Annotated in this window: 110 protein-coding genes, 1 tRNA gene and 1 riboswitch (1 of these 112 cut by a window edge); of the genes, 47 read left to right on the top strand and 64 right to left on the bottom strand. The window is 70.7% G+C overall.

From position 1 onward, the window contains the following. From argJ to infC, 18 genes are all read right to left on the bottom strand, one after another. A protein-coding gene (gene argJ, locus ACFV3I_RS18470) for a bifunctional glutamate N-acetyltransferase/amino-acid acetyltransferase ArgJ (protein ID WP_206253206.1) crosses the window boundary here: on the bottom strand, positions 1–985 show its 5' portion. The gene continues 173 nt to the left of window position 1, outside the view; the window shows 985 of its 1,158 coding nt (coding positions 1–985); its start codon is at positions 983–985; its stop codon lies off the left edge, out of view. Then, positions 982–2,046 (bottom strand): N-acetyl-gamma-glutamyl-phosphate reductase, encoded by a 1,065-nt coding sequence (gene argC / locus ACFV3I_RS18465; protein ID WP_206253205.1) that lies wholly within the window; start codon positions 2,044–2,046, stop codon positions 982–984. The genes argJ and argC overlap by 4 nt, the downstream gene beginning before the upstream one ends. A gap of 239 nt (positions 2,047–2,285) precedes the next feature. After that, complete coding sequence (locus ACFV3I_RS18460; RefSeq protein WP_378823934.1) at positions 2,286–4,436, bottom strand: bifunctional hydroxymethylpyrimidine kinase/phosphomethylpyrimidine kinase; 2,151 nt, start codon at positions 4,434–4,436, stop codon at positions 2,286–2,288. Further along, positions 4,433–5,281: a hydroxyethylthiazole kinase gene (gene thiM / locus ACFV3I_RS18455; RefSeq protein ID WP_136044253.1), complete on the bottom strand. Its 849-nt coding sequence runs from the start codon at positions 5,279–5,281 to the stop codon at positions 4,433–4,435. The genes ACFV3I_RS18460 and thiM overlap by 4 nt, the downstream gene beginning before the upstream one ends. Next, positions 5,272–5,365, bottom strand: a riboswitch (TPP riboswitch). Its footprint overlaps the gene before it by 10 nt. Before the next feature lie 7 nt (positions 5,366–5,372). Then, positions 5,373–6,362 carry an NAD-dependent epimerase/dehydratase family protein gene (locus tag ACFV3I_RS18450; RefSeq protein ID WP_378803945.1) on the bottom strand — a complete coding sequence of 330 codons (990 nt, stop codon included), beginning with the start codon at positions 6,360–6,362 and terminating at the stop codon, positions 5,373–5,375. Positions 6,363–6,443: 81 nt separating this feature from the next. After that, entirely contained in the window at positions 6,444–8,948 is a 2,505-nt protein-coding gene (gene pheT, locus ACFV3I_RS18445) for a phenylalanine--tRNA ligase subunit beta (RefSeq protein ID WP_378823931.1), read from the bottom strand. Continuing rightward, on the bottom strand, positions 8,948–9,988 hold the full coding sequence (gene pheS / locus ACFV3I_RS18440; RefSeq protein ID WP_136034273.1) for a phenylalanine--tRNA ligase subunit alpha: 1,041 nt from the start codon (positions 9,986–9,988) through the stop codon (positions 8,948–8,950). The genes pheT and pheS overlap by 1 nt, the downstream gene beginning before the upstream one ends. 49 nt (positions 9,989–10,037) lie before the next feature. After that, positions 10,038–10,964 carry an amino acid ABC transporter permease gene (locus ACFV3I_RS18435; RefSeq protein WP_136034275.1) on the bottom strand — a complete coding sequence of 309 codons (927 nt, stop codon included), beginning with the start codon at positions 10,962–10,964 and terminating at the stop codon, positions 10,038–10,040. Next, complete coding sequence (locus ACFV3I_RS18430; protein WP_136034277.1) at positions 10,961–11,608, bottom strand: amino acid ABC transporter permease; 648 nt, start codon at positions 11,606–11,608, stop codon at positions 10,961–10,963. The genes ACFV3I_RS18435 and ACFV3I_RS18430 overlap by 4 nt, the downstream gene beginning before the upstream one ends. 81 nt (positions 11,609–11,689) lie before the next feature. Next, entirely contained in the window at positions 11,690–12,604 is a 915-nt protein-coding gene (locus ACFV3I_RS18425) for a glutamate ABC transporter substrate-binding protein (RefSeq protein WP_136034279.1), read from the bottom strand. A 42-nt stretch (positions 12,605–12,646) separates the two neighbouring features. Next, a complete protein-coding gene (locus ACFV3I_RS18420; RefSeq protein ID WP_136034321.1) occupies positions 12,647–13,393 on the bottom strand; it encodes an amino acid ABC transporter ATP-binding protein in 747 nt (248 codons plus the stop codon). Positions 13,394–13,666: 273 nt separating this feature from the next. Beyond that, positions 13,667–14,626, bottom strand: a complete 960-nt coding sequence (locus tag ACFV3I_RS18415) for a TAXI family TRAP transporter solute-binding subunit (protein WP_240753075.1) — start codon at positions 14,624–14,626, stop codon at positions 13,667–13,669. Beyond that, positions 14,623–15,999, bottom strand: a complete 1,377-nt coding sequence (locus tag ACFV3I_RS18410; RefSeq protein WP_168443078.1) for a HAMP domain-containing sensor histidine kinase — start codon at positions 15,997–15,999, stop codon at positions 14,623–14,625. Before ACFV3I_RS18410 ends, ACFV3I_RS18415 begins: the two co-directional genes overlap by 4 nt. Before the next feature lie 3 nt (positions 16,000–16,002). Next, positions 16,003–16,674 (bottom strand): response regulator transcription factor, encoded by a 672-nt coding sequence (locus tag ACFV3I_RS18405; RefSeq protein WP_378823929.1) that lies wholly within the window; start codon positions 16,672–16,674, stop codon positions 16,003–16,005. 30 nt (positions 16,675–16,704) lie between these two features. Then, on the bottom strand, positions 16,705–17,517 hold the full coding sequence (locus tag ACFV3I_RS18400; RefSeq protein WP_136034283.1) for an RNA methyltransferase: 813 nt from the start codon (positions 17,515–17,517) through the stop codon (positions 16,705–16,707). 84 nt (positions 17,518–17,601) lie between these two features. Further along, positions 17,602–17,988: a 50S ribosomal protein L20 gene (gene rplT / locus ACFV3I_RS18395; protein WP_017202428.1), complete on the bottom strand. Its 387-nt coding sequence runs from the start codon at positions 17,986–17,988 to the stop codon at positions 17,602–17,604. A 31-nt stretch (positions 17,989–18,019) separates the two neighbouring features. After that, on the bottom strand, positions 18,020–18,214 hold the full coding sequence (gene rpmI / locus ACFV3I_RS18390) for a 50S ribosomal protein L35 (RefSeq protein WP_136034285.1): 195 nt from the start codon (positions 18,212–18,214) through the stop codon (positions 18,020–18,022). 74 nt (positions 18,215–18,288) lie between these two features. Then, positions 18,289–18,963 carry a translation initiation factor IF-3 gene (gene infC, locus ACFV3I_RS18385; RefSeq protein WP_136034288.1) on the bottom strand — a complete coding sequence of 225 codons (675 nt, stop codon included), beginning with the start codon at positions 18,961–18,963 and terminating at the stop codon, positions 18,289–18,291. A 207-nt stretch (positions 18,964–19,170) separates the two neighbouring features. On the opposite strand from infC, the gene ACFV3I_RS18380 reads away from it, so the two are divergent. Next, the gene (locus ACFV3I_RS18380) at positions 19,171–19,569 is read left to right on the top strand and encodes a DUF1844 domain-containing protein (protein WP_378823928.1); all 399 of its coding nucleotides are present in this window, start codon (positions 19,171–19,173) and stop codon (positions 19,567–19,569) included. Between the two features lie 18 nt (positions 19,570–19,587). Here ACFV3I_RS18380 and ACFV3I_RS18375 read toward each other — a convergent pair whose 3' ends face one another. Beyond that, positions 19,588–20,385 carry an SseB family protein gene (locus tag ACFV3I_RS18375; protein WP_136035895.1) on the bottom strand — a complete coding sequence of 266 codons (798 nt, stop codon included), beginning with the start codon at positions 20,383–20,385 and terminating at the stop codon, positions 19,588–19,590. Further along, positions 20,369–21,115 (bottom strand): bifunctional 1-(5-phosphoribosyl)-5-((5-phosphoribosylamino)methylideneamino)imidazole-4-carboxamide isomerase/phosphoribosylanthranilate isomerase PriA, encoded by a 747-nt coding sequence (priA, locus tag ACFV3I_RS18370; RefSeq protein ID WP_136034294.1) that lies wholly within the window; start codon positions 21,113–21,115, stop codon positions 20,369–20,371. Before priA ends, ACFV3I_RS18375 begins: the two co-directional genes overlap by 17 nt. Positions 21,116–21,733: 618 nt before the next feature. Between priA and ACFV3I_RS18365 the strand changes: the two genes are divergently transcribed. After that, positions 21,734–22,906 (top strand): AAA family ATPase, encoded by a 1,173-nt coding sequence (locus ACFV3I_RS18365; protein WP_378823926.1) that lies wholly within the window; start codon positions 21,734–21,736, stop codon positions 22,904–22,906. Between the two features lie 48 nt (positions 22,907–22,954). On the opposite strand, the gene hisH is transcribed toward ACFV3I_RS18365, so the two are convergent. From hisH to ACFV3I_RS18345, 4 genes are read right to left on the bottom strand one after another with little or no spacing between them, the layout of a single operon-like run. Then, positions 22,955–23,590, bottom strand: coding sequence for an imidazole glycerol phosphate synthase subunit HisH (hisH, locus tag ACFV3I_RS18360; RefSeq protein ID WP_136034296.1), 636 nt, complete (start codon positions 23,588–23,590; stop codon positions 22,955–22,957). Next, positions 23,587–24,204 carry an imidazoleglycerol-phosphate dehydratase HisB gene (gene hisB, locus ACFV3I_RS18355; protein WP_136034298.1) on the bottom strand — a complete coding sequence of 206 codons (618 nt, stop codon included), beginning with the start codon at positions 24,202–24,204 and terminating at the stop codon, positions 23,587–23,589. The genes hisH and hisB overlap by 4 nt, the downstream gene beginning before the upstream one ends. Further along, positions 24,201–25,295, bottom strand: a complete 1,095-nt coding sequence (locus ACFV3I_RS18350; protein ID WP_241115103.1) for a histidinol-phosphate transaminase — start codon at positions 25,293–25,295, stop codon at positions 24,201–24,203. The genes hisB and ACFV3I_RS18350 overlap by 4 nt, the downstream gene beginning before the upstream one ends. 34 nt (positions 25,296–25,329) lie before the next feature. Continuing rightward, the gene (locus ACFV3I_RS18345) at positions 25,330–25,698 is read right to left on the bottom strand and encodes a LysM peptidoglycan-binding domain-containing protein (RefSeq protein ID WP_136034301.1); all 369 of its coding nucleotides are present in this window, start codon (positions 25,696–25,698) and stop codon (positions 25,330–25,332) included. A gap of 288 nt (positions 25,699–25,986) precedes the next feature. On the opposite strand from ACFV3I_RS18345, the gene lexA reads away from it, so the two are divergent. Further along, positions 25,987–26,679 carry a transcriptional repressor LexA gene (lexA, locus tag ACFV3I_RS18340; RefSeq protein WP_136034303.1) on the top strand — a complete coding sequence of 231 codons (693 nt, stop codon included), beginning with the start codon at positions 25,987–25,989 and terminating at the stop codon, positions 26,677–26,679. Positions 26,680–26,734: 55 nt separating this feature from the next. On the opposite strand, the gene metE is transcribed toward lexA, so the two are convergent. Further along, on the bottom strand, positions 26,735–29,047 hold the full coding sequence (gene metE / locus ACFV3I_RS18335) for a 5-methyltetrahydropteroyltriglutamate--homocysteine S-methyltransferase (protein WP_378803939.1): 2,313 nt from the start codon (positions 29,045–29,047) through the stop codon (positions 26,735–26,737). 22 nt (positions 29,048–29,069) lie between these two features. Further along, positions 29,070–30,017, bottom strand: coding sequence for a methylenetetrahydrofolate reductase (locus ACFV3I_RS18330; protein ID WP_378803938.1), 948 nt, complete (start codon positions 30,015–30,017; stop codon positions 29,070–29,072). A 187-nt stretch (positions 30,018–30,204) separates the two neighbouring features. Here ACFV3I_RS18330 and ACFV3I_RS18325 point away from each other — a divergent pair, with 187 nt between their 5' ends. Beyond that, complete coding sequence (locus tag ACFV3I_RS18325) at positions 30,205–32,073, top strand: S9 family peptidase (protein WP_378803937.1); 1,869 nt, start codon at positions 30,205–30,207, stop codon at positions 32,071–32,073. A 9-nt stretch (positions 32,074–32,082) separates the two neighbouring features. Here the strand turns inward: ACFV3I_RS18325 and smpB are convergent, their stop codons facing one another. From smpB to ftsE, 3 genes are all read right to left on the bottom strand, one after another. After that, positions 32,083–32,559, bottom strand: a complete 477-nt coding sequence (gene smpB, locus ACFV3I_RS18320; RefSeq protein WP_136034311.1) for an SsrA-binding protein SmpB — start codon at positions 32,557–32,559, stop codon at positions 32,083–32,085. A 62-nt stretch (positions 32,560–32,621) separates the two neighbouring features. Further along, positions 32,622–33,536 (bottom strand): permease-like cell division protein FtsX, encoded by a 915-nt coding sequence (gene ftsX / locus ACFV3I_RS18315; protein WP_136034313.1) that lies wholly within the window; start codon positions 33,534–33,536, stop codon positions 32,622–32,624. Further along, positions 33,533–34,621 carry a cell division ATP-binding protein FtsE gene (ftsE, locus tag ACFV3I_RS18310; protein ID WP_206253175.1) on the bottom strand — a complete coding sequence of 363 codons (1,089 nt, stop codon included), beginning with the start codon at positions 34,619–34,621 and terminating at the stop codon, positions 33,533–33,535. The genes ftsX and ftsE overlap by 4 nt, the downstream gene beginning before the upstream one ends. A gap of 163 nt (positions 34,622–34,784) precedes the next feature. On the opposite strand from ftsE, the gene ACFV3I_RS18305 reads away from it, so the two are divergent. Together ACFV3I_RS18305 and ACFV3I_RS18300 are read left to right on the top strand one after the other, a co-directional pair. Further along, the gene (locus ACFV3I_RS18305) at positions 34,785–36,203 is read left to right on the top strand and encodes a DUF2510 domain-containing protein (RefSeq protein WP_378803936.1); all 1,419 of its coding nucleotides are present in this window, start codon (positions 34,785–34,787) and stop codon (positions 36,201–36,203) included. Positions 36,204–36,234: 31 nt separating this feature from the next. Then, a complete protein-coding gene (locus ACFV3I_RS18300; protein ID WP_378823924.1) occupies positions 36,235–37,365 on the top strand; it encodes a DUF2510 domain-containing protein in 1,131 nt (376 codons plus the stop codon). 47 nt (positions 37,366–37,412) lie between these two features. Here ACFV3I_RS18300 and prfB read toward each other — a convergent pair whose 3' ends face one another. Next, positions 37,413–38,525, bottom strand: a complete 1,113-nt coding sequence (gene prfB, locus ACFV3I_RS18295; RefSeq protein WP_136030651.1) for a peptide chain release factor 2 — start codon at positions 38,523–38,525, stop codon at positions 37,413–37,415. 122 nt (positions 38,526–38,647) lie between these two features. Here prfB and ACFV3I_RS18290 point away from each other — a divergent pair, with 122 nt between their 5' ends. Then, on the top strand, positions 38,648–39,877 hold the full coding sequence (locus tag ACFV3I_RS18290; RefSeq protein WP_378823941.1) for an MFS transporter: 1,230 nt from the start codon (positions 38,648–38,650) through the stop codon (positions 39,875–39,877). 12 nt (positions 39,878–39,889) lie between these two features. Here the strand turns inward: ACFV3I_RS18290 and ACFV3I_RS18285 are convergent, their stop codons facing one another. Genes ACFV3I_RS18285 through ACFV3I_RS18275 form a run of 3 tightly spaced genes read right to left on the bottom strand, consistent with a single transcriptional unit; the run spans position 39,890 to position 41,143 of the window. After that, positions 39,890–40,321, bottom strand: coding sequence for a hypothetical protein (locus ACFV3I_RS18285; RefSeq protein WP_378823923.1), 432 nt, complete (start codon positions 40,319–40,321; stop codon positions 39,890–39,892). Further along, complete coding sequence (locus tag ACFV3I_RS18280) at positions 40,318–40,752, bottom strand: TadE family protein (protein ID WP_247639024.1); 435 nt, start codon at positions 40,750–40,752, stop codon at positions 40,318–40,320. The genes ACFV3I_RS18285 and ACFV3I_RS18280 overlap by 4 nt, the downstream gene beginning before the upstream one ends. Further along, positions 40,742–41,143, bottom strand: coding sequence for a TadE/TadG family type IV pilus assembly protein (locus ACFV3I_RS18275; RefSeq protein WP_247639025.1), 402 nt, complete (start codon positions 41,141–41,143; stop codon positions 40,742–40,744). Before ACFV3I_RS18275 ends, ACFV3I_RS18280 begins: the two co-directional genes overlap by 11 nt. Before the next feature lie 622 nt (positions 41,144–41,765). Between ACFV3I_RS18275 and ACFV3I_RS18270 the strand changes: the two genes are divergently transcribed. Next, positions 41,766–42,263, top strand: a complete 498-nt coding sequence (locus ACFV3I_RS18270; RefSeq protein WP_378823922.1) for a hypothetical protein — start codon at positions 41,766–41,768, stop codon at positions 42,261–42,263. An 81-nt stretch (positions 42,264–42,344) separates the two neighbouring features. Here the strand turns inward: ACFV3I_RS18270 and ACFV3I_RS18265 are convergent, their stop codons facing one another. Further along, on the bottom strand, positions 42,345–42,806 hold the full coding sequence (locus ACFV3I_RS18265) for a hypothetical protein (RefSeq protein WP_378823920.1): 462 nt from the start codon (positions 42,804–42,806) through the stop codon (positions 42,345–42,347). Positions 42,807–42,947: 141 nt separating this feature from the next. On the opposite strand from ACFV3I_RS18265, the gene ACFV3I_RS18260 reads away from it, so the two are divergent. From ACFV3I_RS18260 to ACFV3I_RS18225, 8 genes are all read left to right on the top strand, one after another. Then, positions 42,948–43,520: a hypothetical protein gene (locus ACFV3I_RS18260; protein ID WP_378823919.1), complete on the top strand. Its 573-nt coding sequence runs from the start codon at positions 42,948–42,950 to the stop codon at positions 43,518–43,520. After that, entirely contained in the window at positions 43,517–44,197 is a 681-nt protein-coding gene (locus ACFV3I_RS18255; RefSeq protein WP_378823917.1) for a hypothetical protein, read from the top strand. The genes ACFV3I_RS18260 and ACFV3I_RS18255 overlap by 4 nt, the downstream gene beginning before the upstream one ends. Position 44,198: 1 nt before the next feature. Beyond that, positions 44,199–44,549 (top strand): hypothetical protein, encoded by a 351-nt coding sequence (locus ACFV3I_RS18250; protein ID WP_378823916.1) that lies wholly within the window; start codon positions 44,199–44,201, stop codon positions 44,547–44,549. Between the two features lie 439 nt (positions 44,550–44,988). Then, complete coding sequence (locus ACFV3I_RS18245; protein WP_378823915.1) at positions 44,989–45,300, top strand: hypothetical protein; 312 nt, start codon at positions 44,989–44,991, stop codon at positions 45,298–45,300. Next, entirely contained in the window at positions 45,297–45,563 is a 267-nt protein-coding gene (locus ACFV3I_RS18240; protein ID WP_378823914.1) for a WhiB family transcriptional regulator, read from the top strand. Before ACFV3I_RS18245 ends, ACFV3I_RS18240 begins: the two co-directional genes overlap by 4 nt. Before the next feature lie 254 nt (positions 45,564–45,817). Beyond that, positions 45,818–46,405, top strand: a complete 588-nt coding sequence (locus ACFV3I_RS18235; RefSeq protein ID WP_378823912.1) for a recombinase family protein — start codon at positions 45,818–45,820, stop codon at positions 46,403–46,405. Positions 46,406–46,473: 68 nt separating this feature from the next. Continuing rightward, positions 46,474–47,913, top strand: coding sequence for a hypothetical protein (locus ACFV3I_RS18230; protein WP_378823911.1), 1,440 nt, complete (start codon positions 46,474–46,476; stop codon positions 47,911–47,913). 74 nt (positions 47,914–47,987) lie between these two features. Next, positions 47,988–48,848, top strand: coding sequence for a DNA adenine methylase (locus ACFV3I_RS18225; protein ID WP_378823909.1), 861 nt, complete (start codon positions 47,988–47,990; stop codon positions 48,846–48,848). Here ACFV3I_RS18225 and ACFV3I_RS18220 read toward each other — a convergent pair whose 3' ends face one another. From ACFV3I_RS18220 to ACFV3I_RS18200, 5 genes are all read right to left on the bottom strand, one after another. Continuing rightward, complete coding sequence (locus ACFV3I_RS18220; protein ID WP_378823907.1) at positions 48,849–49,157, bottom strand: hypothetical protein; 309 nt, start codon at positions 49,155–49,157, stop codon at positions 48,849–48,851. 5 nt (positions 49,158–49,162) lie between these two features. Then, positions 49,163–50,647 carry a recombinase family protein gene (locus tag ACFV3I_RS18215; RefSeq protein WP_378823905.1) on the bottom strand — a complete coding sequence of 495 codons (1,485 nt, stop codon included), beginning with the start codon at positions 50,645–50,647 and terminating at the stop codon, positions 49,163–49,165. 164 nt (positions 50,648–50,811) lie between these two features. Continuing rightward, positions 50,812–51,750 (bottom strand): type II secretion system F family protein, encoded by a 939-nt coding sequence (locus tag ACFV3I_RS18210; protein ID WP_247639026.1) that lies wholly within the window; start codon positions 51,748–51,750, stop codon positions 50,812–50,814. Then, a complete protein-coding gene (locus ACFV3I_RS18205; RefSeq protein ID WP_378823903.1) occupies positions 51,747–52,604 on the bottom strand; it encodes a type II secretion system F family protein in 858 nt (285 codons plus the stop codon). The genes ACFV3I_RS18210 and ACFV3I_RS18205 overlap by 4 nt, the downstream gene beginning before the upstream one ends. Further along, positions 52,601–53,791 carry an ATPase, T2SS/T4P/T4SS family gene (locus tag ACFV3I_RS18200; protein ID WP_247639028.1) on the bottom strand — a complete coding sequence of 397 codons (1,191 nt, stop codon included), beginning with the start codon at positions 53,789–53,791 and terminating at the stop codon, positions 52,601–52,603. Before ACFV3I_RS18200 ends, ACFV3I_RS18205 begins: the two co-directional genes overlap by 4 nt. A 141-nt stretch (positions 53,792–53,932) precedes the next feature. Between ACFV3I_RS18200 and ACFV3I_RS18195 the strand changes: the two genes are divergently transcribed. From ACFV3I_RS18195 to ACFV3I_RS18175, 5 genes are all read left to right on the top strand, one after another. Further along, positions 53,933–54,733: a glycosyltransferase family 2 protein gene (locus ACFV3I_RS18195; protein WP_247639029.1), complete on the top strand. Its 801-nt coding sequence runs from the start codon at positions 53,933–53,935 to the stop codon at positions 54,731–54,733. Continuing rightward, on the top strand, positions 54,730–55,578 hold the full coding sequence (locus ACFV3I_RS18190; protein ID WP_378823901.1) for an endonuclease/exonuclease/phosphatase family protein: 849 nt from the start codon (positions 54,730–54,732) through the stop codon (positions 55,576–55,578). The genes ACFV3I_RS18195 and ACFV3I_RS18190 overlap by 4 nt, the downstream gene beginning before the upstream one ends. After that, complete coding sequence (locus ACFV3I_RS18185; protein ID WP_247639031.1) at positions 55,575–56,156, top strand: hypothetical protein; 582 nt, start codon at positions 55,575–55,577, stop codon at positions 56,154–56,156. The genes ACFV3I_RS18190 and ACFV3I_RS18185 overlap by 4 nt, the downstream gene beginning before the upstream one ends. 66 nt (positions 56,157–56,222) lie before the next feature. Next, positions 56,223–56,304 (top strand) — tRNA-Leu (locus ACFV3I_RS18180). Between the two features lie 78 nt (positions 56,305–56,382). Then, entirely contained in the window at positions 56,383–57,147 is a 765-nt protein-coding gene (locus ACFV3I_RS18175) for a DedA family protein (RefSeq protein WP_378823940.1), read from the top strand. Positions 57,148–57,171: 24 nt separating this feature from the next. On the opposite strand, the gene ACFV3I_RS18170 is transcribed toward ACFV3I_RS18175, so the two are convergent. Beyond that, positions 57,172–57,981, bottom strand: a complete 810-nt coding sequence (locus ACFV3I_RS18170) for a Ku protein (RefSeq protein WP_136030633.1) — start codon at positions 57,979–57,981, stop codon at positions 57,172–57,174. A gap of 58 nt (positions 57,982–58,039) precedes the next feature. Here ACFV3I_RS18170 and ligD point away from each other — a divergent pair, with 58 nt between their 5' ends. After that, complete coding sequence (gene ligD, locus ACFV3I_RS18165) at positions 58,040–60,028, top strand: non-homologous end-joining DNA ligase (protein WP_247639032.1); 1,989 nt, start codon at positions 58,040–58,042, stop codon at positions 60,026–60,028. Between the two features lie 15 nt (positions 60,029–60,043). Here ligD and ACFV3I_RS18160 read toward each other — a convergent pair whose 3' ends face one another. The 4 genes from ACFV3I_RS18160 to murI form a co-directional block, all read right to left on the bottom strand. After that, the gene (locus ACFV3I_RS18160) at positions 60,044–60,964 is read right to left on the bottom strand and encodes a cation diffusion facilitator family transporter (RefSeq protein ID WP_378803926.1); all 921 of its coding nucleotides are present in this window, start codon (positions 60,962–60,964) and stop codon (positions 60,044–60,046) included. Positions 60,965–61,067: 103 nt separating this feature from the next. Next, positions 61,068–61,667, bottom strand: a complete 600-nt coding sequence (rdgB, locus tag ACFV3I_RS18155) for an RdgB/HAM1 family non-canonical purine NTP pyrophosphatase (protein WP_136030627.1) — start codon at positions 61,665–61,667, stop codon at positions 61,068–61,070. Next, positions 61,664–62,401 carry a ribonuclease PH gene (gene rph / locus ACFV3I_RS18150; protein WP_136030625.1) on the bottom strand — a complete coding sequence of 246 codons (738 nt, stop codon included), beginning with the start codon at positions 62,399–62,401 and terminating at the stop codon, positions 61,664–61,666. The genes rdgB and rph overlap by 4 nt, the downstream gene beginning before the upstream one ends. Before the next feature lie 32 nt (positions 62,402–62,433). Next, on the bottom strand, positions 62,434–63,270 hold the full coding sequence (gene murI / locus ACFV3I_RS18145; protein WP_136030623.1) for a glutamate racemase: 837 nt from the start codon (positions 63,268–63,270) through the stop codon (positions 62,434–62,436). Between the two features lie 61 nt (positions 63,271–63,331). Between murI and ACFV3I_RS18140 the strand changes: the two genes are divergently transcribed. Continuing rightward, positions 63,332–64,657 (top strand): nicotinate phosphoribosyltransferase, encoded by a 1,326-nt coding sequence (locus ACFV3I_RS18140; protein ID WP_247639035.1) that lies wholly within the window; start codon positions 63,332–63,334, stop codon positions 64,655–64,657. Between the two features lie 2 nt (positions 64,658–64,659). On the opposite strand, the gene ACFV3I_RS18135 is transcribed toward ACFV3I_RS18140, so the two are convergent. Genes ACFV3I_RS18135 through ACFV3I_RS18125 form a run of 3 tightly spaced genes read right to left on the bottom strand, consistent with a single transcriptional unit; the run spans position 64,660 to position 67,662 of the window. Next, positions 64,660–64,926 (bottom strand): DUF3039 domain-containing protein, encoded by a 267-nt coding sequence (locus ACFV3I_RS18135; protein WP_028503536.1) that lies wholly within the window; start codon positions 64,924–64,926, stop codon positions 64,660–64,662. Positions 64,927–64,966: 40 nt separating this feature from the next. Further along, on the bottom strand, positions 64,967–66,532 hold the full coding sequence (locus ACFV3I_RS18130) for a hypothetical protein (protein WP_136030619.1): 1,566 nt from the start codon (positions 66,530–66,532) through the stop codon (positions 64,967–64,969). Beyond that, entirely contained in the window at positions 66,508–67,662 is a 1,155-nt protein-coding gene (locus ACFV3I_RS18125; protein WP_308194378.1) for an ATP-binding cassette domain-containing protein, read from the bottom strand. The genes ACFV3I_RS18130 and ACFV3I_RS18125 overlap by 25 nt, the downstream gene beginning before the upstream one ends. A 133-nt stretch (positions 67,663–67,795) precedes the next feature. Between ACFV3I_RS18125 and ACFV3I_RS18120 the strand changes: the two genes are divergently transcribed. The 5 genes from ACFV3I_RS18120 (at position 67,796) to ACFV3I_RS18100 (ending at position 72,668) form a co-directional block, all read left to right on the top strand. Beyond that, positions 67,796–68,884, top strand: a complete 1,089-nt coding sequence (locus ACFV3I_RS18120) for a hypothetical protein (RefSeq protein WP_378823900.1) — start codon at positions 67,796–67,798, stop codon at positions 68,882–68,884. A 71-nt stretch (positions 68,885–68,955) separates the two neighbouring features. Further along, entirely contained in the window at positions 68,956–69,648 is a 693-nt protein-coding gene (locus ACFV3I_RS18115) for an NTP transferase domain-containing protein (RefSeq protein WP_136030312.1), read from the top strand. An 81-nt stretch (positions 69,649–69,729) separates the two neighbouring features. Beyond that, positions 69,730–70,743, top strand: a complete 1,014-nt coding sequence (locus ACFV3I_RS18110; protein ID WP_378823898.1) for a hypothetical protein — start codon at positions 69,730–69,732, stop codon at positions 70,741–70,743. A gap of 90 nt (positions 70,744–70,833) precedes the next feature. Continuing rightward, the gene (locus ACFV3I_RS18105; RefSeq protein ID WP_206253148.1) at positions 70,834–72,423 is read left to right on the top strand and encodes an acyl-CoA carboxylase subunit beta; all 1,590 of its coding nucleotides are present in this window, start codon (positions 70,834–70,836) and stop codon (positions 72,421–72,423) included. Further along, complete coding sequence (locus tag ACFV3I_RS18100) at positions 72,420–72,668, top strand: acyl-CoA carboxylase subunit epsilon (RefSeq protein WP_206253146.1); 249 nt, start codon at positions 72,420–72,422, stop codon at positions 72,666–72,668. The genes ACFV3I_RS18105 and ACFV3I_RS18100 overlap by 4 nt, the downstream gene beginning before the upstream one ends. A 21-nt stretch (positions 72,669–72,689) precedes the next feature. On the opposite strand, the gene ACFV3I_RS18095 is transcribed toward ACFV3I_RS18100, so the two are convergent. From ACFV3I_RS18095 to ACFV3I_RS18075, 5 genes are all read right to left on the bottom strand, one after another. Beyond that, the gene (locus tag ACFV3I_RS18095) at positions 72,690–73,922 is read right to left on the bottom strand and encodes an ROK family protein (protein WP_378823896.1); all 1,233 of its coding nucleotides are present in this window, start codon (positions 73,920–73,922) and stop codon (positions 72,690–72,692) included. Positions 73,923–74,138: 216 nt separating this feature from the next. After that, positions 74,139–75,170 carry a hypothetical protein gene (locus ACFV3I_RS18090; protein WP_378823895.1) on the bottom strand — a complete coding sequence of 344 codons (1,032 nt, stop codon included), beginning with the start codon at positions 75,168–75,170 and terminating at the stop codon, positions 74,139–74,141. Then, complete coding sequence (locus tag ACFV3I_RS18085; RefSeq protein ID WP_136036327.1) at positions 75,155–76,390, bottom strand: ATP-binding protein; 1,236 nt, start codon at positions 76,388–76,390, stop codon at positions 75,155–75,157. Before ACFV3I_RS18085 ends, ACFV3I_RS18090 begins: the two co-directional genes overlap by 16 nt. After that, positions 76,380–77,039, bottom strand: coding sequence for a response regulator (locus tag ACFV3I_RS18080; RefSeq protein WP_136030323.1), 660 nt, complete (start codon positions 77,037–77,039; stop codon positions 76,380–76,382). Before ACFV3I_RS18080 ends, ACFV3I_RS18085 begins: the two co-directional genes overlap by 11 nt. A gap of 41 nt (positions 77,040–77,080) precedes the next feature. Then, positions 77,081–78,319, bottom strand: coding sequence for a class I SAM-dependent RNA methyltransferase (locus ACFV3I_RS18075; RefSeq protein ID WP_378823894.1), 1,239 nt, complete (start codon positions 78,317–78,319; stop codon positions 77,081–77,083). A 23-nt stretch (positions 78,320–78,342) separates the two neighbouring features. Between ACFV3I_RS18075 and ACFV3I_RS18070 the strand changes: the two genes are divergently transcribed. Both ACFV3I_RS18070 and ACFV3I_RS18065 read left to right on the top strand, forming a co-directional pair. After that, positions 78,343–78,978 (top strand): nucleoside triphosphate pyrophosphatase, encoded by a 636-nt coding sequence (locus ACFV3I_RS18070; protein ID WP_241115746.1) that lies wholly within the window; start codon positions 78,343–78,345, stop codon positions 78,976–78,978. Between the two features lie 78 nt (positions 78,979–79,056). After that, complete coding sequence (locus ACFV3I_RS18065; RefSeq protein ID WP_136030327.1) at positions 79,057–80,823, top strand: biotin carboxylase N-terminal domain-containing protein; 1,767 nt, start codon at positions 79,057–79,059, stop codon at positions 80,821–80,823. Positions 80,824–80,895: 72 nt separating this feature from the next. Here ACFV3I_RS18065 and ACFV3I_RS18060 read toward each other — a convergent pair whose 3' ends face one another. Then, a complete protein-coding gene (locus ACFV3I_RS18060; protein ID WP_136030329.1) occupies positions 80,896–82,344 on the bottom strand; it encodes an NAD(P)H-quinone dehydrogenase in 1,449 nt (482 codons plus the stop codon). 48 nt (positions 82,345–82,392) lie between these two features. Between ACFV3I_RS18060 and ACFV3I_RS18055 the strand changes: the two genes are divergently transcribed. The 3 genes from ACFV3I_RS18055 to ACFV3I_RS18045 are packed head-to-tail and all read left to right on the top strand — an operon-like array spanning position 82,393 to position 85,159. Further along, entirely contained in the window at positions 82,393–83,226 is an 834-nt protein-coding gene (locus ACFV3I_RS18055) for a purine-nucleoside phosphorylase (protein WP_136045840.1), read from the top strand. After that, entirely contained in the window at positions 83,223–84,893 is a 1,671-nt protein-coding gene (locus tag ACFV3I_RS18050) for a phospho-sugar mutase (RefSeq protein WP_378823892.1), read from the top strand. Before ACFV3I_RS18055 ends, ACFV3I_RS18050 begins: the two co-directional genes overlap by 4 nt. A gap of 2 nt (positions 84,894–84,895) precedes the next feature. Next, complete coding sequence (locus ACFV3I_RS18045; RefSeq protein WP_136030335.1) at positions 84,896–85,159, top strand: HPr family phosphocarrier protein; 264 nt, start codon at positions 84,896–84,898, stop codon at positions 85,157–85,159. 2 nt (positions 85,160–85,161) lie between these two features. On the opposite strand, the gene ACFV3I_RS18040 is transcribed toward ACFV3I_RS18045, so the two are convergent. Further along, entirely contained in the window at positions 85,162–87,084 is a 1,923-nt protein-coding gene (locus tag ACFV3I_RS18040) for a transcription antiterminator (protein ID WP_206253138.1), read from the bottom strand. A 165-nt stretch (positions 87,085–87,249) separates the two neighbouring features. Between ACFV3I_RS18040 and ACFV3I_RS18035 the strand changes: the two genes are divergently transcribed. The 10 genes from ACFV3I_RS18035 to ACFV3I_RS17990 all read left to right on the top strand — a co-directional run bounded on the left by ACFV3I_RS18035 (position 87,250) and on the right by ACFV3I_RS17990 (position 96,791). Then, positions 87,250–87,567 carry a PTS sugar transporter subunit IIB gene (locus tag ACFV3I_RS18035; protein ID WP_136035488.1) on the top strand — a complete coding sequence of 106 codons (318 nt, stop codon included), beginning with the start codon at positions 87,250–87,252 and terminating at the stop codon, positions 87,565–87,567. Beyond that, positions 87,564–87,845, top strand: a complete 282-nt coding sequence (locus tag ACFV3I_RS18030; protein ID WP_136030342.1) for an HPr family phosphocarrier protein — start codon at positions 87,564–87,566, stop codon at positions 87,843–87,845. Before ACFV3I_RS18035 ends, ACFV3I_RS18030 begins: the two co-directional genes overlap by 4 nt. Beyond that, the gene (gene ptsP / locus ACFV3I_RS18025; protein WP_366626589.1) at positions 87,842–89,527 is read left to right on the top strand and encodes a phosphoenolpyruvate--protein phosphotransferase; all 1,686 of its coding nucleotides are present in this window, start codon (positions 87,842–87,844) and stop codon (positions 89,525–89,527) included. The genes ACFV3I_RS18030 and ptsP overlap by 4 nt, the downstream gene beginning before the upstream one ends. Beyond that, positions 89,524–91,158, top strand: a complete 1,635-nt coding sequence (locus tag ACFV3I_RS18020) for a PTS mannitol transporter subunit IICB (protein ID WP_378823890.1) — start codon at positions 89,524–89,526, stop codon at positions 91,156–91,158. Before ptsP ends, ACFV3I_RS18020 begins: the two co-directional genes overlap by 4 nt. After that, positions 91,155–91,589 (top strand): PTS sugar transporter subunit IIA, encoded by a 435-nt coding sequence (locus tag ACFV3I_RS18015; RefSeq protein ID WP_136030348.1) that lies wholly within the window; start codon positions 91,155–91,157, stop codon positions 91,587–91,589. The genes ACFV3I_RS18020 and ACFV3I_RS18015 overlap by 4 nt, the downstream gene beginning before the upstream one ends. After that, a complete protein-coding gene (locus tag ACFV3I_RS18010; protein WP_378823888.1) occupies positions 91,586–92,743 on the top strand; it encodes a mannitol-1-phosphate 5-dehydrogenase in 1,158 nt (385 codons plus the stop codon). The genes ACFV3I_RS18015 and ACFV3I_RS18010 overlap by 4 nt, the downstream gene beginning before the upstream one ends. A gap of 95 nt (positions 92,744–92,838) precedes the next feature. Next, the gene (locus ACFV3I_RS18005) at positions 92,839–94,131 is read left to right on the top strand and encodes a flavin-containing monooxygenase (protein ID WP_378823886.1); all 1,293 of its coding nucleotides are present in this window, start codon (positions 92,839–92,841) and stop codon (positions 94,129–94,131) included. Next, positions 94,128–95,078, top strand: a complete 951-nt coding sequence (locus ACFV3I_RS18000) for a bile acid:sodium symporter family protein (protein WP_136030355.1) — start codon at positions 94,128–94,130, stop codon at positions 95,076–95,078. Before ACFV3I_RS18005 ends, ACFV3I_RS18000 begins: the two co-directional genes overlap by 4 nt. Next, positions 95,078–96,034, top strand: coding sequence for an SDR family oxidoreductase (locus tag ACFV3I_RS17995; protein ID WP_206253122.1), 957 nt, complete (start codon positions 95,078–95,080; stop codon positions 96,032–96,034). Before ACFV3I_RS18000 ends, ACFV3I_RS17995 begins: the two co-directional genes overlap by 1 nt. 10 nt (positions 96,035–96,044) lie before the next feature. After that, positions 96,045–96,791, top strand: a complete 747-nt coding sequence (locus ACFV3I_RS17990) for an alpha/beta hydrolase (protein ID WP_378823884.1) — start codon at positions 96,045–96,047, stop codon at positions 96,789–96,791. Positions 96,792–96,801: 10 nt separating this feature from the next. On the opposite strand, the gene ACFV3I_RS17985 is transcribed toward ACFV3I_RS17990, so the two are convergent. From ACFV3I_RS17985 to ACFV3I_RS17940, 10 genes are all read right to left on the bottom strand, one after another. Continuing rightward, positions 96,802–97,653, bottom strand: a complete 852-nt coding sequence (locus ACFV3I_RS17985; RefSeq protein WP_206253118.1) for a PfkB family carbohydrate kinase — start codon at positions 97,651–97,653, stop codon at positions 96,802–96,804. Positions 97,654–97,656: 3 nt separating this feature from the next. Continuing rightward, positions 97,657–98,778, bottom strand: coding sequence for a polysaccharide deacetylase family protein (locus ACFV3I_RS17980; protein ID WP_378823881.1), 1,122 nt, complete (start codon positions 98,776–98,778; stop codon positions 97,657–97,659). Positions 98,779–98,780: 2 nt separating this feature from the next. Beyond that, positions 98,781–99,896 (bottom strand): adenosine deaminase, encoded by a 1,116-nt coding sequence (locus tag ACFV3I_RS17975; RefSeq protein WP_136030362.1) that lies wholly within the window; start codon positions 99,894–99,896, stop codon positions 98,781–98,783. A gap of 50 nt (positions 99,897–99,946) precedes the next feature. Beyond that, positions 99,947–101,239, bottom strand: a complete 1,293-nt coding sequence (locus ACFV3I_RS17970; RefSeq protein ID WP_136044444.1) for a thymidine phosphorylase — start codon at positions 101,237–101,239, stop codon at positions 99,947–99,949. After that, positions 101,236–101,634, bottom strand: a complete 399-nt coding sequence (locus ACFV3I_RS17965; RefSeq protein ID WP_136030366.1) for a cytidine deaminase — start codon at positions 101,632–101,634, stop codon at positions 101,236–101,238. The genes ACFV3I_RS17970 and ACFV3I_RS17965 overlap by 4 nt, the downstream gene beginning before the upstream one ends. A gap of 25 nt (positions 101,635–101,659) precedes the next feature. After that, positions 101,660–102,946 (bottom strand): ABC transporter permease, encoded by a 1,287-nt coding sequence (locus ACFV3I_RS17960; protein ID WP_136036306.1) that lies wholly within the window; start codon positions 102,944–102,946, stop codon positions 101,660–101,662. Continuing rightward, positions 102,943–104,262, bottom strand: a complete 1,320-nt coding sequence (locus tag ACFV3I_RS17955; protein WP_136030370.1) for an ABC transporter permease — start codon at positions 104,260–104,262, stop codon at positions 102,943–102,945. The genes ACFV3I_RS17960 and ACFV3I_RS17955 overlap by 4 nt, the downstream gene beginning before the upstream one ends. Next, entirely contained in the window at positions 104,259–105,773 is a 1,515-nt protein-coding gene (locus ACFV3I_RS17950) for an ABC transporter ATP-binding protein (protein ID WP_136036308.1), read from the bottom strand. Before ACFV3I_RS17950 ends, ACFV3I_RS17955 begins: the two co-directional genes overlap by 4 nt. A gap of 106 nt (positions 105,774–105,879) precedes the next feature. Further along, entirely contained in the window at positions 105,880–106,992 is a 1,113-nt protein-coding gene (locus tag ACFV3I_RS17945; protein WP_136030376.1) for a BMP family protein, read from the bottom strand. Positions 106,993–107,141: 149 nt separating this feature from the next. Next, positions 107,142–108,257: a mannose-1-phosphate guanylyltransferase gene (locus ACFV3I_RS17940; protein ID WP_136030378.1), complete on the bottom strand. Its 1,116-nt coding sequence runs from the start codon at positions 108,255–108,257 to the stop codon at positions 107,142–107,144. 227 nt (positions 108,258–108,484) lie between these two features. On the opposite strand from ACFV3I_RS17940, the gene sdhC reads away from it, so the two are divergent. From sdhC to ACFV3I_RS17920, 4 genes are read left to right on the top strand one after another with little or no spacing between them, the layout of a single operon-like run. Then, positions 108,485–108,919, top strand: a complete 435-nt coding sequence (gene sdhC, locus ACFV3I_RS17935; protein ID WP_136030381.1) for a succinate dehydrogenase, cytochrome b556 subunit — start codon at positions 108,485–108,487, stop codon at positions 108,917–108,919. Then, entirely contained in the window at positions 108,919–109,359 is a 441-nt protein-coding gene (locus ACFV3I_RS17930) for a succinate dehydrogenase hydrophobic membrane anchor subunit (protein WP_136030382.1), read from the top strand. Before sdhC ends, ACFV3I_RS17930 begins: the two co-directional genes overlap by 1 nt. Positions 109,360–109,378: 19 nt before the next feature. Beyond that, positions 109,379–111,205, top strand: coding sequence for a succinate dehydrogenase flavoprotein subunit (gene sdhA, locus ACFV3I_RS17925; RefSeq protein ID WP_136030384.1), 1,827 nt, complete (start codon positions 109,379–109,381; stop codon positions 111,203–111,205). A gap of 2 nt (positions 111,206–111,207) precedes the next feature. Next, complete coding sequence (locus ACFV3I_RS17920) at positions 111,208–111,975, top strand: succinate dehydrogenase iron-sulfur subunit (protein ID WP_136030386.1); 768 nt, start codon at positions 111,208–111,210, stop codon at positions 111,973–111,975. Positions 111,976–112,049 lie beyond the last annotated feature (74 nt).

Below are 112,049 nucleotides of genomic sequence, written 5' to 3'. Positions count from 1 at the left end.
CGTTCATCCACACGTCCACGTCGTACGGGTCGAACTGCGCGTTGGTGGTGCCGATCGCCGCGAGCACCCGCCCCCAGTTGGGGTCGTTGCCGAAGATCGCGGCCTTGAAGAGGTTGTTGCGCGCGACCGAACGGCCCACCTCGACGGCCTCCTGCTCGGTGACGGCGTGACGCACCTCGATCGTGATGTCGTGGCTCGCCCCCTCCGCATCGCCCTGCAGCTTCACCGCGAGCTCCTGGCAGAGCGCGGTGAGCGCCTCGGCGAAGTCGTCGAGGTCGGGCACGACCTCGGAGGCCCCGTTGGCCAGCAGCGTGACCTGGTCGTTGGTCGACATGCACCCGTCCGAGTCGAGCCGGTCGAAGGTCTGTCCCGTCGCACGGCGCAGCGCCTCATCGGCCTGCAGCGGCTCCAGCACCGCGTCGGTCGTGAGCACCACGAGCATGGTCGCCAGGCCCGGGGCGAGCATGCCCGCGCCCTTCGCCATGCCGCCGATCGTCCAGCCGTCGCGCGACACGACAGCGGTCTTCGCGACCGTGTCGGTGGTCATGATGGCGTGTGCGGCGCTCTCTCCCCCGTCGGCGCTGAGCTCGGCGATGGCCTGCGCCGTGCCCTCGAGCACCTTGGCGCGGAAGGCCTCGTCACCCGTGCCGATCAGGCCCGTCGAGCAGACGAGCACGTCGCCCGCGCTGATGCCCAGCAACTCGGCGGCCGTCTCGGCGGTCTGGTGCGTGGTCTGGAAGCCGAAGCTGCCGGTGAAGCAGTTCGCCCCGCCCGAGTTGAGCACCACGGCCTCGACCACCCGGTCGGCCACGGCCTGCTGCGACCAGATGATGGGGTTCGCCTTGGCGCGGTTGCTGGTGAACACCGCGGCTCCGACCTTGCGCGGACCCCGGTTCACGACCACGGCGACGTCGGGCTTGCCAGTGGACTTGAGGCCGACGGCGACCCCGGCAGCTTCGAATCCTGCGGGTGCGGTAACGCTCACGGGGCGACTCCGTTGATCGAGAGGGCACGGGCCTCGGGGAGCCCCAGCGCGATGTTCATGGACTGGATGGCGGCACCGGCCGTGCCCTTGACGAGGTTGTCGACGGCGGTGACGACGGTGACCCGGTTGGCGGAGCGGTCGATCGCCAGGCCGATCAGGGCGGTGTTGGCGCCCAGGACGTCGGCGGTGCGGGGGAAGCTGCCCTCCGGCAGCAGCTGCACGAAGGTCTCTTCGCCGTACGCGCTCTCCCAGGCCGCGCGGATCTCCGCGTCGGTCGCGCCCTCGACGATCGGCGCGGTGGAGGTGGCGAGGATGCCCCGCGACATCGGGACGAGCACCGGCGTGAACGAGATGCGGATATCGGCGCCCGAGGCGTCGGCGTCGGCCGGACGGGCCGCAGCGAGCGCCTGCCGGATCTCCGGGATGTGCCGGTGGGTGCCGCCGACCGCGTAGGGGTTGGCCGAGCCGAGGATCTCGCTGGCGAGCAGGTTCGGCTTGAGGCTCTTGCCCGCCCCGGACGGGCCGACGGCGAGGACCGACACGATGTCGGACGGGTCGATCACTCCGGCGGCGACACCCGGTGCGAGGCTCAGGCTGACCGTGGAGGCGTTGCATCCGGGAGCCGCGATGCGCGTCGCCCCGCGCAGCGCGTCGCGCTGCCGTCCGCCCGCGACCGGCAGCTCGGGAACGCCGTACGCCCACGGCTCATGGAACGCGCCGCCGTAGAAGGCGTCCCAGGCGGCCGACGAGGTGAGCCGGTGGTCGGCACCCGCGTCGATCACCAGCGGGACGTCGCCGAGCGCGTCGGTGTACTGCCCCGACTGACCGTGCGGGAGGGCGAGGAACACGATGTCGTGACCCGCCAGGATCTCGGGAGTCGTGTCCTGGAGCGTGAGATGCGCGAGCGAGCGGAGGTGCGGCTGGTGGTCGACGAGCGGTTGACCGGCGTTCGAGTGCGCGGTGACGGTGCGGATCTCGATGTCGGGGTGGGCGGCCAGGAGGCGGAGGATCTCGCCGCCTGCATAGCCCGATGCGCCGGAGACGGCGACGGAGTACGTCATGCTTCTACCTTAACGGTCGGGTCCTCGACGATTTCGGGACCGGGGACGGGGCCGAAGGCGGCGACACCGGCACTCGACCGCCGCGCACGCGCAGGCAGGAGGGCGGGGTCGCCTAGAGTCGGCGGCCGCGGCGTCGGCGCACAGCGATGACGCTCGGAGCGAGCGTCGAAGGAGCGGTGGCGGCCGAAGGCATGTCGCGACAGTAGCGCGGCCGTCGTCGCCACCGCAAATCCGCACCGTCATCCGACGGCGGCGGCCTCCAGCGGCGCGGCGAAGAACGCCAGCTCGTGTGCGCTCGAGGTGCGGAACGCGCGCCGCATGCGCTCCCGTCCGGAGGCGTCAGACCGCGATGCCGCCGCGGTCGCGAATGCGATGGCCTGCGCCGTCGCCTCCTCGAACGCCGGATCGGCGTAGGTCGACAGCCACGAGGCATAGGGGTGATCGGGATCACGGGCCTCCGCGCCGAAGTCTCCCGCGTGCAGCCGCCTGCCCAGATCGGTGTACAGCCAGAAGCACGGCAGCACGGCGGCGACGAGCTCGGCATGATCGCCGCCGAACGCGACCGATCGCAGATGGTCGAGGTACGCGGTGGTCGCGGGCGCGGGTTCCGCCGCGAACGTCTCCGCGCTCACCCCGCGCTCGGGCGTGAGCCACGACGCGTGCAGCTCCAGCTCCCCCACGATCGATCCGTGCGCCGCGTGCGCCCAGAACGCCTGCTCCGCCGAGGTGGGGGCGGTCCGCGCCGCGGCCGCGAGCACCCTCGCGTACTCGCGCAGATACAGCGCATCCTGCGCGAGGTAGAACAGGAACGGCTCGCGCGCGAGTGTGCCGTCGGCGAGACCGCGGAGGAAGGGCAGCGCGTCGATCCCGTCGCGCACGTCGGCGATGTCCTGCCACCAGTCGCCGGCGATCTCCTCCGCCGTCTGCCGGGTTTCCAGGTCGCCGCGGTCCCACATTCCAGCGAAATGATGGACGGGCCCATGTCCCTGCCCCACGGCGAGCGCACCCGCCGCCCGCAGCGACTCTCGCAGCCAGGCGCGCGCGGCATGCACCGCGTCGGACGGCGTGAGACCGCGGGCGAGCAGGGTGGCGAGCGCCGACGACAGGGAACAGCCGGTGCCGTGCGTGTTGGTGGTGGGGATGCGCGCTCCGGGGAACTCGTCCCGCAGGCCGCGGTCCGCGTCCACAAGCGCATCCGGCGCCTCGTCACCCGTGAGATGCCCGCCCTTCACGAGCACCGCGGCGCCGATGTCGGCCGACAGCTCCTCAGCAGCGGCGAGCGCATCCGGCCAGTCGGTGACGGGGCGACCGACCAGCACGCCCAGCTCGGCGAGGTTCGGCGTGACCACCGTGGCGCGCGTCAGCAGCCCCCGCAGTTCACGCTCCGCGTCGGGGGTGAGCAGACGGTCGCCCGATGTCGCCACCATGACCGGGTCGAGCACCACCACCGGGGGACGCTGCACATCGAGCCAGTCGGCCACCGTGCGGATGACCTCGGCGTCGGCGAGCATCCCGATCTTCACGGCGTCGATGACGATGTCGTCGGACACGGCGTCCAGCTGCGCGCGGAGGAAATCCGCCGGAGGAACGTGGACCGCCCGCACTCCCCGCGTGTTCTGCGCCGTGAGGGCGGTGAGCGCCGCCATCCCGTATCCGCCGTTCGCGGCGATCGCCTTCAGGTCGGCCTGGATGCCGGCGCCGCCCGACGGGTCGCTGCCGGCGATGCTGAGCACACGCGGCACGACCCCCGCCCGCCAACGACGACGGAACGCGGAGGCCGTCTCCGCGGGGTCCGCGGCGGCGCAGAGCGCGGAGACCACGGCGAGCCCCGCCGCGCCTGCGGCCTGGAGCGCCTCGGTGTCATCGATGCCGACCCCGCCGATCGCGACGCACGGGAGCGGGCTCTCGGCCGCGAAGGCCGCGAACCCCTCGACGCCGAGCGGCTCCGGGTGGTCCGGTTTGGTGCTCGTGGGGCGGATCACCCCGACACCGAGGTAATCGATGGTGCCCTGCGGCAGTGCGCGCACGGCATCGAGGTGTTCACGGGTGTTCGCGGTGAGTCCGATGAGCGCGTCCGGACCGAGCAGCTCTCGCGCACGCCGCACCGACGCATCGGCCTGGCCGAGATGCACGCCGTCGACCCGCGCGCCGCGCGCCCGCGCCTCGACAGCGGCGTCCAGACGATCGTTGACCACCAGCAGCGCCCGCCCGTCGATCACGGCGGAGAGCGCGATGAGCTGCTCGACGGTCTCCTCGTGCGCGGCGTTCTTGTCGCGCAGCTGCACGATGCGTGCGCCGCCGTCGACCGCGCGGCGCACGGTCTCGACCACACCGCGCTTCCCGCACAGCCCGGGATCGGTGACGAGATACAGCGAGAAGTCGGCACTCATCGGGTCTCCTCCGACACGCGGGCGCCCGCGGCGACGTCATCCGCGGTCACGGCGTCGAGCGCGTCCAGCAGCGCGACAGCGAAAGTGCCGGGCCCTGCGGCGACCGGGGCGGCGTGCTCGGCCGCCACGGTGTAGACGAGGGTCGCCGCGGCGACCGCCGTGAGCGCATCGTCTCCCGTCTGCCGAGCGGTTCCGAGGAAGGCCGCCATCACGGCGCCCAGAGCACAGCCGCCACCCGTCACGCGCGTGAGCAGTTCGTGGCCGTTGGCGATGCGCACGACGCGATCGCCGTCGGTGATCAGGTCGACGGGCCCGGACACGGCCACCACGGCTCCCGTGGTGCGGGCGAGCTCCTGCGCCGCCCCGGCAGCGGCTTCGGTGCCGTCGGTCGCGTCGACGCCGCGACCGCCGGCCGTGTGGCCTGCCAGGGCGAGGATCTCGGACGCATTGCCGCGGATCGCGGTCGGACGCCGCGCCGCGAGCTCATGCGCGAGGGTCGTGCGCACCGGCAGCACGCCGATCGCGACCGGGTCGAGCACCCACGGGGTGCCGGACGCCGCGGCTCCCGTCACGGCCTCCACGCTCGCGGCGCGCTGCTCGGGCGTCGGCGTGCCCAGGTTGATCAGCAGACCGGAGGCCACACCGGCGAACATCTCGGCCTCGCCGACGATGTCGACCATCGCGGGCGCGGCGCCCAGGGCGAGCAGCACGTTGGCGGTGAAGCCCGTGACGACCGCGTTGGTGACGCAGTGCGTCAACGGAGGCGACTGCCGCAGCGCCTCCCGCAGTCTTCCCGCCGAGGCGGCGAGGTCGGGGGTGGAAACAGGACGCAGAAGATCGCTCATCGCGACATCCCTTCGCTAGTACGAACTAGATCAGGTTCGACGGGTGTGATCTCAGCCGCGGATGCGGCACCCCGTGTCACTGCCTCGCAGTCTAGCGAGCTCCGGCGGGTCCCTCCGTGACGGCCGCGAGGATCCGCAGCTCCTCGGCGCGGGTCAGCCCCGCCCTCCGCTCCCGGTCGACGCCGCGTGCGCGCTCGTCGTCGATCACGCGCGCGATCGTGTCGGCCAGCGGACGCAGCGCCCCGCCGCGCGCCCGATAGGCGGCGTTCGACCGCGTCATGAATCCGGTCATCTCCTCGGGCAACCAGAGCGGGAGCGAATGCGGGCCCATCCAGTACTCCACGCCCTGGGCCACCAGCCGATCCGCGTCGGCGATCACCGTCGCCCCCTCGTGACCCGCGGCACGACGCACGGCGTCCAGCACCTCCCCGAGCGGACGCGCGTCGCCGATCGCATTCACGGGAGAACCGGGAGACGCCGTCACGAGGAACGCCGCCAGATCGTCCACATCGATCACCTGCGCGGTCTTCCCGTCGAGGGGCGGCAGGAGCACCGGACCGTCGGCCGCGCGGAGAAAGGCGGCGGCCCAGTAGCCGAAGCGATCGCTGGGGTCTCCGTCGCCCACGATCAGCCCGGGACGCGCGACGAGCGCGCGTGCGCCGAGGGCCGCGACGGCGTCTTCCGCCGCGACCTTCTGGGCCGCGTAGTCGTCCTCCCCCTGGCCGTCGCGCGCGGGCGCGTGACGCGGCGCGGACTCGTCGGCGCCCGCGGTCATGTCATCGGCGTACACCGACATCGACGACACGTACGTCCACTGCGCCGCACGATCGCCGAGGGCCGCGACGGCCTCCGCGACGTGTGCCGCCCGTGAGGAGACGTCCACGACGTGATCCCACTCGCGGCGGGCGACCTCCGCATAGGCGTCCGGTGCGTCCCGGTCGGCGACGATCAGCGCCGCCCCGTCGGGAGCGGCACGCCCCCCGCGCGCGAGGCAGGTCACGTCCGCGCCCGCCTCCAGCCAGCCGTGGGCGATCCGCCCCGAGAGCCAGCCCGTCCCGCCCAGGATCAGCACATCCGTCATGTGCCCATGCCAGCAGCATCCGGGGAAACGCGGAAGGCCTTCCGCTCAGGGCAGAGCGGAAGGCCTTCGCGACGGGGTCGATCAGTCGCGCAGTGCGGCGCCGAATCGCTCCGCCGCGACCGCGACACCCGCCAGCTTGGCGTCGGTCGCCTCCGCAGCGGTGAGCGTCCGGTCGTCGGCGCGGAAACGCAGCGCGAACGTCAGGCTCTTGGCTCCCTCGGACACGCCCTCACCGCGGTAGTCGTCGACCAGTCGCACCGACTCCAGCAGCGCGCCCGCCCCCTCGGCGAGCGCCGCCCGCACCTCGCCCGCCGGCACATCGGCGGCCACGGTCAGCGACACGTCCTGCGTGGCCGCGGGGAACGTCGACAGCGAGGCCGCCACGATCCGCGTCCCCGCGAGGGTGAGGATGCGGTCGAGGTCGAGCTCGAGCACGGTGGCGCGACCGGGCAGGTCGGCGTCCTCCGCCACCGAGGGGTGCAGCTCCCCGACGTAGCCGACCTCCTCGCCGGCCGCGACGAGCGCCCCGGTGCGGCCGGGATGCAGCGCGGCGCGCTGCGCCTGTCGCACGTCGATGTCGATGCCCGCGGCGGCAGCGATCACGCGCACGGCGTCGAGCGCCTCGACCAGCCCCGACGCCTCGGCGGGACGACCCGGCTGACGCGGCGACACGTTGCCGGTGAGGAGCACCGCGATGTGGCGCTCCTGGGGCGGGATGGACGCGTCGAGCGCGGCGAGCGTCTCGTCGGAGGGGCGCACGCCGAGCGGCGGCACCTCGTCGGTTCCGTACTCGACGCCCGGCTCCGGCAGGAACACGAGGCCCGTCTCGAAGAGGGCCAGGTCGGTCATGCCGCGGGCGATGTTGCGGTGCGCGGTCTGCAGCAGCCCCGGGATCAGCGAGCGGCGCAGGTACGGGGCCTGCCCGTCGAGCGGGTTCGCCAGGCGGATGCTCGGCAGGTGCTCTCCCGACGCGGAACCGTGCAGGTCGTTCTGCGCCTCGGTCGTGAACGGGAAGGCCGGCGTCTCGACGAAGCCCGCCGCCGCGAGCGCGTTCGCCACGCGGCGACGACCCTGCTGGTGGGCGGTGAGGCCGCGACCGGACGGCGGCGTCGGCAAGACCGCGGGGATGCGGTCGAGCCCGTGGATGCGGGCGACCTCCTCCGCGAGCGTCCACTTGTCGGTGAGGTCGGGTCGCCAGGTGGGCGGGATCACGGTCCAGCCGGCTTCCGCCTCCGTCACCTCGGCGCCGATCGTCGTGAGGGCGCCCGTGATCTCGTCGTCGGTGTAGTCCACGCCGATGAGCCCCTGCACGAAGCCGGCCGGCAGCGCGATGTCCTCCACGAACACCTCGGCGAACAGCGCGCCGCCCTCGTCGGTGAGCGTTCCGCCGGCGAGATCGACCATGAGGTCGGCCGCCCGACGCGCCGCCACGAAGGGGATCAGCGGGTCGACGCCCCGCTCGAAGCGCTTGGACGCCTCACTGGGCAGCTTGTGGCGACGGGCCGTCCTGGCGATGGTCGTGGGGTCGAACGTCGCCGCCTCGATCAGCACGTTGCGCGTGGTGTCGCTCATCTCGGTCGTGCCGCCGCCCATGACACCGGCGAGGCCGATGGGTCCGGACTCGTCCGTGATGAGCAGGTCCTCCTCGTGCAGCGCACGCTCCACGCCGTCGAGCGTGGTCATCTTCTCGCCCGGCGTCGCGCGACGGACCGTGATGCCGCCCGCGAGCTTGTCCAGGTCGTAGCCGTGCAGCGGCTGCCCGAGCTCGAGCATCACATAGTTCGTGATGTCGATCAGCACGCCCAGCGACCGCATGCCGGCGAGGCTCAGCCGGGCGATCATCCACGGCGGCGTCGGGCGCGACGGGTCCACGTCCCGCACGACGCGCGTGACGAACTCGCTTGCACCGACGTTGCCGCGCACCGGGGCCCGGTCGTCGACGACGGTCGTGTGACCGGAGCCGGGCTGCAGCTCGGCGAAGTCGCGCTCCGCGGGGTCGCGGAAGGTCGCGCCCGTGGCGTGGGCGTACTCGCGGGCGACACCGCGGACCGAGAAGGCGTAGCCGCGATCGGGCGTCACGTTGATCTCCACCGCGACGTCGTCGAGGCCGAGCAGCGCGATGGCGTCGGTGCCCACCGGGGCATCGATGCCGAGGTCGGACAGCACGACGATGCCGTTGTGCTCGTCGCCGAGGCCGAGCTCGCGCGCGGAGGCGATCATCCCGTCTGACACGTGCCCGTAGGTCTTGCGCGCGGCGATCGGGAACGGGCCGGGCAGCACCGCACCGGGAAGGGTCACGACGACCTTGTCCCCGGCGACGAAGTTGTGCGCCCCGCAGACGATCCCGCGGACGCCGCCGCGCTCCTCCCCGACGTCCACCTGGCACCAGTTGATGGTCTTGCCATTGGACTGGGGCTCCGGTTCGAGCGACACGACCTGGCCGACCACCACGGGACCCGTGATGGCGAAGCGGTGCACGTCCTCCTCTTCGAAGCCGACCGTCACCAGCGCCGCGAGGACATCCTCGGGCGTGGTCTCGGGGGCCAGATCGACATACTCACGCAGCCACGAAAGCGGGACGCGCATCACACCACCATCCCGTACTGCTCGCTGAAACGGACATCGCCCTCGGCCATGTCGCGCATGTCCTGCACATCGCTGCGGAACATGAGTCCCCGCTCGATGCCCATGCCGAACGCGAAGCCGCTGTAGACCTCTGGATCGATCCCGGCCGCGCGCAGCACGTTCGGGTTGACCATGCCGCAGCCGCCCCACTCGATCCAGCGCGCGCCGCCCTTGAAGGTCGGGTGCCACAGGTCGAGCTCGGCGGACGGCTCGGTGAAGGGGAAGTAGTTGGTGCGGAAGCGCATCTTCGCCTCCGGCCCGAAGAGCTGACGCGCGAAGTGGTCGAGCGTGCCCTTCAGGTGCGCCATCGTGATGCCCTTGTCGATCACGAGCCCCTCGAACTGCGTGAACACCGGCAGGTGCGTGGCGTCGAACTCGTCGGTGCGGTACACCCGCCCGGGGCACAGCACGTAGATGGGCACCTCGCGGTCGAGCATCGAGCGCACCTGCACCGGGCTGGTGTGCGTGCGCATCACCAGGTGACGCGAGGTCGGGTCGACGTAGAACGTGTCCTGCTCCTGGCGGGCGGGGTGGTCGACGTCGAAGTTCAGCGCATCGAAGTTGAACCACTCGTGCTCGAGCTCCGGTCCCTCCGCGATCTCCCATCCCATGCCGACGAAGATGTCCTCGACCTGGTCCTGGAGCAGCGTGAGCGGGTGGCGGGCACCGACGCGCGTGCGCGAGGGGACGGCGGTGATGTCGACCCGCTCGGCCTCGAGCCGTGCGGCGACCTCGGCGGCGGCCAGCTCGGCCTCCTTCGCCGCGAGCGCCTGGGTCACGCGCCCCCGCCCCTGGCCGACGAGCTTGCCGAACGCGGCCTTGTTCTCGGGGGCGACCTGGCGCATCGAGGCGTTCAGGACCGCGAGCGGCGATCCCTCGGCGACGTGCGCGGCTCGGGCGGCTTTCAGCTCGGCGGTGTCGGCGGCCGCATCGATCGCCGCGAGGGCGTCGGCGACGGCGGCTTCGACCGCGTCGGGGGTGATTTCCGGAGACTCTGACACGGGAGTCGAGTCTACCGGCGCGGGACGCGCGTCCCGCGCCGGTCGCGACTCAGAGACCCGGACCTCCGGCGTTGTCGGCGTCGAACTTCCCCGCACCCTTCTGGAGCACGATGAGCGAGGTGTTGGTCTCGCCGCCGTGCTGCCGCGGATCGGGCTCGGCCGGTCCCGCCTTCGGCGAGCGCTTCGCCCGACGCTGCAGCCGGTAGGCGATGTAGGAGAGCAGGAGACAGACCGCGACGTACATCGAGCCGCCGACGATCGCCGCCGGGATCAGCGGCGAGCCGTAGGGCGCCTGGTTGCCGATCTGGTTGATGACGTACAGCAGCTCCTGATACGTGATGATGAAGCCGAGCGCGGTGTCCTTCAGCGCCACCACGAGCTGCGCGATGATCACGGGCATCATGGCCCGCACGGCCTGCGGGAGCAGGATGAGCGACATGACCCCCGTCTTGCGCAGACCGATCGCGTAACCGGCCTCCTGCTGTCCGCGCGGCAGCGACTCGATCCCGGCGCGCAGGACCTCGGCGAGAACGGAGCCGTTGTAGACGATCAGCGCGATGACCACGGCCCAGTAGGGCGGCATCTTGACGCCGAGCACGGGAAGACCGTAGTAGAGCAGCATCATCAGGATCAGGACGGGCACGGCCCGCAGGATCTCGATGATCCACCGCACGGGCTCACGCACCCAGGCGTGCTCGGAGAGCCGGCCGATGCCGAGGACGAAACCGAGCACGAGGGAGCCGACCCCCGCGACCGCGAAGGCGGCCAGGGTGCTCAGCAGTCCCTCGCCGAAGCGCACCCAGACCGCGGAGTAGGTGAAGATGTTCCACTTCTCGGGGGCGAACTGGCCGGTGGCGTACAACCGCCACACCACCCAGCCGAGGACGGCCAGCACCACCAGCACCGTGACGGCGCCGATGAGACGGTTGCGGGCGACCGCGCGGGGCCCGGGGACGTCGAACAGGACGGAACTCATCGCGCGATCCTCCACTTGTTCTCGAGCACGCGCTGCACCCAGCTGAGCAGCAGCACGAGCACGACGAAGATGACCATGACCCACAGCAGCACGACCAGCGCGTTCTCACCGCGCTCGCTCAGTGCCGCCCGGATGGTGCCGAGGTTGACCACCGAGAACCCGGCGGCCACCGTGGTGTTCTTCATGAGGGCGATCAGCACGCTCATGAGCGGCGGGACCACGGACCGCGTCGCCTGCGGGAGCACGACGTAGCGCATGACCTGGCCGAAGTTCAGTCCGATCGCCCGCGCGGCCTCCGCCTGCCCGACCGGGACCGTGTTGATGCCGGCGCGGATGGCCTCCGCGACATAGGTGGCGGTATAGAGGCCCAGCGCGATCACGGCGAGGAGCAGGGCGTTGACCCGCTCCCCCAGCAGGATCGGGAGGCAGAATGCGAAGAAGAACATCACCAGCGTGAGCGGGGTGTTGCGGATCCAGTTCACGTACACGCCGCCGACGGCGCGCGCGATCGGAACCGGCGACACCCTGGCCGCGCCCACGATGAGGCCGAGCACCACGGCGATGAGGCCACCGCCGAGGAACAGCGCGATGGTCCCCCACAGCGCTTCACCCCAGAGATCGAGGTGGTCTGAGATCACTCCCACTGCTGTGCCTTTCGGTTCGTTTCTACGTCAGATGAGGCGACGGAAGCGGGGCGGGCGACCGTGCCGCCCGCCCCGCGGTGATCAACCGACCGGGTCGACCTCGGGCTGCTCCGCCTTCACACCGGAGGCACCGAGGTTGTTGTCGAAGATCTGCTGCCAGATGTCGCCACCGTCGGTCAGCTGCGTGTTGAAGTACTCGACCAGCGCGTCGTCGCCCTTGGCCACGCCGATGCCGTAGCGCTCCTCGCTGAAGGGCTCGCCGACGACCTTCAGGTTGTCGGGGTCCTGCGCGGCGTAGCCGATGAGGATGGCCTCGTCGGTCGTGACCGCGTCGACCTGACCGTTCTTCAGGTCCTCGACGCACTTGGAGTACGTGTCGTACTCCTTGGTCGGGACATCGGGGTAGTTCGTCTTGATGTTCTGGATCGGGGTCGAGCCGGTCGCCGAGCACACCGTGGTGGACGAGCTCAGGTCGTCCACGCTCTCGATGTCGCTGTCGGCGCCGACGAGGAGGCCCTGACCGGTGACGAAGTACGGGCCGGCGAAGGAGATCTGCTCCTTGCGCTTGTCGGTGATCGAGTAGGTGCCGACGTAGTAGTCGATGTCGCCGTTGACGATGGCCTGCTCGCGGTTCGCGGAGGCGATCGCCTGGAACTCGATCTTCTCCGGGTCCACGCCGAGCGATGCGGCCATCCAGCGCGCGATGTCGACGTCGAAGCCGGTGCGGTCGCCGGTCACGGGGTCGAGGTAGCCGAGACCGGGCTGGTCCTCCTTGACGCCGACCTTGACGGTCCCCGACTCCGAGATCCGGTCGAAGGTCGGGCTGCCGTCGATGCTGACGTCCTCCAGCACCGTCCACGGCGTGGCGCTCGAGGTGTCCTCGTCGCCGTCCTCGGGTGCTCCGGTGCTGGACGGGGTGCCGCTGTTGCAGGCGGTCAGGGCGAGCAGCGCCGCCGCCGCGATCCCGATGCCTGCCAGTGTCCGTGTGCGTCGCATGTGCGTCTCCTTCGTGTGCTGTGGGTGCAGGGTCTGGTGGGGTCAGTGGGTGAGGAGCTTCGAGAGGAAGTCCTTGGCGCGGTCGCTCTTCGGGTTGGTGAAGAACTCCTCCGGCTTCGCCTCCTCGACGATCCGGCCGTCGGCCATGAACACGACACGGTCGGCGGCCTTGCGCGCGAAGCCCATCTCGTGCGTGACGACGATCATCGTCATGCCGTCCTGGGCGAGCTCGACCATGACGTCGAGGACCTCGTTGATCATCTCCGGGTCGAGCGCACTGGTGGGCTCGTCGAACAGCATGACCTTGGGCTGCATCGCCAGGGCCCGCGCGATCGCGACGCGCTGCTGCTGACCGCCGGAGAGCTGCGCGGGGAGCTTGTTCGCCTGCTGCGCGACGCCCACGCGCTTCAGCAGCGTCATCGCCTCGGCCTCGGCCTCCGACTTCTTGAGGCCGCGGACCTTGATCGGCCCGAGCGTCACGTTCTCCAGGATCGTGAGGTGGGCGAAGAGGTTGAACGACTGGAACACCATGCCGACGTCGGCGCGCAGGTGCGCGAGCGCCTTGCCCTCGGCGGGGAGCTCCTTGCCGTCGATGCGGATCGAGCCGCTCGTGATCGTCTCCAGGCGGTTGATCGTGCGACACAGCGTCGACTTGCCCGACCCGGACGGGCCGATCACGACGACGACCTCGCCGGTGTTCACGGTCAGGTCGATGTCGCTGAGCGCCTGGAACTCGCCGTAGTGCTTCTGGACGTTCTCCACGACGACGAGAGGGGTTTCAGAGGTCATCATTTCTCCAAACTAGCCACGCGTTGCGCGCGGTTCCAGGCACCACGGTGAGGTTTACACGTTCGTAATCACCTGATCGCGGCGACAATGCGGCAGTGCAGGGTCGCCCCACGGCCCGCCCCCTCGGGCCATGGGATCGCCCTGCTGCCACGCTCCCAGCGACAGCAGGCAGCAGGTGTCCGATCGTGTGCGATCGACCTCACCCTGGCAGAGCTGCTCGGGTGCCGTCCGACTTCTTGAGGATTTCTTGAGCAGCCGGACGGCCGCCACGGATCAGCCCCGCAGGTCGCGGTAGTACTCCTGCGCGCCGGGGTGCAACGGCACCGGACCCGTGAAGATGGCCGACCTCCGGTCGAGCAGCGCCGCCGCCGGCACCTGTTGCGCGAGAGCCGTCCTGGCATCGAACAGCGTCGCCAGCACATCGCGCACCACCCCCGCGGGCGTCGAGCCCGCCGTGACCAGGTAGTTCGGCACGGCGAGGGTGGTGACCGCGGCAGCGAGCCCGTACGTCCCCGCCGGCACGTCGGCGGGCCTGTACGCGTGCGAGTAGCGGTCGTTGACCTCGTTCACCCACTCCTGCTCGATCGGCAGCAGGCGCACGTCCGCGGTCCGTGCCAGCTGCGCGATCCCCGGGGTCGGCAGCCCGCCCACCCAGAAGAACCCGTCGATCTCGCCCTCCGCCATGGCCGCGATCGACGCACCGAGGTCGAGCTGGGGGTCGCGGATCGACGCCGCGTCCACCCCCGCCGCGTCCAGCACGCGCCCCGCGATCACGTTGACCCCCGAGTTCTCCGCCCCGAGCGACACCGTCATCCCGGCGAGATCGGCGAGGTCGTGCACCGGGGAGTCACCGCGCACGACCACCTGCAGGTACTCGTCGTACAGCCGTGCGACCGCCGTCACGTCCTGCGGCTCGGTGAAAGCCCCCGTCCCGGCCACCGCGTCGGCAGCGGCGTCGCCCTGCGCGAACCCCAGCAGCGCCTCCCCGGCGCTCACCCGCAGCAGGTTGTCGACCGATCCGGCCGTCTGCTCCGCCACCAGGTCGACCGTCCTGGCGCTCGACACCGCGTCGGCCACCGCGGTGCCGTAGGCGAAGTACACACCCGTCGAGCCTCCGCTCGCGATCGTGTACTCCTCGTCGCCCCACTCGCCCGACCGGGTCGCACACGCCCCGAGCGTCAGCGCCAGGCACGTCACGAGCAGTCCGGCGACCAGGCGCCCCACCCGGCTCATGCGGCGCCCTCCGCGGGGAGCACCAGCGCGACCAGCAGCCCGCCGCCGTCGGCCGAGCTCACCCGCAGCTCTCCGCCGACCGTCGTCAGCAGGTCCGTCGCGATCGCCAGCCCCAGGCCCGTGCCCGGCTGGTCGCCGCTGTCGGCGCTGCGCCAGAACCGATCCGTCGCCGCCTCCGCGTCCTCCCGGCTGAGCCCCGCCCCGTGGTCGCGCACCGTGAGATGGCACCCGTCGGCGTGGCGCCGCGCCCCGATCTCGATCGTGCCTCCGGCGGGCGAGTACTTGACGGCGTTGTCGATCGCCGCGTCCAGGGCGGCCTCCACGATCGTGCGGTCCGTGATCGTCATCACCGAGTCCTCGCCGGTGCGGTGCAGCGTCATACCCCGATGCTCGGCCACGTCGCGCCAGGCCTCCAGCCGCCGCGACGCCACGGCCGCCAGGTCGACGGCCGACAGCGTGGAGTCCGTGCGCCCGCCGCGGGCCAGCCCGAGCAGCGTCTCCAGGATGCGGCTCATCCGCCGGCCCTCCTCACGCGTCTCCTCCACGTCGGCGTCCCACTCCGCTCCGAGCCCCGTCGCGAGGTGCTCGACCCGCAGCAGCAGCGCGTTCAGCGGGTTGCGCAGCTCATGCGAGGCGTTCAACGCGAACTCCTGCTGCCGCGTCATCACCCGTTCGATCTCGTCGGCCATGCCGTTGAACACCCGCGTCATGCGCCGCAGCTCCGGGGGTCCGGTGTCCTCTGCGACCCTGGCATCCATCTCGCCGCGCTCGATCGCCACCATCGCCTCGTCCAGCCGTCGCACCGGCGAGAGCACCCACCGCGCGAGCCCGGCCACGAGAAGCACGCCGAGCCCGCTCAGCACCACCACGACGGCGCCCAGGAGCAGCGTCTGCTGCAGGATCGCGGCGCGAGGACGGTCGACGTCGCCGGCCACCAGCACCGCGCCGATCACGTCACCGTCGTCGAACACCGGCTCCACGAGCGCCGCATCCGGTACGGCCCACGGCGGCGCGGGCGCGGGCTGCTCGGCACGACGGCCGGAGAGCGCCAGCCGCACGCGCTCCGCATCCGCCTCCGACAGCACCGCGTCGCCGTGCGCGCCCGCGGCCCACGCGGCCCCCGCGAGGTCGAACACGGTCACCTCGATGCCGTACACCTCCTGGAAGCGCCGTACCTCCGCGTCGACCACCGCGGGGCTGCCCGAGCGCAGCGCCTGTCGTGCGCTGGTGACGAAGTAGCCGAGGTCGCCAAGCTGCTCGGTGTAGAACGCCTGCTGGACACTGCGCGACGCGCTCCACGCCGCCACTCCCCCGAGCGACACCAGGACCGCGACCAGCGGCACCAGGAACATGACGATCAGGCGACGGCGCACGACTCAGGACTCCGCGAGCCGGTAGCCGACACCGCGCACCGTCTCGATGAAGCCGCGGTCGCCGGTCTTGCGTCGGATCGCCGCCACGTGCACCTCGAGCGAGTGCCCGAAGCCGCGCCAGTCCGTGTTCCACACCTCCCGGATCAGCCGCTCCTTCGGTACCGCCACCCCGGGGTAGCGGGCGAGCACACCCACGATGTCGAACTCCTTGCGGGTCAGGCCCACCACGGCGCCGTCGACCCGCACCTCGCGCGCCACCAGGTCGATGTGCACGCTCCCGTCATGCAACAGCACCCGGGTGTCCGCCTCGGTGCGCAGGGGACGGGAGCGTCGCGTCACGGCCTCGATGCGCGCCAGCAGCTCGTGCACGTCGTACGGCTTCACGACGAAGTCGTCCGCGCCCGCCCGCAGCCCCTTGATGCGCTCGGCCACCTGGTTGCGGGCGGTCACGATCACGATCGGCACGTCGGAGCGCCCACGGATGCGACGGCACAGGTCGATGCCGTCCACGTCGGGCAGCCCGAGGTCCAGCAGCACGACCTCGGTGTCGACGTCCACGAGGGTAAGCGCCTGCGCACCGTCGGACGCCCGCACCGTCGCGTACCCGGAGCGCGCCAGGAACGCCTCCAGTGCCGCCGCGACCCGCTCGTCGTCCTCGACGATCAGTACCCTCATCGCCCCCGCTTCCCCGCTCTTCCCGCCCGCTCAGCCCGTCGGCGCCGCGCGCTGCGCGAACGCGCTCTCGTACAGGCACACGCTCGCTGCCGTGGCGAGGTTGAGCGACTCCGCACGACCGAAGATCGGCAGCCGCAGGACGCGGTCGGCGAGCTCCAGCGCCTCGTCCTCCAGGCCGCGCGCCTCGTTGCCGAACAGCCAGGCGGTGGGCTCGGCCAGCACGCCGTCCGCGCGGGCCCCCAGCAGGTCGTCGCCCTTCACATCTGCCGCGAGGATGCGCAGACCGGCGGCGTGCGCGCGGTCGACGACGTCCGGCAGCTCGGCGCCGACCGACACCGGCAGGTGGAACAGCGAGCCCGTCGTCGCCCGCACGACCTTCGGGTTGTAAGGATCGACGGTGCGTCCCGTCAGCACCACGGCGTCCGCTCCCGCAGCGTCCGCGGCGCGGATGATGGTGCCCAGGTTGCCCGGGTCGCGCACCTCCTCGCAGATCGCGACCAGCCGGGGCGACGCGTCGAAGATGTCGCGCACCGAGGTCGGGGTCTGCCGCACGACAGCGACGAGTCCCTGCGGGGTGACGGTATCGGCCATCGCGTGCAGCACGTCCTCGGTGACGTATTCGACCCGCACGTCGGCGTCGGCCGCCTTCGCCCGGATGTCCTGATGCCGCTCCCAGCCGCCGGGTGTCGCGAACAGCTCGACGATCGCCTCGGGGCGGTAGGTCAGCGCCTCGCGGACCGACTGCGGTCCTTCCAGCAGGAACAGCCCGGTCTCGGTGCGCGCGCTGCGCTTGGTCAGCTTGGCGACGGCACGGACTCGGGGGGAACGAGGGTTCTCCAGCACGATCTCAGTCTAGGGCGACGACGACGCCCGGAAACGCGGAACGGGCGCCTTCCCGCAGGAAGACGCCCGTTCGGAGCGAGATGCTTACGCAGCCGACTTCGGCGCGTTGACGTCGGAGGGCAGAGCCTTCTTCGCCGTCTCGACCAGCGTGGTGAACGTGGCCGCGTCGTTGACCGCGAGGTCGGCGAGCATGCGACGGTCGACCGTGACGCCCGCGAGGCCGAGGCCCTGGATGAAGCGGTTGTACGTCATGCCGTTCTGACGCGCGGCGGCGTTGATGCGCTGGATCCAGAGGCGACGGAAGTCACCCTTGCGCTTGCGACGGTCCCGGTACGAGTAGACCAGGGAGTGGATGACCTGCTCCTTGGCCTTCCGGTAGAGGCGCGAACGCTGACCGCGGTAGCCGGAGGCGCGCTCGAGGATGACCCGACGCTTCTTGTGGGCGTTGACTGCCCGCTTGACTCTTGCCATTTTCCTGTGTTCCTATCGTGCGTTCGGCGCGTCAGCGACCGAGAAGCTTGTTCGCGACCTTGGTGTCAGCCTTCGACAGCACCTGGTCCTGGTTCAGACGACGGGTGCGACGGCTCGACTTGTGCTCGAGGTTGTGGCGCATGTTCGCCTGCTGCTTCTTCAGCTTTCCGCTGCCGGTGATCTTGAAGCGCTTCTTAGCACCCGAGTGGGTCTTCTGCTTCGGCATCTTCTCTTCCTTCGTGATGGCGCCTTCTCAGGCGACGGTGTCTACCCGCGTTGCGGGAGTTCGTGGGGCGGATGTCACTCCGCGGCGGGTGCGGCCGGGGCGGCCGAGTCGCTCTTGGCGTCGCGGGCAGCCTGCTTGTTCGCCGCACGCTGCGCGTCGCGCACCGCGTTCTGCTCCTGCTTCGCCTCGGACTTGCTCTTGATCGGCGCGACCACCATGACCATGTTGCGGCCGTCGATCGTCGGGTTCGACTCGACGGTGCCGAACTCGGCGACGTCTTCCGCGAACTTGCGCAGCAGACGCACACCCTGCTCCGGGCGCGACTGCTCGCGACCGCGGAAGAGGATCATCGCCTTGACCTTGTCGCCGGCCTTGAGGAAGCCCTCGGCGCGCTTGAGCTTCGTCGTGTAGTCGTGCGCCTCGATCTTCAGTCGGAAGCGGACTTCCTTGAGGATCGTGTTCGCCTGATTGCGACGCGCTTCCTTCTCCTTCTGGGCGGCCTCGTACTTGAACTTGCCGTAGTCCATGATCTTGACCACGGGCGGCTTCGAGTTCGGGGCGACCTCAACGAGGTCGAGATCGGCTTCCTGTGCGAGACGCAGCGCTGCCTCGATGCGGACAACGCCGATCTGCTCACCCGAGGGGCCGACGAGGCGGACCTCGGGGACTCGGATGCGCTCATTGGTGCGGGGATCGCTGATGCGGAGCTCCTTAGACGATGTGATTCGGCCACCGTGATGCGGATGCATCCCGGGCGAAATCGAACTCGTCTCCCACCCGCCGGCACTCAGACGCCGGCTCCACACCCTGTCTACCGGTCCTCTCGTGACGAGTGAACCGGCGGAGTGCAAGACCCGGTAGCCTGGAACGGCAAGCGCGGGTGGGAAGTGAATCCTCTTTCGTTCCAGAGCATGACGCTCCGGAGCCCGCCAAAGTCTAACAGAAGGCAAGGCGAAGTGACGAACCAGGCACCCGACGAGGCGGCACGCGAGCGCGAAGAGCGCTGGGCACGACAGGAGGAGGCGGCCTCGTCCGCGGTTCGCGACATCGCGGACGTCCCCGCCGTCGAGGTCATCACGACCGCGGCCGTGCACCTCATGAGCGCCGCCGCCGTCAAGCTCGGCCTGGCCGACGAGCCCGACGCGGCCGAACAGCTCGACCTCGACGAGGCCCGCAAGCTCATCAACGCCCTCGCCGGGCTCATCACCGCCGGCGCCCCCGAGATCAGCGACATGCACGCGCGGTCGCTGCGCGACGGCCTCCGCTCGCTCCAGCTCGCGTTCCGTGAGGCATCGGCCATCCCCGACCCGATCGGCAAGGGCCCCGGCGAGAAGTGGACCGGCCCGGTCACCTGAGCCGGCGCCCGTCGCGGTTCAGGCGCTGCGGCGGAGCTTGACCGTGAGCGAGTCCGCGAGCACGGCGATGCGGTCGTCGGCCGCCCAGCGCTGAGCCAGACGACCGAGCACGGCGTCGAGCACCTCACGCTCGAGCCCGTCGACCAGCTCGAGGATCACGACCAGCTCGGGCCCGCGCAGGCGGGCGTCGGGGTCGCCCGCGGCCACGGCCACGTCGATCACCGCGAGCTCGTGCGCGACGCTCTCCTGCAGCGCCGTGAACACCTCGGGCGACAGGAAGCTCGGCTCCCACGCGTGCCCCTGCGCGACCGCCCAGACCGCCGGGCGCCGGATCACGAACTCCGTGTCGGACGTGGGGTCGAGCACGATCAGGTCGGTGTCCTCCGCGGATGCGGCCAGAGCCGCACGCACCGCCTCCACCGGGATCGGTCGCGCCGTCGCGTCCCACCGCTGCATCGCCTCGACCGAGGAGAACACGGGCTGGACGCGCCGGCCGTCGGGCGCCGCGACCGTGACGATCGACAGCTCCTGGGTCTTGTCGACCGCGAGCCCGCTCGGCGCGACCCCCTCTTCGCCCTTCTCCGCGATCAGCGGGATCAGCACGCGCGCGGCGCGGAAGGCGTCGACGACCTCCGCCTGCGATCCCTCGCCCGCCCGGAAGCGCTGAAGGGCGTCGAGCAGGGCGGGATCGGCGGAGCCGTCGTCGGCCGCGTGCGGGTTCGACTCGAAGCTGCGGCCCTCCCACGGAACACCCGCGGAATCGGCGTGGTTGTGCGCCTCCGGGCCGTGGCCGTGGGGGTCAGTCTCCGGCGACATCCAGCGCCTCGGCCAGGGTGAAGGCTCCGGCGTAGAGCGCCTTGCCGACGATGGCACCCTCGACGCCCAGCGGCACCAGCTCGCGCAGCGCCGCGATGTCGTCGAGGTTGGAGACCCCGCCGGAGGCCACGACCGGCTTCGGCGTGCGCGAGGTCACCTCGCGCAGCAGCTCCAGGTTCGGGCCGCGGAGCGTGCCGTCCTTCGTGACGTCGGTGACCACGTAGCGGCTGCAGCCGGCATCCTCCAGGCGCTCCAGCACCTCCCAGAGGTCGCCGCCCTCCTTGGTCCAGCCGCGGGCGGCGAGAGTGGTGCCGCGCACGTCGAGGCCGACCGCGATCGCCTCGCCGAAGCGGCTGATGACGTCGGCCGCCCACTCCGGGTTCTCCAACGCGGCGGTACCGAGATTGATGCGCGCCGCGCCGCTCTCGAGCGCCGCCTCCAGGCTCGCATCGTCGCGGATGCCTCCGGAGAGCTCCACGTTCACGCCGCGGAACTGCTTGATGACCTTGCGCAGGATCGGTGCGTTGCTGCCGCGGCCGAACGCCGCGTCGAGGTCGACCAGGTGGATCCAGGAGGCGCCCTGCGCGACCCACTCCCCTGCGGCGTCGAGCGGGTCGCCGTAGCTCGTCTCGGTGCCGGCCTCGCCCTGGGTGAGTCGGACGGCCTTGCCGCCGGCGACGTCCACCGCGGGGAGGAGCGTGAGCGAAGGTGACTGCGCGAAGTCGTTCATGGGGTCCTTGGTTCGGGTGTCTCTGCGGCCCGAGCGGGCGCGACACACGAGGCTACCGCGGCGGTCGGCACCCACTCAAATGCATGACGCCGACCGTCGGTCGCAGCGGCGCCACCGTCCATGCCTGACATTTCGTCGGGTAACATGCTACGGATGTCAGCGCGAGAACCAGGGCCCCCGTCCGAGTACCGACGCGTCCGAGCCGACCAGGAGATCGCCGTCCCCCGCCCCCGGTCCGCCATCCGCGGCTCGGCCGCTCCCCGCCCGGCCGCCGAGTCGTCCGCCTCCCCGGCGCCGTGGCCCGCACGCACTTCGGGGCGCGCGTCCCAGTCCGCGACCCCCGCGGTCACCCCCACCCGCGCACCCGCACAGATCGCGGCACCCACGCGCGCCGCGACGCCGACACCGACCTCGGCACCGGTACCGGCCTCGGCCTCGACACCGGCCTCGACCTCGGCACCGAACGCGATACCGACACCGACACCGACACCGACACCGACACAGGCACCGGCACCGACACCGACACCGACACCGACGGTGACACCGACACCGACACCGACCGCGACCGCGACACCGACACCGACCGCGACACCGGCACCGACACCGACACAGGCACAGATGCCGCCTGTGGCGCCCACCCCCACCAGCACTCCGGCAGAGATCATCACCCCTGCCCCCGCATCCGCATCCGCATCCGCCGAGTCCCCCGAACCCGTCGCGTCCCCTGCCCTCGCATCCGCATCCGCATCCGCCCGGTCCCCCGAACCCGCCGAGTCCCGCGCCGCCGGATCCGCCGACGCGTCCGCGCAGAACGCATCTGCGCACGCCGCATCGTCCGGGCGAAGCCGCCGTCGCTCGCCGCAGCGCGAGACCACGACCCGCCCGTCCTTCCTCACCGAGGAGCTTCCGGCCGAGCCCGCCCGGATGGGGTTCCGCGGCGCCCTCAACCGCATCGGCATGGACTTCGGTCCCGGCTCCGTCGAGGAGGCGTTCCGCCGCGACGAGGCCGCTGTGAGTCGCCAGTGGTCCGGGCCGCGCACGATCGCGATCGTGAACAGCAAGGGCGGCGCGGGGAAGACACCCACCACAGCGCTTCTCGCCGCGGTGTTCGCCCGGTTCGGGGGTGCGGGCGTGCTCGCCTGGGACAACCACCAGACGCGCGGGACCCTCGGTTGGCGCACGGAATCGGCATCACACCGCAACACCCTGCGGGAGATGCTCTCCGACAGCAGCCGCCTGATCAGCCCGGGCGCCCAAGCCGCTGACCTGGCGGACTACGTTCATCACCAGCCGCGCGACCGTTTCGACGTCCTCCGCTCGCAGCCGCCACGCCTGGCACACGACGATCGCCTGGGCCCGGCCGAGGTCGACGTGCTGCACACGGTGGCCTCCCGGTTCTACCGACTCATCTTCGTCGACTCGGGCAACGATGAGACTGACCCGCTGTGGCGCCGGATGATCGACCACACGGATCAGCTCGTGGTCGCGACCACCTCCCGCGGAGACCACGCCGAGGCCGGGGCCCTCCTGCTCGAAGCCCTCGCCGAACGCGACGAGCGCTCGGCTCACCTCGTCGAGCAGGCGGTCGTGATCGTCTCGCAGGCCGATCCCCACGCGACACCGACCGAGATCGGCGCGGTGTCCGACGGGTACCGCTCGCTCTGCCGAGAGGTGCATGCGATCCCGTTCGACCGGGAGATGGTCGACGGCCCGCTGCGCTACACCGCCCTCGCCGGACGGACGCAGCGAGCGTGGCTGTCGGCGGCGGCCGCCGTCGCCAGAGGGCTCTGACGCCGAACGGCCGGACCGGCCGCGTGCGACAGCCCCCGGCTCACGGGCTCAGAGGCTGGTGACCCAGTTGCGCAGCAGCTGGATGCCCGCCTCGCCCGACTTCTCCGGGTGGAACTGCGTCGCCGACAGCGGTCCGTTCTCCACGGCCGCCAGGAAGGGATCGCCGTAGGTGGCCCAGGTCAGCACCGGCTGGGGGAACGGCGGGATCACGTCGAGCTCCCACGACTGCGCCGCGTAGGAGTGCACGAAGTAGAACCGCTCCTCCTCGATGCCGCGGAACAGCACAGTGTCCTCGCCGGGGTCGACCGTGTTCCAGCCCATGTGCGGCAGCACGGGAGCGTTGAGCTCGGTGACCGCGCCCGGCCACTCCCCCAGGCCCGCGGTGTCGTGGCCGCGCTCGACCCCGTGCTCGAACAGCACCTGCATGCCGACGCAGATGCCCAGCACGGGGCGACCGCCCGCGAGACGCCGCCCGATGATCTCGTCGCCCCCGTGCGCGTGCAGCGCATCACGCACGGCCTGGAACGCCCCGACCCCCGGCACGACGAAGCCGTCGGCCTCGAGCGCCTCACTGCGGTCGCGCGTGAGCACCGCGTCGGCACCCGCGGCCACGAGCGCCTTGACCGCGGAGTGCACGTTGCCGGACTCGTAGTCGAAGACCGCGACGCGGGGTGCCGCGCTCACAGGGCCCCCTTGGTGGACGGGATGCCGTCGACGAGCGGGTCGAGCGCCTTCGCCTGACGGAACGCGCGCGCGAACGCCTTGTACTCCGCCTCGGCGATGTGGTGCGGGTCACGGCCGCCGAGCACGCGCACGTGTACCGTCAGCGCGGCGTTGAACGCGATGGCCTCGAAGGAGTGACGCACGAGCGAGCCCGTGAAGTGCCCGCCGATGAGGTGCTGCTCGAAACCGACGGGCTCGCCCTCGTGCACGAGGTACGGACGACCGGAGATGTCGACGACGGCCTGCGCCAGCGCCTCGTCGAGCGGCACGAGCGCATCGCCGTAGCGGGAGATGCCCGCCTTGTCACCCAGCGCCTCCAGGATGGCCTGACCCAGCACGATCGAGACGTCTTCCACCGTGTGGTGCGCGTCGATGTGCGTGTCACCGGAGGCGCGGACGGTGAGATCGGTCAGCGAGTGCTTCGCGAACGCCGTCAGCATGTGGTCGAAGAACGGCACGGAGGTGTCGATGCGGCTCACCCCGGTGCCGTCGAGGTTCAGCTCCAGCTCGACGGTCGACTCCGACGTGCTGCGCACACGACGCGCGGTGCGGGCGGGGTTCGCGGGGGTGGTCATGATGCCGATCCTATCGAGGCCAGGGCGTCCAGGAACGCGGTCGTCTCGGCCTCGGTGCCCGCGCTGACGCGGAGGTGGCCGGGGATGCCGACGTCGCGAACGAGCACACCGCGGTCGTACAACTGCCGCCACGTGGCCTGCGGGTCGGCCACGCCACCGAACAGCACGAAGTTCGACCAGGACTCGTGCGGCGTGTACCCCAGTGCCTCCAGCGTCGCTGTGATGCGATCGCGCTGCTCGACGATCTCCTCGACCATGCCGAGCATCACGTCGGCGTTGCGCAGCGCCGCCACCGCCGCGGCCTGCGTGAGCGCGCTCAGATGATACGGCAGCCGCACGAGGCGGAGCGCGTCGATGAACGCGGGGTCTGCGGCCAGGTAGCCGACGCGCGCTCCGGCGAACGCGAAGGCCTTGCTCATGGTGCGCGACACAGCGAGCCGCGGACGGCCGTCGAGGAGCGTGAGCGCGGACGGCGCGTCATGCGGTGCGAACTCCTGATACGCCTCGTCGACGATCACCACGCCGCGCGCGGCCTCGTAGACCGCCGCGACGACGTCGAGCCCGAGCGGCGTACCGGTGGGGTTGTTGGGCGAGCACAGGATCACCACGTCGGGGTCGGTGGCGCGCACCTGTGCCGCGGCTTCCTCCGGGGTGATCGAGTAGTCGGGGTGCCGGGTGCCGGCGACCCATGACGCACCCGTGCCCTGCGCGATCAGCGGATACATCGAGTAGGTCGGAGCGAAGCCGAACGCCGTCCGCCCCGGTCCGCCGAACGCCTGCAGGATGTGCTGCAGCACCTCGTTCGAGCCGTTGCCCGCCCAGATCTGCTCGGCCGTGAGCCCGTGACCGAGGTAGTCCGCGAACGCCTCCCGCAGCGTGGTGAACTCCCGGTCGGGATAGCGGTTGACGTCGCGGATCGCCACGGCGATGTCGTCGAGGATGTCGCTGGCGACCTCGTCGGGAACGGGATGCGTGTTCTCGTTGACGTTGAGGGCGATCGGGAGCGGTGCCTGCGGTGCGCCGTACGGAGTGAGTCCGCGCAGATCGTCGCGCAGCGGGAGATCGTTGAGGGAGAGGGTCACCCTATCCATGTTAAGAGGACGAGGCGGCACCGACGGCCATGCGTCACTCCGCGTACTGCGCCGGGATCGCGAGCTCCTGACCGATCTGGATCTCTCCGCCGCGGAGCAGGTTCATGCGGCTGATGTCGCCGATCACGTCGCGCGGGTCGGCCTCGGGAGCGATCGAGCCGGCGATCGACCAGAGGGTGTCACCGGGCATGACCGTGATGGTCTCGACGGCGGCCACGGGCTTGTCGGCACCGGAGGCGATGGCGCTGCCGCCGCTGATCGCCGCGAAGGCGATGCCGACGGCGAGCGGGACGGACGCGACCGCGAGCAGCACACCGCGACCGCGAGCCGTGAGCCGGAGCCGCGTGGCCGGACGGGCCGTGGCGGAGATCGCGGTCGCGGTGCTGAGGCTGATGGTGCTCATGTCTGCTCCTTCACTGTCCCGGCGCCGCGAGGGCCCGGGGAGGTTGGCGTAGCGTTCGCATCCGCGACTCGGCCGGGAGCCGTGAATGCGAAGCTACGTTCCGAAGATATCTTCGAGTTCGAACATCTGTCAAGCTGTCTTCGAAACCCTGTCCACGAATCGTCCGACACGCTCGAACAGATCTTCCAGATCGGCGCGATTCTCGGATACGGTTTCGACAAGGACACCCCACCACGGGCCACCGACATTCGAAGAGCGACGTCGGATCTCACGCACTGAAGGAGCATCATGAGCGAGACCACAGCCCCGGAGTCGGAGGCGCCGCGGACCCGCCGTCGCAAGAGCCTCAGCCCCAAGCAGATGGCGATCCTGGAGGTCATCCAGGCCGCCATCGCCCAGAACGGCTACCCGCCGAGCATGCGCGAGATCGGCGACGCCGTCGGGCTCAAGTCGCTCTCCAGCGTCACGCACCAGCTCGGCCAGCTGGAGCTGAGCGGCTACCTGCGTCGAGACCCGGGCAAGACGCGGGCCATGGAGGTGCTGATCGACCTGCCCGGCACCGGCTCCGGCGCCGAGAACCCGGCCGATGTCACGACTCCCGTCGGCGACGCCGCGCTCGTGCCCCTCGTCGGCCGCATCGCCGCCGGCGTGCCCATCACCGCGGACCAGCAGGTCGAGGAGATCTTCCCGCTCCCCCGGCAGCTCGTCGGCAAGGGCGACCTGTTCATGCTCAAGGTCTCCGGCGAGTCGATGATCGACGCCGCCATCTGCGACGGCGACTGGGTCGTCGTCCGCTCGCAGCACGACGCCGAGAACGGCGAGATCGTCGCGGCGATGCTCGATGGCGAGGCCACCGTCAAGGTGCTCCGTCGCCGCGATGGACACACGTGGCTGCTGCCGCGGAACACCGCCTTCGAGCCCATCCTCGGCGACGAGGCCGTGGTGCTCGGCAAGGTCGTCGCGGTGCTGCGAGCCGTCTGACCCGGACACGACGAAGGCCCTCCCCGATCGCTCGGAGAGGGCCTTCGTCACGTGATCAGACCGAGGCGCCCACCTCGGCGCGCACGCGGCGCGTGGCCTCGACGATGTTCCGCAGCGACGCGGTGGTCTCCTCGTAGCCGCGGGTCTTGAGGCCGCAGTCCGGGTTGACCCAGAGCTGCCGCGTGGGGATCTCCTCCACGGCGCGACGCAGCAGGGACTCCACCTCCTCCACCGCGGGAACCCGCGGGGAGTGGATGTCGTAGACGCCGGGGCCGATGCCGTGGTCGAACCCGGCCTCGGCGATGTCCGCGACGACCTCCATCCGGCTGCGGGCGGCCTCGATGGACGTGACGTCGGCGTCCAGCGCGCGGATCGCGTCGATCACGACACCGAACTCCGAGTAGCAGAGGTGCGTGTGCACCTGCGTGCCCGGTGCTGCCCCACCGGTCGCCAGACGGAACGACGCCACCGACCAGTCCAGGTAGGACGGCTGATCGGCCTTCTTCAGCGGCAGCAGCTCGCGCAGGGCCGGCTCGTCGACCTGGATCACGGCGATGCCCGCCGCCTCGAGGTCGGCGATCTCCTCGCGCAGCGCCAGGGCGACCTGGTTCGCGGTCTCCCCCAGCGGCTGGTCGTCGCGCACGAACGACCACGCGAGGATCGTCACCGGCCCCGTGAGCATGCCCTTGAGGTGCTTCGCGGTGAGCGACTGCGCGTATCCGGACCAGTCGACCGTGATCGGTGCCGGCCGGGAGACGTCGCCCCACAGGATCGACGGTCGTGTGGCGCGGGAGCCGTACGACTGCACCCACCCGTGCTCCGTGACCGCGAAGCCGTCGAGGTTCTCGGCGAAGTACTGCACCATGTCGTTGCGCTCCGGCTCCCCGTGCACCAGCACGTCGAGCCCGAGATCCTCCTGCAGCGACACGACCGCGGCGATCTCCCGGCGCAGGAAGTCGTCGTAGTCGTCGCGGGGGATCTCACCGCGCGTGAACCGCGCCCGTGCGCGACGGATGTCGGCGGTCTGCGGGAACGACCCGATCGTCGTCAGGGGCAGGACCGGGAGGCCGAGGGCCTCCTGCGCACTCTCCCGCTCCTCGTAGGACACCCGAGAGAAGTCGGCGTCGACCAGCGCCCGCTTGCGCACCGCGCCGTCGCGCACGCCGGGCGCATCCAGCCGGTCGCGCAGGGCCGCCGAGGCCTCGTCGAGCTCGGCGGCGATCGCCTCGGGGCCGTGCGACAGCCCGCGGGCCAGCACGCCGACCTGCTGCACCTTCTGATCGGCGAACGCCAGCCACGACACCAGGCGGGGGTCGAGCGAGGTCTCGTCGGCGACGTCGTGCGGCACGTGCAGCAGCGAGGTCGAGGTGGAGGCCGACACGGCCGCGGCCCCCAGGTCGCGCAGACGCTCGAGCGTGGCGAACGCCGCGGCCAGGTCGCCCCGCCAGATGTTGTGCCCGTCGATCACGCCGCCGACGAGCGTCTTGTCCGCGAGACCCTCCGCCGCGGACGGCACAGCGCCACGGACCAGGTCGACCGCGATCGCCTCGACGGGCGCGGCCGCGAGGACCGGGAACACGGCGTCGAGCGCCGCGTACGGGGCGGCGACGAGGATCGACGGACGGTCCTCCGCTCCCCCGAGCACGGCGAGTGCACGTTCGGCCGCGGTCGCCAGGGCGGCGGTGTCGGCGGGGAGCGACTCGCTCACGAGCGCCGGCTCGTCGAGCTGCACCCAGGTCGCTCCCGCGGCCCGGAGGCGGGCGAGCAACTCCCGGTACACGGGGAGCACGTCGTCCAGGCGCGACAGCGGCTCGAAGCCCTCGGGGGCGTCGTCCGAGGCCTTCGCGAGCGCCAGCAGGGTGACCGGGCCGACCACGACCGGGCGGGTCGTGAAGCCTGCGGCAGCGGCCTCTGCGACCTCGCGCACGAGCCGGTCGCTGGACAGCGAGAACACCGTCTCCGGACCGATCTCCGGCACGAGGTAGTGGTAGTTCGAGTCGAACCACTTCGTCATCTCCAGCGGCGCGCGCTCCCCCTCGCCCCGCGCGATCGTGAAGTACGCCGGGAGGCCGACCGTGCCGTCGGCGGCGCGCAGGTGCTCGAAGCGCGAGGGGATCGCGCCCACGGTCACCGCGGCGTCGAGCACCTGGTCGTAGAACGAGAAGGACTCCGGGATCGCGGAGTCGTCCCGGCCGAGGCCGAGCGCGGCGAGCCGCTCTCGGGTGGCGGCGCGCAGCTCGGCGGCCGTGCGCTCCAGCTCCTGCTCGTCGATGCGGCCCGCCCAGAACGCCTCGACGGCCTTCTTGAGCTCGCGGCGACGGCCGATGCGGGGGTAGCCGAGGATGGTTCCCTCGGGGAATGCGGTCATGGTGTTTCCTTTCGGCGGGGGTCTAACGGCGCAGAGCCGGGAGGATGCCGGCTTCGGCGAGGACGGTGAGGACGGTCTCGTGCTGGTTGAAGGCGTAGAGGTGCACGCCGGGGGCGCCGCCGGCCACGACCTGCGCGGCCAGGCGCGCGGCCCAGGCGATGCCGATCTCGCGGCGGCCCTCGGCGGTCGGCTCCACGTCGAGGGCGATGGAGAGCTCTCCGGGCAGCTCCTCTCCCGTGAGCTCCAGCACGCGGGAGAGCCGAGCGGGCGAGGTGATGGGCATGATGCCGGGCAGGATCGGGATGGTCACCCCGGCCGCGCGGGCACGCTCCACGAAGGCCAGGTAGTCGTCGGCGTGGAAGAACAGCTGTGTGATCGCGAACGTCGCACCGGCGGCCTGCTTCGCGAGCAGGGCCTCCACATCCTGCGTGCGGTGGGTCGCCCGCGGGTGGCCCTTCGGGAACGCGGCCACCGCGATGTTCACCCTCCGCCGCGGCGCGACCCGGGCGGCACCGGGGATCCCGGGAACCGGCGACTCCTCGTACGGCGCACGCTCGGCCTGCACGCGGTCGATCAGCTGGACGAGCTGGGCCGCGCTCTCCAGGTCGCCGAGGAAGTCCTCGGTCTGCCCGGCGGGCGGGTCGCCCCGCAGGGCGAGGAAGCTGAGGATCCCCGCGTCGAGGAACTCGCGGATGAGCGCGGTCGCCCCGACGTAGGTGTTGCCGACGCACGTGAGATGAGCGAGGGGCTCGACGTCGGTGTGGGTGCGGATGAAGCGCAGCACATCGAGCGAGCGCCCCCCGGTGGAGCCGCCGGCACCGTAGGTCACCGACAGGAACTCCGGACCGGCTGCGGCCAGGCGCAGGACGGTCTCGTGCAGCGCCTCCTCGCTCGACGCGTTGCGCGGAGGGTAGAGCTCGAAGGAGAACGGCACGCGGGCGGTGCCGGTGGTGTCGATCTCGGTGGACATCTTCACTCCTGGGGACAGGGGGCCGGGGCGCGCGGACGGCACGGGAGGCGTGTCGTTCGCGGGCGGGTGCCGGGCTCGGCTGTCGCTCCACGCCCTGGACGAACCGGGCGTTTCCAGCAACCTAGAACAGCCCCGCGCGGGGCCGCACGTGTGTGACGCCGTGTGTCGGTCCGCCTAGGCTCGAGGCATGTCGTCGCTGCCCTTCGGTTCCTGGCCCTCCCCCTTCACCGCCGCGTCTGTCGCGACCTCCGCACCGCGCATCGACGGCGCCCGGTTCGCCGGGTCGGAGATCTGGTGGGGCGAGTCCGTGCCGGCCGAAGCCGGACGCGTGACCGTACGCAGCTCCTCCGGCGCCGAGATCCTGCCGGCTCCGTGGAGTGCGCGGTCGCGCGTGCACGAGTACGGCGGCGGGGCGTGGACGGCCGGCGACGGTGCGCTGTTCTTCGTCTCGGGCGCGGATCAGCGCGTGCATCGCCTCGTCCCCGGGGGCGAGCCCGAGCCGCTCACGCCCGCCGGTGCGTCGTACGGCGGACTCCGACTGCAGAGCGGACGACTGCTGGCCGTGCGCGAAGACCTCCGTCCGGACCCGCACCGGCGCGGCATCGTCGAGATCCCGGTGGACGGATCCGCGGCCGAGGACGACGGCGCGCTCCGGGTGATCGCGGAGGGCACGGGCTTCTTCGCGCACCCGGCGCTGTCGCCCGACGGCACGCGGGTGGCCTGGGTCGAGTGGCACGAGCGGACGATGCCGTGGGACGAGGCGCAGCTCGCGATCGCGTCGCTCGCCGACGGCGAGATCGTGCGCATCGCGTCGTCCGCCGCCCTGCAGCCGGAGTGGCTCGACGACACCGCGCTCGTGTACGCCGACGACGCGTCCGGGCGCTGGCAGGTGCAGCGCCTTCACGTCGACGGCGTGACACCCGCAGCCGCACCGATCGCCCTGACCGGGACCGACGCCGACACCGGCTACGGCCTGTGGGTGCTGGGCAACCGGTGGTTCCAGCCGCTGGCGGACGGACGCGTGGTCGCCGCGCGCACGAACGGCCGCGACGAGGTGCACGTGCTCCCGGCGGACGGCACGACGAGCACCGCGCTGGACCTCCCCGCCGACGGGCACGTGAGCGTGGACGACGTGTCCGGCTCCCGCGTGCTGCTCAGCGGCAACAGCTCGGGCACCACGCCCGGGGTGTGGTGCGTTGACCTCGACTCGGGCCGCGTGGAGGCCGTGGCGGGCGGGGTCCCGTCCGATCCGGAGTGGATGCCCGGCGCGCAGCCGATCGTGGTGGACGGCGCGCACGGCTCGGTGCACGCGTTCGCCTACCCGCCCGCGAACCCCGCGCACACCGCGGCTCCCGGCGAGCTTCCGCCGTACATCGTGTTCGTCCATGGAGGACCGACCGCGCATGTGACGGGGGCCGCGTCGTCCGAGGTCGCGTTCTTCACGAGCCGCGGCATCGGCGTGCTCGACGTGAACTACGGCGGCTCCACCGGCTACGGCCGCGCCTACCGCGACCGCCTCGTCGGGCAGTGGGGTGTGGTCGACGTGGACGACGTGGTCGCCGCCGCGCGGGGCCTGGCCGATGCGGGGCTCGCCGACCCCGCGCGCATCGCGATCCGCGGCGGTTCGGCCGGCGGCTGGACCGTTCTGTCGGCGCTGGTGCGGGGCGGGACCTTCGCGGCGGGCATCAGCCGCTACGGTGTGGCGGACCTGCGCCTGCTGGCCGCCGAGACGCACGACTTCGAGGCGCCGTACCTCGACGGTCTGGTCGGGCGGCTGCCGGAGGACGAGCACGTGTACGTCGAGCGTTCACCCCTCACGCACGCCGACCGGATCGACGTGCCCGTGCTGCTGCTCCAGGGCGGCGAGGACCGCGTGGTGCCTCCGTCGCAGTCCGAGGCGATCCGCAACGCCCTCGCCGCGAACGGCATCGAGCACGAGTACGCGCTGTATCCGGCAGAGGGGCACGGCTTCCGCAGCGCGGAGAACATCGTGGACGCTCTGCAGCGCGAGCTCGCGTTCCTCGGCCGCGTGTTCGGCTTCACCCCGGCGCCCTGACGGCGCGGGCTACTCGCCGACGCGGTTGCGCAGGCGCATGGCCCGCTCGGCCTCGCGCGTGTCCTGCCGCTCGCGCAGCGTCTGCCTCTTGTCGTACTCGCGCTTTCCCTTCGCGAGAGCGATCTCGACCTTGGCCCTGCCGTCGGAGAAGTAGAGCTTCAGCGGGATCAGGGTGTATCCACCGGCCGAGACCGCGTGGGAGAGCTTGGCGATCTCCTCACGGTGCAGCAGCAGCTTGCGGATGCGCTTGGCGGAGTGGTTGGTCCAGTGCCCCTGCGAGTACTCCGGGATGTGCACGGCGTCGAGGAACACCTCGTTCCCCTTGACGAACGCGTATCCGTCGCTGAGGTTCGCGCGCCCCTGACGGAGTGACTTGACCTCGGTGCCGGTGAGCACCATTCCCGCCTCGTACGACTTCTCGATGGTGTAGTCGTGACGCGCGCGACGATTGGTCGCGACGACTTTCTCCCCGCGCTCCCTGGGCATGATGCTCTCCTGTTGCCGTGACGAGCTCGACCGAGGATCCGGCCGAGCAGCCTTTCAGGGTATCAGGTGCGCAGCCAGCGACGGATCGCGAAGCCGGCCGACAGCGCCGCCAGCACGACGCCGATCCCCACCAGCACGGGCACCACGAGGAACGCGTCGTTCATGGTGACCCAGGTCGTGATGAACGGGACCCGCCCGCGCAGGTAGCCGTTGACGCCGAAGTGCACCCCGGCGACGACTGCCGCGCACGCGAGCGCCGAGCCGAGGAAGGCCGCGAAGACGCCCTCCAGCACGAACGGCGTCTGGATGAACCGGTTGGACGCGCCCACCAGGCGCATGATCCCGATCTCCTTGCGTCTCGCGTAGGCCGATAGTCGGATGGTCGTCCCGATCAGGAGGGTCGCGGCGATCAGCATCAGCACGGCGATCCCGACCGCGATGTAGGTCGCGACGGTGAGCGCGGAGAACAGCGGCTCGAGGTACTGCAGCTGGTCCTGCACCTGCTCCACGCCCGCCTGTCCGCTGAACGCCTCGGCGAGCACCTGCGACTGCCCCGGATCCTTCATCGTCACGAAGAACACCTCGAACGCCTGGTCGGGCGTGAGCACGCTCGCCTGCTCCTCGCCCACCTGCTCGACGAGCTTGGCGTACGTCTCCTCTTTGGTGTCGAACGTCATGGAGCTGATCAGCGGCGCCAGCGCGTCGCCCTCGAGCTGGGCGCGCACCGCGGCGACCTGCTCCTCGCTGGCGGCGCCGTCGACGCAGGTGTCCGACTCCGACACCGCCGAGCACATGTACACCGCCACCTGGGCACGCTCGGCCCAATAGCCCCGCATCACGCCGATCTGGGACTGCATGAGGATCGCCGCGCCCACGAAGGTCAGCGACACGAACGTCACCAGCACGACGGAGATGACCATCGAGATGTTGCGACGGAGACCAACGAGGGCCTCGGTCAGGATCAGGCCGATTCTCATGAGGTCGGGCCCACTTCCTCGTCGTCCTGGTCGGAGAGGCCGAGACGGTCGGCCACGCCGAGCTCGGCGACGTCGACCTCCGGCAGCACGATCGGGTGTGTGCGAGGGGTGGCCGGACGCTCGACCGGAGCCTTCTCCGCGGCCGGGGTACGCTCCGCCTCATCCGGCGGTTCCACCACTCCGCGACGCGGCGGCTCGGGCGGCTCGACCACCTGCGGCTCACGTTCCGGCTGCGGGGCCGCGGCTGCGGCGGCGCGGCGCTGCGCGTCGAGCTCCTCCGCCAGGGCGGCACGCACCACCGACAGGTCGGCGGTCTGCCGCTGCACCTCCTGCACCGCGGTGAGGGCGGCCGCGGCGGCGGCTCCCCGCACCTCCTCCGGCGCGAGTCGCGGGATGTTCGAGGTGTCGCCGTAGCCGCCGTGGACCTCGTCGCGCACCATCTCGCCGTCGCGCAGCTCGATCACGCGGCGACGCATCTGATCGACGAACCCCGCCTCGTGCGTGGCCATGAGCACGGTCGTGCCACCGGCGTTGATGCGGGCGAGCAGCTGCATGATGTCGACGGAGGTCGCGGGGTCGAGGTTTCCGGTGGGCTCGTCGGCCAGCAGCACCTGCGGACGGTTCACGAGGGCACGGGCGATCGCGACGCGCTGCTGCTCACCGCCGGAGAGCTCGTGCGGCATGCGCTTCTCCTTGCCCTCGAGCCCGACCAGTGCCAGGGCCTCGGGCACGGCCTGCTGGATGAAACCGCGCGAGGAGCCGGTGACCTGCAGCGTGAACGCGACGTTTTGGTGCACGGTCTTGGACGGCAGCAGGCGGAAGTCCTGGAACACGGAGCCGATGTGGCGACGGAAGTACGGCACCTTCCGGTTCGCGAGGGAGCGGAGATCGCGACCGAGGACGGCGACGCGACCGCTGGTGGGCACGTCCTCCCGCAGGATGAGCCGCAGGCAGGACGACTTGCCCGATCCCGAAGCGCCGACGAGGAAGACGAACTCCCCGCGTTGCACTTCGAAGTCGACTCCGGACAGGGCGGGCTTCGACGTCCCGCGGTAGCGCTTCGTGACGTTCTCGAACCGAATCATGGCGATTCGAGCCTAAGCGCGGGCTCTGCGCTGACCCGCTGCGACACCCCGCGCGGCCTCAGGCCGTCGACCTGTGCAAACGGTGTCGGCGTCGCTGCCCACTGCTATACATGGAGAGTCGATTCGCGTCACCCACGCGAGCGCGCACACGGAGGGGACTTCCATGACGACACCTGCTGGCTGGTACGACGACGGCTCCGGTCGGCTGCGGTGGTGGGACGGCCAGCAGTGGACCGAGCACTTCGCGCCCGAGACGCCCGCTGTGCCCGCCCAGGAGTCCCCGTCATCCGAGTCCGAGACGATGCCGGGTGCGCCCGCCGCGGCGGTGCCCGACGCGCAGCCCGAGGCCACGGCCGCCGACGCCACCGCACCCGACGCCACCGCGCCCGAGACCACCACGCCCGACGCCACCGCGACCGCCGCCGACGCCACCGCACCTGACGCCGCCACTCCCGACGCCACTGCACCCGACGCCACCGCCGCCACCGCCGCCGCTGACGCGCCAGAGGCCGTGGTCGCACCCGAGCCCGCGAGCGACTGGGCCGCGCCAGCCTCGGGCGCCCACGAGCTTCCCGGTGCCGCGCCGGTGGCCGACTGGTCTGCGCCCGGAGCCACGGCGGCCGGGACGGTCACGCCGCCTCCGACCGGAGTGCAGCCTCCCGCCGGACTGGCCGCCTCTCCGCAGGGCGGCTACCCCGGGCAGTACTCCCCCGCCGCGCAGCCTGCGGGCCAGGGCGGCTACCCGGGGCAGGCGGCCTACCCCACCGCGCAGACGTATCCCGCTCAGGGCGGCGGCTACCCCGGCGCTCCGGCTTACGCCGCGGCAGCCCCGGCGCCGGCGAAGATCTCCGTGCTGGGCCTCGTCGGCCTCGGTCTCGCCGCCCTCGGCCTGCTCCTCGCCTTCACGCCGTTCACGGTCGTCTTCTCGTGGCTGTTCCTCGGCGCGGGCTTCATCGTGTCGCTCATCTCCCTGTTCCTGAAGGGCAAGAAGTGGCCGGGCATCACGGGCCTGGGCGTCTCGGTGCTCGGCGCGATCATCGCCGCGATCATGAGCTTCGTGTTCTTCCTCGGTGCCGTCGCCAGCCAGGTCGACCGCTCCGACTCGCTGCCCGACGACGGCTCCGACACGGGGACGAGCGACTCAGGCACGGATTCCGGAACGGACGACGGCACCGGCTCCGGCACGGTCGTCGAGGGCAGCCTCGGCGATCCGATCACCGTGACGCAGATGTCCGGCAGCGCGGAGCTGACGATCACGTCCGCCACCTGGGGCACCACCAACGGCTCGGACTTCGAGGCGACCAACGGCGGCTACCTGGTGATCGACCTCACGTGGGAGACGCTCGAGGGCACGACCTATGTGAACCCGCTGTACTTCTCGGTCGAGACCGCGGAGGGTGCCGAGGGCGACTACGACATCTTCGGCGATGCGACACTCGAATCGAGTGAACTCCCGGCGGGTGAGACCACGCAGGGCACCGTGTCGTTCGATGTCGCCCAGAGCGGATCGTACGTCGTGATCGTCAGCGACGAGCTGTTCCAGGAGGTCGCCCGCGTGACCGTGGAAGCCACCGCGCGCTGAGCGTCGCCCGAAGAAGACAGAGGCACCGCTCATGACGACACCCGAGGGCTGGTACGACGACGGCTCCGGCAGCCTGCGGTGGTGGGACGGCCAGCAGTGGACCGCGCACGTCCGCAGCATCGACCCGAACCCCTCTGCGCCCGAGATCCCTGCGTCGTCGGGCGTACCGCAGCCTCCCGCCTCCACCGCGGGGACCGAGCCCGCACCCGCGGTGCCGACGCCCGCGGTGCCGACGCCCGCGATGCCGACACCCCCGGTGCCGCTCGCAGCTACCCCGGTCCAGGCGGCCTTCGAGCCGTTCGTGCCGCCGTCCTCGCCGTTCACCCCGTCCTCCCCGTACGCGGCGCCCCCGTACGCGGCAGCCCCGGGGTCCGCAGCCACCGCGGCCCCGGGCAACGGAGCGGCCGTACCACTGGGACCCGGCTCCCCGGGCGCACCGGCCGCCGCATCGAGCACGACCGCGCGGCGTCCGTCGATCCCCGGCCTGGTCGGGCTCGCGGTCGCGCTGGTCGGGGTCGTGCTCGCGTGCGTGCCCCTCACGGCGCCGATCGGATGGGTCGTCGTGGCTGCCGGCTTCGTCGTGTCGCTCGTCTCGCTGTTCCTGCGGGGAACGAAGTGGCCGGGCATCGCCGGGCTCGCCGTGGCCGTGCTCGGCTCGACCCTCGCTGGCGCGGTCGCCCTGATCGCGGTCGGGCTCACGTCGGTCGAGGCGTCCGGAGACCCGGTGCCGTCGCCGAGCGCGCCGGCGACGGAGTCCGGTTCGCCCGTCGACCCGTCGACGATCGACGGCGCCGAGATGGTCGCGTTCGAAGACCTCGAGGTGGGCGATTGCCTCCCCTACGTGGACTACACCGGCGAGGACACGATCTTCGAGCTCCCGGTCGTGCCGTGCGATCAGCCGCACACCGACGAGGTGTACTTCATCTACGAGGTCGACGACCAGACCTTCCCCGGCGAGAGCGCACTGCTCGATGAGGCGTGGGACGGCTGCCTGGCGCAGTTCGAGGGATTTGTCGGCGTCCCGTACGAGCAGTCGGAGCTGGACTTCTACAGCTACCAGCCCACGAAGGCGTCGTGGACCCGTGCGGGCGACCGCGCGATCCAGTGCATCGCCTACAGCTACGACGATGTGACCGGCACGCTGCGCGGCGCCGCTCGCTGACCGCCGCACACGACGAAGGCCCCGGAGCGATCCGGGGCCTTCGTGCGTCAGTCGTCGTCGTCGCGGCGCTTGCGCCAGCGGATGCCGGCGGAGATGAAGTCGTCGAGGTCGCCGTCGAACACCGCGGCGGGGTTACCCGACTCCTGCCCCGTGCGGAGGTCCTTCACCAGCTGTTGGCCGTAGAGGAAGTAGGAGCGCATCTGGTCGCCCCAGCTCGCGGTGATGTTGCCCGCCAGCTCCTTCTTCTTCGCCGCTTCCTGCTCCTTCTGCAGCAGCAGCAGGCGGTTCTGCAGCACGCGCATGGCGGCTGCCCGGTTCTGGATCTGCGACTTCTCGTTCTGCATCGACACGACGATGCCGGTCGGGAGGTGCGTGATGCGCACGGCGGAGTCGGTCGTGTTGACCGACTGCCCACCCGGGCCCGAGGAGCGGAACACGTCGACGCGGATGTCGTTCTCCGGGATGTCGACCTCGGTGGCCTCCTCCATCAGCGGGATCACCTCGACGGCGGCGAACGACGTCTGCCGCTTGTCGGCCGAGCCGAAGGGGCTGATGCGCGCGAGGCGGTGCGTGCCGGCCTCGACGGAGATCGTGCCGAACGCGTAGGGGGCATCGATCTCGAAGGTCGCCGACTTGATGCCCGCACCCTCGGCGTACGAGGTGTCCATCACCTTGACGGGGTACTTGTGCCGCTCAGCCCACCGCAGGTACATGCGCATGAGCATCTCCGCGAAGTCGGTGGCGTCGTCGCCACCCGCCCCGGAGCGGATCGTGACGATCGCGCTGCGCTCGTCGTACTCGCCGTCGAGGAGCGTCTGCACCTCGAGCTGGTTGATGAGGTCGGTCAGGGTGCCGAGCTCGTTGCGCGCCTCGATGGCGGAGTCCTCGTCGCCCATCTCGTTGGCCAGGTCGACGAGCACCTCGAGGTCGTCGAGGCGCTGGGCGATGCCGGTGATGCGCGCGAGCTCGGACTGACGGTGGCTCAGCGCACTCGTCACCTTCTGCGCGTTCTCGGTGTCGTCCCAGAGGTCGGGCGCACCGGCCTCCTCGCTGAGTCGCGCGATGTCCTCGCGCAGACGGTTGACATCGACGACCTCGCTGATGTCGCCGAAGGTGTGCCTGAGCGCCTGGATTTCGGCGGAGAGATCTAGTTCGAGCATGACACCTCAGCCTAACGTGCCGCCCGCGCCCGCGGGGACGCCGTCGTCGGGCGCTGCTCCCGCGCGGGAGTAGCGTGAGGAGGGTGAGCAGCGCATCCACGGTCCTTCGTCAGTTCGGACCGATGGTGTACCTGCCCACCGTCCTCTTCGCTCTCGGCGAGGGGGCCGTCATCCCCCTGATCCCGGTGATCGCCGCGTCGATGGGCGCGGACGTGGCGACGGCGGCGCTGGTCGCGTCGGCGCTCGTGGTGGGACAGCTCTGCGGGAACCTCCCGGCCGGCTGGGCCGTGGGCCGCATCGGCGAGCGATACACGATGGTGATCGCCGGAACGGCGGCGCTGCTGTCCGGAGCGGGCATGCTGTTCGCGCCGTCGCTCGGCGTGCTCGCGGCCTCCGTGTTCGTGCTCGGGCTGTGCGCGGCCGCGTTCGGGCTGGCGCGGCACGCGTTCATGACCACGCGCGTACCCCTGCCGTTCCGTGCGCGCTCGCTGTCCCTGTTGGGCGGCAGCTTCCGTCTGGGCATCTTCATCGGCCCGTTCGTCGCCGCGGGGCTTCTGCAGCTGTTCGGCAGCGAGTCCGCGGCGATCTGGTTCTTCGGCGTCTGCCTCGTGGTGATGGTGCTGCTCGTGCTGTTCGGGCCGGACCCGGAGGCCACGATCCCGCCGGTGCGTTCGACCGAGCGTTTCGTGGAGGACAGCGGAGAGGCCGTGAGCGGCTCGATCCCGACGATCGAGCGCGCGGGCATCTTCCAGACCATGTGGCGGCAGCGACGACTGCTGTCGCGGCTCGGTCTCGCCGCCGCGTCTCTGTCCGCCGTCCGCTCCGCCCGGCAGGTGGTCCTGCCGCTGTGGGGCCTGTCGCTGGGGCTCGACGCGTCGACGATCGCGCTGGTCGTCGGGGTCTCGGGCGCGATCGACTTCGTCCTCTTCTACGCGAGCGGGCAGGTGATGGACCGGTTCGGGCGGCTGTGGGCGGCCATGCCGGCGATGCTGCTCATGGGTGTCGGGTTCCTCGCTCTGGCCTTCACCCACGACGGGGATGCCGCGGTGCTGTGGTTCGGGATGTTCGCCGCCGTCCTGGGCGTGGGCAACGGGCTCTCCAGCGGCATCCTGCTCACGCTCGGCGCCGACGTCGCCCCGGAGCGCGAGCCCGCCGCCTTCCTCGGCTCCTGGCGCACCCTGACCGATGCCGGCGGCGCCGTCGCCCCGCTGCTCGTCTCCGCCATCACCGCGGTGTCGACGCTCTCCGTCGCCGCGGGCGCCATCGGCGTGATCGGACTGCTCGGCGCTGCCGGGTTCCTGCGGTGGATCCCCCGCTTCGTCCCCCGCCCGGATCCGCCCGCGGAGGCCTGAGGCCCCGGCTGGTCACCGCAGGGCGGTGCGGCTCGTCGCGGTCGCCTGCAGCGTGAGACCCTCCGGCACGAACGGCGACACGAGCGGTGGATGCCACGCCGTGCGAACGGTCACGCGCGCCGAAGCCCCGTCCGGGGAGGTCGCCGACACCAGCACCTCGTCCCCGCCCGCACCGTCCACGAGCGGCCGGGCCTGCGCCGCCACCGCCTCGTCCGTGAGTTCCGCGCGCGGCGTCTGCCCCTGCACCGTGAGGACGAAGCCGTCGGTTCCGGCGAGCGCGGCCGCATCGGCGAGGGCGTCCAGGCGCTTCTGGGCGATGTACAGGTCGGTCGCGCAGGCGCACACGAAGATCACGGCGAGCGCGAGCAGCACGTAGCCGAGCACGAGCAGCAGCACGCTCCCCTCCTCCGCGTCCGTGCCCCGGGCGGCGTCCCCCGCCTTCACTCGGCACCCCACTGACGCGACACCTTCTGCGCCGACACGGCCTCGATCGGCACCGACACGGCTCTGTCCAGGCCCAGGACCGCGGGCACGAACGGCAGGCGGGCGCTGGTGGCGACCGAGACCATGACGGTCGCACCGGCGGAGGGGCACGGAACACCCTCCGGACGACACCTCACGGTCAACTGCACGTCGTCGTCGTCGATGCCGTACTGCGATGCGATGCTCGACAGCACCGCATCGCCCCGGGAGGCGGCCGTCCTCGCGTCGGGAGCGGTCGCGATCACGCGCGCCGCGTGCCGGGCGGCGGCCTCGACCCCCAGCGTCTGCTCCTGAACGGAGCCGAGCACGATCACCAGATACAGCAGCGGCACGAGCATCAGAACCCCGGCGGCGATGAACTCCAGGGAGCTCGAGCCGCGATCATCCCGCATCGAACGACTCCGCCGGTGCGTGAGCCTCGACCTGCAGCCCGTACGGCACGCCGATCAGGCCGAACACCGGCAGGCTGGTCCTCACCCGCACGTCGACCGACTCCCGGCCGGCGAGGCGCGATGTCCCGACGGCGACGTCCTCCGCGTAGGCGGGGCCGATCGCGCGGGTGATCACGTCCTGCGTGCGCTGCTTCCCCTCGCCGAGCGAGACGTCTGCGAGGGCGGCGTAGTAGGCGCCCTCCACCGCCGCGTCGTGCACCACATTGCGCACGTAGACCGCGAGCGCCAGCTGCAGCACCGCGAGGGTGAGGGCGGTGAGGAGCGTGCCGACCAGGACGAACTCCACCGGGTTCGACCCGCGGTCTTCGATCACGGCCGCACGGAGGGGCACGTCAGAGACCCGACACCCGCTGGATCGCCTGCTCGAACAGCGAGGTCAGCGCGGGCCCCGCGACCGCCCAGATCACCACGACCAACCCCGCCGTCATGAGCGTCACGAAGAAAACCCTAATAGGGGTATGTGAATATCTAGCGCGTACCCAGCACTAAAGCTGCAAACTTAACGAATATACGCGCTAAACAGGAGTTTTGTAGCTGGCGAAGACCTCGTTCAGGGCGTAACCTCAGCCTGACCCGTCCGAGGCGTGAACGCGGAAACGCCGCCTCCTCCTGGCAGAGAGAGACGGCGATGAAGGTGATTTCCGATGTCGAGCCTACCCGCCGACGTACCCCGTCGCACCCCTGGCCCCCGCAAGCTCACCCTTGCCGAGATGCAGCGCACTACGGTTAGCGCGAGCGCGTCAGAAAAGAGCACTTCGGTTAGCGCGTCACGCGCATCAAGTAAGGTGCTCGCACCCGTTAGCGCGAATCGTGCGTCAAGTAACCCCGTACTCCCCCCAAGGGAGAGACAGGCCGACGAGGGCACGTTGTGGACCTTCTCCTCCAAGGCGACGAGGCCACGAACGGCGGGACGGTCTCAGCGCAAGATCCTCCGGTTCCCGGCGCTCCGCCCGATGTACGCGAAGAACCGCTACGACGCGGAGGGCAACCTGACCCGCAACGGGACCAGCTACAAGGGAGACATCTGGCGCTACTTGGCCACATGGGGCTTCCGTACGCTGAACGATTTGGACGGTGCTGGATATGCCCCACCGTCGCACGAGGATCTGGCCGACCTCTTCGAGCGCCGGATGCGTGAGCGCGCGAAGACGTACGACACCTACTACTCGAACCGCGGCCACGGCATCAGCTACGCCGACATCGAGACGATGGCCGACGCCGCCGCGACGGCAGTGCTCAGGGATTGGTCTCCAGACTGGATTCGAGAAATGAGGGCACGAGGCGCGACCGGAGGGCGGCGCTCCAAGAGCCCGGGGCCTACCTGGACCGACGACGACCTCGATCAGCTCGCCTCCCTCCACGGCCAGACCAAGGCACAGCAGTCCATCGCGCTGGGCGTCTCGCAGAGCACCATCGACCGCATGCGGCGAGCGCTCCGCGAGCGTGGTTAGCGCGTACCGGCATCAATAGCCGAGCGGGCGTCCGACACTGAAGTCACCTCCGATGTCGGAGTCTGCAAGAGCAGCTGATAGTCAGAGGGTTCCGCGAACTACAGCGTCAGTGCAGACTGGCGTCTCCTCAGCGCCGGAGCACACGATCATTGTGTAAAAGTCGATCTCGCTTGGGGCCACGGAGGACACGGCGAACACGCCGGGGTTTGCGACGACGGCTGCACCCCACTCCTCGACGGAGTCGCAGGCGATGAGCGTTACGAACACTTCGTCGTTGTTGTCCTCGGCTCCCGGAACCGCCGCGGCGGCTGCAACGGCATCGATGCACGACAGATCCGTGCTCGTGGGCTTGTTCGGGTATATCTCGATGTGGGGCGCATCATCGGTGGGGGCTGGCTCCGGCTCGACCGAGCTTGGGGGCTTTGGGTCATCCGACGGTGTCGTAGGTGCATTGCCCACGGGTCGTTCGTCGCTTTCTGAGGAGCAGGCAGTCAGCATCGACACCGAAAGAAGTCCTGCGATTACTGCCATCAAGATGCGCATGCCGCGAGCATATCTATCCGCCCAGTTTGATTGACGATCTCCCACGGCAGGAGCAGCGGGCTGGCGCAGCTCATACGCCGCGCAGCGCCGTGTAGCAGTTGTGCCGATACTCGTCCTGACCGCATCGGAAGGGAGGGCATCGTGCCGCAGCCGCAGAGCAACGCGAACTTGTACGGGAGATCCTGCACGATCTGCTCTCACCCCGACCTGATCGAGCTGGATGCGGCTCTCGTCATCCATACGCCGATTGCGCAGCTCGTGCAGCAGTTCGGAGTTAGTCGCGATTCGCTCTATCGCCACGTCAAGTTCCACCTCCGCCCGGCCATCCAGCAGACGATCACGAGCACGCCGGACACACGCCCCCTCGCCTTGGTCGAGCGGCTGGCCGACATCGCCAACGATGCCCGCGCCGCACGAGTTAGCGCGTACGCGGCAGGCAACGCGGCCCTGGGTGCCCGACTGGGCGACGCCGAGACGCGAGCGCTCGACAGTCTGGCCGACCGGTTCCGCATCACGCACGACGATGTCGCAGCCGACCGCGCCAAGGTCGCCAAGCTCGCCCGAGCCCTCGACGCCGCAGTTGAGAAGTCGCCCGAGCTGGCCTCACTCATGGCCGACGCTCTGGATGCCGAGGGGCTGACAGAGCTGGCAGCGGGCATGCGTGCGGAACTTCGCTCGAATCCAGAATCGACCCCACAGGAGATTGCCCCATGAGTATCACCGAGAAGAAGCACCGCCTGTCCGAGCTGACCGCCGAGCTGGACATCCCCGAGTCCGCCGCCTCCTTGACCCCGGCGCAGCAGCGACTGAAGGCCGCACGTGAGCGGGCAGCAGCACTTGACGATGCCGTCGTTGACAACGGCGATCCTCGTGTCGCAGCAGCCGGTGAGTGGATGCACTCGGTCGATGAGTCCGGGGTGAAGATCATGCGCAGCACCTCCATCTTCGGAGCCGCCTCCGTCACCCTCATGCGCGGTGACGAGATCCTTGTTGACGAGGAGATGTTGGCCGCTGACCTCGACCGTCACGGACGCCCTGGTTGGTCCGGGGTGCTCCATGATGAGGCCGCGCAGCTTCAGCGCTGGGGAGCCGTGCGTCTGCGCCCTGGACGTGCTCCTCGTGACCTGGAGTCGTGGACCTACGGCAGCGCGCTGTGGGCGGAGGCACGCGAGCAGGCACGACGCGAGGCGCACCGACTCCCGACCGAGCAGCAGCGCGCTGATGCCCTCGCAGAGGTGCATCGCCGGTTCGGAGCGGCCCCGACGACGAGCGTCACCCTCAACACGGCCAAGACCGCCTCCGAGCGCGCCGCAGTCGAGCAGGAGGCCCGCATCCGCTCCGCAGCGGCCAAGGGCGCGCCCAACGTCGGCCCCAGTCGGGCGGGGGCGTGAGATGGCCGGTACGAATCGCAATCTCTCCGATGCTCTCCGCTATCGCGAGGCCGTCGCGCTATTTCTGAATCTCTCCGGCCACGACGACGCCACAGCTCGACCGATGCGACGGAAGGTGAGCGAGAGCATCGGCCTCTCCTCCTCTGACGTCACGGGCGTGGACGGCTGGCATATCGCGACCAGCAGCCGCGTGACGCACCGTCTGTCGTCAGATCTCACTGAGGCCATCGAGCTGGCCGACGAGGGCGAGCACGTCGCCGTTGTCCAGCATCTCCGCGCCCGCCCGTTGGCCGACTCGCTCGTCGTGATGGATCTCGCGACCTTCTCAGAGATCACTGCACCGAGCCCATGACTCCGCGACCGGCCAGGAGTTGCCACGCCAGCTCATCGAGAGCCTGGCCGGTCGCGGTTCATACAAATCCACACACTCCTCGCGCCGGGTTTCCTAGGCTTGCTCGGCCCTTCAGCCCAGCGCGAGGCGCGGAAGGCGGCTCGATCCCGCCCCGCAAACGCCCCGCCCGCCGTTTCAGAGTCCGGCGGGCGGGGCACCCCCTCAGCCCCGGTCCCCGCGCATCCCATCCACGAAATTGGTGCGGCTTGATGAAGGTCTCTCGCGCGGGGGCCGGTCCCTTCCCCCACCTGGAGTCATCATGAAGAGCAAGCACGCAAGAGTGATCCACCCATTCCGAACGAGCGGCCACAACCCTCGCCCCACGCCCCCTCAGGCGGTCGCACAGCCCCCAGCCACGCCGCAGCAGCCCGCACAGCTCCCGCCGCACCTCCGTCGCCTCGTGAGGCTTCCTGGAGAGTCCACGAGCCCGCCGGATGGCCGCACCCCGCTGCACTACGCCAACCCCGTGTGGCCCGATACGAGGGGCTCGTGGGTCAAGATCGGCGCGAACCACTGCCGCATCCCCCAGAACAGCATCGCGACGATCATCCGCGCCCGTGACGGTCGAGAGTTCGGCGTGATCGCAGGCACCAACGCACTCGACGGCAAGCTGTGGGTGCTCGCGGACACCCCGCACGGCATTCGAGAACTCCGGGGGCTCCCCGTTGGTCTCCGCTCAGACCTCCGCCGAGAGGCGTTCGCACCACGATGACCGCAACGACCGCCTGGAGCGCCCTCTCAGATGCGTTGGCCACCTCGACCCCACCGTGTGCTGGGGATGGCCGTTTCACCGCGGACACCAACGAGCACGATCCCGCCCTCCGCCAGCTCTGCGCGGGCTGTCCGGTACGGCAGCAGTGCCGCGAGTACGGCAAGACCGCCCCGCGGGGCCGCGCCTGGGGGTATTACGGAGGTGTCGTCCGGCGCGTCACGCCGCAGGCGCGCACTCGCGCACGAGAGGCGGCAACGACATGACGCTGATCCCCACCGGGCGCACGACCGCTTGCTCGTGATTCCGTTGTTGGCGTGGATCTCGTCGTCGTGGATCGCGGGAGGATCGACGGACACCCCGCGCTCGTGGCGTATCCCTGAGATGCGTCTCACTTAGCAAGCTAGGTGAGACAGTGCCGAGCACCCCTCGATTGTGTTTCATCGGGACGAGCAAATACAGCATCTGAGATGCATCTCATCTATTGCGTCACAAATGCAGTAGCTGATACATTCGTGTCATGGCGACCGGCAGCGAGACCGCATCCACCGGCTACACCTGGGGATACCGGCGGGTGTCCTCCGTGCAGCAGTCGTACGAACGGCAGACTAAGGCGCTGCACGACGACGGCATCCCCGAGGATCGAATCTACGAGGACAAGCTCAGCGGCAGGACAATGGACCGCCCCGGGCTGACCGCTCTCCTCCGTGTCGCGCGTCCCGGCGACACGGTCGTAGTCTCCTCCCTCGACCGCCTGGGCCGCACAGTGCTGGGCACACTCCAAACGTTCGAAGAGCTGGAGGAAGCGGGCATCCATGTGCGCAGCCTGAAGCCCGGCGAGCAGTTCGACGGCATCACCGGCAAGCTCCTCCGCAACATCATGCTGTCCATCGCAGAGTGGGAGCGCGAGAACATTAAGGAACGCGCCGCCGAGGGTCGCGCAGCACTTGCCGCGAAGGGCGAACGGAAGCCCCGCCCCAAGACCGCCCTCCGCCCCGAGAAAGTGGCCGCTGTGCGGGCTCTCCGAGCGCAGGGCTGGACGATTGACCGCATCGTGAAGAAGGAAGAGATCTCGCGCGCGAGCGTCTACCGCGCCCTCGCGAACTAGCAGCTCTAGTCGCATTCCCATGCTTGTGGATAGGATTCCGAAAATGGCTTGAATGCGATGGGGGAGACATGCCGGAGCGGGTAACAATCGACTGGGCGGACCTTGCGGATCTGGATCTGGACCCGGATAACCCGCGTCACGAACCGGGCATGTCTCGGCGTGACATCATCCGCTACTTGGTCGAGAAGGAAAGCGTCCTCGGGCTCGCTCGCGACATCGCCAAGGTCGGTCTGAGCCCACTGGACATGTTTGGAGCAGTCGCAGCCCCTGAGGGCGGCTACGTCATCCTGGAGGGCAACCGCCGCCTCTGCGCACTCATCCTCCTGCATGACCCGACTCTTGCTCCTCCCAAGGAACGCAAGATCTTCGAACGCCTGAGCCGCGATCTCGACCCCGACGACATCGTCATCGAACTCACTGTCTTCGATGACGAGGATGAGGCGGACGTCTGGATCGACCGGAAGCACGCCGGTCCCGGTAACGGCAACGGTCCGAAGCCATGGAACCCCGTCCAGCTGGCCAGGCGCTACGGTGACCGAACCGGCAACGCTCTCGCACTCGCTCTGCTGGAGTACGGGCAGAGCCACGGGATGCTCACCAAGGCGCAGTCAACGGACATCCTCACTACGATCACCCGTTTCATCTCCAACCCATTCGTTCGTAAGCACGGTCTCGGCATCACGACAAGCGCCTCGGAACCCGAGTTCAAGATCTTGGGCACCCAGTCGCTCTTCGACCTTCGCCTGCAACGCCTCCTCAGCGACATCGTCGCCCGGGCAAACGGAGCGACATCCCGAACGAACAGCGCTGATCGCGCGAAGTACGCGCAGGAGAACCTCGTGAACATCACGGAGCCGGTTGGCCCGACTCCCGAGGACACCGAGGAAAACGAGGACGATACAGAGCAGTCCACGGGCTCTGTTGAGACGACTGCCGACAACGGCGATGAGGCGGCATCGGACGACCCGTCCGCCGACGACGATACGGACGACTCCGAGGGCAGTTCAACTTCCGGTGGGGGGACTCACCCAGATAAGCGACTGAAGCTCGTGCCGGAAGCATTCGCGCCAAGCCTTCGAGATGAGCGCCTGAAGCGAATCCTTGCGGAGCTGAAGTCGGTTCGCCGGTTCAGCCCGTTGGCCGCGGCGCTAATCGTGCGCGTGTTCCTGGAGTCCGTCACCGTCAAGTATCTAGAAACTCGCGGCACACAGATTGGGCAGAACGACAAGCTGCACCTTCTGGTTCACAACGTCTTGACCCACATCGAGAAGGAAAAGAAGAGCGGTGCGATCCACCTCACTAAGGCCGAGGCTGGAGCGCTTGGTCTTCTGAAAGGGCAGGTCTCGAATCCCACGTACGTCTACAGCGCCTTCTACCTGGGCCTCATCGCTCACGGCTCAGCCTTCCCTGACTGGGCCACGCTCACCAAGAAGTGGGACGAGGTGGAGCCGATCCTTGGTTTCATCGCATCGAACGCTGAGCCGCCCATCGAACCCGCGCAAGCGTAACGGGGCCGCGCTGGCCAACGTCGCCAAGAAGCTGTAACGTTCGAGAGACCCCGCTAGCAACCCGAAGTGAAACCATGCCCGTCACACCCTCACCTCTGCGATATCCGGGCGGTAAGACCGCGTTGTTCAAGCTCGCGTCACCGCTCCTCGAATGGAACGGTCTGCGCAAGACGACCTACGCCGAGCCGTTCGCTGGGGGCGGCGGGCTCGCACTGTCCCTCCTCTTCGAAGGAGTTGTTCGCCGAATCGTTCTCAACGACATCGACCCCGGCATCTATTCGCTCTGGGATGCGATGCTCAACGAGACCGACGAGCTGGTTCGCCTCGTCTCCGACACGCCGGTGACGATGGATGAGTGGTACAAGCAGCGCGAGACCTATCGGGCAATGAAAGACGAACCGTCTCTTGAACTCGCATTCGCCACGCTCTTCCTCAACCGAACGAACCGCTCCGGAGTCATCAAGGGTGGCGTCATCGGCGGGATGGATCAGACGGGTAACTACAAGCTGGACTGCCGGTTCCCGAAGGATGTCACCGTGGACAAGATCGAGCGCATCGCCCGCTACAAGCGCTCGATCTCGATCACCCGTGAGGATGGCAAAGACTTCCTGCGCGGCATGTCCGAGCGGTCAGATCGAGTCGTGCATTTCATCGACCCGCCGTACTACGGCAAGGGCTCTGGCCTCTACACGAACTTCTACACCCCCACCGATCACGCCGAGCTGGCCACGGTCGTGCATGGGCTGGAGCAGCCCTGGGTGCTCACGTACGATCTCGTACCCCAGATCCAGGAACTCTACGAGGGATACCCGCAGTACGCGTTCGACCTGAACTACACCGCCGCAGTAAAGCGAGTGGGCACCGAACTCATGGTCACGAGCCCGGATATCTCGGTCGCCGGGATACCTCAGCTCAGAAGCGCTTCAGCCGCCTGATTAGGCTCCCTGGCTCTCATCCGCAGCAGCGGACCTCTCAGCCTTCCGTGCGTGCCATCGCCGCCGATCCGCCTCTCGTCGCCGCTCTGCGCGCTCGTCGGCAACAACGAAACCATGCGGCGAGCGCCGCAGCGGCGGCAACGGTTCACCGCGGGCCACAGCGCTCGCCATCTTTGCCAGCTCGATGACATACTCCGGGTCCGTTCGGATCGCCGCGTCCGCCTCCGCGCAGAGGGGCGCGAATCTCGCGGTCATCTCGTCGGCGGTCGGACGCTGGATGATGCGCAGGATCTCGTCGTCGTCGCTCATGGCCGTCACATCACCTCGTGTGTCTCGTCGTTCAGATCCGTCACCACAGTGTGCGTCACGCGGGCTCTCTTCGCGCCGTAGCCGGTCTCGACCACGATCTCCAGCAGCGTCTTGATGAGATCGCGCTTCTGGTCGAACCCGAGCGCGTCGTACTCCACTCCGAGGGCATCGCGCACCTCTGAGACCTTCTCGAAGCTGACCCGCTCCCCCGGCGTGAACACACCTCGCCGGATGTCCGCGAATCGTCCCGTGGCCGCGCGCGCCTGCGCCTCCGTGACCGCGGCGAGCGCTGCACTCTCCTCGCGGTGCAGACCGGCCATGCGAGCCGCTGCACGGCCCTTCTGGATCGTCCCGTCCTCGATGGCGTCAGCCACACGCTCGATGCGCTGACGGACGTCCTGGAGGCGCACAGAGGCCTCCGCGACTCCGCCGTCGTCGCTACCAGGGAACAACTCGCCGGGACCGTAGAGGAAAGCCTTCACGACCTCCTCGCGCACGCGCTTCTCCAGAATCGTTGCGCGAATCGTGGGGTGCTTCTTGCCGTCGCTCTCGTGCGTCCGATTGATGCGGCTCGTGCAGACATAGTAGGGCGACCGCTCGCCGCTCCCGTCACGAAGGCGCTTGGCACCGAGCGTGCGGCCACACACGGCGCAGTGGGCCAGGCCCGAGAGGAGATGCTTCTCCGGCTTACGTCCGGGCTGAGCACGACCGGCGATGATTGCCTGTGCTTGCTCGTGCTCGTCCTTGGTGACGATGGGCTCGACTACGCTCACCGGCTGGACGACGCCGTAGCGGATCAAGGCACCGTAGTTGCGCTCACGGTCGATCACCTGGCGCAGCTTGAAAGCCGTCCACGGGGTGCTCTGAGGGCTCGGGACCTCGCGGACGTTGAGATCCCGCACGAGCGCGCGCAGGCTATCTCCGGCGAGCACAGCGGCGTAGATCGAGCGCACCACCTGGGCCTCGCTCTCGCGCAAGGTGACGCCGTCCTTCTCCCAGCCGTAGGGACGGCGTCCCGGTGCAGGGCGACCGCTCGCGACAGTCTGCTCATTGGCACGCTTACGGCGCGCGCCCATGCGCTCCACCTCGCCCTTGGCCACCGCCACCTTGATCCGGGCGAACAGACGACCCGAGTCCTTTGCGAGGTCCGCCTCGCCGTTCAGGGTGACGATCCGCAGGCCCTTGGTCTCCGATGCCTCGATCCAGCTTTCGAGCTGAGAGGGCTGACGGGTGAGGCGGTCGAGATCGTAGGTGACGATGATCGAGAAGCGGCCCGCCTCGTAGTCCTGCACCATCCGGTCGTAGTCCGGTCTGCGCTTCTCCCGCCTGGATGCGCTGACGGAGTTGTCCCGGTAGACGTCGTACAGCACCCAGCCGTCATCCTCGTGGTTCTTGATGAGCTGGAGCGCGTCCTCACGCTGACGCTCGACCGCTCTCTCCTCGCCGGTCTGGTCGAGGGAGATCCGCAGGTAAACCGCTACGTTGGGCATACCCTTAATCGTACTTTGCTTACGAGCACCCAGCCGGGGACGTCTCCCCTCTCGTCGTCGGCCAGGGCACGGAGCGGAGAACGCAGGCGTGTGATCATGCCGTCAGTCTGCCCGGGAGCGCCCACCCGCGTCCGCGGTTATCCACAGGCCGTGCGCCCGGCGCGTCAACCGAGGCCGAGCCGCAGGATGAACAGCCCGGGATAGATCGCGAACACCACCGACAGCGGCAGGATCAGGAAGACCAGCGGCAGGAGCATCAGGATCTCCTTGCGCCCGGCCTGCTCGATGAGGGTGCGCTTGGCCTCCTCGCGCGCGTCCCCGGCCTGGGCGTGCAGCACGGCGGCCAGCGGTGCTCCGTGCTCCAGTGCGGCGACGATCTGGTCCACCGCGCGCGAGAGGCCGGGCAGCTCCAGCCGTGCGGCCATATCGCCCAGCCCCTCCGCGAGCGTCGACCCGGTCCCCACCTCCAGCACGACGCGGCGCAGTTCCCCGGTCAGCTCACCCGACCCCACCCCGGCCACGCGCCGCACCGCGTCGAGGAAGCTCTCGCCGGCCGAGAGGCACAGCGCCAGGAACTCGAGGGTCGTCGGCAGTTCGTCGGCGAGCCGCGTGCGCCGAGCCCTGACGCGGGCGGAGAGCTGCATGTCGTAGCCGATCGCGGCCGTCGTGCCGGCGAGCACCGGGATCACGCCGACCGGCACCGACCAGCGACCGGTGAGCACGAGCACGATCACCGCGATCGCACCGGTCGCGATGCCCGCCAGCGTCCAGGCGAGCTGTCTGCCCCGGAACGCGACAGGACTCAGCGCCGACCCCGCCTGCGCCAGGCGCTTGCGCAGCACGTCGCCGTCGCCCACCAGACGCTCGAGGGCATCGCGCACCCGCTCGCCCGGCGAGCTCCGGTGCGCGGGGAGGCGTCCGACGCCCGGAAGCGCCGTCGCCGGCAGCCGCTCATCGTCCACCACGTCGCGCACGTAGGGGGCGATCCGAGACATCAGCGGTGCCGCCCGCCACCGAGGCAGCCGCGCGAGCAGAAGGAGGACCCCGGCCGCGAAACCGCCGCCCAGCAGGACCGCGGCCGCGAGCGCCGTGATCCCGGTCATCCGAACCACCGCCGCGGCTCGGGGAGACGCCCGATGCGGACCATGATGCGGAAGGCCGCGACCGACACCACGGCGCCGACGCAGATCACCACCACCCCCTCGGGGGTGCCGTAGGCCTTGGCTCCCTCGGGTCGCAGCACCAGCAGCGTCAGGATGACCCAGGGCGCGACCGCCCCCAGCACCGCGGCCCCGCGGATCCACGACTGCCGCGCCTCGACCTCTCCGCGCAGCGCCGCATCCGCCCTGACCGACGCCGACAGGGCCCGCAGCACCCCGATCAGCTCGGTGCCCCCGACCTGCCGCGCCATCCGCAGCGTCTCGACGATGCGATCGCCGATCGGGTCGGCCAGCGCATCCTTCAGCCGGTCGAGGCTCGACTCGAACCGGCCACTGCCTTCCAGGTCCCGAGCGAACGTGCGGAAAGCGAGGCGGAGTGCAGGCGGTGCGGACTCGCCGAGCGACGCCACCGCGTCCGGGAGCGACAGCCCGACCCTGATCGACGCGATCAGCAGATCGCACACGTCGGGCCAGAGCTGCCGCCGCAGTCGCCGCAGCCGCCGCCTCCGGCCGCGCAGGAAGGCGACGGGGGCGACCCCTCCCGCGAGGATCGCCAGCGCGGCGAGCACCACGACCCCGGTCATGAGCCAGACGATCGACCCGGCGATGAGGGCCGCCGCAGCGATCGCGGCGATCAGCGCCGAGGCGGGAAGCGCGGGAAAACCGGCCTCCTCCCCGAGCCGTGTGAGGCGCCCCTGAGCAATCGCACGCGGCGCCCGGCGCTCCGCCGGCCAGAGCCAGGGCGAGAGCACCAGGAGCAGGCCCGCCGCCAGCATCGCCCCGAGCAGCACGCTCACGCCTGTGCTCCCCCGACGAGGTCCGCGAACGATGCCACCCGGTCCCGCGCTTCCGCGGTCGCGTCGTACACCGTCCGGCACTGCACGCGACCGTCGCGGACCTCGCCGGACGGGGCGAGGATCTCGCGGACGCGGCGTCGTCCTTCCCGATCCCGCTCGCAGTGCACCACGAGGTCGATCGCGGATGCCAGGGCGGGAGCGATGAAGCCACGGTCGATGTTCCGTCCGGCGAGCAGGGGCAGCAGGCAGAGCTTCTCGATCGCCTCGACCGCGCTGTTGGCGTGCACCGTGCACGCCCCCGGCACGCCGGTGTTGAGCGCCAGGACGAGGTCGAGAGCCTCGGCGTCGCGCACCTCGCCGACCACGAGCCGATCCGGGCGCATGCGCAGCGCCTCCTTCACCAGCCGTCGCAGGGTGATCTCCCCCGTGCCCTCCAGACTGGGCTGCCGGCCTTGCAACGCCACCACGTCGGGCCCGCCGACCGCGAGCTCGAAGGTCTCCTCCACCGTGACGATGCGCTGAGACGACGCGCACGCCGCGAGAAGCGCCCCGAGGATCGTCGTCTTGCCCGCGTGCGTCGCCCCGGACACGATCACGGTCGCCCCCTCGCGCATGGCGGTCGCCAGCTCCGCCGCCGTCGCAGGCGGCAGCGAGCCCTGCGCGACGAGCTCGTCCAGCGTGCGGTGCCCGGTGAGGAATTTGCGGATGTTCACGCTCCACGCGCCGCGCACCACGTCGGCGATCGCGACGTGCAGCCGAGAGCCGTCGGGCAGCGACGCGTCGACGAACGGCTGGCCGATGTCGACCCGGCGTCCCGAGGAGTGCAGCATGCGCTCCACGAGGTCGCGCACGACGGTCTCGTCGAGGCGCAGGCCGGTGCGCTCGGATGCGCCGCCGCGGGCCACGTGCACGCCGCCGTCGCCGTTGACCCAGATCTCCTCGATGTCCGGCGCATCGAGGAGCGGCTGCAGGACCCCGAAGCCGCCGATCGCGGCGAGCACCTCCCTGATGCACGCGCTCTCGTCGTCCACGGGCTCCGCCCCGCGCGCCAGCGCGAGATCGTCGTAGCGCCGCACCTCCGAGCGCGCGATGGATCTCGCACGCTCCGGGTCGTCGGCCGGGTCGACGCCCTCGGCACGCAGGCGACGACGGACGTGTTCGGCGATGGCCGTGGAGGGATGGATCACCCGAGCATCCTGACAAGGATCGCCGCGGCCCCTCCGGAGTTATCCACACCGCCCTATCGACCAGCCCCGGGCGCTGTCAACCGTGTCGCGGCAGGTCGCACCCGCCGCCTACGCTGGGCCGACGAGCCGCGAGGAGACGACGTGCAGCGCGCCACACCAGCCACCCCCGACCCCACCGTCACGGTGGTGATCCCGGTAAAGGACGACGCCGCCGAACTGCACCGCTGCCTCACGGCGCTCGCCGCGCAGACGCGCGCCCCGGACGAGATCCTGGTGGTCGACAACGCCTCCACCGACGCGTCCGGCGCGGTCGCGTCCGCTCATGGCGTGCGGCTCATCCACTGCGCGACGCCCGGCACAGCCGCGGCGAGCGCAGCCGGCTACGACGCCGCGTCGGGAGACGTGCTCCTGCGTCTCGATGCCGACTGCATCCCGGACCGGCAGTGGGTCGAGGTCATGCTCGCGGCCTGCGTGCGCGACCCCGGGGTCGCGGCGTGGACCGGGGGCGCGCTCTTCCTCGACGGACCGCGACCGCTGCGCCGCCCGCTCGCGACCGCGTATCTGCTCGCCTACGCCCTGGTGTGCGGCAGCGCCCTCGGACATGCACCGCTGTTCGGCTCGAACCTCGCGCTCCGGCGCTGGGCGTGGCGCGACGTGCGCGACCGCGTGCACCGCGACGACCCCGAGGTGCACGACGACCTCGACCTCGCGTTCCACCTCGGCGAACGCCACCGCATCCGCTGGGCGCGCGAGGCGGGGATGGGCATCTCGATGCGTCCCTTCCACAGCGGCCGTTCGTTCGCCCGCCGCGTGCACCGCGGCGTCCGCACGGTACTGATCCACTGGCCGGAGGACTTCCCGCCCGTGCGGTGGACGCGGCTGGCCCTGCGCCGCACGCTGCATCGGCTCGGCGTCGCCGCTCCGGCGAGGTGGCGGTCGTGAGCGCGCCGCTCCTCGGCCGTCCGCGCGACACCGAGCTGCTGATCATGAGCGTCAACGTGCGCCGCGACCTCGGTGTGCTGGCGGTGCGGGCGGCCGATCGCTGGAGCGCCCGCCGGAACCACGTCGCCGCGATGCTGCGCGCCGAGCAGCCGACGGTGCTCGCGGTGCAGGAGGCCCTGCCCACGCAGGCGCGTGCGATCCGGGCGGCCCTCGGCCCCGCATACGGCTCGATCGGCCACGGTCGGCGTCCCGGTCCCCGCGGCGAGGGATGCCCGGTGTTCTACGACAGGGAGCGGCTCGAGCTGCTCGACGGATGGCAGCGCGCGCTGTCCGACCGTCCCGAGGTGCCGGGCTCGATCGCGTGGACGAGCGTCCTGCCGCGGGTCGTCGTGGGCGCGCGGTTCCGCGACCGGCGCTGCGGGGTCGAGTTCACGCTCCTCAACACGCACCTGGACGCGTTCTCGCCGTGGGCCCGGAGGCGGCAGGCCGCAGAGGTGCACGCTGCGGCGGTCGCAGCGGGGACTCCGGTCGTCGTCACCGGAGACCTCAACGCGGCCGAGGGCTCGGCGCCGTGGCGGGCACTCACCGCGGACGGGGCGCTGCGCGACACCTGGCGTGTGGCAGACACCAGGGCGACGCCGGCGTGGGGCACGTTCGCGCACTACCGGACACCCCGGGTCGGCCGACGCATCGATGCGATCCTCGCGTCCGCGGAGGTGCACGTGGTCCGGGCGGGGATCGATCCGCGGCAGCACGGCGGCGGCTGGCCGTCGGACCACCTTCCGGTTCAGGCCCTGGTCGACCTCGCTCCGCCGGCACCGGGTCCCCTCGGGGAGGGCGCATGAAAGACGACTTCCTCCGCCCGCCCTGCACCGTCGCCGAGTACGCGGCCGACGCCGTGCGGGCGATCGGCGTGCTGAGCGTGATCGTCGCGGCGATCTGGTCGACCCCCACCGACGCGGGCGTGCTGGCGTTCGCGCTCCCGGCGCTCATGCTGCCCCGTGCGCTCGGCTTGCGCGGGGGAGCCGACCTCGCGGTCGGAGCGATCGTGCTGATCGCGGCCGTGAGCAACGTGTTCGACCTGTACCGCTCGCTGCCGGGCTGGGACCTCGTGGTGCACTTCCTCTGCACGGGTGTGATCGCCGCCACCGGCTACGTGGTGCTCTCGCGCCTCGGCATCGTCCCTCCCCAGGGCTCCCCCGCGTTCCGCCCGCGTCTCCCGCTCGTCGTCTGCCCGCTCATCGGACTCGCGGCCAGCGCGCTGTGGGAGATGGTCGAGTGGGCGGGCCGCACGTTCATCACGACGGAGATCTTCGTCACCTACGAGGACACGATCGGGGACATGGCGATGGGCGGGCTCGGCGCCCTGGTCGCGGGAGCCGTCGTCGCGGTGGTCGGACTCGAGCGCGATCCGCGCCGCTGAGACGGGAAACTGCGGGCCGATCCCCAGAGTGGAGCTCGGCCCGGGTCAGTAGACTGAACCCACCGCGCGGGAGTGGTGGAATTGGCAGACACGCAGGATTTAGGTTCCTGTGCCTCACGGCGTGTGGGTTCAAGTCCCACCTTCCGCACGACGGGTGCTGTGGCATCCCTCATCGCACTACCGCCGACAATTCACGACCGACGGGACTCCTTCCGTGCTCGAAAGCATGCTGCACGCACCGACCGCCCTCATCCCCTGGCTGGATCCGCAGACGATCATCGCCGCGGCAGGGCCCTGGGCACTGCTCGTCGTGTGCTTCATCGTGTTCGCCGAGACCGGGCTCCTGGTCGGCTTCCTGCTCCCCGGTGACACGCTCCTGATCATCGCCGGGCTGCTCACCCACACCAGCAACGTCTTCGGCGTGAACATCTGGGTCGTCACGCTCCTCATCGCGCTGTCGGCGTTCATCGGCGGCGAGGTCGGCTACTACATCGGCCACAAGGGCGGTCCGGCCATCTTCGAACGCAAGGAGTCCGGCCTCTTCAGCAGGAAGAACGTCGAGCGCACCAACGCCTTCTTCGAGCGGTTCGGCGGCATCACCGTGATCCTCGCCCGCTTCGTCCCCATCGTGCGCACCTTCGCCCCGGTCGCGGCCGGCGTGGGCCACATGCCGTGGCGGCGCTACACCCTCTACAACCTCATCGGCGCGATGCTGTGGGGCTTCGGACTCACGATGGTCGGCTACCTGATCGCGTACATCCCCTGGGTGCGCGACCTCGTCGTCGACTACATCGACGTGATCCTCCTGATCGCCGTCGGTGGCACGGCCGCGGTCACGCTGTGGCACTACCTCACGGAGCGTCACAAGGCGAAGAAGGCCGCGGCGGCGGGCGAGGATGTGGTGACCGACCACCGCGAGGCCGAGGAGCTCGCCCTCGGTCCCGAGGTGTTCGACCGCGCGCCCGACCTGGACAGCGACGGCAAGCACTGACCCGGTCCACCGGGTCCGGCACGGTCAGCCGGCGCTCTTCGCGCGCTTCTCCTTCGACCGCGCCACGCTCGCCCGCAGGGCCTCCATGAGGTCGATCACCTCGCCGCCGTCCGCCGCCTTCTCGGTGTCTCCGAAGGTCTCCGCGACATCGAAGGTCTCCCCCGCGTCGATCTTCGCGTCGATCAGGGTCCGGAGCTCCTTCTGGTACTCGTCGACGAACTCCTCGGGGTCGAAGTCGGCGGAGTAGCTGTCGACCAGGGAGGACGACAGCTCGAGCTCCTTCTTCGAGATCCGCACGTCCTCGTCGAGCGAGGGGAACTCCGCCTCGCGCACCTCGTCCGACCAGAGCAGCGTCTGCAGCACCAGCACCTTGCCCCGCACGCGCAGCGCCGCGAGTCGCGTCTTCTGCCGCAGGGTGAAGCGCACGATCGCCGTGCGGTCGGTCTGCTCGAGCGTCTTGCGCAGCAGCACGTACGCCTTGGGCGACTTCGAATCCGGCTCGAGGTAGTAGGGCTTGTCGAGCGTGAGCGGGTCGACCTGGTCGGACGGCACGAACTCGACCACGTCGATCTCCCGGCTCTTCTCCGCCGGGAGGGCCGCGAGGTCGTCCTTGGTGAGCACGACCGTCTGTCCGTCCTCCACGTAGGCGCGGTCGATGTCGGAGTACGCGACGGTCTCGCCGCACACCTCGCACGTGCGCTGATAGCGGATGCGCCCGCCGTCCTTGTCGTGCACCTGATGCAGCGGCACGTCGTGGTCCTCCGTCGCCGAGTACACCTTGACCGGGACGTTCACGAGCCCGAACGTCAGCGCGCCCTTCCAGATGGTCCTCATCCCACCAGTAGACACCAGCCCCACCTGTCACGACCAGCCCTTGACTACGCTGGGCCCCATGGTGGGAGAGGCGCAGGTCGTGCAGATCGACGGCCGACGGCTGCGCGTCACGAACCTCGACAAGATCGTGTACCCCGCCACCGGCACCACCAAGGGCGAGATCATCGCCTACTACACCGCGATCGCGCCGCAGCTGCTGCCGCTCCTGCACGGTCGCCCCGTCACCCGGAAGCGCTGGGTAGAGGGGGTGGGGACCGCAGAGGCCCCGGCCGACGCGTTCTTCACGAAGCAGCTCGAACCCGGCGCCCCGGAGTGGATCGCCCGCCAGGCCATCCAGCACTCCGACGGACCGAAGGAGTATCCGCTGGTCGACGACGTGCCGACGCTGGTGTGGCTCGCCCAGGTGGCCGCGATCGAGCTGCACGTGCCGCAGTGGCGGTTCACGGCGGACGGTCTGCCCGGACGCCCCGACCGCCTGGTGCTCGACCTCGATCCCGGTCCGGGCGTCGGACTGCCCGAGTGCGCCGAGGTCGCCCGCCTGGCCCGGGTGCTCCTGCAGGGCATGGGGCTCGATCCGCTCCCGGTGACCAGCGGCAGCAAGGGCATCCACCTCTACGCCGCCCTGCCAGGGGAACAGACAAGCGCCGAGGTCTCCGCGGTCGTGAAGGAGCTCGCCCGCATCATCGAGAACGAGCACCCCGACCTCGCCACCAGCGTGATGTCGAAGGCCGTCCGCGGCGGGCGCGTGTTCCTCGACTGGAGCCAGAACAACGCCAAGAAGACCACGATCTCGCCGTACTCGCTGCGGGGGCGCGAGCGGCCGTGGGTCGCGGCGCCGCGCACGTGGGACGAGCTCGACGATCCGGGGCTCGCGCACCTCGAACTCGACGAGGTGCTGGCACGGGCCGCCTCGGGTATCGATCCGCTCGCATCGCTCCACCCGTCCACCCACACCGCCGCTCCGGTCGCGGCGCCTCCCGCGCGCGAGTCCGCGGTCGCCGCCACATCCCGGCCGGCCGAGTCCCCCGCCCGCAAGCGGCGCCCGCTGGCCACCGCCGCCGCGCCCACCGCGGGCACCACACTGCCCTCGCTCGACCCGATGCTCGCCGAGACCGGCACGCCGGCGCTCGCTCGGGGCCTCAGCTCCCCGTCGTGGGTCGAGGTGAAGTGGGACGGGATCCGGGCGATCGGCACCTGGCGCGACGGCCGTATGCTGCTCCACGCCCGGCGCGGCACCGACATCACCGCGCGATACCCCGAGCTCACGGCCGACGGGGCGCCGTTCCTCCCGGTCGACGAGGCGATCGTCGACGGGGAGATCGTCGCGTTCGACGCCCACGCACGGCCGAGCTTCTCCCTGTTGCAGAACCGGATGCACCTGACCCGCCCGCGCGAGATCGAGCGCGAGGTGGTGCGCACGCCCGTCGTCTACATGCTGTTCGACCTGCTCCGGCTCGACGGGCACGACCTCACGGGCATGCCGCTGCGCGAACGCCGCACGCTGCTGGAAGACCTGGTCGCCGACCTCGAGGCGCCGGTCCAGGTGCCGCCGGTGTTCGACGACGTGGACGCGGCCCTCGGCGCGAGCGACGAGTTCGGTCTTGAGGGCGTCGTGGTCAAGGACCCCGCGTCCCGCTACCGCCCCGGCGTCCGCTCACCGTCCTGGCTCAAGCTGAAGAACACGCGCATGCAGGAGGCCGTGATCGTGGGCATCCGTCCGGGCAAGGGCGAACGCGACGGCACGCTCGGGTCCCTGCTGCTGGCCGTGCCCGACGAGGGAGAACTGCGCTACGTGGGACGGGTCGGCACGGGGTTCAGCGACCGGATGCTCCGCGAGCTGATGGCGCGCCTCGAGCCGCTGCGGGTGTCCGCTCCGCCGCTCGACGGCGTGCCGAGGCCCGACGCCTCGGACGCGCTGTGGGTGCGACCGGAGCTCGTGGGCGAGGTCGAGTTCGGCAACTGGACACCGGACGGCATCCTGCGTCACGCGCGGTGGCGGGGCCTCCGGCCGGACAAGACCCCCGACGAGATCACCGTCGAGGAGTGAGCGCCGCCCGCCGCGTCACGCGTGGTGCGGCTCGCAGTCCGACTGCTCGGCTGGCTCGATCTGGAAGGTGGAGTGCGCCACGTCGAAGTGGTCGGCGAGGCACGACTGCATCTCGGCGAGGAGAGCGGCGGAGCGCCCGTCCGCCAGGAGCGCGGGCTCCACACTCACGTGGGCGGTGAACACCGGGGCTCCGCGCGTGAGCTGCCACACGTGCACGTCGTGCACGCCGACCACCCCTGCATAGCCGAGCAGGTGTGTGCGGATCTCGCTGACGGCCGTGCCCTTCGGAGCCGATTCGGACAGCACCGAGAAGACCTCGCGCAACAGCGAGATCGCCCGCGGGATGATCATGGCCGCGATGAACAGCGAGGCGATGGCGTCGGCCGGCATCCAGCCCGTGAGCAGGATCACGGCGGCCGCGACGATGACGGCCAGCGAGCCCAGCAGGTCTCCCATCACCTCCAGGTAGGCCCCGCGCACGTTGATGCTGGTCTTCTGGGCTCGGCTGAGCAGCCACATCGACACGGCGTTGGCCACCAGGCCGACGACCGCGACGACGAGCATGAGACCGCCGGCGACCTCCACCGTGTTCGGATTCAGCAGGCGCTCGACCCCCTGGACGGCCACCACGGTGGCCAGCGCGATCAGGATCACCGCGTTGATCAGCGCGCCGAACACCTCGGCGCGCTGGTAGCCGAACGTCCGACGGTCGTCCGCGGGTCGGGCGGCGACGGTGGCCGCGATGAGCGCGATCACGAGCGCGGAGGCGTCGGTGAACATGTGGGCCGCGTCGGCGAGCAGCGCCAGCGATCCGGTGAGCAGAGCGCCGACCACCTGCACGATCATGACCGTGGCGGTCAGCGTCAACGAGATGGCGAGCAGGCGTCTGCTGCTCGCCGAGCGGAGACCGCCGGGCGCGGGCGCGTGATCGTGCATGCCTCCAGGCTAGACCGGGGATCGCCCCGGAACGGCCGATCCTGGCTAGTCGGGAAGGGTAACGATTCTCACCGTCAGCAGGACTTCTCCGCGACCGCCCAGGTCAGAGTCCTGCGAGCAGGGGCATCAGGGCGGTGAAGGCGCGGGCGCGGTGCGACTGCGCCTGCTTCTCCTCGGCGGTGAACTCCCCGACCGTGCGCTCGGCTCCCGCGTCCTGGCCGTCCGGGACGAACACGGGGTCGTAGCCGAAGCCGCCGTCGCCGGACGCCGCGTGCGCGAGCCGTCCCGGCCAGATCCCCTCGACCACGTGCTCGGCCCCACCCGGGACCACGAGCGCGATCGTCGACGTGAAGTGTGCGGCTCGGTGCGGGTCGGCAATGTCGCGGAGCTGGTCGAGCAGCAGCTCCCGGTTCGCCACCGCGTCCTTCTTCTGTCCGGCCCAGTACGCGGAGAACACACCGGGTGATCCGCCGAGCACGTCCACGCAGATGCCCGAGTCGTCGGCGAGCGCCGGAAGCCCGGTGTGCGCGGCTGCCGCCCTGGCCTTGAGCAGCGCGTTCTCCGCGAAGGTCACGCCGTCCTCCACGGGCTCGGGGCCGTCATAGCCGACCACCTCCAGGTCGGGCCTGGCCTGGGCGACGATCTGCTGGAACTCCTCGACCTTGTGCGGGTTGTGGGTCGCCAGGACGACGCGCACGGTCACTCCCCCGCCAGCGCCGCGAGCTGCCGCGCCTTCAGGTCTTCGCAGCCCGCGAGTCCCAGCTCCAGGAGCGCGTCGAGCTCGCGCTTGTCGAACGGCGCCCCCTCGGCGGTGCCCTGCACCTCGACGAACAGGCCGCGACCGGTCACGACCACGTTCATGTCGGTCTCGGCGCGCACGTCCTCGACGTACGCGAGGTCGAGCAGGGGCTCGCCGTCGACGATCCCGACCGACACCGCCGCGACCGAGTCGAGCAGCGGCGTCGAGTTGCGCCCGATGAACTTCTTCTCGCGGCCCCACTCGATGGCGTCGGCAAGGGCGACGTAGGCGCCCGTGATGGCCGCCGTGCGGGTGCCGCCGTCGGCCTGCAGCACGTCGCAGTCGATCACGATCGTGTTCTCGCCGAGCGCCTTGGTGTCGACCACGGCGCGCAGGGCACGGCCGATGAGCCGCGAGATCTCGTGCGTGCGACCGCCGATGCGACCCTTCACGCTCTCGCGGTCGTTGCGGCTGTTGGTCGCGCGCGGGAGCATCGCGTACTCCGCCGTCACCCAGCCCTTGCCCTTGCCGGTGAGCCAGCGCGGCACGCCGTTCGTGAACGAGGCGGTGCACAGCACCTTGGTGCCCCCGAAGCTGATCAGGGCCGATCCCTCGGCCTGCGCGCTCCAGCCGCGCTCGATGGTGATCTCGCGCAGCTGCGAGGCGGAACGGCCGTCGGCACGGACGATGTCGGTCATGGGCTTCTCTCGGTTCGGGACGGGCGAGCGGATCAGCGCGCGTCGAGCGCGGGGTCGGGGAGGGTGATGACGCCGGTGTGGACGAGCTGCACGTCGCGCACCTCGCGGCCCATCAGCCGGTTGGCGAGCGCGGTGAAATCGTCGGCCGAGTCGCCCGTCGCCTCGTAGACGTAGGTGGCGGTGGCATCCGCAGGGGCCAGCAGATCGCCGCGCACGAGCTGACGGTAGACGTCGCCGGCCGTCTCGTCATCGCTCGACACGAGGGTCACGCCTTCGCCCATCACGTAGCTGATGGCACCCCGGAGGAACGGGTAGTGCGTGCAGCCGAGGACGAGCGTGTCCACGTCGGCCTCTCGCAGCGGCGCGAGGTACTCCTCCGCGACGGCGAGCACCTCCGGGGTTCCGGTGACCCCGGCCTCAACGAACTCGACGAACCGCGGACAGGCGGCCGTGAAGACCTGCAGGCGCTCGTTCACCTCGAGCATGTCCTGGTACGCGCGGGAGCCGATCGTGCCGACCGTGCCGATCACGCCGACCCGGCCGTTGCGCGTGGTCGAGACGGCTCGGCGCACCGCGGGGCCGATGACCTCCACCACCGGGACGTCGTAGCGCTCGCGCGCATCGCGCAGCATCGCCGCCGAGGCCGTGTTGCAGGCGATCACGAGCATCTTCACGCCCTGGTCGACCAGGGTGTCGAGCACCTCGAGAGCGTAGCGGCGCACGTCGGCGATCGGCTTCGGGCCGTAGGGCGAGTGCGCGGTGTCGCCGATGTAGACGAAGGATTCTCTGGGCAGCTGGGCGCGGATGGCCCTGGCCACCGTGAGCCCGCCGACACCGGAGTCGAAGATCCCGATCGGCGCGTCATTCATGACTCCCCAGCCTACCCGCGCGCGGCAGGGCCCGCGTATCGCGGCTCACTATGCTGGGCGGATGACCACGTCGACGGCGCTGCTCACCGACCGTTACGAGCTCACGATGCTCGCCGCCTCGCTCCGGGACGGCACCGCGTTCCGTCCGAGCGTGTTCGAGCTGTTCTCGCGTCGGCTGTCCGGCGGCCGGCGCTTCGGCGTCGTCGCGGGCACCGGGCGCCTGCTGAGCCTGCTCCGCGACTTCCGGTTCGGCGACGACGAGCTGCGCTTCCTGCGCGACGAGCAGGTCGTCGACACCGAGACGCTCTCCCACCTCGAGCGTTACCGCTTCACGGGCTCGGTCCGCGGGTACCGCGAGGGCGAGCTCTACTTCCCCGGCTCCCCCATCCTCACGGTGGAGGGATCCTTCGCGGATGCCGTCGTCCTGGAGACCCTCGCGCTGAGCGTGCTCAACCACGACTCCGCGGTCGCGACGGCCGCGGCGCGCATGAGCATCGCGGCCGGTGAGCGACCGCTGGCCGAGATGGGATCTCGCCGTGCGGCCGAGCGCTCCGCCGTCGCCGCGGCCCGCGCCGCCTACATCGCGGGTTTCACCGCCACGAGCAACCTGGAGGCCGGCCGCACGTGGGGCATCCCCACGATGGGCACGGCGGCGCACTCCTGGACGCTGCTGCATGACTCCGAGGAGGACGCCTTCCGCGCCCAGGTCGCGAGCATGGGCGTCGACACCACCCTGCTGGTCGACACGTACGACATCCGCAGCGGCGTCGAGACGGCGATCCGCGTGGCAGGAACCGAGCTGGGCGGCGTCCGGATCGACTCCGGTGACCTGCCGATCGTGGCCGCCGAGGTCCGCGCACAGCTGGACGAGCTGGGAGCGACGGGCACGCGCATCACCGTCACCAGCGACCTCGACGAGTACGCGATCGCCGCTCTCGCCGCGTCACCCGTCGACGCGTACGGCGTCGGCACCTCGGTCGTGACCGGGTCCGGCTACCCCACTGCGAGCATGGTGTACAAGCTGGTCGCGCGGCAGGATGCCGACGGAGCCTGGATCGGGGTGGCCAAGGCCTCCGCCGACAAGGCGTCGTTCGGGGGGCGGAAGGCAGCGTTCCGGACGCTGTCCGACGGCGTCGCGACGGCGGAGACCGTCGTCGTGTCCGACGGGTTCGAGGAACTCGACACACCCGCTGAGCACGTGGACGGCCGACCGCTCCAGGTCACTCTCGTCGAGGACGGCGACATCGACACCGCGCACGAGGGTGTCGCCGGGACGGCGGCCGCCCGCGCACATCACCTTCGCGTGCGCGAGGAGCTGCCGGTGCGCGCCCTGGCGCTCAGCAAGTCCGACCCGGCGATCCCGACCGTCTACCTCGAGGCCGACTGAGGTCAGCCGACCATCGACTCGTAGATCTCCTTGCACGTCGGGCAGATCGGGAACTTCTCCGGATCGCGGCCCGGCGTCCACTTCTTGCCGCAGAGGGCGCGCACCGGCTTCCCGGTGATCGCGGACTCGAGGATCTTGTCCTTCTTCACGTAGTGCGAGAAGCGCTCGTGGTCGCCCGGTTCGAGGTTCTCCTCCCGGAGGAGCTCTTCCAGTTCGCGATCAAGCGTTGCCACGCCGCCCTGATCGGGGCTGTCCAGCGGAGTACTCATTCCGCGATTCTAGCCGCGTCGTGGGGCCGGTGGGCGGCCGTCACGCGGTCTCGACGAACTCCATGAGCCGCTCTCCGCTGTGCTCGAAGATGCGCCCGCCGAGCACAGCCCCGGCGACGAGCACGATCGCGCCGGTGAACAGCCCCACCCAGAACGCCGCGGGCGCGAACGCCGAACCGGAGACGATCGTGGCGGCGAAGAGCCAGATCGTCGGCACGCTCAGGACGATGGATCCGAGGAACGCCGCGGCGGGGCCGTAGGCACCGTGGGACGTCGGCCGCTGTGGCTGCTGGAAGGGGCTGTCCCCGGGTCGCGACACCGCGTACGGTGCGACCACCGACACCACGCTCGAGATGCCGAGGGCGCACAGCAGAAGACTGACCGCGAGACCCACCAGCGGAAGGAGGAGGGTCCAGCTCCCCACGAGCAGCAACGACAGCGGCACCGCGATCGCGAGCACCGGGACGGCCACGAGGAGCACCGGGACGAGCCGTCCGAGGCGGTCGGGAAGGCCGCGTACCCCGCTCGCCACGTGCGTCCACAGCGCGGTCGAGTCGTAGGCGATGTCGTTGTGGGGCAGCCAGCCGAAGAACAGCGCCATCACCGGAACCGGGATGAGGGCCGCGATCTCGATCGGGACACCGGCGACGATGAGCGGCAGCACCGTCAGCACCCCGGCGACGGGCACGACGATCACGTTCATGATGTAGCGACGGTCCCGCAGCCAGTACACGAGGCTGCGCGACGCGATCGCTCCGAAAGCGTTGGACGGCAGCAGGCCGAACCAGCCGAGGCCCGTGCGCTCCCGTGCCGTGACGGGCCGCTCGGTGGTCGTCAGCAGACGACGGACGAACCACGCCCAGACGAGGGCGAGGGCGATGGCCGTGACCACCGCGACGGCACCGCTCGCCCACGCCGTCCCGGTCTCTCCTGCCGCCGCGGCGAACGCAGAGGCCGGAGCCGCAGCGAACGGAGTGACACCGATCACCGACGTGAGCGTCGCGATCGACGCGGGCACGTCACCGTCCCATCGCAACGAACCGAGGAACACGGCGACGGGGAATGCGATCACTATCAGGGCGAGCGCGAACAGGGCGGTGAGCTCCCTCGATCGACGCTCCGGGAGCAGCATCGCGTTCAGCGCCATGCCGATCCGGGCGATCAGGGCCGTGATGAACAGGCCGAGCAGAGACATGATCACCGCGAGTGGCCACGGCGCGCCCGCCTCGATCGCGACGATGCACACGCTGGCATAGACGGCGAGAAGGGCGAGGCTCGGCACGCTCACCAGCGAGGCGAGCATGAGCACCCAGGGCAGTCGGCGCTCGTCGACGCCGAACACCGCGAACCGACGGGGGTCGAGCTGGTCCACCGCCCCGACCAGCAGCGGCCCCACGAGGAAGCCGAGCAGCACCGCCGCACCGCCGAGCACGGTGACCGCGCTGGCGACCGGCACGGAGGCGTCGGTCAGGCTGAACACCGCGACGCAGACCACGACCGTCACGGCGACGACGGCCCCGAAGGACAGCAGCGTGCGGATCCGGCGTTCACCGCGGAGTGCGCCGAGGAGGAGCGCGAACCTCAGTCGGAGAACGTGTGCAGCCATTCCAGCCCCTCCACCTCGCCGCTGGAGCCCGCGAGCTCGACGAAGCGCGATTCGAGGGTCTGCCCCGCGCGGACCTCGTCGATCGTCCCCTCCGCGAGCACCTCGCCGTTGACGATGATCGCCACACGCGAGCACACCCGCTCGACCAGGTCCATGCCGTGGCTCGACAGGATCACGGTGCCCCCGTGGGCGACGTAGGCGCGGAGGATGTCAAGGATGACGGCGGATGACACGGGGTCGACCGACTCGAAGGGCTCGTCGAGCACCAGCACGCGGGGCGAGTGGATCATCGCACCGGCGAGCATGATCTTCTTCGTCATACCCGCGGAGTAGTCCGACACCACGCGGTTGAGCGCGTCTCCGAGATCGAAGGCGCGAGCCAGATCCGCGGCGCGCTTCTCGATGACGTCAGCCGCCAGCCCGCGAAGCAGTCCGTAGTAGTAGAGGAGTTGTCGGCCGGTCAGGCGGTCGAAGGTGCGAAGGCGGTCGGGAAGCACTCCCATGACGCGCTTGGCGGCGAGAGGGTCGACGGCCTGGTCGATGCCGCAGATCACGACGCTCCCCTCGTCGGCGCGCAGCAGCCCCGCGACGATCGAGAGCGTGGTGGTCTTGCCCGCACCGTTCGGTCCGACGATCCCGTAGAACGAGGCGGCGGGCACCGACAGGTCGATGCCGTCGACGGCGCGGTTGTCGCCGAACTGCTTCACCAGGCCGCGGATGCGGATCGCCTCGGTGCTCGGCTGGTCCTCACGGGAACCCTCGGCACGCAGCGGCGGCTCCTGCGAGGTCTCCGGATCGACGACGACGACGGAGTCGTCCGTCAGCGCGTCGGCTGTGGGGTTCGGCACGGGCTCCACCGCATCGGCGGGCACGGGAACGGCTGTGCTCTCGGCGGTCGGCTCGAGCTCTGCGACGATGGTGTCCGCGCCCGGATCATCGGACGCCGCTTCACCCACAGAGCCGGCGGACATCGGAGCTACCGTGTCGTCCGCCACCGCGGTGGCGGACGCAATCGCGACGCCCTCACCGTCCACGGCGGGCGTCTCCGTGACGGTCTCGAGCGCGGCAGCCCCGTCGGCCGCCGCCTCCTCGCCGGTCCCCTCGTGCGTCGCCTGCTCGGCTGCCGCCATCTCGGCTGCGACTTTCTCGGCTGCGACTTTCTCGGCTGCGACTTTCTCGGCTGCGGCCTTCTCAGCCGCGGCTTTCTCAGCTGCGGCCTTCTCGGCTGCGGCCTTCTCGGCTGCGGCCTTCGCGGCAGCCGTCTTGGCCGCCGCCGTCTTCGCCGACGCGGAGCGCGCCGTGCTCTTCGGCGCTGCCGACTTGGCCGCCGCCGCCTTCGCCGCCGCCGTCTTCGCAGCGGTCGCTGTGGACGTCGCCGCCCGTGGGGACGTCGGCGTGGCCGCCGCGTTCTTCACCGCCGCCGCCCGGGAGGCGCCGGCCTGTCGGGGTCGCGCGGGTGTGCGCGCTGCCGTGTTCCTCGCCGCCGCGAGTCGCGCCGCATCGGCGCTGCGCGCTGCGGGCGCCACGGCTGAAGCATCAACGCTGCCCTTGGGTGTCGGCTCCACCACGACCTCGAGCGACGCGGCGGCATTTTCTGCGGCCGCCTTGGCCGGTGCCGCCGTTGCGCTGACGCTCTTCGCCGATGCGGAGGTCTTCGCCGCCGCCTTCGACGCCGCAGCCTTCGATGCCGTGGCCTTCGATGCCGTGGCCTTCGATGACGAGGCCTTCGATGACGAGCCCTTCGCTCCCGCGGCTTGCGATGCTGACGTCTTCGCTGCCGTGGCCTTCGCTGCCGTCGTCTTCGCTGCCGCAGCCTTCGATGCCGTGGCCTTCGATGACGAGGCCTTCGATCCCGCGCCTTGCGATGCTGACGTCTTCGCTGCCGACGTCTTCGACGCAATCGTCTTCGCTGCCGACGTCTTCGATGCCGCCGTCTTCGCGCCCGTGGGCTGTGGCGTCGCGCCGCTCTCGTCGGCGCTCTTCTTCACCGCCGCCCCGCCCGTCGCCTTCTTCACGGTGGTGGTGCTGCGGCGAGGCGCACGTGGCTTCTTGTCCGCGGTCGCGGCGGTCGCCTTCTTCGCGCTCTCCGCCGCTGACGCACTCGCGTCGGGCGTTCCCGAAGGGGTCTCGTTCGTGTCCACCTCGGCGGTGCGGTCGTCAGGGGAGGAAGTCACCGTCCTACGGTATCAATGGGCGGCTTCCAGCCAAGGCCCCACGCGACAATCCGACATGCAGACCGCAACGCGAGGAGGAATGCAAGGGGGTTGCCGAGGCTGTGCGTTGCGTGTGTACTCGGTCACGAAATGGCAACAGGGACCTCTGGGCCCCGGGCTTCCCAGGCGGAATCGCTAGCATGATTCCCGGCACGACGAAGTGTCTGGTCGGTGAACCGGCCGTGAACACAACTTCCTTTAGGAGCACTCGTGACTCTTCAGACCGTCATCCTCGCAGCCGGCATGGGCTCTCGACTCGGCCGCGCGCTGCCCAAGCCGCTGACCGAGCTCAACGACGGCCGCACGATCATGCGCCAGCAGCACGACAACATCCGCGCCGCCTTCGGCTCTGACGCGCGCATCACCACCGTGGTGGGCTATCGCGCCGAGACGATCATCGAGGCGTTCCCGAACGTGAACTACGTCCACAACGACCGCTACGACGAGACCAACACGTCGAAGAGCCTCCTTCGCGCGCTCGGCGCCACCGGCCGCGGCGGGGTGCTCTGGATGAACGGCGACGTCGTGTTCGACCCGATGATCCTCGGCCGCGCGGTGGAGTACATCGAGCGCGACCAGTCGTTCGTGACCGTCAACACCGCCAAGGTGAGCGACGAAGAGGTCAAGTACACGGTCACGGCCGAGGGCTACATCAAGGAGCTGTCCAAGACCGTCAAGGGCGGGCTCGGCGAGGCAGTCGGCATCAACTACATCTCGTCCCGCGAGAAGAAGGCGTTCATGCGTCAGCTGCAGCGCGTCGAGGACCAGGACTACTTCGAGCGCGGCCTCGAGCTCGCGATCGCCGAAGACGGCCTGCTGCTCGAGCCGATGGACGTCTCGGACCTCTACGCGGTCGAGGTCGACTTCGCAGAAGACCTGGAGCGCGCGAACCTCTTCGTCTGATTCCACGACACCGAGAGCCCCTGTCCCCCGCGGACCGGGGCTCTCGGTGTTTTCGCGGTGGAATTCCGTAGGATCGGCGCCATGGCCCCCAAGGTGCACAAGATCCACTCCCTGCCGGATGACGCCCCGTGGGACAAAGGCATCCCGCCGACCGGCTCACCCGAACACCCGATGATGGTGCGCGGCCTCGACCGCGTTCTCTCTATCCAGCGACCGCTCGTCCTGGCGCACATCCGGAGCATCCGCCTTCGCCACCCGCACGCCACGCCCGCGGAGATCATCCGCATCCTGGAGCGGCGGTACCTCGCGGCGGTCACGGCCGGCGGCGCCGCCGTCGGTGCGACCGCGGTGGTCCCCGGGATCGGCACCGGCGTCACACTCGCGCTGTCCGGCGTGGAGACGGTCGGTTTCGTGGAGTCGACGGCGCTCTTCGCGCAGTCGGTGGCCGAGGTCCATGGGATCGCTGTCGGGAACCCCGACCGCGCGCGGGCGCTGGTGATGACGTTGATGCTCGGCAAGGAGGGCGTCGACCTGGTCGGTCAGCTGGCGGGACAGATCGCGGGGCGCGGGGTCAGCCGCTCGGCGTACTGGGGCGAACTCGTGACCAAGTCGCTGCCTCGTGCTGCCGTCGGCCCGCTGGTCGACCAGTTGAAGAGCATGTTCGTGAAGCAGTTCGCGGCGAAGGGCGGCGCATCCTTCGTCGGCAAAGCCATGCCGTTCGGTATCGGCGCGGCGATCGGCGGGGCAGGCAACCACCTCCTGGGCCGCCGCGTGCTGACGACCTCACACCGGGCGTTCGGGGCAGCCCCCGTCGATCTGCCCTCGGAGCTGGAGCCGGTGCCGGGTGCGGAGAAGCTGGAGCTGCGCATGCTCCGCGGAGCCCGCTACGCCGGCAACGCGGTCGCGGGCGCAGCCGGAACGGTCGCTCGTGGAGCGGGCTGGGTGGGCCACCGCGTGGGCGAGGTCGCGGGGCGACGTCGCGGGGACGCGGTCGCGGAGCTCGACGAGGGCGAGGGCGAGGGCGAGGGCGCGGGCGCGGGCGCGGGCGACCACAGCCTGCCCGAGCGTCCGGGTGCGGACACCGCCGAGCGGTGACGGCAGGGCGCGCACCTCGCCAAAGGATCGCCCGACCCGTTGTGCCGAGCATCCAACGGACGCGACGACGGCGACGCTAGGGTGGAATCCGTGACGGACAAGCCCGACCTCTTTACCACCGCCGGCAAGATCGCGGATCTCCGCGCCCGCTACACCGAGGCCGTCGTCGACGCCGAGGCGAAGGCGAAGGAGAAGCAGCACGCGAAGGGCAAGATGACCGCCCGCGAGCGCATCGAACTCCTCGTCGACCCCGGGAGCTTCGTCGAGTTCGACGAGTACGTGCGCCACCGCACGACCGCCTTCGGCATGGACCGCTCGCGCCCCTACGGCGACTCCGTGGTCACGGGCGTCGGCACCATCCACGGGCGCACCGTCGCGGTCTACTCCCAGGACTTCTCGACGTTCGGCGGCTCGCTGGGCGAGGTCGCGGGCGAGAAGATCGTCAAGATCATGGAGTTCGCCCTCGCCGGAGGCATGCCGTGCATCGGCATCCTCGACTCGGGTGGCGCGCGCATCCAGGAGGGCGTGGTCGCGCTCGGGAAGTACGGCGAGATCTTCCGCCTGAACACCCGCGCGTCCGGCGTGATCCCCCAGATCTCCATCATCATGGGCCCGGCCGCGGGCGGCGCCGTGTACTCCCCCGCGCTCACCGACTTCGTCATCATGGTCGACAAGACCAGCCAGATGTTCGTGACCGGTCCCGACGTGATCAAGACCGTGACCGGCGAGGACGTCGGCATGGAGGAACTGGGCGGCGCCTACACGCACAACACGCGTTCGGGCGTGGCGCACTACCTCGCCGAGGACGAGGACGATGCGATCGACTACGCGCGCACGCTCCTCGGCTTCCTGCCCGACAACAACATGGCGGAGCTCCCCTCGTACGAGAGCGCGTTCGAGTTCGAGACCACCGACGCCGACCGCACGCTCAACACGATCGTCCCCGACTCCCCCAACCAGCCGTACGACATCCACACCGTCATCGAGCACGTCGTCGACGACGGCGACTTCCTCGAGGTGCAGCCGCTCTTCGCGCCGAACATCGTGATCGGCTTCGGCCGCATCGAGGGACGTTCCGTCGGCATCATCGCTAACCAGCCCTCGCAGATGGCGGGGACCCTCAACATCGAGGCGGGCGAGAAGGCCAGTCGCTTCGTGCGGTTCTGCGACGCGTTCTCCATCCCGATCGTGACGCTCGTGGACGTGCCCGGCTACCTTCCCGGCACCGATCAGGAGTGGACCGGCGTGATCCGCCGCGGCGCCAAGCTGCTGTACGCGTACGCGGAGGCGACGGTCCCGCTCGTCACGGTCATCCTGCGCAAGGCGTACGGCGGCGCCTACATCGTCATGGGATCCAAGCAGCTCGGTGCCGACGTGAACCTGGCCTGGCCGACCGCCGAGATCGCCGTCATGGGCGGCCAGGGCGCCGTCAACATCCTGTACCGCGGGGAGATCAAGAAGGCCGAGGAGGCCGGGGAGGACGTCGCCGCGGTCCGGACGCGACTCGCGAACGAGTACACGTACAACGTCGCATCCCCCTTCCTCGCCGCAGAGCGGGGTGAGCTCGACGGCATCATCGAGCCGGCCAACACTCGGGTGTCCGTGGCGAAGGCCCTGCGCGCTCTACGCGGCAAGAGGGCCGAGCTGCCGCCCAAGAAGCACGGGAACATCCCGCTGTGACGGCGCAGGACGCTGCGGCGGAGGGCACGGCAGCGGCCCCTCCGATGCTCGAGATCACCCGGGGCACGGCGACGGAGGAAGAGCTCGCCGCCCTGATCGCCGTGATCGGAGACGCCTACGCCACCGAACAGGCGGAGGCGACGGTCGACGAGCCGCGCGTCTCCGCGTGGGAACGCACGCAGCGCCCGCTCCGGCGTCCCCTGCGCCGCGACATCCCCTGGGGCCGCTTCTCCGGCCGAGGCTGACGGGCTCGGCCGGAGGCACGTTCACCGGCCCAGCAGCAGGTCGGAGGTGCGCGGCGTGAGCATCGAATCGAGAACGACGCACGCCGCGCCGACCGCACCGACGTCGTCGCCCACCACCGTGCTCTGCACCGGGAGCGCCCGGACGGCTCGCGTCGCGCTGGACCGCGCGAGCCGCGCGGCGACCTCCGGCAGCGACAGGTCGGCGAGGCGTCTCCAGAACGGACCGCCGAACACCACCCGGTCCACGTCGAGCAGGTCCGTGAGCACGAGCGTCAGCGTCGCCAGGTGTTCGGCGGCACGCTGCACGACAGCCCCCGCCGACGCCTCCCCGGCCGCGGCCCTGACACACAGTTCGGTGAGGCTCGCGTCGAGTGCGGCCCTGTCCCCGGGGCGCCGACCTCCGGCGAGAACCCCGAGCTGCTCCGCCCGTTCCACGATCGCCTCGGGGGTGCACACCACGTCGACGCAGCCCCGCGAGCCGCACGCACACCTCGGCCCCTCCGGATCGACCACGATGTGCCCGATCTCCCCGAGGTTGCGGGTGCTGCCACGCACCGCCTCGCCGTCTCGCACCACGGCGGCGCCGAGGCCGGTACCGAGATAGAGGAACACGAACGAGTCGTCGGACGGCCCGCGCCGCGTCCACAGCTCGCCGACAGCCGCTGCCGTGGTGTCCTTCTCCAGCACGACCGGCAAGGCGATCGCGGCCGCCAGCTCGTCCTGCAGTGCCACCCGGTGCCAGCCGGGCAGCTTGGGAGGATCGATGACCGTGCCCCGGGTAGCGTCGAGCGGTCCCGGAGCAGCCACGCCCACCCCCGCGATCCGCTCGCGCGGCACTCCCGAGCCCTCGACGAGCTCCTCGATCTGCGCCGCGAGATCGGCCAGGATCAACGACGGGGCCTCAGCGGGCGTCGCCATGCTCGACCGCCGCACGACCTCCCCGGCGAGGTCGAGCAGCACGAAGGTCGTCACCGCCGGATCGAGGTGCACGCCGACCGCGAACCTGCTCTCCTCCACCAGCCGCAGCATGACCCGCGGCTTGCCCGGTCCGCTGATGGTCCGACCGGCTTCCCGGATGAGCCCCTCGTCGAGCAGCCGGCGCGTGATGTTCGTCACGGTCTGGGCCGAGAGCCCGGTGACCTGCGCCAGCTCGATACGGCTCAGCCCATCGACCGCATGCCGGACCGCCTCGAGGATGACCGACTGGTTGAAGTCGCCCATCCGCGGAAGGTTGGTTCCCCGCCGTGTACCCATCGTTCGATGATCCTCCTCACGCGTCGCTGCGCGTGTCCCCCAAAATACCTACAGACAAGGTGTTGACGACCCCGCAGACTGAAGGGGACGCTTCGCGTTCGGCTGGTCTCTCTGTCCCAGGGTAGACAGACGCTGATCGGCCACCAGCGGACGGTTTTCGGGTAACTGTCCGCACGGCGAGGGGCAGGCGATATCGCCGCCCCTCGCCCACTCTCCTCACGACCGCCGTGCGGGCTCGCTGCCCGCCTCGCGCACGATCTCGTGCCACAGGTCGACCGAGTCGTCGTCCGCCGCGCGCCGTCCGGCACGACCCACCACGGTGACCGCCACCAGGGGGTCTTTGGCGGAGCGGATGATGATACGACCGGTCCCCGCCGAGCGCAGCACCTGCGCCAGCTCGTCCCGGATCTCGATCCGTCGGTCCTCACCGATGCCGTCCAGCCCGCCCTCGTCGAACACCGTCACCGATGCACCGCGTCGCCGGGCGGCCTCAATCGCATCGCGGACGTCGTCGTTCAGCAGGTCCGCCCCGCGCAGCTCGTCGCGCAGCCGCCCCTCCGCCAGTCGCGCCTCCAGCCGCTCGTCCTCGTCCAGCGCACCGCGCGTCGCGACGACCCGACTCAGCACGGGCCCGGCGACGGCGAGGGCGAACTGCGTGCGCAGTCGCCGCTCCCGCTGCCGCACGCGCTGCGTGGCGTGCCAGGCCGACACCGCCTGCTGGATCTCGGAGAGCCGCTCCGTGTCCCTGACCGCCCTGTCCCAGAACATCACCAGGAGCTGCGCGACCACCACCCACATGATCGAGCCGACCACGCCCAGGTTCAGAGCGACGCCGACGCCGAGCGCCGCGGACGCCGTGGCGACCAGGATCGCCAGGGCCGACCACCCGATGACGGGTCGCCGCCGAACGACGCACACGACGGCCAGCAACCCGAGGCCGCCGATGTACCACGTGGCGAACGGTGCCGTACGGTCGGCGGGGTCGAGGGACACGGTGACCAGGACCGGGATCACCGCGGTCGCCGCCAGCGCGAGCAGCGACGTCCACAGCGGCATCCGCACGGTCGCGGGATGGCCGAGGATCGCGACGGTGACCACCGCGAGGAACAGTCCGATACCGAGCACCATGAGCAGCGGTGCCGTCGGCTGCTCGATCCACCAGACACCGCGCGCGACGAAGTACAGCGCGAAGCCCACGGCCAGCGACGTCGCGACACTGCGCACCGTCCGGTTCACGAGCGCTCCCATCCGAGCGTGACCGTCGTGCCGTCCTCATCCGACACGATCTGCGCGGTGCCGGCGACACCGGCCATGCGCGCGAGGATCGATGCGCGGATGCCCAGCCGGTCGGGGCCGATCGCGTCGACGTCGAAGCCGGGGCCGTGGTCGGAGATCGTGACCGCGATCCCCTCGTCGCCGTGGCCTTCCGCGACGATGTGCAGTCCACGTCCGTGCGCGTGCGTCACCGCGTTGCCGATCGCCTGCCGCGCCGCGAGCACCAGTGCTCTGGCGGCACGTCCGGGGATGAGGCCGATGCCTCCGCGCTCCTCGACGATGGCGTCCGCGCCGAGCTCCGACAGCGCCCGGCGCAGCTCGACGACGATCTGTGCGGTGCCGACCGGTTCGTCGCTGCCCTCCTCCGCCACCGCGGCCTCCGTGTTGGCCAGCCGCGTCAGCGCCTCCCTGGCCATCGCGACCGCGAGCTCCTGTGCCCTCTCCCCGTCCGCACGCTCCGCGGCGATCAGCGCGGCGAGCACGCTGTCGTGCATGAGCGCCGACATCGCCACCCGCTCCTCCTCCGCGGCGGCCGCGGCGGCCGCGGTGGCGTAGGACGCCACCGCCGTACCCCTCGCCTCGTCGACGCCCCCCGCCACCGACCGGAACATCCAGCCGAGCGACACGATGACCACGCCCAGGATCAGCGTGAACGACACGTCGAACGCGGTCGTGACCCAGAACTCGCGCGAGAACCCGCCCTGCACCAGCCGGACGTAGCCGTACACGAACGGCACGCCCACCGCCCACGCGAACTGCAGCCGAAGCGGGAAGGCCAGCATCGCGGCGACCACCCCGACGTTCACCAGGAAGAAGATCCAGGGCTGCGCGCCGGCGACCTTGTCGGCGGGGTCAACGACGACAGGCCACGCGGCGAGCGCGACCACGTAGACCACCGCGAAGATCCCCGCGGCGACGCGTACCGCGCGGCCGACCAGGCACGCCACGAGCATGACGATGAGCGGGACGAAGACGACCACGAGCAGGAGCATGTGCGGCACATCGGCCCTGGACAGGGTCGCGATCGCGGCGATGAGCGCCTGCACGCCGAGCACCGCCGAGCCCAGCGCCACCACGATCGCGAGGATCCGCTCCATCCGCTTCGACGTGAAGCGCTCGAAACCGCTCTCCACGCTGCCGGGAGACGGGATCTTGCTCCAGGCGTCGCGGACGCTGAGCGGCTCAGTGGGCACTCGGCGCCCCGTCGGCGGCCACGATGCCGTCCTCCATCGCCCGTCGCAACAGGTCGACCTTGGTGGGGGCGGGCCGCCCGACCTCGACGTACTTGACTCGGATGCGGGTGATGTTCTCCTTCGCGGTGGAGTAGGCGACGCCGAGCCGCTCGGCGACCGCCTTCAGCGGCAGCCCCGTGGCATACAGCCGCAGGACCTCGCGCTCTCGCGTGGAGAGCTGGGCATCCGCGAAGGCCCGGTCGCCGTCCACCGCACTCGCCCACTCGACATTGTTCAACGCCTCGCCCTGGGCGACCGTGCGGATCGCGTCGAGCACGTCGTCGAGGGCCGAGGACTTGCTGACCACGCCGGCGGCACCCGCCGCGAGCGCCTCCCGCACCGCGGCCGGCCGGTCGGCGACGCTGTGGATGACCACGCTCGCCCCGTCTGCCACGAGCGAGGTGACGTTCTCGGTCACGGTCGTCCCGTCACCGAGGGTGAGGTCGAGCACCACCACGTCGGCGGGCGGCACGACCGCGCTGGACCGCCACGTCAGATACGACCCCACCGTGCTGCCGGAGAACACCACGGTCTGCCCGTCGCGGGCGAACGCGGCCTCGAGACCGAGGCGGACGGACTCGTGGTCGTCGATGAGGGCGACGGTGCTCATGCCCACAGCCTACTGAGTCCCGCTCGCGGGTCGCCGCGCCGTCAGCGGGTGAGGAGCGCGACGACCTCGAAGTGATGCGAGTGCGGGAACAGGTCGAAGCCGCGCAGCGTCCCCACCCGCCACCCGAGCTCGCGGAACGTGCCGAGGTCGCGGGCGAGCGCCACCGGGTCGCACGCCACGTACACGACCGCCTCCGGGGCGAGCGCGTGCACACCCTCGACGACCGCGCGACCCGCACCGGCGCGCGGCGGGTCGAGCACCACGGCGCCCGTACGACCGCGGCTCGACGCGCCGGAGAGGAAACGGTCGACCCTGGCGGTCACCGCCGACACCTCGACCGGAGCGAGATTGACCTTGGCGTGCTCGGTCGCCCGCCTGCTCGACTCGACGGTGACGATGTCGGTGCCGCCCAGATCCGCCAGCGTGCGGGCGAACAGTCCCACCCCGCCGTACAGGTCGTAGTGCGTCGCCCCCGGGTCCACCCGCCCGTCGAGCAGCCCGTAGACGGCGGCGTCGAGCACCGAGGCCGCGCGCGGGTGCACCTGCCAGAAGCCGCCGGCGTCGACCTGGAACACACGGTCGCCCGCGCGCTCGTGCACGACCTCGGGCGCGGGTCGGCGGCCTCGGCGCGGAGCCCGCCGCTCGGACTCGGGGTGACGCAGCACCCGGACCTCGCCGTCGGCCGGCTCGACGAGCTCGATGCGGCCCGGCTCACCACCGTCGAGCGCGAGAGCGGCGGCCTCGACCGCCGGCCGCGCAAGCGGGTACGAGCCGACCGGCACCACGCGGTGGCTGCGCGCCGCGAACGGGCCGACGACACCGCGGTCGTCCACGTGCAGGGTCACCCTGGTGCGCCAGCGCGCACCGTCTCCGGACTCCACGGCCTCGATCTCCGGCGCCTCCAGCCCGGCGCCGGCGAAGCGGTCGAACGCCTCGCTCAGCACCTGGCGCTTCAGGACACGCTGCTGCCCGAGCTCGATGTGGCCCAGGTCGGCGCCGCCCGGACGGTCGGCGGGGTCGCGCGACACGTCGGCCTCCGGCCACAGGTGCGGGCGCCGGTGCGGGGAGGCCTCGACCACCTCGACCGTCTCGGCGCGCCAGAAGCTGCGCGTGTCCGCGTCCGCATCACCCGCGGGGATGAGCAGCCGCGCCCGCACGCGCTCTCCGGGGATCGCGTCGGAGACGAACACCACACGACCCTCGTGACGGGCGACGAAGGTCCCTCCGTGGGCGATGCCGGTGATGTCGAGTTCGAGCACGTCGGCTGCGGAGGAAGTCATCCTTCGAGGATACGGTGGTGCACATGCGCGTCTGCCTCGCCTCCACGTCTCCCGCCCGGCTCATGCTGCTGCGCCAGGCCGGCATCGAGCCGCTCACCCTCGCGCCGGACGTCGACGAGGACGCCCTCGCCGCCGCGGCCGAGGAGCGCGTGGGCCCGCTCGCACCCGCCGACCTGGTGCTGCTGCTCGCCAGGGCCAAGGCGGCGGCCGTCGCCGAGCGGCTGAGCGCCGACGGCGACTTCGACGGCCTGGTGATCGGCGGCGACTCGATGTTCGAGCTCGCCGGACGCGTGTACGGGAAGCCGTATACCCCCGAGGAGGCGACGCGCCGCTGGCAGGAGATGCGCGGCGCCACCGGGGTGCTGCACTCCGGGCACTCCGTCTTCCGGGTCTCCCCCGGTGCGACCCCGGTGGAGGCGACCGCCGTCGCGGAGGCCGCGGTGACCTTCGCCGACGACCTGGACGACGCGGAGATCGCCGCCTATGTCGCGTCGGGTGAGCCCCTGCTCGTGGCCGGTGCCTTCACGGTCGACAGCCTGGGCGGTGCCTTCATCACCCGTGTGGAGGGCGACCCGTCCACCGTGGTCGGCATGTCCCTGTCGACCGTGCGCCGCCTGGCGGGTGAGCTCGGGGTCCGCTGGACCGACCTGTGGTCGTAGACTCCCCTCCACGTTTTCGATCGTTTCTTGTCGAGAGTCGTCAAAGGGATCGGGGGGCTACTCGCTAGGCTGGCAAGCATGCCTGCAATCGCCAAGGTGCTCATCGCCAACCGCGGCGAGATCGCCGTCCGCATCATCCGTGCCGCACGCGACTCCGGGATCGCCTCGGTCGCCGTCTACGCCGACCAGGACCGTGACGCGCTGCACGTGCGTCTCGCCGACGAGGCCTACGCGCTGAGCGGCTCGACCAGCGCCGAGACCTACCTCCAGATCGACAAGATCCTCTCCGTCGCCCGCCGCGCCGGTGCCGACGCCGTGCACCCCGGCTACGGCTTCCTCGCCGAGAACGCCGAGTTCGCACGCGCCGTGATCGACGCGGGCATCACCTGGATCGGCCCGTCGCCCGAGGCCATCGAGGCCCTCGGCGACAAGGTCACCGCGCGTCACGTCGCCGAGAAGGTCGGCGCCCCGCTCGCCCCCGGCACCCCCGGCCCCGTCGCCGGCGCCGACGAGGTCGTGGCGTTCGCGAAGGAGTACGGCCTGCCCATCGCCATCAAGGCCGCGTACGGCGGTGGCGGACGCGGGCTCAAGGTCGCCCGTGAGCTCGACGAGGTCGCCGAACTGTTCGAGTCGGCCACGCGCGAGGCGGTCGCGGCCTTCGGTCGCGGCGAGTGCTTCGTCGAGAAGTACCTCGACAAGCCGCGCCACGTCGAGACCCAGTGCCTGGCCGACGCCGCGGGCAACGTCGTCGTCATCTCCACCCGCGACTGCTCGCTGCAGCGCCGTCACCAGAAGCTCGTCGAGGAGGCTCCGGCCCCGTTCCTCACCCCGGAGCAGAACGAGCAGCTCTACACCGCGTCGAAGGCCATCCTCAAGGAGGTCGGCTACGTGGGCGCGGGAACGTGCGAGTTCCTGATCGGCGCCGACGGCACGGTCTCGTTCCTCGAGGTCAACACGCGCCTCCAGGTCGAGCACCCCGTGTCGGAGGAGGTCACGGGCATCGACCTCGTGCGCGAGCAGTTCCGCATCGCCGCGGGCGGCACCATCGACTACGACGACCCCCAGCCGCAGGGCCACTCGATCGAGTTCCGCATCAACGGCGAGGACCCGGGTCGCGGCTTCCTCCCCCAGCCGGGCCCGATCCACGTGTTCAAGACGTTCGGCGGCCCCGGGATCCGCCTCGACTCCGGCGTGACCGCTGGCGACTCCGTCTCTGGCGCCTTCGACTCCCTGCTCGCGAAGATCATCGTCACCGGCAAGGACCGTGCCGAGGCGCTCGAGCGCTCGCGCCGCGCCCTGGACGAGTTCGAGGTCGCGGGTCTCCCCACCGTCATCCCGTTCCACCGCAAGGTGGTGCGCGACGCCGCCTTCACGGCGGAGGACGGCGACTTCGGCGTCTACACGCGCTGGATCGAGACCGAGTTCGACAACGACATCCCCGCGTGGGACGGCGAACTGGAGTCCCCCGCCGCCGCAGGTGCTCGGCACACGGTGGTCGTCGAGGTCGGGGGCAAGCGCCTCGAGGTGAGCCTCCCCGACCGCGTCGCGGTCTCCGCCGGCTCGTCCGGACGGCCCGCTGTCGTGCCGCCGTCGCGCCGCAGCCACACCACCACCGCGAACGCCGGCGCCTCCGGCGACGCCGTCAAGTCGCCCATGCAGGCCACGGTCGTGAAGGTCGCGGTCGAGGACGGCCAGCAGGTCGTCAAGGGCGACCTGGTCGTCGTGCTCGAGGCCATGAAGATGGAGCAGCCGCTGCAGGCGCACAAGGACGGCGTGGTGGGCAACATCAACGCCGACGCCGGGGCCACGGTGTCCGCCGGGCACCAGCTCCTCACCATCAGCTGACACCCGGAACACACAGGAAAGGGCACCCCGCCGCAGCGGGGTGCCCTTTCCGTGTGCCCGGAGGAGCGGGACTCAGGAGATGTTCACCAGGTGCATGGCCCGGCTCGCATCGGTGATGCTGCTGGACAGCGACGGGTAGGCCGCGAACACGCGCGAGACCTGGTCGACCGTGAGGCGCCGTTCGACGGCGATCGCGATCGGGTAGATCAGCTCGGACGCCTTCGGCGCGACGATCACGCCGCCGATCACGGTGCCGGAGCCCTTGCGGGCGATGAGCTTGACGAACCCGTCCTTGATACCCATCATCTTCGCGCGCGGGTTGGCGGCGAGGGGCAGCTTGTAGACCATGCCGTCGGCCAGGCCGTCCTCCACGTCCTTCACCCCGTAGCCGACCGTGGCGATCTCCGGGGCGGTGAAGATGTTCGACGTGATCTTGATGAGCTCGAGCGGGATCACGATGTCGCCGAGGGCATGGAACACCGCCGTGCGGCCCTGCATCGAGGCCACCGAGGCCAGGGGGAAGAAGTTCGTGCAGTCGCCCACCGCGTACACGTTCGGCACCGACGTGCGGGCCACCCGGTTCACGCGCACGTGGCCGGAGTCGTCGAGCTCGACGCCCGCTTCCTCCAGACCGATGCCCGCGGTGTTCGGGATCGAGCCGACCGCCATGAGGCAATGGCTGCCCTCGACCGTGCGGCCGTCGGACAGCGTCACCGTCACGCCGTCGCCCGTGACCTCCACCTTCTCGGCGCGGGACTTCGACAGCACCTGCATGCCGCCGCGCTTGAACACCTTCTCGAGCACCCGGGCGGCGTCCTGGTCCTCGCCGGGGAGCACCTGCTCGCGGCTGGAGACGAGGGTGACCTTCGCGCCGAGGTTCATGTAGGCGGAGGCGAACTCGGCGCCGGTGACTCCGGAGCCGACCACGATGAGGTGCTCGGGAAGCGCCTTCATGTCGTACAGCTGCGTCCACGTGAGGATGCGCCTGCCGTCGGGCTTGGCGGAGTCGAGCTCGCGCGGCGACGCGCCGACAGCGACCACGATGGTGTCCGCCTCGACGCGGTCGAAGTCGGTGCCGCGCTCCCCCGTCGAGACGACGATCGCGTTCGGACCCTCCAGTCGACCGTGGCCGGAGAGGATGCGCACGCCCGCGTCGAGAAGGGTCGTGCGCATGTCCTCGGACTGCTGCCCGGCCAGCGCGACCAGCCGCTTGTTGACCGCGGCGAGGTTGATCGCGATCTCGGGCTTGAGCGGCTTGCCGTTCTCGCCCTTCGCGTAGAAGTTCACGCCGAGGTCGCTCGCCTCGGAGATCGCCACCGCGGCGTCGGCGGTGGCGATGAGGCTCTTCGACGGCACCACATCGGTGAGCACGGCCGAGCCGCCCACCCCCACGCGCTCGACCAGGGTGACCTCGGCGCCGAGCTGGGCGGCCGCGAGGGCCGCCTCGTAACCGCCGGGTCCGCCGCCGAGCACGGCGACGCGCTGAGTGCGCTCGAAAGTGGTGGAAGACATGCTTTCCATTCTTCCCCAATCCTGGCCCCCGAGCCTGCACCTTCCTAGAGTGGATCCATGCCTGAAACGCACAGCAACCCCCTCGACGACCCCTCCGCGAACCCGTTCGAGGTGGCCGCCGCGGCCGCCTCCGACATCGCGCGCCTCACCGGCGTCGAGAAGCACGACATCGCCCTCACGCTCGGCAGCGGCTGGGGCAAGGCCGCCGACCTCATCGGCGAGACGGTCGCCACGATCCCCGCGACCGAGGTCACCGGATTCTCCAAGCCCGCCCTCGAGGGACACGTCGGGACGCTGCGCAGCATCCGCACCCCCGGCGGGAAGAACGTGCTGGTGATCGGCGCGCGCACCCACTACTACGAGAACCACGGCGTGCGTCGCGTGGTGCACAGCGTGCGAACGGCCGCTGCGACGGGGGCGAAGATCATGGTGCTCACCAACGGTGCCGGCGGCATCCGCGAGACCTGGAAGCCCGGCCAGCCGGTGCTGATCAGCGACCACATCAACCTGACCGCCGACTCGCCGCTCGAGGGGGCGACGTTCATCGACCTCACCGACCTGTACGCGAAGCGTCTGCGCGACGTCGCTCGGAGCATCGACCCCGGCCTGGACGAGGGCGTCTACACGCAGTTCCGCGGTCCGCACTACGAGACCCCGGCCGAGGTGCAGATGGCGAAGGCGATCGGCGGGCACATCGTCGGCATGTCCACCGCGCTGGAGGCCATCGCGGCGCGCGAGGCGGGCATGGAGATCCTCGGGTTCTCGCTCATCACGAACCTCGCCGCCGGCATCCAGCAGACGCCGCTCAGCCATGCCGAGGTGATCGAGGCCGGGCGGGAGGCGGAGCCGGTGATCTCCGCACTGCTGGCGAGGGTGGTCGAGGCCCTGTGAGCGAGGAGCGGCTCGCGCAGGCCCGCGCCTGGCTGCGGCAGGACCCCGACCCGCAGACCAGGGACGAACTCGCCGGCGTCGTGACCAGGGCCGCCGCGGGAGACGCCGCGGCCGTCGCCGACCTGGACGACCGCTTCGGCCGTCGGCTCGCGTTCGGCACGGCCGGACTGCGCGGTGAGCTCGGCGCCGGGAGCAACCGGATGAACAGGGTGCTCGTCGCCCAGGCCGCGGCCGGGTTCGCCGCGTACCTCCGCGAGCGCGCGGGGGGCGGCACGCCCACCGTCGTGATCGGCTACGACGGCCGACGCAACTCCCGGGTGTTCGCGCAGGACTCTGCCGAGCTCTTCGCCGGGGCGGGACTGCGCGCGATCCTGCTGCCGCGCCTGCTGCCGACCCCGGTGCTGGCCTTCGCCGTACGCCACCTCGACGCCGCCGCCGGCGTGATGGTGACGGCGAGCCACAACCCGCCGAACGACAACGGCTACAAGGTGTACCTCGGCGGCGCCGACCAGGGCTCGCAGATCGTGGCTCCCGCGGACGCCGAGATCGCCGCGCACATCCAGCGGGTCGCAGACGCCGGAGACGTGCGGTCGCTGCCGCGCTCCACGGAGTACGAGACGGCGGGCGAAGACGTGGTCGAGGCCTATATCGCCGCGACCGCCGCCGTGGCCCCGGCTCCGGACGACGCGGCCGGGCTGCGGTGGGTGTACACGGCCATGCACGGCGTGGGCTGGGAGACGGTGTCGCGCATCGTGAAGGCCGCGGGCTACCCGCAGCCGCTCGTGGTCGACGAGCAGCTGCGCCCCGACGCCACCTTCCGCACGGTGTCGTTCCCCAACCCGGAAGAGCCGGGTGCCATGGACCTCGCGTTCGCGAAGGCCCGGCGGACGCGCGCCGACCTCATCCTCGCGAACGACCCGGACGCCGACCGGCTCGCCGTGGCGATTCCCGACGACACCGCGCCGGAGGGCTGGCGCCGGCTCACCGGCAACGAGGTGGGCCTGCTGCTCGGCGCCCGCGCCGCCCGTGCGGCCGCCGGCACGCCCGGAGCCTCGCTGGCCTGCTCGCTGGTCTCCTCCCCCGGTCTCGGCGCGGTCGCCGCGCACCACGGCCTCGACTTCCACGAGACGCTCACCGGCTTCAAGTGGATCTCGCGGGCCCCGGGCATCGTGTTCGGTTTCGAGGAGGCGCTCGGCTACCTCGTGAACCCCGAGACCGTGCGGGACAAGGACGGCATCTCCGCCGCCGTGGCGCTGCTCGGGCTCGCCGCGGAGGCGCGCGGGCGCGGCGCGACCATCGCGGACCTGCTCCGCGAGCTCGGCGACACCTACGGGCACTTCGCGAGCGCCCAGGTGTCGGTGCGCGTGGCCGATCTGGCCCTCATCGGCACCGGCATGCTGGCGCTGCGGACCCTGCCGCCCACGCAGATCGGCGGGCGCTCCATCGCCTCGGCGGAGGACCTGCTGAACGCCGCGGACGGTCAGCCGTCGGGCGACGTGCTCCGGTACCGGCTGAGCGACGGCTCGCGCGTCATCGTCCGCCCGAGCGGCACGGAGCCGAAGCTCAAGGTGTACATCGATGCGCGGGGCGACTCGGCGGAGGGAGCGGCTGCGGCCGTCGCCGAGCTCGAGGCCGGAGTGCGCGCCCTGCTGGACGAGCGCTCCTGACCATGCCCGAGCGGACCGTCGTCGTGAGCGCGCACAACGGCGTGCACGCGCGCCCGGTCGCCGAGATCGTCCGGCTCGTGCAGGCGCACGACCGCCCGGTGACGCTGCGCACCGCCGACGGGACGACCGTCGACCTGAGCAGCGTGCTGGCGGTCATGGACCTCGCGATCGTGCCGGGCGATGCCGTCGTGTTGGAGACGGCGGCATCCCCCGCCGCGGAGACGCTGCTGGACCGGCTCGCCGACGTGCTCGCACCGCGGGGCTGAGCTCAGCCGTCGATCACCGCCACCAGCTCGTCGAGGAACGCCTCGAACGTGGTGCCGCGCCGCACGATGCGCTGCACGCTGTCGCGCTCGCTGAACACCTCGACGAGCTGCTCGAACACGGTCTGGAAGGCCGCGCGGTCGCCCTCGCTGAACGCGGCGAGCGCGACGACCTGCACGCGGGCGTCGCCCCAGGCCGCGGACCCCTCGGCGACCCCGATCGCGATCGCGGTGCGGGTGGCCGTCATCTGCAGCGCGTGCGGCACGGCGAGCGCGTCGGTGAACGCCGTTGACGACAGGCGTTCGCGCACGATCGTGTTCTCCACGTAGTCGTCGCCGATCAGTCCGGCCGCCACCAGCCGCGCGCCGAGGAGCCGGATGATCTCCTCCTCCCCCGCATCGGGCAGCGGGAAGACGTAGGCGTCGGGCAGGAAGTAGCGCGCCAGCTCGGCCCGCAGCCGCGTGAGACGCCGGCCGCGGCGGACGCGGGCCGCAGCCTGCTGCACGCGGTCGACGTCGGCGTCGGTGAGGAACGGCTGGATGCGCACGAACCGCTCACCGGGTGAGCCGGGCTCGATCGTGCTGAGCACCAGGTCAGTGTCGAACGACGCCCAGTCGGGGTCGACGTTCGTGACGACGCTGGTGACCTCGATCGCGGAGCCGAGGGAGCGGTCGACGCTCGACCGCAGCAGCTCGTGCAGCTCGTAATAGCCGGGGCACACGATCGTCGCCGTGAGGATCGACTCGGCCTTGCGGCTGCGCTCGAGACGCCCGCCGACGTGCATCGCGATGTAGGCGATCTCGTCGTCGTGGACGGGGGTGCCGAGGCGGTCGTGCAGCCCGCTCGCGATCGACACCGCCACCTCGAAGATCATCGGATACGTGGTCTTGAGCGACCGCGTGAGCGGGTTGCGCGTGAGGGCGCTCTCCTCCGCCCGTCGCCGCAGGTTCTGCACGTGCAGCGCGAGCCGCAGCACGAACGTCTCGTCGACCAGGTCGACCTGGAAGTCGTCCGCGGCCCTGGCGATCTCGGCCCGCACGGCCGCGTCGACCTCCGGCGCCACTCCGCTGCGCGCGACCTCGCGGGTCTCGTCGCCGCCCGGCGCCACGATGCGTGTGAGCACGAGGGACGCGAGGTGGGCGCTGTCGCCCTCGCCGAGCATCACGCCGAAGTGCTCGGCGGCGAGACGCGCGATCACGGCGCCGACGCGAGGGATCTCGGGCCTGGCCCCGGTCGGCGGCGTGTCGAGTGACCGCCCGGCGGCCACCCGCTCCGCGGCGATCGCGATGTGCAGCAGCACGTCGGCGATCGCGAGCTCGTTGACGTAGTAGCCGAGCTGTCCGAGCTCCCCCACCAGGGCCGACTTGAAGGGCGCGACCGCCCGCGGATCGACCGCCGTGCCGGACAGCGCGCGGCGGAACACCTCCGGGTGGAAGGACGCGTCGTCCATCTCGTCGTGCGCGAGCCGGCTGAGCAGCCGCCGCTGGGCCGCCTCGTCGCCACGTAGCCGCACGATCTCGCGCGAGCGGTCGAGGGTGAGGTCGGTGCCGTCGAGCAGACCGCGCACGCGCACGAGGTCGGCCTCCAGGGTGGCCTCGCTCACGTGCAGCTCGTCGGCGGCGTCGAATACGTCGACGCCCTCCGGCGCGTCGAGCAGCATGCGCACGAGCGCGTGCAACCGGTCGCGGGGCGTGGCCTCGCGGCCCTGGCGCACCCGTTGCGCGCCCCGGGCGCCCGACCCCGCGCGATAGCCGGCGGGTCCCGACTCCACCACGGCCGCGCCGGGCGTGCGGGCGTTGAGGGCGGCGACGTACGACCGGATGCTCCGCGGGGTCACGCCGAGGAGGTCGGCCAGGCTCCCGGCGGTCGCCCAGCCCTCCTGCCGCAGCAGCAGCGCGAGGAGCTGATCCTGGCGCTGGCGCGACATGACTCCCCCTGCTCTGGCGTGCTGACCGCACTGTCCGACGTGTCTCCATGATGTCAGCCCGACGGGCGGGGCGCGCGGAAACCGAGGTTCCGCAGGGGCGGAAAGGAACGTGTTGGCGCGACCCCGCTCCGCGTTCTCAGACTGTTCTCAGGAAAGGCGGCATCGATGAGGATCCTCGTGGTGTGCGGCGCTGGCGCGTCGAGCACGTTCGTCGCGCAGCGGTTGCGCAGGGCGGCGGAGTCCGTCGGCCTGGACTGGGATGCGGCGGCCGGAACGGAGAGCTCCGTCGCCGCAGGGCGCCACGACCTCGTGCTCATCGGCCCGCACCTCGGCGACCGGCTCGCCGACATCCGCCGCGCCGCCGACGGCCCGGTGGCGCTGCTGCCCGACGACGTCTTCGCCGACCGCGACGGCAGCCGCACCCTCCGGCTTGCCCGCTCGATCCTCGCCGACGCCGGCGAGACACCGAAAGGAACCCCATGACCGCCACTCGCACCGTCCGGATCGGCTCCTCGCACGGCCTGCACGCCCGCCCCGCGAAGATCTTCGCGCAGGCGGCCAAGGATTCCGGTCTCGCCGTGACCATCGCGAAGGACTCCGGCAAGCCGGTCAACGCCGCCAGCATCCTCGGCGTCATCGCGCTCGCGGTCGAGCACGGCGACTACGTCACGCTCACGGCCGAGGGCGACGGCGCGGAGGACGTGCTGGACACGCTCACCGAGCTGCTGACCACCGATCACGATCAGGACGCGGCCGGATGAGCGAGCTGCGCGGGGTGGGAATCGGCCTCGGCGTCGCCCAGGGACCGGTCGTCCGGATGACCGAGGCGCTGCCGGCGCCGGACGACTCGCCCAGCACCGCGGGCGCCGATGCCGAGCGCGCGCGAGCCCGCGAGGCCGTCGCCACGGTGGCGCGGGAGCTGACCGCGCGCGGCGAGGCCGCCGGAGGAGCGGCGCAGGAGGTGCTCGAGGCGCAGGCCATGATCGCCGAGGACCCGACGCTGCAGGACGAGGTGGATGCCCGCATCGACCGCGGCGCCACCGCGGAGTGGGCCGTGCACGACGCGTTCGCCGGGTTCCGCGCGACGCTGGAGGCCGTGGGCGGCTACCTCGGGGAGCGCGCCGCCGACCTCGACGACATCGCCCAGCGCGTGCTCGCCCGCCTGCGCGGGGTCGACGCCCCCGGCGTGCCGAACCCCGGGCACCCGTTCGTGCTGGTCGCGCGCGACCTCGCCCCGGCGGACACCGCGCTGCTCGACCTCGACCAGGTGCTCGCGCTGATCACCACGGACGGCGGCCCCACGTCGCACACCGCGATCCTCGCCCGCGAGAAGGGCATCGTCGCGATCGTCGGGGCGTCGGAGGGCACCGCCCTCACCACGGGCGAGACCGTGATCGTCGACGCCGCTGCCGGGGTCGTGACCCGCGAGCCCAGCACCGAGGCCCTCGCCCGTGCCGCCGAGCGCGCCGCGGCCCGACGCTCGGCCGTCGATGCACCAGCCACTCCCGGCGCCCTCGCCGACGGCACGCCCATCGCGCTGCTGGCGAACCTGGGGAAGCCTGCGGACGCCGCCGATGCGGTCGCTCGGGGGGCCGAGGGCGTCGGGCTGTTCCGCACCGAGTTCCTGTTCCTCTCGGCGTCCCAGGCCCCGACGGTGGCGCAGCAGCGCGAGTCGTACCGCGAGCTCCTGGCGGCGTTCCCCGGCCGGAAGGTCGTGGTGCGCATGCTCGACGCGGGCGCCGACAAGCCCCTGGCCTTCCTCAACGACGCGCACGAGGAGAACCCGGCCCTGGGGCTCCGCGGCCTCCGGGCGCTGAGGGCGAGCGAGGACATCCTGCGCGAGCAGCTCACGGCGCTCGCGGAAGCCGACGCCGAGACCGACGCCGACCTGTGGGTCATGGCGCCCATGGTCGCGACGGTCGAGGAGACCGTGTACTTCACGGGACTTGCACGCGAGTACGGGCTGAAGACCGCCGGGGTCATGGTCGAGGTCCCGTCCAGCGCCCTGCTGGCCGACCGGGTGCTCGCCCACGCGGACTTCGCCTCGATCGGCACCAACGACCTGACGCAGTACACGATGGCGGCCGACCGCCTGCTCGGCTCGGTCGCGTCGTTCCAGGACCCGTGGCACCCCGCGGTGCTCCGCCTGGTGCGCGAGGTCGGCGCGGCCGGTGCCCGTCTCGGCAAGCCCGTGGGGATCTGCGGGGAGGCCGCGGCCGACCCCCTCCTCGCCGTCGTGCTCGTGGGTCTCGGGGCGACCAGTCTCTCGATGGCGCCGTCCGCGTTGGCCGACGTGCGCCGCGCCCTCTCCGAACGCACCGCATCCGACGCGCTCAGCCTGGCGGAAGCCGCGCTGGACGCCGACGACGCCTCCTCCGCCCGAACCGCCGTGGCGACCCTCGCCGCGGCACTCCCCCCTCACCAGAAAGAGACGACATCATGACGACGACGTCACCTGCCGCCACGAGACCCGGCGGCCTCCGCCTGGGTGTCCAGCGCTTCGGCACCTTCCTCTCGGGCATGATCATGCCGAACATCGCGGCCTTCATCGCCTGGGGCTTCATCACGATGCTGTTCATCCCCGCCGGCTTCTTCGGCGCGGACAGCCCCTTCGGCTGGCACTGGGCCGGGGTCGCCGAGATCATCGGCGGCGGCGGCGACTCGGCCGTGATCGGCTGGCAGGGTGCCATGACCGCGGTGTCCGAGGGGGACGGCGGCAACATCCTGGCGTACGTCGGGCTGGTCGGCCCGATGGTCACGTACCTGCTGCCGCTGCTGATCGCCAACACCGCGGGCCGCCTGGTCTACGGCGAGCGCGGTGGCGTCGTGGCCACGATCGCCACGGTCGGCGTGATCGTCGGCACGAACATCCCGATGTTCCTCGGCGCCATGATCATGGGACCGATCGCCGCATGGCTCACGAAGCAGATGGATCGCCTGTGGGACGGCAAGATCCGCCCCGGGTTCGAGATGCTCGTGAACAACTTCTCGGCGGGCATCCTCGGCATGATCCTCGCGATCGTCGGCTTCTTCGCGTTCGGACCGGTCATGCTCGGCATCAGCACCGCGCTGGGCGCCGCCGTCGACTGGCTCGTGGGACTGAACCTGCTGCCGCTGGTGTCGATCATCGTCGAGCCCGCGAAGGTGCTGTTCCTCAACAACGCCATCAACCACGGCGTGTTCACCCCGCTCGGCATCGAGCAGGCGACCGAGACCGGCAAGTCGATCCTGTTCCTCATCGAGGCGAACCCCGGTCCGGGCATCGGCCTGCTGCTGGCGTTCAGCTTCTTCGGGGTCGGCGCCGCGCGGGCGTCCGCGCCCGGAGCCGCGATCATCCAGTTCTTCGGCGGCATCCACGAGATCTACTTCCCGTACGCGCTGAGCAAGCCGGCGACGATCCTCGCCCTGATCGCGGGTGGAGCGACGGGTGTCACCACGAACATGCTCCTCGGCGGAGGCCTGGCCTTCCCGGCGGCGCCCGGCAGCATCATCGCGGTGACCGCCGCGGCGATCGGCCCCGGCGTCGCGAACCTGCTCGTGGTCTACCTGTCCGTCATCCTCGCTGCGGCCGTCACGTTCCTGCTCACCGCCGTGATCCTGCGGGCCTCGCGCAAGCGCGACCTCGCGGCGGAGGGCGACACGTTCGGTGCGGCGATCGCGCAGACCGAGGCGAACAAGGGCAAGTCGTCCGCCGCGATGGACGCGCTGCGCACCTCGTCGGGCGCTGCGACAGCCACCGCCGCGACCGAGGCGCCCGCGACCGCGGTCGCCGACCGGCCGATCTCCACGATCGTGTTCGCGTGCGACGCCGGCATGGGCTCCTCGGCGATGGGCGCCAGCGTGCTCCGCAACAAGATCAAGAAGGCCGGGATCGAGGGCGTCACCGTGACCAACGCCGCGATCGCCAACCTCGACGGCACGGCTGACCTGGTGATCACGCAGCAGCAGCTCACGGAGCGGGCGCAGACGAAGTCGCCGAACTCCATCCACGTCTCCGTCGACAACTTCATGAACTCGCCGAAGTACGAAGAGGTCGTCGAGATGGTCAGGGAACAGCGAAAGGACGAAGAATGAGCGTGCTCACCCTCGAGCAGATCCGGATCCACCCGTCGGGTGCGACGCGGGACGACGCCCTCCAGGAGGCGACGGACATCCTCGTCGCCGCCGGAGCGGTCACCCCCGCCTACGTCGACGCGATGCGGCAGCGCGAGCAGACCGTGTCGACCTACATGGGCAACGGGCTCGCGATCCCGCACGGCACCAACGACGCGAAGGACGCCATCCTCGCCTCGGCCCTCTCGGTCGTGCGCTACGACGGCGGCGTCGACTGGGACGGCGAGCAGGCGACCTTCGTGATCGGCATCGCCGGTGTCGGGGACGAGCACCTGGAGATCCTGTCGCGCATCGCGATCCTGTTCTCGGACGAGGACGACGTCGCGAAGCTCGCCGCGGCGCAGACCCCGGAGGAGCTCTACACGCTCCTGTCGGAGGTGAACGAGGCATGAAGGCGGTCCACTTCGGGGCCGGCAACATCGGGCGCGGATTCGTCGGCCTGCTGCTGCACGAGGGCGGGTACGAGGTCGTGTTCTCGGATGTCGCCGGGGCTCTCGTCGACGCCATCAACGCGGTCGACGAGTACACCGTGCACGAGGCCGGCCCCGCGGGGACCGATCACGTCGTCACCGGGTTCCGCGCGGTGAACAGCCGCACCGACCCCGATGCCGTCGCGGAGGAGGTGGCGACCGCGGACGTCGTCACCACGGCCGTGGGACCGACGGTGCTGCGCTTCGTGGCGCCGTCGATCGTCGCGGGGCTCGCGCTCCGCTCCCCCTCGGCCGCGCCGCTGCAGGTCATGGCGTGCGAGAACGCGATCGGCGCCACCGACCAGCTGCGCGCCGAGGTCGCCGCGGCCGCCGGGGCAGACGCCGAGGCCCTGCTGTCGCGCGCGGTGTTCGCGAACACCGCGGTGGACCGCATCGTGCCCGCGCAGCCCGCGGGCGCGGGCGTCGACGTCACGGTGGAGCCGTACGTGGAGTGGGCCATCGAGTCGGGGCCGTTCGGGGACGCGCCGCCGCACATCCCGGGGGCGCACTTCGTCGCGGACCTCGCGCCGTACATCGAGCGCAAGCTGTTCACGGTGAACACGGGACACGCCGCGACCGCGTACTTCGGCGCTCGCGCGGGCATCGAGCGCATCTCCGACGCGCTGGCCGACCCCGACATCGCCGCCCGGGTGTCCGCGGCCCTGCAGGAGACATCGGCCGTGCTCGCGGCGGTGCACGGTCTCGATCCGGCCGAGCTCGCCGCGTACCGCGCCACGATCCTCGACCGGTTCCGCAACCCGGAACTGGTCGACACGGTGCAGCGCGTGGGGCGGCAGCCGCTGCGCAAGATCTCCCGCCACGAGCGTTTCATCGGCCCCGCCGGGATGGCCGCGGAGCGCGGGCTGCCGACCGGGTCCCTGGTGGCCGCCGTCGCCGCCGCTCTCGAGTTCGACGACCCCGCGGATGAGCAGTCCGTCGAGCTCCAGGCGCTCCTGCGCAGCGAGGACGCCGGAGCGTTCACGACCCGCGCCACCGGACTCGACCCCGAACACCCGCTGTACGACGTGGTGCGCGAGGCCGTCGCCGCCCGGCAGGCCGTCCTGCGCGACACCTGATCCGCCGCCGCGACCGTCCACGACGCGCCCCCGCGCACCGCTACGATCGGTGCGCGGGGGCGTTTTTTCGAGCACAGCGACGTGCGGGGAGCGGGATGAACAGATACGCCGTGATCGGCGCGGGGCCATCGGGCCTGGCAGCAGCCAGAGCGCTGCAGAAGCGCGGCATCGCCGTGGACGGGTACGAGGCGTCGCACGGCGTCGGCGGCCTGTGGGACATCGACAACCCGCGCAGCACCATGTACGAGTCCGCGCACCTGATCTCCTCGCGCACCACGACCGAGTTCGCGGAGTTCCCGATGCGGACCACCGCGGACTACCCGGGGCACCGCGTGCTCAAGGGGTACTTCACCGACTACGCCGAGCACTTCGGCCTCACAGGGCTGTTCCGCTTCGACACGGCCGTGACCAGGCTCGAACCCCGCGACGGCGGCTGGGACCTCACCGCCACGGGACCGGACGGCGAGCACACCCGGTGGTACGCGGGCGTGGTGCTCGCGAACGGCACGCTCGCCACGCCGAACGTCCCCTCGTTCCGCGGTGCGTTCACGGGCGAGCTGCAGCACACCAGCGCGTACCGGTCGCCGCAGCAGCTCGCGGGGAAGCGCGTTCTGCTGATCGGCGCGGGCAACTCGGGGTGCGACATCGCCGTCGACGCCGTGCACCATGCGGCGTCGGTCGACATGAGCGTGCGCCGCGGCTACTACTTCGTGCCGCGCTACCTGTTCGGGCGTCCCAGCGACACGCTCAACCAGGGCCGACCGCTGCCCGCCCGGCTCAAGCAGGCGATCGACACCCGGGTGCTGCGGGCGTTCACGGGCGATCCGGTACGGTTCGGCTTCCCCCGGCCCGACTACCGGCTGTACGAGTCGCACCCGATCGTGAACACGCTCGTCCTGAACCACCTCGGCCAGGGCGACCTGCGCATCCGACCCGACATCGACCGCTTCGACGGCTCCACGGTGCACTTCCGCGACGGGAGCGCGGACGACTACGACCTGGTCCTGCTCGCCACCGGCTACCGCCTCGACTACCCGTTCGTCGATCCGGAGCACCTGCATTGGCGCGGGGCGGCCCCGAGGCTGTTCCTGAACGTGTTCCCCTCCTCCTTCAACGGGCTGTTCGTGATGGGCATGATCGAGGCGTCGGGGATCGGGTGGCAGGGGCGCTACGAGCAGGCCGAGCTCCTCGCCTCCTACCTGCACGCGGTGGAGACGGCTCCCGAGCTCGGCGCGCGATTCCGCGAGCGGGTGACCGGGGCCCCGTGGCCGGACGTGACCGGCGGCTACCACTACCTCGGCCTCGACCGGATGGCCTACTACGTGAACAAGGACGCCTATCGCCGCGCGGTCCGGCAGGAGCGGCAGTCGCTGGAGGCCGGGGCGTGAACGTCGACGACGTGGTGCTCTCCTTCACCCCCGGCACGCTCACGATCCTCAACGTGGTGCTCGGCCTGATCATGTTCGGCATCGCGCTGGACACGTCACCGCAGGACTTCCGCGTCGTGGCGAAGCACCCGAAGCCGTTCGCGATCGCGATCCTCGCCCAGCTCCTGCTGCTCCCCGTCGCGACGTTCCTGCTCACGCTGGTGCTGCCCGTCCCGCCGTCGATGGCGTTGGGGATGCTGCTGGTCGCGTGCTGTCCGCCCGGCAACATCTCGCAGGTGCTCACGCATCGCGCGGGCGGCAACGTCGCGCTGTCCGTGTCGCTCACGGCGGTCGGCAACCTGGTCTACATCGTCGCGATGCCGCTGAGCATCACGTTCTGGGGGTCGCTGCACCCGACCGCACGCACGCTGCTGCGCGACATCTCGCTCGACCCGTGGCGCATGCTGCTCGAGATCCTGCTGATCGTCGGTCTCCCGTTCGCCCTCGGGCTGCTGCTGCGGGCGAAGCTGCCGGGGGTGAGCGCGCGCGTGCAGCCCTTCGTGAAGTGGTTCAGCCTGCTCGCACTGCTGGGCTTCATCGTGGCCGCCCTGATCGGCAACTGGACGGTGTTCGTGCAGGTGCTCGGCATCATCCTCCTGGTGGTCGCCGTGCACGATGCGGTCGCGCTGGCCCTCGGTTACGGCACGGCCGTGGTCGGCGGACTGGGCACCCGCGAGCGCAAGGCCATGACCTTCGAGGTGGGCATCCGCAACGCCGGGCTCGGCCTGGGCCTGGTCTTCCTGTTCTTCGACGGGCTGGGCGGCATGGCCATCGTGGCGGGCTGGTGGGGCATCTGGGACATCATCGCCGGACTCGTGCTCGCCGGACTGTGGGCGCGGCACACCCGACGGCGGACCGGAAGCCCCGACGGCGATGCGAGTGGTCGCATGAGCATCGAGGCGGCCTGATGCGGCGGGTGCTGATCACGGGCGGTGCGGGTTTCCTCGGCACGCACGTCGCGAGCGCCCTCGCGCGCCGTGACGACGTGGAGCTGGTCGTGGCCGCGGATGTGCGGGATGCCCCCGCGCGGGACGGCGTCGTGAACGCGCTGCTCGACGTGACCGATGCCGCAGCCGTCGCGCCCCTGCTGCGCGCCCACCGGATCGACACCGTGGTGCACCTCGCCGCGATCGTGAACCCGGGTCGCGACGTCGACCGGGAGTACCGGGTCGATGTGATCGGCTCCGCGAATGTGCTCGCCGCGTGCGTCGAGACCGGCGTCCGCCGGATCGTCGTGTCGAGCTCGGGCGCCGCGTACGGCTACCACCCCGACGCTCCCGCCTGGATCGACGAGAGCACGCCTCTGCGCGGCAACGACGCGTTCCCGTACGCGCGCCACAAACGGCTGGTCGAGGAGATGCTGTCCGACTGCCGGAGCGAGCACCCCGGACTCGAGCAGGTCGTGTTCCGCATCGGGACGATCCTCGGTCCGACCGTGCGGAATCAGATCACCGCGCTCTGGGACGGGCGGCGCATCCTGCGCATCGCGGGCTCCGACTCCCCCTTCGTGTTCGTCTGGGTCGACGACGTTGCGACCGCGATGGTGCGGGCGGCGACGGACGGACCGGCCGGGGTGTTCAACGTTGCCGGAGACGGGCGTCTCACGGTGCCGCAGATCGCCGCGCGGCTCGGCAAGCGACAGCTCGTGGTCCCGGCGTGGGCACTGGACGCGGCGCTCCGCCTGGGACGGATGCTCCGGCTCACCGAGCACGGGCCGGAGAAGGTGCCGTTCCTGCGCTGGCGGCCCGTGCTGTCCAACCGCCGACTCATCGAGGATTTCGGCTTCACGCCCACGCGCACCTCGGCGGAGGCGTTCGAGGAGTACCTGGCCACGCACCCCTCCGTCTCCCGCCGACGGGAGTAGCGTTGCCTCCGTGCAGAAGAAGCCCCGCCGCCGCATCCTGAGACGTGTCCTGTGGGCTCTGGCCATCGTGCTGGTCCTCGCGATCGGCGGTGTGCTCGCCTACACCCAGATCGGGGTCATGCCGGCCGAACCGGGTCCGCTCGCCGAGGTCCGTGCCAATTCGGCGATCACCGTGACCGACGCCGACGAAGGCATCGTGCTGGAACCCGCCGACGGCGACTCGGAACGGGGCCTGGTGTTCATCCCGGGCGCCAAGGTCGATCCGTGGGCCTATGCGGCCCCGCTCCAGGGCCTCGCCGAGGAGGGCATCACGGTCGTGATCACCCGGCCGTGGTTGAACCTCGCGTTCTTCGACCCCCGCGGCCTGGACGACTTCACGTCCGCGGCGCCCGATGTCGAGTCCTGGGCCGTCGGCGGCCACTCCCTGGGCGGCGTCCGCGCCTGCCAGCTCGCCACCGCAGCCGATGCCCTGGTGCTGTTCGCGTCGTACTGCGCGAACGACCTGTCCGATTCCGAGCTCCCGGTGCTCAGCGTGGCCGGGAGCGAGGACGGCCTGTCCACTCCGGAGAAGATCGCCGATGCGCGGCCGATGCTCCCCGCCGACGCCGAACTCGTCGAGATCGACGGCGCCTCTCATGCCTCGTTCGGCGATTACGGGCCACAGGCGGGCGACGGCGAGCCGACCCTGTCCGAGGAGGAGATGCGCGCGCAGCTCACCGACATCGTGGGCGGGTTCCTGCTGTCGGTCCCCCGCTGACCGGCACCTCTCAGCCGAGGACGGGGTCGAGCAGCGGGTGCAGGTGCCGGGTGCCGAGCACGAGCGACGCCGTCCGCGCCCCGGCCTCCAGCGCGGCGGCGAGCCCGGCTCCGCCCAGTCGGGCGTCCAGCACGCCGGCGAGGAACGCGTCGCCTGCGCCGTTGGTGTCGACGACCGTGGTGGGCACCGCGCGCACGCGCACCTCGGTCCCGTCCGCATCGATCGCCACCGCGCCGTCCGCGCCGAGCGTGCACACCGCGAGCTGGGCGCCCGCGTCGACCGTGGCCCGCAGGAACTCCACCGGAGAGTCCAGGCGGTCGGCGTTGCAGAACACGGCATGCGCGGCGGCGAGGAACGGCCGGTGGAACGCGGCCGTGCCGTCGTAGTCGTGCACGTCCACCCAGAGCGGCGTGCCGCTCCGCCGTGCCAGCGGGAGCAGGCGCAACGGTTCAGCGGCCAGGTCGAGCACGACCGCGTCCGCCACCGCCAGCTCTGCCGCCAGGGCCGCATCGTCGCGCCCGTCGCCCGCCTCCGGCGTCGCCAGGTACAGCGACACGCGCTCCCCCGCCCTCGTCATGAGGTTCAGGTGGCGCTCCGTCACGCCGTCCGACCAGTGCACGGGCACTCCGGCCGCGGCCAGGGCTTCGCGCACCCGCCGGCCGTCGTCGTCCGACCCCGCGATCGCGTGCAGCGCCACCGCGCGCCCGAGCCCGGTCAGGCTCAGCGCCTTGCCCGCACTCGTGCCGCCGACCGTCTCCCAGCTGTCCTCGGCGAACTGCATGTGCGGTTCCGGCTCCGGCAGCCGGTCGAGCACGACGATCCTGTTCCAGGCGGCGGGACCGACGATGACGACCGCGGCCACGCGTCAGCCGATCCGCGACACCAGGGCGTCGAGCCCCATGCCGTAGTCGATGCGCACCACGGGAAGCGCGAGCTTGTCCGTACCGATCTGCACGTACCCGGGCTCGATCGTCCGCGCCATCTCGAAGCCGGCCTGCGCCACGCCCTGCTTCGCCGTGTCGTTGTAGTGTCCGAAGGGGTAGGCGATGACCTCGCGGACGCCCAGCACGTCACCCGAGGCGTTGAGGTCGGCGGCGATCTGATCGGCCGTCCAGTTCACCATCCGCCCCTTGCCGTTCTCCCCCGCCTGGTGCATGTCGTTGGTGTGCGAGCGCCGCAGCACGTAGATCGACGGGGGCGGATCGGTCCGGTAGGCCGTGATCATGAACGAGGTCGACAGCAGGCGGTACTTGTCGATCACGGGCACGGCGAGGTCGAACCAGCTCTGGTCGGCGTCGTCGTCCGTGATGATGACCGAGCGCGAGGGCAGGAACAGCCGGCCGTCGATGAACGCGCTGAGCTCGTCCCACGTCGGCAGGTAGAAGCCCGTGGTGGCGATGTGGTTCATTTGCGCGTCGAAGTCGCCGATGTAGGCGTAGTTCCCGCGCAGCCAGCCTGTCTCCCCCTCCGGGTTCGACGTGAACTGGTGATACATGAGGATCGGCACGCGCGTGCCCTCCGCCGCGTTCTCCTCCGGGGTCTTCCATGCTGCGAAAAGCTCGATCCGCTGGTCGTCGCACACCACGGGGTCGGCGCCGTTGACCCGGGTCGCGGGAGCGAACGCCGCCGCGTCGGCCGCCGTGGGGTACCACCCGGCGAAGACCTTCCCCGCCACGGCCGGGATCGGCAGCGCGACGTACAGGCCGTTCTGCCACTGCAGCTGCGGATCCGCCGGGGCGCCCTCGCCGGCGAAGCTCACGGCACACGCCAGCGGGTTGTCGGCGTCGGCCAGCAGTTGCTCGACCGCGGTCAGCGGCGTCGGCGACGGCGACGGCTCGGGGCGCGGCGACTCCGTCCGCGCCGGTGCCGCCTCGGCCGCCCCCCGGTTCAGCAGCAGGTATGCCGCCGCGCCACCCCCGACCAGCAGCACAGCGGCGAGCGAGATGATCAGTGCGACGCGCCCCCGTCGCTTCCCCCCGGAAGCCACGGTCAGGCGTCGAATCCCTCGGCGATCATCTCCACGAGCTCCTCGCGTTCCTCGACGGGGAGGAACGCGGCGGCCGCGGCGTTGAACTGGAAGGTCTCGAGGTCGTCGAGGTCGTAGTCGAACGTCTCCACCAGCAGCGCCAGCTCCCGCGTGAGCGAGGTCGCGCTCATGGTGCGGTTGTCCACGTTCACGGTGACGGCGAAGCCCAGCTGGTAGAGCAGGTCGAACGGGTGGTCGGCCAGCACGTTGCCCCAGGCCGCGACGGCCCCGGTCTGCAGGTTCGACGACGGCGACAGCTCGAGCGGGATCTCGCGGTCGCGCACCCAGCGGGCGAGCTCGCCGAAGCGCACCTGCACCTCGTCGCCCTCCTGCGTGACGACCTCCAGGTCCTCCGCGATGCGCACACCATGGCCCAGCCGCAGCGCGCGCCCGTCGAGCAGCGCCGAACGGATCGATGCGAGTCCGGCGGCCTCTCCCGCGTGAACGGTCACGGGGAAGAAGTTCTCGGCGAGGAAGTCGAACGCGGCGCGGTGGTTCGACGGCGGGAAGCCGTCCTCCGGCCCGGCGATGTCGAAGCCCACGGCACCGCGGCCGCGGAAGTCGACCGCGAGCTCCGCGATCTCCCTGGCGCGGTCGGTGTGCCGCATGGCGGTGATCAGCTGGCCGATGCGGATGCTGCGACCGTTGCGGTCGGCGGCGTCCTCGCCCTCCTCGATGCCCTGCTGCACGGCCTCCACGGCCTGTTCCAGCGTGAGCCCCGCGGCCTGGTGCTGCTCGGGCGCCCAGCGCACCTCTCCGTAGATCACGCCGTCGGCCGCGAGATCCTGCACGAACTCGCGCGCGACCCGGGTGAGTCCCTCGCGCGTCTGCATGACGGCCGTCGTGAGGTCGAACGTCTTCAGGTATTCGACCAGCGAGCCGGAGTCGCTCTGCTTCGCGAACCAGGTGCCCAGCGCGCGCGGGTCGTTCTCCGGCACGTCGAGCCCGATGGCGTCCGCGAGTTCGATGATCGTCGCCGGCCGCACGGCCCCGTCGAGGTGGTCGTGCAACGACACCTTGGGCAGGCTCCGCAGGGAGACGCCGTTCAGGCTGGCATCGCCGTTCGCATCGATCGACATGGGGATCCTCTCGGTCGCGGGACTTCGGTTTCAGGCTACCGTCCGCGGCCTCAGGCCGTGATGCGCTCGCGGACGATCGGCCCGGCCTCCGGGGCCCGGTCGCCGAGCTCCCACGCCCCCTCCAGCGCCTCGATCGCGCGGGGGAACCGTGCCTCGTCGGCCGCGGACAGGGTGAACAGCGGCTGCCCGGCGGTCACGCGGTCGCCCGGCTTGGCGTGCAGGTCGATGCCGGCCTCGTGGATGACCGGATCCTCGGCCCTGGCCCGCCCGGCACCGAGGCGCCACGCGGCGATCCCGAAGGGCAGCGCGTCCATGCGCGTCACGACACCGTCGGACGCGGCGGTCACGACGTGCGTCTCCCTCGCGACCGGGAGCGCGGCGTCGGGGTCGCCGTCCTGCGCGCGGATCATGGCCTTCCAGCTGTCCATCGCGCGGCCGTCGTCGAGAGCGGCCTCCACGTCGGCGTCGGGCTGCCCGGCGAGGGCGAGCATCTCCCTGGCGAGGGCGACGGTCAGTGCCCGCACGTCGGCCGGGCCTCCGCCCGCCAGGATCTCGACGGACTCGCGCACCTCGTTGGCGTTGCCGATCGCGCGGCCCAGCGGCACGTTCATGTCCGTGAGCAGCGCGGTCGTGGCGACGCCGGAGTCGGTGCCCAGTGCGACCATCGTGCGTGCGAGCTCCCGCGCGCGGTCGATGTCCTGCATGAAGGCGCCGGAGCCGAACTTCACGTCGAGCACGAGCGCGTCGGTGCCCTCGGCGATCTTCTTCGACATGATGCTCGACGCGATCAGCGGGATCGCCTCGACCGTCCCCGTCACGTCGCGCAGCGCGTACAGCTTCTTGTCGGCGGGGGCGAGGCCGGAACCCGCGGCGCAGATCACCGCCCCCACGTCGCCCTGCATCTGGGCGAACATCTCCTCGTTGCTGAGCGCGGCGCGCCAGCCGGGGATCGCCTCGAGCTTGTCGAGCGTGCCCCCGGTGTGACCGAGGCCGCGTCCGCTGAGCTGCGGAACGGCCACGCCGAACGAGGCCACCAGCGGTGCGAGCGGCAGGGTGATCTTGTCGCCGACACCACCCGTGGAGTGCTTGTCGACCGTGGGCTTGCCGAGGGTCGCGAAGCTCATCCGCTCGCCCGAGGCGATCATGGCGTCGGTCAGCACGCGGATCTCGTCGCGCTCCATGCCCCGCTGGAACACCGCCATCGCGAAGGAGGCCATCTGCGCGTCGGAGACATAGCCGCGCGTGTACGCGTCGACCATCCAGCGCAGCGCCGGCTCCGGCACCGCCCCGCCGTCGCGCTTGGCGCGGATCACATCCACGGCGTCGAACGGCTCAACGGTCATCGTGCGTCCTCCAGGTCGCGCGGCCCGAACGCATCGGGCAGCACCTCGTCGATGGTGCGGATGCCGGAGACGGTCTCCAGCAGCATGCCGGGCACGGCGTGTTCGTACAGCAGCTGGCGGCACCGGCCGCACGGCATGATCGTGTCGCCGTCGTTGTTGACGCACACGAACGCCACGAGCTGCCCACCGCCCGACATGTGCAGGTCGCCGACGAGTGCGCACTCCGCACACAGCGTGACGCCGTACGAGGCGTTCTCCACGTTGCAGCCCGCGACGATGCGTCCGTCGCTGACGAGGGCGGCCGCTCCCACGCGGTAGCGCGAGTACGGCGCGTACGCCTTCGTCATCGCGTCGGCGGCGACCTGGCGCAGCTCGTCCCAGTCGATGTCGGTCATGACGGTCGTTCCTTCTTCCTGCGTCCTACGACTTGATGTACGGCTTGCCGTCGGCGGCAGGTGCCTTGATCTGCCCGGCGAACCCGGCGACCGCGAGCAGCGTCACCACGTACGGCAGCATCAGCATGAACTCGCCGGGGATCGGCGTCTTCAGGATCGACAGCAGGTTCTGCAGGTTCGTCGCGAAGCCGAACAGCAGTGCCGCCAGCGTCGCCCTGATCGGGTCCCAGCGGCCGAAGATCACCGCGGCGAGGGCGATGAAGCCGAGTCCCGCCGTCATGTCCTTGCCGAACTGCGGCACCGAGACGAGCGTGAAGTACGCACCGCCCATGCCCGCGATCGCACCGGCCAGCAGCACGTTCCAGAACCGCGTCGGGTTGACCTTGATGCCCACCGTGTCGGCGGCCTGCGGGTGCTCACCGACGGCGCGGAGCCGCAGCCCCCAGCGGGTGCGGTACAGCCCCCACGCGACGACGGCGACCGTGAGGAACATCAGGTAGCCGATGAACGTCTGGTTGAACAGCACGGGACCGATGATCGGGATGTCGCTGAGCAGCGGGATCTCGATCCGCGTGAACCGCACCGGCGTGTTCAGCTCGGCCTCGTTGGGTGCCAGGAGCGCGCCGTACAGGAACCCGGTGAGACCGGTGACGAGCACGTTCAGCACGACACCGACGATGACCTGCTCGACGAGGTACTTGATCGCGAACGCGGCGAGGACGCTGGCGACCAGCACGCCGCCGACCATCGCGCCGATCAGACCCACGAACGGGTTGCCGGTGATGCTCGACAGCAGGGCGGCCGAGAACGCGCCGAGCAGCAGCTGCCCCTCGATGGCGACGTTGACCACACCGGCGCGCTCGCCGATCACGCCGCCGAGGGCACCGAACACCAGCGGGACCGACAGCGACACCGCGCCGAACAGCAGGCTCGTGACGGGGACGAGGCCGCCCGCGGACGCCCACACCAGGAACCCGAACACCGCGAACACACCGTAGGCAGCGACCAGCCAGAGCGAGGTCGGACGATACACCCATGCCCGCAGGAACGAGGCGACCGTGATCACGACCAGCACGGCGAACACGAACCAGAAGGTCGACGAGGTGGGCAGGGCCACGTCGGGCAGTGCGAACGCCGACGACTGGTCGGAGAGCCGGAAGGTGCTGGTGCCGCTACGGGGTACCGCGAGGAACAGCAGCGCGAGCAGCACGGTCAGCACGGCGAGCACGATGGGCGCCTTGAGGTGGCGCTCCTTCACGGTCGCGAGCTGGACGGTGCCGTCTGCGGCCTCGGTCTGTGCGAGCGACATCATGCCGTCACCGCCTTCTTCGCGGCCTTGGCTCTCGCCTTGGCGGCCTTCTCCGCGTCGGACTTGGGCAGGAAGAACACGGTGCGCAGCAGCGGCGGCGCGGCGATGAACAGCACCACGAGCGACTGCACGACCAGCACGATGTCGACCGGGATGTCCTGCGCCTGCATCGAGAACGATCCGGCCTTGAGCGCGCCGAACAGGATGCCGGCGGCGAACGTGCCCCACGCGCGGCTGCGGCCGAGGAGGGCGACGGTGATCGCGTCGAAGCCGATGCCCGCGTCGATGGTCTCGGTGACGCCGGTGGTCACGGCGCCCTGCAGCTGGTTCATGCCCGCGAGTCCGGCGAGGCCTCCCGCGAAGAGCATCGCGTAGACGTAGATGCGCTGCACGCTGATGCCGGCGGCGCGGGCGGCGTGCGGGTTCTCGCCCACGGCGCGCATGCGCAGGCCGAGGGAGGAGCGCTCGAGGAGCCACCAGACGAACAGCGTCGCGATGATCACGATCACGAAGCCCACGTCCAGCAGCGGGAACTGCGGGCCGAGCAGCGTCGGGAACTGCGCCGACTCGGGTGTCGGCGAGCCGAGCGCCTGGTTCGTGCCCGGCTTCTGCAGCAGGCCGGGCGTCCGGATCATCCACAGCAGCAGGTAGTACGCGATGTAGTTGAGCATGATCGTGAGGATCACCTCGTGCGCACCCGTGCGGGCCTTGATGAGACCGGCGATCGCACCCCACAGCGCCCCGCCCGCGATGCCGGCGAGGAGCGTGACGGGCAGGTGCAGCCACAGCGGCAGGTCGAGGGAGAAGGTCAGCAGCGCCGCGACCGCGACACCGATGAGCATCTGGCCGCGCGCACCGATGTTGAACAGACCGACGCGAAACGCGAGCGCCACGCCGAGACCGGCCGCGATGAGCGGCGCGGCGAAACCGAGCGTGTTCGTCAGCGGACGGATCTGCGCGGCGAAGTCGGCTCCGCGGGCGTTGAAGATCGCGCCGCGGAAGAGCGCCTCGTAGCCGTTGTAGACGGCGTTCCAGGCCGCCGCCAACGTGTCGGTCGGACGGGCGAAGAAGTACCCGGACGCCTCCTGCACGTCTTCGTTCGTGAAGGCGATGAGGATGCCGCCCACGATGAGCGCGAGCACGATCGCCAGGATCGTGGTGACGGCGCTCCCCCGCAGGATCTCCTTCAGGACGACGTTCGCGCGGGGAGGCGGCGGGACGTCGGAGGGGTCGCGCGGCACGGTGCCGGTGCTCGTGGCGAGCTGTTCGGGTGGGAGCCCCTTGGTCGCGTCCCCTGCGCCTGGTGTCGCTCCGCTCACGCGGCCACCTCTCCTTCGGCCGCACCGGCCATCATGAGTCCGAGTGTCTCCCGGGGCGTGTCACCCGGGACGATGCCGACGATCGTGCCGCGGTACATGACCGCGATCCGGTCCGCGAGAGCTGCGACCTCGTCCAGCTCCGTGGAGACCACGACGACGGGGATCCCGGCGTCGCGCGTCTCGATGATCCGCTTGTGGATGAACTCGATCGAGCCGACGTCGACGCCGCGAGTGGGCTGCGCCGCCACGAGCAGGCGCAGGTCGCGGCTCATCTCCCGGGCGATGACCACCTTCTGCTGGTTTCCACCCGACAGCGTGCCCGCCGGGGTGTGGGGCCCCTGCGCGCGGATGTCGTACTCCTTGATGCGCTCGCGCGCGAACTCCTCGAGCACGGCGCGCTTGAGGGTGCCGGCGCGGCTGAACGCCGGGTCGTCCGAGCGGTCGAGCACCAGGTTCTCGGCGACCGAGAACCCGCCGACCAGGCCGTCCTCCGTGCGGTCCTCCGGGACGAACCCGACTCCCGCGTCGAGGATGGCGCGCACGCTCTTGCCGACCAGCTCCTTGCCGTCGAGCACGATGCTGCCCTCGACGCGCGCCGCGAGACCGACGATGGCCTCCACGAGCTCGGTCTGGCCGTTGCCCTGCACGCCGGCGATCGCGAGCACCTCGCCCGGTCGCACGGTGAAGTCGACGCCGTCCACGACGATCGCGCCGCCCGGGGTGAGCACCCGCAGTCCGGACACCGCCAGGCCGCCCTCGCCCAGTCGCGGCGCCTCCTTGTGCACCGTCAGCTCGACCGCGCGGCCGACCATGAGCGAGGCGAGCTCCGCGTTCGACGCAGTCGGCGACGCCTCCCCCACGATCCGGCCGAGACGGACGATCGTGATGGTGTCGGCGACCTCCCGCACCTCGCGGAGCTTGTGGGTGATGAACACGATCGCGGTGCCCTCGTCGCGCAGCTGCCGCATGATGCCCATGAGCTCATCGGTCTCCTGGGGGGTCAGCACCGCGGTGGGCTCGTCGAACACGAGCACCTTCGCGTCGCGCGAGAGCGCCTTGATGATCTCGACCCGCTGCTGCACGCCGACGGGCAGGTCGCCCACGATCGCGTCGGGGTCGATGTCGAAGCCGAAGCGCGCGGCGACCTCCCGCACGTGCTGGCGGGCCTTCGCGATGTCGAGGGTGCCGAGCGCCTTGGTCTGCTCGTGGCCGAGCATCACGTTCTCGGCGACCGTGAACACCGGTACGAGCATGAAGTGCTGGTGCACCATGCCGATCCCCGCAGCCATCGCGTCACCCGGGCCGCGGAAGTGCTGCACCTCGTCGTCGAGGAGGATCTCTCCCTCATCGGCCTGGTACAGGCCGTAGAGGACGTTCATGAGGGTGGACTTTCCCGCGCCGTTCTCCCCGAGGAGGGCATGGATCTGCCCCGGTTCGACCACCAGATCGATGTGGTCGTTGGCCACGAGGCTGCCGAATCGCTTGGTGATGCCGCGAAGTTCGAGCTTCATATCTGCACCTTATCCAGAAGTGTCATTCAGGAGAATCGTCGTCCGTCCACGGCACGGGGCGAGTGGCAGCCTGCTCACCACTCGCCCCGTGTCGGACCGTTTCAGATCACGGCGAGTTCTTCGACTCCACCGTGATGTCGCCGGAGATGATCTGCTCCTGCAGCGTCTTCAGCTCGTCCATCAGGCCCTCGGGCAGCTGGGACTCGAAGTCGCCGAAGCCGGACAGCTTGACGCCCTCGTTCTCGAGCGTCCCGACGTAGGGTTCCGGGTCGAAGTCGCCCTTGGCGGCCGCGATCGTCGCGTCGTGCACAGCCACGTCGATGGCCTTCATGATCGACACGAGCGTCATGCCCGCAACACTCGGGTCGGCAACCGCGAGGTCGCTGTCCACGCCGAGCATCAGGGTGTCCTTGCCGCTGTCGGTGATGGCCGCCGCGGCGCTCTGGTAGACGGGGCCACCGACCGGGAGGATCACGTCGACGCCCTGGTCGAGCACGCCCTGAGCGGTCTGCTTGGCGGTGTCGTTCGCGTCGAAGCCACCCGTGAAGGAGCCCTCCTGCGTCGCCGCATCCCATCCGAAGACCTGGACCGAAGCCGACTTGTCCTCGTTGTACTTCTCGACACCGAGCTGGTAGCCGTCCATGAACACGGCGACCGACGGGATCTGCATGCCGCCGAAGGTGCCGACCTTGTTCACACCGCTCTGCGCCGACCACGCCGCGGCCGCGTAGCCGCCGAGGTAGGCGGCCTGAGCCGTGTCGAACACGAGGGGCTTGATGTTGGGCGCGTCGACCTCGCCGTCGAAGTCGTTGTCGGCCCAGTCATCGATGATCGCGTAGTCGATCTCGGGGTTCGCGAGCGCCGACTCGACCGTGGCGGCCGACAGCTTGAAGCCAACCGAGACGATGAGCGAGCAGCCCTCGGACACCGCGGTCTCGAGGTTCGGCGCGTAGTCGTTGTCGTTCGCCGACTCGAACTCGAGCGGCTTGATGTCGAGCTCCTCGGCGGCGCTGTCCATGCCCTCCTTGGCCGACTGGTTGAACGACTTGTCGTTCCAGCCGCCCGCGTCGGAGATCAGGCAGGGCAGGAAGTCGGAGTCGGCCGGCTTGTCCGATCCCCCGGCCTCGTCGGTCGGTGCCTGGCCGCAACCGGCGAGCGCGAAGATGACGCCCGCGGCGACGGTCGCGCCGAGAAGCTTCTTGGTGGTGGAGATGGTCAACTCATGCCTCCCTCAACGGAACCGCGACCATCGCGGATCGATCAAAGTTACCTAGTGTTTCAGCCTTCGTGCACGCACGTCGCCCCTGGCGCTGGCGAAAGGTTACAAAGCTGAAATCAACCCACCCGATGAGCACCGATCACTGCTCATCAGAGCACGTCGCCCTGTCCGTTCAGCTTCAGCGACTCCACGACGCCCTTCACGCGCTGCGCGTTCTCCACCGTCGTGACGAGAAGCGCGTCGGGGGTGTCGACCACGACGATGTCCTTGACGCCGACGAGGCTGATGACGCGGGAGGTCTGGCTGACGAGGATGCCGCTGGCGGCATCCGTGAGCACCCGCGCCCGCGGCCCGAGAACGGCGAGGTCGTTCTTCCTGCCGTTGGTGATGAGCTTGGTGAGCGACGCGAAGTCGCCGACATCGTCCCAGTCGAAGTGCCCGGGGACGACGGCGAGGCGACCACGACGCGCGGCGGGCTCGGCGACCGCATAGTCGATCGCCGTCTTCTTGAGGCGCGGCCAGATGCGGTCGACGACCGGGCCCCGTCGCTCGCGATCGTCCCACGCCTCGGCCAGTTCGAGCAGCCCGGCGTGCAGCTCCGGCTCGTTCGCGGCGAGCTCGTCGAGCAGGACGCTCGCCTTGGCGATGAACATGCCCGCGTTCCACAGGTAGCCCCGGTCGGCGAGGTACGCCTTGGCCGTCTCCAGGTCGGGCTTCTCCACGAAGCTCTCGACGAGCGCGGCCTCACGGGCACGCTCGACGACGAGCTCGGAGCCCTTCTTGATGTATCCGAAGCCGACCGCGGGCTCCGTGGGGGCGATGCCGATCGTGCAGATGTACCCCTCGCGAGCGACCTCGACCGCGTCTCGCACCGCGAACTCGAACACGCGCGTGCCGCGGATGACGTGATCGGCGCTGAACGAGCCGATGATCACATCGGGGTCGCGCCGGTGCAGCACGGCGGCGGCCAGTCCGATCGCCGCGGCGGACTCGCGCGGCTCCGACTCCAGGAACACGTTCAGATCGGCGATGCCGGGCAGCTCGGCCTCCACCGCCGCCCGGTGCGCCCGTCCCGTGACCACCGCGATCCGATCGGGTCCGGCGAGAGGCTCGAGGCGGTCCCACGTGTCGCGCAGCAGCGAGTGGCCGGAGCCGGTCAGGTCGTGCAGGAACTTCGGCGCATCCGCCCGGGAGAGCGGCCACAGCCTGCTGCCGATGCCTCCGGCCGGGATCACCGCGTAGAAGTCCTCGATGGGTTCGCTCACCCGGCCAGCGTACCCAGCCGGCCCGCTCGGTCCCCGTGAGCCGCTCCGCGGCGACGCGGTCCCGACCGGATCCGGGCGGCGCACGCTGGTTAGGGTCCCCTTCGTCGCCCACGGCCTTCTCACAGGAATAGGATGGAGGGCGATCGGGCGTGCCTGCCCCTCCCCAGCACTTCGAGGGGTCGAGACGGCGCACGCGACCGAGTCCCATCGATCCAGGGAGGACGACCGTGTCCACAAGCGCTCGCTTGACACCGTCGATTTCGGAAACCACGTCCAAGACCCCCCGCGGCACCCTCTACCGGGGTCGCGAAGGCATGTGGTCGTGGGTGCTTCACCGCATCACCGGAGTCGCCATCTTCTTCTTCCTGTTGGTGCACGTGCTCGACACGGCGCTCATCAGGGTGTCGCCGGAGGCGTACGACGCGGTCATCGGCACGTACAAGAACCCGGTCATGGCGCTCGGCGAGGTCGTGCTCGTGGCCGGCATCGTGTTCCACGCCATGAACGGTCTGCGCATCATCGCCGTGGACTTCTGGTCGAAGGGCGCCAAGTACCAGCGCCAGCTCTTCTGGGGCGTTCTGCTCGTCTGGGGCATCATCATGGCCGGCTTCGTGCCCCGCCACCTGATGCTCGCATTCGCCGGCTTCGGAGGAGGACACTGATGAGCGCTCAGACCGCCGTCGCCCCCGCCCGCCGTCAGCGCGGGGTGAACCTGGAGAAGTGGGGCTGGGTCTTCATGCGCGTGTCGGGCGTCGTGCTCGTCGTGCTGATCTTCGGCCACCTCTTCGTCAACCTCATGCTCGGCGAGGGCATCCACGCCCTCGACTTCGCGTTCATCGCCGGCAAGTTCGCCACGCCGTTCTGGCAGTGGTGGGACGTGCTGATGCTGTGGCTCGCGCTCATCCACGGCGCCAACGGCATGCGCACGATCGTGAACGACTACGTGACCAACGCCACCGCCCGCAAGGCACTCGTGTGGGCACTCGGGCTGGCCGCCGGCCTGCTCATCATCCTCGGCACGCTGGTCGTCTTCACGTTCGACCCCTGCCTGGGTGTGACCGAGTCCAGCACGCTGTGGGAGACCTGCCAGGCGCAGGGCTAGAAGAAGAGGCATACGAGAAGTGACTACCCAGACCCAGGATTCCGTCGTCCGTGACGGCGTGCACTACCACCAGTTCGACATCGTCATCGTGGGCGCCGGCGGCGCCGGGATGCGGGCGGCCATCGAGGCGGGCCCCGGCGCGAAGACGGCCGTGATCTCGAAGCTGTACCCGACGCGCTCGCACACCGGTGCCGCGCAGGGCGGCATGGCGGCGGCGCTCGCGAACGTCGAGGAGGACTCCTGGGAGTGGCACACCTTCGACACGGTCAAGGGCGGCGACTACCTCGTCGACCAGGACGCGGCGGAGATCCTCGCGAAGGAAGCCATCGACGCGGTCATCGACCTCGAGAACATGGGCCTTCCCTTCAACCGCACGCCCGAGGGCAAGATCGACCAGCGTCGCTTCGGCGGTCACACGGCCGAGCACGGCAAGACCCCGGTCCGCCGCGCCTGCTACGCCGCCGACCGCACCGGTCACATGATCCTGCAGACGCTGTTCCAGAACTGCGTCAAGCTCGGCATCAACTTCTTCAACGAGTTCTATGTGCTCGACCTCATCACCGTGAAGGACGAGGCGGGCAAGACCCAGATCGCCGGCGTCGTCGCCTACGACCTCGCCACGGGTGAGCTGCACGTCTTCCAGTCCAAGGCCGTCATCTTCGCGACCGGCGGCTTCGGGAAGATCTTCAAGACCACGTCGAACGCGCACACTCTCACGGGCGACGGCGTCGGCATCGTCTGGCGCAAGGGTCTCCCGCTGGAGGACCTCGAGTTCTTCCAGTTCCACCCGACCGGACTCGCCGGACTCGGCATCCTCCTCACCGAGGGCGCGCGCGGTGAGGGCGCGATCCTCCGCAACGCCTCAGGCGAACGGTTCATGGAGCGCTACGCCCCCACCATCAAGGACCTCGCGCCGCGTGACATCGTCGCGCGCTGCATGGTGCAGGAGGTCGCGGAGGGCCGCGGCGCCGGACCGCACAAGGACTACGTGCTGCTCGACTGCACGCACCTGGGTGCCGAGGTGCTCGAGACCAAGCTCCCCGACATCACCGAGTTCGCGCGCACGTACCTGGGCGTCGACCCGGTCGTGGAGCCCGTCCCCGTGATGCCGACCGCGCACTACGCCATGGGCGGCATCCCCACCAACAACAACGGCGAGGTGCTGGCCGACAACGACACCGTGGTGCCCGGCCTGTACGCCGCCGGCGAGTGCGCGTGCGTCTCGGTGCACGGCGCCAACCGCCTTGGCACCAACTCGCTGCTCGACATCAACGTCTTCGGCAAGCGAAGCGGCCGCAACGCCGTGGAGTACGTCAAGACCGCCGAGTTCGTTCCACTCCCCGAGAACCCCGCCGCGTTCGTCTCCGGCATGCTCGAGGACCTGCGCAACAACCAGGGCACCGAGCGCATCGCCGTGCTGCGCAAAACGCTGCAGGACGAGATGGACAAGGGCGCGCAGGTGTTCCGCACGCACGAGTCGCTGCAGCACGTGCTGGGCGTGATCGCCGAGCTGCGCGAGCGCTACAAGAACGTGCACGTCGACGACAAGGGCCACCGGTTCAACACCGACCTGCTCGAGGCCGTGGAGCTGGGCTTCCTGCTCGACATCGCCGAGGTCGTCGTCTACGCGGCGCAGAACCGCGAGGAGAGCCGCGGCGGTCACATGCGCGACGACTTCCCGAAGCGCGACGACGAGAACTACATGAAGCACACCATGGCCTACCTGACGGGCGACCCGCACTCGTCGGACCCCAGCGACCACATCAAGCTCGACTGGAAGCCCGTCGTGTTCACCAAGAACGACAAGGGCGAGTTGAACTACCCGCCGATGGAGAGGAAGTACTGACCATGTCGAACGCCATCGCCGAAGCCCCCGCGGAGACGACCGAAGACACCGGCATCCAGTCCTTCATCGTCACGTTCAACATCCGCCGGTTCGACCCCGAGGTCGACGCCGAGCCGCACTGGGTCGACTACGACGTGGAGCTCTACTCCACCGACCGCGTGCTCGACGCCCTGCACAAGATCAAGTGGGAGGTCGACGGTTCGCTCACGTTCCGCCGCTCCTGCGCCCACGGGATCTGCGGCTCCGACGCCATGCGCATCAACGGACGGAACCGCCTCGCCTGCAAGACGCTGATCAAGGACCTCGACATCTCGAAGCCCATCTACGTCGAGGCCATCAAGGGCCTGCCGCTGGAGAAGGACCTCGTCGTCGACATGGAGCCGTTCTTCGCGTCGTACCGCGAGGTGCAGCCGTTCCTCGTCGCGAACTCCGTGCCGGAGAAGGGCAAGGAGCGCCTGCAGACCATCGCCGACCGCGAGGTCTTCGACGACACCACCAAGTGCATCCTGTGCGCCGCGTGCACCTCCTCGTGCCCCGTGTTCTGGACCGACGGTCAGTACTTCGGCCCGGCGGCCATCGTCAACGCGCACCGCTTCATCTTCGACTCGCGCGACGACAACGCCGCCGTGCGCCTCGACATCCTCAACGACAAGGAGGGTGTGTGGCGGTGCCGCACGACCTTCAACTGCTCCGAGGCGTGCCCCCGCGGCATCGAGGTCACGAAGGCGATCGCAGAGGTCAAGCAGGCGGTCCTTCGCGGACGCCCCTGAGGCATCTCCTCCCCCGCGCGAAGGGCGGCTCCGACTGCAGAGCCACCCTTCGCCCCTCTCAGAAGCGTCCCATC

This window comes from Microbacterium sp. NPDC059771, from assembly GCF_042732495.1.
In the GTDB taxonomy this organism is placed as follows: domain Bacteria; phylum Actinomycetota; class Actinomycetes; order Actinomycetales; family Microbacteriaceae; genus Microbacterium; species Microbacterium sufflavum.
Note: the sequence above shows the minus strand (reverse complement) of the source record. Positions and strands in the feature narration are given on the sequence as shown.

Excerpts from the sequence above, each read along its gene's own strand:
- ACFV3I_RS18235 (WP_378823912.1), top strand. The coding sequence starts at position 45,818 with ATGGCGACCGGCAGCGAGACCGCATCCACCGGCTACACCTGGGGATAC.
- ACFV3I_RS18045 (WP_136030335.1), top strand. The coding sequence starts at position 84,896 with ATGCCCGAGCGGACCGTCGTCGTGAGCGCGCACAACGGCGTGCACGCG.
- ACFV3I_RS18375 (WP_136035895.1), bottom strand. The coding sequence starts at position 20,385 with ATGTCGCCGGAGACTGACCCCCACGGCCACGGCCCGGAGGCGCACAAC.
- ACFV3I_RS18450 (WP_378803945.1), bottom strand. The coding sequence starts at position 6,362 with ATGACGGATGTGCTGATCCTGGGCGGGACGGGCTGGCTCTCGGGGCGG.
- ACFV3I_RS18415 (WP_240753075.1), bottom strand. The coding sequence starts at position 14,626 with ATGAGCCGGGTGGGGCGCCTGGTCGCCGGACTGCTCGTGACGTGCCTG.
- ACFV3I_RS18420 (WP_136034321.1), bottom strand. The coding sequence starts at position 13,393 with ATGACCTCTGAAACCCCTCTCGTCGTCGTGGAGAACGTCCAGAAGCAC.
- ACFV3I_RS18210 (WP_247639026.1), bottom strand. The coding sequence starts at position 51,750 with ATGACCGGGATCACGGCGCTCGCGGCCGCGGTCCTGCTGGGCGGCGGT.
- ACFV3I_RS18035 (WP_136035488.1), top strand. The coding sequence starts at position 87,250 with ATGAGGATCCTCGTGGTGTGCGGCGCTGGCGCGTCGAGCACGTTCGTC.
- pheT (WP_378823931.1), bottom strand. The coding sequence starts at position 8,948 with ATGCGCGTCCCGCTTTCGTGGCTGCGTGAGTATGTCGATCTGGCCCCC.
- priA (WP_136034294.1), bottom strand. The coding sequence starts at position 21,115 with ATGAACGACTTCGCGCAGTCACCTTCGCTCACGCTCCTCCCCGCGGTG.
- ACFV3I_RS17950 (WP_136036308.1), bottom strand. The coding sequence starts at position 105,773 with ATGAAGCTCGAACTTCGCGGCATCACCAAGCGATTCGGCAGCCTCGTG.
- ACFV3I_RS18135 (WP_028503536.1), bottom strand. The coding sequence starts at position 64,926 with ATGAGTACTCCGCTGGACAGCCCCGATCAGGGCGGCGTGGCAACGCTT.
- ACFV3I_RS18065 (WP_136030327.1), top strand. The coding sequence starts at position 79,057 with ATGCCTGCAATCGCCAAGGTGCTCATCGCCAACCGCGGCGAGATCGCC.
- rplT (WP_017202428.1), bottom strand. The coding sequence starts at position 17,988 with ATGGCAAGAGTCAAGCGGGCAGTCAACGCCCACAAGAAGCGTCGGGTC.
- ACFV3I_RS18405 (WP_378823929.1), bottom strand. The coding sequence starts at position 16,674 with ATGAGGGTACTGATCGTCGAGGACGACGAGCGGGTCGCGGCGGCACTG.
- ACFV3I_RS18305 (WP_378803936.1), top strand. The coding sequence starts at position 34,785 with ATGACGACACCTGCTGGCTGGTACGACGACGGCTCCGGTCGGCTGCGG.
- ACFV3I_RS17920 (WP_136030386.1), top strand. The coding sequence starts at position 111,208 with ATGTCGAACGCCATCGCCGAAGCCCCCGCGGAGACGACCGAAGACACC.
- ACFV3I_RS18460 (WP_378823934.1), bottom strand. The coding sequence starts at position 4,436 with ATGAGTGCCGACTTCTCGCTGTATCTCGTCACCGATCCCGGGCTGTGC.
- thiM (WP_136044253.1), bottom strand. The coding sequence starts at position 5,281 with ATGAGCGATCTTCTGCGTCCTGTTTCCACCCCCGACCTCGCCGCCTCG.
- ftsX (WP_136034313.1), bottom strand. The coding sequence starts at position 33,536 with ATGAGAATCGGCCTGATCCTGACCGAGGCCCTCGTTGGTCTCCGTCGC.
- ACFV3I_RS18215 (WP_378823905.1), bottom strand. The coding sequence starts at position 50,647 with ATGCCCAACGTAGCGGTTTACCTGCGGATCTCCCTCGACCAGACCGGC.
- ACFV3I_RS17965 (WP_136030366.1), bottom strand. The coding sequence starts at position 101,634 with ATGACCGACATCGACTGGGACGAGCTGCGCCAGGTCGCCGCCGACGCG.
- ACFV3I_RS18250 (WP_378823916.1), top strand. The coding sequence starts at position 44,199 with ATGGCCGGTACGAATCGCAATCTCTCCGATGCTCTCCGCTATCGCGAG.
- ACFV3I_RS18220 (WP_378823907.1), bottom strand. The coding sequence starts at position 49,157 with ATGAGCGACGACGACGAGATCCTGCGCATCATCCAGCGTCCGACCGCC.
- ACFV3I_RS18090 (WP_378823895.1), bottom strand. The coding sequence starts at position 75,170 with ATGGGAGCGCTCGTGAACCGGACGGTGCGCAGTGTCGCGACGTCGCTG.
- ACFV3I_RS18425 (WP_136034279.1), bottom strand. The coding sequence starts at position 12,604 with ATGCGACGCACACGGACACTGGCAGGCATCGGGATCGCGGCGGCGGCG.
- ACFV3I_RS18280 (WP_247639024.1), bottom strand. The coding sequence starts at position 40,752 with ATGCGGGATGATCGCGGCTCGAGCTCCCTGGAGTTCATCGCCGCCGGG.
- ACFV3I_RS18230 (WP_378823911.1), top strand. The coding sequence starts at position 46,474 with ATGCCGGAGCGGGTAACAATCGACTGGGCGGACCTTGCGGATCTGGAT.
- ACFV3I_RS18350 (WP_241115103.1), bottom strand. The coding sequence starts at position 25,295 with ATGGATAGGGTGACCCTCTCCCTCAACGATCTCCCGCTGCGCGACGAT.
- ACFV3I_RS18055 (WP_136045840.1), top strand. The coding sequence starts at position 82,393 with ATGCCTGAAACGCACAGCAACCCCCTCGACGACCCCTCCGCGAACCCG.
- ACFV3I_RS18300 (WP_378823924.1), top strand. The coding sequence starts at position 36,235 with ATGACGACACCCGAGGGCTGGTACGACGACGGCTCCGGCAGCCTGCGG.
- prfB (WP_136030651.1), bottom strand. The coding sequence starts at position 38,525 with ATGCTCGAACTAGATCTCTCCGCCGAAATCCAGGCGCTCAGGCACACC.
- ACFV3I_RS17975 (WP_136030362.1), bottom strand. The coding sequence starts at position 99,896 with ATGTCGATCGATGCGAACGGCGATGCCAGCCTGAACGGCGTCTCCCTG.
- ACFV3I_RS18160 (WP_378803926.1), bottom strand. The coding sequence starts at position 60,964 with ATGCACGATCACGCGCCCGCGCCCGGCGGTCTCCGCTCGGCGAGCAGC.
- ptsP (WP_366626589.1), top strand. The coding sequence starts at position 87,842 with ATGAGCGAGCTGCGCGGGGTGGGAATCGGCCTCGGCGTCGCCCAGGGA.
- ACFV3I_RS17970 (WP_136044444.1), bottom strand. The coding sequence starts at position 101,239 with ATGACCGTTGAGCCGTTCGACGCCGTGGATGTGATCCGCGCCAAGCGC.
- smpB (WP_136034311.1), bottom strand. The coding sequence starts at position 32,559 with ATGCCCAGGGAGCGCGGGGAGAAAGTCGTCGCGACCAATCGTCGCGCG.
- ACFV3I_RS18070 (WP_241115746.1), top strand. The coding sequence starts at position 78,343 with ATGCGCGTCTGCCTCGCCTCCACGTCTCCCGCCCGGCTCATGCTGCTG.
- rpmI (WP_136034285.1), bottom strand. The coding sequence starts at position 18,214 with ATGCCGAAGCAGAAGACCCACTCGGGTGCTAAGAAGCGCTTCAAGATC.
- ACFV3I_RS18255 (WP_378823917.1), top strand. The coding sequence starts at position 43,517 with ATGAGTATCACCGAGAAGAAGCACCGCCTGTCCGAGCTGACCGCCGAG.
- ACFV3I_RS18125 (WP_308194378.1), bottom strand. The coding sequence starts at position 67,662 with ATGGCGGCAGCCGAGCAGGCGACGCACGAGGGGACCGGCGAGGAGGCG.
- ACFV3I_RS18365 (WP_378823926.1), top strand. The coding sequence starts at position 21,734 with ATGCCGCCTGTGGCGCCCACCCCCACCAGCACTCCGGCAGAGATCATC.
- hisB (WP_136034298.1), bottom strand. The coding sequence starts at position 24,204 with ATGACCACCCCCGCGAACCCCGCCCGCACCGCGCGTCGTGTGCGCAGC.
- ACFV3I_RS18270 (WP_378823922.1), top strand. The coding sequence starts at position 41,766 with ATGTACGCGAAGAACCGCTACGACGCGGAGGGCAACCTGACCCGCAAC.
- ACFV3I_RS18015 (WP_136030348.1), top strand. The coding sequence starts at position 91,155 with ATGAGCGTGCTCACCCTCGAGCAGATCCGGATCCACCCGTCGGGTGCG.
- ACFV3I_RS18185 (WP_247639031.1), top strand. The coding sequence starts at position 55,575 with ATGAAAGACGACTTCCTCCGCCCGCCCTGCACCGTCGCCGAGTACGCG.
- ACFV3I_RS17930 (WP_136030382.1), top strand. The coding sequence starts at position 108,919 with ATGAGCGCTCAGACCGCCGTCGCCCCCGCCCGCCGTCAGCGCGGGGTG.
- ACFV3I_RS18175 (WP_378823940.1), top strand. The coding sequence starts at position 56,383 with ATGCTGCACGCACCGACCGCCCTCATCCCCTGGCTGGATCCGCAGACG.
- ACFV3I_RS18060 (WP_136030329.1), bottom strand. The coding sequence starts at position 82,344 with ATGGAAAGCATGTCTTCCACCACTTTCGAGCGCACTCAGCGCGTCGCC.
- ACFV3I_RS18290 (WP_378823941.1), top strand. The coding sequence starts at position 38,648 with ATGGTGTACCTGCCCACCGTCCTCTTCGCTCTCGGCGAGGGGGCCGTC.
- ACFV3I_RS18345 (WP_136034301.1), bottom strand. The coding sequence starts at position 25,698 with ATGAGCACCATCAGCCTCAGCACCGCGACCGCGATCTCCGCCACGGCC.
- ACFV3I_RS18030 (WP_136030342.1), top strand. The coding sequence starts at position 87,564 with ATGACCGCCACTCGCACCGTCCGGATCGGCTCCTCGCACGGCCTGCAC.
- ACFV3I_RS17960 (WP_136036306.1), bottom strand. The coding sequence starts at position 102,946 with ATGATGTCGCTCGCACAGACCGAGGCCGCAGACGGCACCGTCCAGCTC.
- ftsE (WP_206253175.1), bottom strand. The coding sequence starts at position 34,621 with ATGATTCGGTTCGAGAACGTCACGAAGCGCTACCGCGGGACGTCGAAG.
- ACFV3I_RS18040 (WP_206253138.1), bottom strand. The coding sequence starts at position 87,084 with ATGTCGCGCCAGCGCCAGGATCAGCTCCTCGCGCTGCTGCTGCGGCAG.
- ACFV3I_RS18010 (WP_378823888.1), top strand. The coding sequence starts at position 91,586 with ATGAAGGCGGTCCACTTCGGGGCCGGCAACATCGGGCGCGGATTCGTC.
- ACFV3I_RS18330 (WP_378803938.1), bottom strand. The coding sequence starts at position 30,017 with ATGTCCACCGAGATCGACACCACCGGCACCGCCCGCGTGCCGTTCTCC.
- ACFV3I_RS18325 (WP_378803937.1), top strand. The coding sequence starts at position 30,205 with ATGTCGTCGCTGCCCTTCGGTTCCTGGCCCTCCCCCTTCACCGCCGCG.
- metE (WP_378803939.1), bottom strand. The coding sequence starts at position 29,047 with ATGACCGCATTCCCCGAGGGAACCATCCTCGGCTACCCCCGCATCGGC.
- ACFV3I_RS18265 (WP_378823920.1), bottom strand. The coding sequence starts at position 42,806 with ATGCGCATCTTGATGGCAGTAATCGCAGGACTTCTTTCGGTGTCGATG.
- ACFV3I_RS18080 (WP_136030323.1), bottom strand. The coding sequence starts at position 77,039 with ATGAGCACCGTCGCCCTCATCGACGACCACGAGTCCGTCCGCCTCGGT.
- ligD (WP_247639032.1), top strand. The coding sequence starts at position 58,040 with ATGGTGGGAGAGGCGCAGGTCGTGCAGATCGACGGCCGACGGCTGCGC.
- infC (WP_136034288.1), bottom strand. The coding sequence starts at position 18,963 with ATGCATCCGCATCACGGTGGCCGAATCACATCGTCTAAGGAGCTCCGC.
- ACFV3I_RS18075 (WP_378823894.1), bottom strand. The coding sequence starts at position 78,319 with ATGACTTCCTCCGCAGCCGACGTGCTCGAACTCGACATCACCGGCATC.
- ACFV3I_RS18170 (WP_136030633.1), bottom strand. The coding sequence starts at position 57,981 with ATGAGGACCATCTGGAAGGGCGCGCTGACGTTCGGGCTCGTGAACGTC.
- ACFV3I_RS18005 (WP_378823886.1), top strand. The coding sequence starts at position 92,839 with ATGAACAGATACGCCGTGATCGGCGCGGGGCCATCGGGCCTGGCAGCA.
- ACFV3I_RS18240 (WP_378823914.1), top strand. The coding sequence starts at position 45,297 with ATGACCGCAACGACCGCCTGGAGCGCCCTCTCAGATGCGTTGGCCACC.
- argC (WP_206253205.1), bottom strand. The coding sequence starts at position 2,046 with ATGACGTACTCCGTCGCCGTCTCCGGCGCATCGGGCTATGCAGGCGGC.
- ACFV3I_RS18095 (WP_378823896.1), bottom strand. The coding sequence starts at position 73,922 with ATGGGTACACGGCGGGGAACCAACCTTCCGCGGATGGGCGACTTCAAC.
- ACFV3I_RS18140 (WP_247639035.1), top strand. The coding sequence starts at position 63,332 with ATGACCACGTCGACGGCGCTGCTCACCGACCGTTACGAGCTCACGATG.
- murI (WP_136030623.1), bottom strand. The coding sequence starts at position 63,270 with ATGAATGACGCGCCGATCGGGATCTTCGACTCCGGTGTCGGCGGGCTC.
- ACFV3I_RS18020 (WP_378823890.1), top strand. The coding sequence starts at position 89,524 with ATGACGACGACGTCACCTGCCGCCACGAGACCCGGCGGCCTCCGCCTG.
- ACFV3I_RS18110 (WP_378823898.1), top strand. The coding sequence starts at position 69,730 with ATGGCCCCCAAGGTGCACAAGATCCACTCCCTGCCGGATGACGCCCCG.
- rph (WP_136030625.1), bottom strand. The coding sequence starts at position 62,401 with ATGACCGACATCGTCCGTGCCGACGGCCGTTCCGCCTCGCAGCTGCGC.
- ACFV3I_RS18435 (WP_136034275.1), bottom strand. The coding sequence starts at position 10,964 with ATGAGTTCCGTCCTGTTCGACGTCCCCGGGCCCCGCGCGGTCGCCCGC.
- ACFV3I_RS17995 (WP_206253122.1), top strand. The coding sequence starts at position 95,078 with ATGCGGCGGGTGCTGATCACGGGCGGTGCGGGTTTCCTCGGCACGCAC.
- lexA (WP_136034303.1), top strand. The coding sequence starts at position 25,987 with ATGAGCGAGACCACAGCCCCGGAGTCGGAGGCGCCGCGGACCCGCCGT.
- ACFV3I_RS18225 (WP_378823909.1), top strand. The coding sequence starts at position 47,988 with ATGCCCGTCACACCCTCACCTCTGCGATATCCGGGCGGTAAGACCGCG.
- ACFV3I_RS18130 (WP_136030619.1), bottom strand. The coding sequence starts at position 66,532 with ATGGCTGCACACGTTCTCCGACTGAGGTTCGCGCTCCTCCTCGGCGCA.